Source organism: Bradyrhizobium sp. USDA3010 (assembly GCF_056429065.1).
The window spans coordinates 1-115,343 of sequence record NZ_JBWJZD010000025.1 but is presented as its reverse complement, the minus strand read 5'-3'; the positions used below and the strand labels follow the sequence as shown (position 1 = coordinate 115,343).

The 115,343-nt window shown below is 64.9% G+C and carries 95 protein-coding genes (1 of these 95 running past the window's edge); 72 read left to right on the top strand and 23 right to left on the bottom strand.

Annotated elements, in window-relative coordinates; genetic code table 11:
* Both AC066Y_RS30395 and cobJ read left to right on the top strand, forming a co-directional pair.
* Nucleotides 1-683 carry the 3' portion of a precorrin-2 C(20)-methyltransferase gene (locus AC066Y_RS30395; protein ID WP_478277076.1) on the top strand. 49 nt of this gene lie to the left of the window's left edge, so the window shows 683 of its 732 coding nt (coding positions 50-732); the start codon falls outside the window, past its left edge; it ends in the stop codon at nucleotides 681-683.
* Entirely contained in the window at nucleotides 680-1,414 is a 735-nt protein-coding gene (gene cobJ / locus AC066Y_RS30390; protein WP_478277075.1) for a precorrin-3B C(17)-methyltransferase, read from the top strand. Before AC066Y_RS30395 ends, cobJ begins: the two co-directional genes overlap by 4 nt.
* Here the strand turns inward: cobJ and AC066Y_RS30385 are convergent.
* Nucleotides 1,390-2,139, bottom strand: coding sequence for a cobalt-precorrin-6A reductase (locus AC066Y_RS30385; RefSeq protein WP_478277074.1), 750 nt, complete (start codon nucleotides 2,137-2,139; stop codon nucleotides 1,390-1,392). The genes cobJ and AC066Y_RS30385 overlap by 25 nt on opposite strands.
* On the opposite strand from AC066Y_RS30385, the gene cbiE reads away from it, so the two are divergent.
* The 6 genes from cbiE to cobF are packed head-to-tail and all read left to right on the top strand — an operon-like array spanning nucleotide 2,138 to nucleotide 7,255.
* Nucleotides 2,138-3,319: a precorrin-6y C5,15-methyltransferase (decarboxylating) subunit CbiE gene (gene cbiE, locus AC066Y_RS30380; protein WP_478277073.1), complete on the top strand. Its 1,182-nt coding sequence runs from the start codon at nucleotides 2,138-2,140 to the stop codon at nucleotides 3,317-3,319. The two genes, AC066Y_RS30385 and cbiE, sit on opposite strands and share 2 nt — an antisense overlap.
* Nucleotides 3,316-3,684, top strand: a complete 369-nt coding sequence (locus AC066Y_RS30375) for a cobalamin biosynthesis protein (RefSeq protein ID WP_478277072.1) — start codon at nucleotides 3,316-3,318, stop codon at nucleotides 3,682-3,684. The genes cbiE and AC066Y_RS30375 overlap by 4 nt, the downstream gene beginning before the upstream one ends.
* A complete protein-coding gene (gene cobM / locus AC066Y_RS30370) occupies nucleotides 3,681-4,466 on the top strand; it encodes a precorrin-4 C(11)-methyltransferase (protein WP_478277071.1) in 786 nt (261 codons plus the stop codon). Before AC066Y_RS30375 ends, cobM begins: the two co-directional genes overlap by 4 nt.
* Entirely contained in the window at nucleotides 4,463-5,773 is a 1,311-nt protein-coding gene (locus AC066Y_RS30365; RefSeq protein ID WP_478277070.1) for a cobyrinate a,c-diamide synthase, read from the top strand. Before cobM ends, AC066Y_RS30365 begins: the two co-directional genes overlap by 4 nt.
* Nucleotides 5,770-6,498 (top strand): uroporphyrinogen-III C-methyltransferase, encoded by a 729-nt coding sequence (cobA, locus tag AC066Y_RS30360; protein WP_478277069.1) that lies wholly within the window; start codon nucleotides 5,770-5,772, stop codon nucleotides 6,496-6,498. Before AC066Y_RS30365 ends, cobA begins: the two co-directional genes overlap by 4 nt.
* Nucleotides 6,499-6,505: 7 nt before the next feature.
* Nucleotides 6,506-7,255, top strand: a complete 750-nt coding sequence (gene cobF / locus AC066Y_RS30355; RefSeq protein WP_478277068.1) for a precorrin-6A synthase (deacetylating) — start codon at nucleotides 6,506-6,508, stop codon at nucleotides 7,253-7,255.
* Nucleotides 7,256-7,292: 37 nt separating this feature from the next.
* Here the strand turns inward: cobF and AC066Y_RS30350 are convergent, their stop codons facing one another.
* The 3 genes from AC066Y_RS30350 to AC066Y_RS30340 all read right to left on the bottom strand — a co-directional run bounded on the left by AC066Y_RS30350 (nucleotide 7,293) and on the right by AC066Y_RS30340 (nucleotide 8,918).
* Nucleotides 7,293-7,487, bottom strand: a complete 195-nt coding sequence (locus AC066Y_RS30350; RefSeq protein ID WP_456723956.1) for a hypothetical protein — start codon at nucleotides 7,485-7,487, stop codon at nucleotides 7,293-7,295.
* 351 nt (nucleotides 7,488-7,838) lie between these two features.
* Nucleotides 7,839-8,345: a YkgB family protein gene (locus AC066Y_RS30345; protein ID WP_478277067.1), complete on the bottom strand. Its 507-nt coding sequence runs from the start codon at nucleotides 8,343-8,345 to the stop codon at nucleotides 7,839-7,841.
* A gap of 36 nt (nucleotides 8,346-8,381) precedes the next feature.
* Nucleotides 8,382-8,918 (bottom strand): carboxymuconolactone decarboxylase family protein, encoded by a 537-nt coding sequence (locus tag AC066Y_RS30340; RefSeq protein WP_478277066.1) that lies wholly within the window; start codon nucleotides 8,916-8,918, stop codon nucleotides 8,382-8,384.
* A gap of 130 nt (nucleotides 8,919-9,048) precedes the next feature.
* On the opposite strand from AC066Y_RS30340, the gene AC066Y_RS30335 reads away from it, so the two are divergent.
* Nucleotides 9,049-10,035 (top strand): AraC family transcriptional regulator, encoded by a 987-nt coding sequence (locus tag AC066Y_RS30335; RefSeq protein WP_478277065.1) that lies wholly within the window; start codon nucleotides 9,049-9,051, stop codon nucleotides 10,033-10,035.
* A gap of 54 nt (nucleotides 10,036-10,089) precedes the next feature.
* On the opposite strand, the gene AC066Y_RS30330 is transcribed toward AC066Y_RS30335, so the two are convergent.
* From AC066Y_RS30330 to AC066Y_RS30315, 4 genes are all read right to left on the bottom strand, one after another.
* Complete coding sequence (locus tag AC066Y_RS30330; protein ID WP_478277064.1) at nucleotides 10,090-10,764, bottom strand: peroxiredoxin-like family protein; 675 nt, start codon at nucleotides 10,762-10,764, stop codon at nucleotides 10,090-10,092.
* Nucleotides 10,765-10,930: 166 nt separating this feature from the next.
* Nucleotides 10,931-11,809 (bottom strand): LysR family transcriptional regulator, encoded by an 879-nt coding sequence (locus tag AC066Y_RS30325; RefSeq protein WP_478277063.1) that lies wholly within the window; start codon nucleotides 11,807-11,809, stop codon nucleotides 10,931-10,933.
* A 96-nt stretch (nucleotides 11,810-11,905) separates the two neighbouring features.
* A complete protein-coding gene (locus AC066Y_RS30320; RefSeq protein ID WP_176532321.1) occupies nucleotides 11,906-12,832 on the bottom strand; it encodes a response regulator transcription factor in 927 nt (308 codons plus the stop codon).
* Complete coding sequence (locus AC066Y_RS30315) at nucleotides 12,822-16,190, bottom strand: hybrid sensor histidine kinase/response regulator (protein WP_478277062.1); 3,369 nt, start codon at nucleotides 16,188-16,190, stop codon at nucleotides 12,822-12,824. Before AC066Y_RS30315 ends, AC066Y_RS30320 begins: the two co-directional genes overlap by 11 nt.
* A gap of 167 nt (nucleotides 16,191-16,357) precedes the next feature.
* Between AC066Y_RS30315 and urtA the strand changes: the two genes are divergently transcribed.
* The 7 genes from urtA to AC066Y_RS30280 all read left to right on the top strand — a co-directional run bounded on the left by urtA (nucleotide 16,358) and on the right by AC066Y_RS30280 (nucleotide 23,241).
* Nucleotides 16,358-17,620 carry an urea ABC transporter substrate-binding protein gene (gene urtA / locus AC066Y_RS30310; protein ID WP_028331438.1) on the top strand — a complete coding sequence of 421 codons (1,263 nt, stop codon included), beginning with the start codon at nucleotides 16,358-16,360 and terminating at the stop codon, nucleotides 17,618-17,620.
* Between the two features lie 171 nt (nucleotides 17,621-17,791).
* Nucleotides 17,792-18,718, top strand: a complete 927-nt coding sequence (gene urtB / locus AC066Y_RS30305; protein WP_092125363.1) for an urea ABC transporter permease subunit UrtB — start codon at nucleotides 17,792-17,794, stop codon at nucleotides 18,716-18,718.
* A gap of 17 nt (nucleotides 18,719-18,735) precedes the next feature.
* Nucleotides 18,736-19,872, top strand: a complete 1,137-nt coding sequence (gene urtC, locus AC066Y_RS30300; protein ID WP_478277061.1) for an urea ABC transporter permease subunit UrtC — start codon at nucleotides 18,736-18,738, stop codon at nucleotides 19,870-19,872.
* 12 nt (nucleotides 19,873-19,884) lie between these two features.
* Nucleotides 19,885-20,640, top strand: coding sequence for an urea ABC transporter ATP-binding protein UrtD (gene urtD, locus AC066Y_RS30295; protein WP_478277060.1), 756 nt, complete (start codon nucleotides 19,885-19,887; stop codon nucleotides 20,638-20,640).
* A gap of 207 nt (nucleotides 20,641-20,847) precedes the next feature.
* Nucleotides 20,848-21,537 (top strand): urea ABC transporter ATP-binding subunit UrtE, encoded by a 690-nt coding sequence (urtE, locus tag AC066Y_RS30290; protein WP_050400072.1) that lies wholly within the window; start codon nucleotides 20,848-20,850, stop codon nucleotides 21,535-21,537.
* 25 nt (nucleotides 21,538-21,562) lie between these two features.
* Entirely contained in the window at nucleotides 21,563-22,792 is a 1,230-nt protein-coding gene (fmdA, locus tag AC066Y_RS30285) for a formamidase (RefSeq protein WP_092125366.1), read from the top strand.
* 101 nt (nucleotides 22,793-22,893) lie between these two features.
* Entirely contained in the window at nucleotides 22,894-23,241 is a 348-nt protein-coding gene (locus AC066Y_RS30280; RefSeq protein WP_478277059.1) for an FmdB family zinc ribbon protein, read from the top strand.
* Nucleotides 23,242-23,352: 111 nt separating this feature from the next.
* On the opposite strand, the gene AC066Y_RS30275 is transcribed toward AC066Y_RS30280, so the two are convergent.
* The 5 genes from AC066Y_RS30275 to AC066Y_RS30255 all read right to left on the bottom strand — a co-directional run bounded on the left by AC066Y_RS30275 (nucleotide 23,353) and on the right by AC066Y_RS30255 (nucleotide 28,181).
* Nucleotides 23,353-24,138 carry an ABC transporter ATP-binding protein gene (locus AC066Y_RS30275; RefSeq protein ID WP_478277058.1) on the bottom strand — a complete coding sequence of 262 codons (786 nt, stop codon included), beginning with the start codon at nucleotides 24,136-24,138 and terminating at the stop codon, nucleotides 23,353-23,355.
* Nucleotides 24,135-24,908 (bottom strand): ABC transporter permease, encoded by a 774-nt coding sequence (locus AC066Y_RS30270; RefSeq protein ID WP_478277057.1) that lies wholly within the window; start codon nucleotides 24,906-24,908, stop codon nucleotides 24,135-24,137. The genes AC066Y_RS30275 and AC066Y_RS30270 overlap by 4 nt, the downstream gene beginning before the upstream one ends.
* 79 nt (nucleotides 24,909-24,987) lie before the next feature.
* Nucleotides 24,988-25,932, bottom strand: coding sequence for an ABC transporter substrate-binding protein (locus AC066Y_RS30265; protein WP_478277056.1), 945 nt, complete (start codon nucleotides 25,930-25,932; stop codon nucleotides 24,988-24,990).
* 150 nt (nucleotides 25,933-26,082) lie between these two features.
* The gene (gene hutC, locus AC066Y_RS30260) at nucleotides 26,083-26,826 is read right to left on the bottom strand and encodes a histidine utilization repressor (protein ID WP_478277055.1); all 744 of its coding nucleotides are present in this window, start codon (nucleotides 26,824-26,826) and stop codon (nucleotides 26,083-26,085) included.
* Nucleotides 26,823-28,181: a formimidoylglutamate deiminase gene (locus AC066Y_RS30255; RefSeq protein ID WP_478277054.1), complete on the bottom strand. Its 1,359-nt coding sequence runs from the start codon at nucleotides 28,179-28,181 to the stop codon at nucleotides 26,823-26,825. Before AC066Y_RS30255 ends, hutC begins: the two co-directional genes overlap by 4 nt.
* Before the next feature lie 83 nt (nucleotides 28,182-28,264).
* Here AC066Y_RS30255 and hutI point away from each other — a divergent pair, with 83 nt between their 5' ends.
* From hutI to hutU, 3 genes are read left to right on the top strand one after another with little or no spacing between them, the layout of a single operon-like run.
* Nucleotides 28,265-29,473, top strand: a complete 1,209-nt coding sequence (gene hutI / locus AC066Y_RS30250) for an imidazolonepropionase (RefSeq protein ID WP_478277053.1) — start codon at nucleotides 28,265-28,267, stop codon at nucleotides 29,471-29,473.
* A complete protein-coding gene (gene hutH, locus AC066Y_RS30245; RefSeq protein ID WP_478277052.1) occupies nucleotides 29,470-31,029 on the top strand; it encodes a histidine ammonia-lyase in 1,560 nt (519 codons plus the stop codon). The genes hutI and hutH overlap by 4 nt, the downstream gene beginning before the upstream one ends.
* 18 nt (nucleotides 31,030-31,047) lie before the next feature.
* Nucleotides 31,048-32,718, top strand: a complete 1,671-nt coding sequence (gene hutU / locus AC066Y_RS30240; protein WP_478277051.1) for a urocanate hydratase — start codon at nucleotides 31,048-31,050, stop codon at nucleotides 32,716-32,718.
* Between the two features lie 47 nt (nucleotides 32,719-32,765).
* Here hutU and AC066Y_RS30235 read toward each other — a convergent pair whose 3' ends face one another.
* Both AC066Y_RS30235 and AC066Y_RS30230 read right to left on the bottom strand, forming a co-directional pair.
* The gene (locus AC066Y_RS30235) at nucleotides 32,766-33,968 is read right to left on the bottom strand and encodes an ABC transporter substrate-binding protein (protein ID WP_478277092.1); all 1,203 of its coding nucleotides are present in this window, start codon (nucleotides 33,966-33,968) and stop codon (nucleotides 32,766-32,768) included.
* Nucleotides 33,969-34,022: 54 nt separating this feature from the next.
* Nucleotides 34,023-35,162, bottom strand: coding sequence for an acyl-CoA dehydrogenase family protein (locus AC066Y_RS30230; RefSeq protein WP_478277050.1), 1,140 nt, complete (start codon nucleotides 35,160-35,162; stop codon nucleotides 34,023-34,025).
* A gap of 81 nt (nucleotides 35,163-35,243) precedes the next feature.
* Here AC066Y_RS30230 and AC066Y_RS30225 point away from each other — a divergent pair, with 81 nt between their 5' ends.
* From AC066Y_RS30225 to AC066Y_RS30210, 4 genes are read left to right on the top strand one after another with little or no spacing between them, the layout of a single operon-like run.
* Nucleotides 35,244-36,110: a FadR/GntR family transcriptional regulator gene (locus tag AC066Y_RS30225; protein ID WP_456660467.1), complete on the top strand. Its 867-nt coding sequence runs from the start codon at nucleotides 35,244-35,246 to the stop codon at nucleotides 36,108-36,110.
* 56 nt (nucleotides 36,111-36,166) lie between these two features.
* A complete protein-coding gene (locus AC066Y_RS30220; RefSeq protein ID WP_244549896.1) occupies nucleotides 36,167-36,976 on the top strand; it encodes an enoyl-CoA hydratase/isomerase family protein in 810 nt (269 codons plus the stop codon).
* A gap of 16 nt (nucleotides 36,977-36,992) precedes the next feature.
* Entirely contained in the window at nucleotides 36,993-39,230 is a 2,238-nt protein-coding gene (locus AC066Y_RS30215; RefSeq protein WP_478277049.1) for an acyl-CoA dehydrogenase family protein, read from the top strand.
* Between the two features lie 10 nt (nucleotides 39,231-39,240).
* A complete protein-coding gene (locus tag AC066Y_RS30210; RefSeq protein ID WP_478277048.1) occupies nucleotides 39,241-40,434 on the top strand; it encodes a CaiB/BaiF CoA transferase family protein in 1,194 nt (397 codons plus the stop codon).
* Nucleotides 40,435-40,454: 20 nt separating this feature from the next.
* On the opposite strand, the gene AC066Y_RS30205 is transcribed toward AC066Y_RS30210, so the two are convergent.
* Nucleotides 40,455-40,973, bottom strand: a complete 519-nt coding sequence (locus AC066Y_RS30205; protein ID WP_478277047.1) for a MarR family winged helix-turn-helix transcriptional regulator — start codon at nucleotides 40,971-40,973, stop codon at nucleotides 40,455-40,457.
* 172 nt (nucleotides 40,974-41,145) lie between these two features.
* On the opposite strand from AC066Y_RS30205, the gene AC066Y_RS30200 reads away from it, so the two are divergent.
* The 23 genes from AC066Y_RS30200 to AC066Y_RS30090 all read left to right on the top strand — a co-directional run bounded on the left by AC066Y_RS30200 (nucleotide 41,146) and on the right by AC066Y_RS30090 (nucleotide 76,301).
* On the top strand, nucleotides 41,146-41,472 hold the full coding sequence (locus AC066Y_RS30200) for a hypothetical protein (RefSeq protein WP_478277046.1): 327 nt from the start codon (nucleotides 41,146-41,148) through the stop codon (nucleotides 41,470-41,472).
* A gap of 13 nt (nucleotides 41,473-41,485) precedes the next feature.
* Entirely contained in the window at nucleotides 41,486-42,805 is a 1,320-nt protein-coding gene (locus AC066Y_RS30195; protein ID WP_478277045.1) for a Rieske 2Fe-2S domain-containing protein, read from the top strand.
* 12 nt (nucleotides 42,806-42,817) lie between these two features.
* Nucleotides 42,818-43,774 carry a PDR/VanB family oxidoreductase gene (locus tag AC066Y_RS30190; protein ID WP_478277044.1) on the top strand — a complete coding sequence of 319 codons (957 nt, stop codon included), beginning with the start codon at nucleotides 42,818-42,820 and terminating at the stop codon, nucleotides 43,772-43,774.
* Nucleotides 43,775-43,801: 27 nt separating this feature from the next.
* On the top strand, nucleotides 43,802-45,025 hold the full coding sequence (locus AC066Y_RS30185) for an ABC transporter substrate-binding protein (protein WP_478277043.1): 1,224 nt from the start codon (nucleotides 43,802-43,804) through the stop codon (nucleotides 45,023-45,025).
* A gap of 53 nt (nucleotides 45,026-45,078) precedes the next feature.
* Nucleotides 45,079-46,362 carry a CaiB/BaiF CoA transferase family protein gene (locus AC066Y_RS30180; RefSeq protein WP_478277042.1) on the top strand — a complete coding sequence of 428 codons (1,284 nt, stop codon included), beginning with the start codon at nucleotides 45,079-45,081 and terminating at the stop codon, nucleotides 46,360-46,362.
* Nucleotides 46,359-47,555, top strand: coding sequence for a thiolase C-terminal domain-containing protein (locus AC066Y_RS30175; protein ID WP_478277041.1), 1,197 nt, complete (start codon nucleotides 46,359-46,361; stop codon nucleotides 47,553-47,555). The genes AC066Y_RS30180 and AC066Y_RS30175 overlap by 4 nt, the downstream gene beginning before the upstream one ends.
* Nucleotides 47,552-48,001 carry a Zn-ribbon domain-containing OB-fold protein gene (locus AC066Y_RS30170; protein ID WP_478277040.1) on the top strand — a complete coding sequence of 150 codons (450 nt, stop codon included), beginning with the start codon at nucleotides 47,552-47,554 and terminating at the stop codon, nucleotides 47,999-48,001. Before AC066Y_RS30175 ends, AC066Y_RS30170 begins: the two co-directional genes overlap by 4 nt.
* A 273-nt stretch (nucleotides 48,002-48,274) precedes the next feature.
* On the top strand, nucleotides 48,275-49,429 hold the full coding sequence (locus AC066Y_RS30165; protein ID WP_478277039.1) for a transporter substrate-binding domain-containing protein: 1,155 nt from the start codon (nucleotides 48,275-48,277) through the stop codon (nucleotides 49,427-49,429).
* Nucleotides 49,426-50,067, top strand: coding sequence for an ANTAR domain-containing response regulator (locus AC066Y_RS30160; protein WP_478277038.1), 642 nt, complete (start codon nucleotides 49,426-49,428; stop codon nucleotides 50,065-50,067). The genes AC066Y_RS30165 and AC066Y_RS30160 overlap by 4 nt, the downstream gene beginning before the upstream one ends.
* Before the next feature lie 127 nt (nucleotides 50,068-50,194).
* The gene (locus AC066Y_RS30155; protein ID WP_478277037.1) at nucleotides 50,195-51,445 is read left to right on the top strand and encodes a transporter substrate-binding domain-containing protein; all 1,251 of its coding nucleotides are present in this window, start codon (nucleotides 50,195-50,197) and stop codon (nucleotides 51,443-51,445) included.
* A gap of 121 nt (nucleotides 51,446-51,566) precedes the next feature.
* Nucleotides 51,567-52,436 carry an urea ABC transporter permease subunit UrtB gene (gene urtB, locus AC066Y_RS30150; RefSeq protein WP_478277036.1) on the top strand — a complete coding sequence of 290 codons (870 nt, stop codon included), beginning with the start codon at nucleotides 51,567-51,569 and terminating at the stop codon, nucleotides 52,434-52,436.
* Between the two features lie 16 nt (nucleotides 52,437-52,452).
* On the top strand, nucleotides 52,453-53,592 hold the full coding sequence (gene urtC / locus AC066Y_RS30145; RefSeq protein ID WP_478277035.1) for an urea ABC transporter permease subunit UrtC: 1,140 nt from the start codon (nucleotides 52,453-52,455) through the stop codon (nucleotides 53,590-53,592).
* On the top strand, nucleotides 53,589-54,341 hold the full coding sequence (gene urtD, locus AC066Y_RS30140; protein ID WP_092125393.1) for an urea ABC transporter ATP-binding protein UrtD: 753 nt from the start codon (nucleotides 53,589-53,591) through the stop codon (nucleotides 54,339-54,341). The genes urtC (AC066Y_RS30145) and urtD (AC066Y_RS30140) overlap by 4 nt, the downstream gene beginning before the upstream one ends.
* Complete coding sequence (gene urtE, locus AC066Y_RS30135) at nucleotides 54,334-55,026, top strand: urea ABC transporter ATP-binding subunit UrtE (RefSeq protein ID WP_092125394.1); 693 nt, start codon at nucleotides 54,334-54,336, stop codon at nucleotides 55,024-55,026. The genes urtD (AC066Y_RS30140) and urtE (AC066Y_RS30135) overlap by 8 nt, the downstream gene beginning before the upstream one ends.
* Nucleotides 55,027-55,058: 32 nt before the next feature.
* On the top strand, nucleotides 55,059-56,096 hold the full coding sequence (locus tag AC066Y_RS30130; protein ID WP_092125395.1) for an aliphatic amidase: 1,038 nt from the start codon (nucleotides 55,059-55,061) through the stop codon (nucleotides 56,094-56,096).
* Between the two features lie 81 nt (nucleotides 56,097-56,177).
* Nucleotides 56,178-57,512, top strand: coding sequence for a purine-cytosine permease family protein (locus AC066Y_RS30125; RefSeq protein ID WP_478277034.1), 1,335 nt, complete (start codon nucleotides 56,178-56,180; stop codon nucleotides 57,510-57,512).
* 34 nt (nucleotides 57,513-57,546) lie between these two features.
* Entirely contained in the window at nucleotides 57,547-58,566 is a 1,020-nt protein-coding gene (locus tag AC066Y_RS30120; protein WP_478277033.1) for an alpha/beta fold hydrolase, read from the top strand.
* Between the two features lie 49 nt (nucleotides 58,567-58,615).
* Nucleotides 58,616-59,428 (top strand): AAA family ATPase, encoded by an 813-nt coding sequence (locus AC066Y_RS30115; RefSeq protein ID WP_478277032.1) that lies wholly within the window; start codon nucleotides 58,616-58,618, stop codon nucleotides 59,426-59,428.
* 14 nt (nucleotides 59,429-59,442) lie between these two features.
* Nucleotides 59,443-61,731 carry a nitric oxide reductase activation protein NorD gene (locus AC066Y_RS30110; RefSeq protein WP_478277031.1) on the top strand — a complete coding sequence of 763 codons (2,289 nt, stop codon included), beginning with the start codon at nucleotides 59,443-59,445 and terminating at the stop codon, nucleotides 61,729-61,731.
* A gap of 72 nt (nucleotides 61,732-61,803) precedes the next feature.
* The gene (locus AC066Y_RS30105; protein WP_478277030.1) at nucleotides 61,804-62,610 is read left to right on the top strand and encodes a TonB C-terminal domain-containing protein; all 807 of its coding nucleotides are present in this window, start codon (nucleotides 61,804-61,806) and stop codon (nucleotides 62,608-62,610) included.
* Nucleotides 62,611-62,620: 10 nt separating this feature from the next.
* Nucleotides 62,621-63,124: an RNA polymerase sigma factor gene (locus tag AC066Y_RS30100; RefSeq protein ID WP_176532285.1), complete on the top strand. Its 504-nt coding sequence runs from the start codon at nucleotides 62,621-62,623 to the stop codon at nucleotides 63,122-63,124.
* A gap of 94 nt (nucleotides 63,125-63,218) precedes the next feature.
* Nucleotides 63,219-64,214 carry a FecR family protein gene (locus AC066Y_RS30095; protein WP_478277029.1) on the top strand — a complete coding sequence of 332 codons (996 nt, stop codon included), beginning with the start codon at nucleotides 63,219-63,221 and terminating at the stop codon, nucleotides 64,212-64,214.
* A gap of 144 nt (nucleotides 64,215-64,358) precedes the next feature.
* Complete coding sequence (locus AC066Y_RS30090) at nucleotides 64,359-76,301, top strand: filamentous haemagglutinin family protein (RefSeq protein ID WP_478277028.1); 11,943 nt, start codon at nucleotides 64,359-64,361, stop codon at nucleotides 76,299-76,301.
* Between the two features lie 509 nt (nucleotides 76,302-76,810).
* Here AC066Y_RS30090 and AC066Y_RS30085 read toward each other — a convergent pair.
* Both AC066Y_RS30085 and AC066Y_RS30080 read right to left on the bottom strand, forming a co-directional pair.
* Entirely contained in the window at nucleotides 76,811-77,398 is a 588-nt protein-coding gene (locus tag AC066Y_RS30085) for an ANTAR domain-containing response regulator (protein WP_478277027.1), read from the bottom strand.
* Complete coding sequence (locus AC066Y_RS30080; protein WP_478277026.1) at nucleotides 77,395-78,558, bottom strand: transporter substrate-binding domain-containing protein; 1,164 nt, start codon at nucleotides 78,556-78,558, stop codon at nucleotides 77,395-77,397. Before AC066Y_RS30080 ends, AC066Y_RS30085 begins: the two co-directional genes overlap by 4 nt.
* 428 nt (nucleotides 78,559-78,986) lie before the next feature.
* Between AC066Y_RS30080 and AC066Y_RS30075 the strand changes: the two genes are divergently transcribed.
* From AC066Y_RS30075 to AC066Y_RS30035, 9 genes are all read left to right on the top strand, one after another.
* The gene (locus tag AC066Y_RS30075) at nucleotides 78,987-80,387 is read left to right on the top strand and encodes an amidase (protein ID WP_478277025.1); all 1,401 of its coding nucleotides are present in this window, start codon (nucleotides 78,987-78,989) and stop codon (nucleotides 80,385-80,387) included.
* A gap of 17 nt (nucleotides 80,388-80,404) precedes the next feature.
* Nucleotides 80,405-81,400, top strand: coding sequence for an acetamidase/formamidase family protein (locus AC066Y_RS30070; RefSeq protein ID WP_478277024.1), 996 nt, complete (start codon nucleotides 80,405-80,407; stop codon nucleotides 81,398-81,400).
* A 57-nt stretch (nucleotides 81,401-81,457) separates the two neighbouring features.
* Nucleotides 81,458-82,672 (top strand): urea ABC transporter substrate-binding protein, encoded by a 1,215-nt coding sequence (locus tag AC066Y_RS30065; protein WP_176532274.1) that lies wholly within the window; start codon nucleotides 81,458-81,460, stop codon nucleotides 82,670-82,672.
* A gap of 94 nt (nucleotides 82,673-82,766) precedes the next feature.
* Nucleotides 82,767-83,633, top strand: coding sequence for an ABC transporter permease subunit (locus AC066Y_RS30060; RefSeq protein WP_092125405.1), 867 nt, complete (start codon nucleotides 82,767-82,769; stop codon nucleotides 83,631-83,633).
* Between the two features lie 13 nt (nucleotides 83,634-83,646).
* Entirely contained in the window at nucleotides 83,647-84,720 is a 1,074-nt protein-coding gene (locus AC066Y_RS30055) for a branched-chain amino acid ABC transporter permease (RefSeq protein ID WP_478277023.1), read from the top strand.
* A gap of 3 nt (nucleotides 84,721-84,723) precedes the next feature.
* A complete protein-coding gene (locus AC066Y_RS30050; RefSeq protein ID WP_478277022.1) occupies nucleotides 84,724-85,443 on the top strand; it encodes an ATP-binding cassette domain-containing protein in 720 nt (239 codons plus the stop codon).
* Nucleotides 85,433-86,143: an ABC transporter ATP-binding protein gene (locus AC066Y_RS30045; protein WP_092125408.1), complete on the top strand. Its 711-nt coding sequence runs from the start codon at nucleotides 85,433-85,435 to the stop codon at nucleotides 86,141-86,143. Before AC066Y_RS30050 ends, AC066Y_RS30045 begins: the two co-directional genes overlap by 11 nt.
* A gap of 63 nt (nucleotides 86,144-86,206) precedes the next feature.
* Nucleotides 86,207-86,968: an SDR family NAD(P)-dependent oxidoreductase gene (locus AC066Y_RS30040; RefSeq protein ID WP_478277021.1), complete on the top strand. Its 762-nt coding sequence runs from the start codon at nucleotides 86,207-86,209 to the stop codon at nucleotides 86,966-86,968.
* A 16-nt stretch (nucleotides 86,969-86,984) separates the two neighbouring features.
* Complete coding sequence (locus AC066Y_RS30035; protein ID WP_478277020.1) at nucleotides 86,985-88,388, top strand: amidase; 1,404 nt, start codon at nucleotides 86,985-86,987, stop codon at nucleotides 88,386-88,388.
* Nucleotides 88,389-88,421: 33 nt separating this feature from the next.
* On the opposite strand, the gene AC066Y_RS30030 is transcribed toward AC066Y_RS30035, so the two are convergent.
* Nucleotides 88,422-89,624: a serine hydrolase domain-containing protein gene (locus AC066Y_RS30030; RefSeq protein ID WP_478277019.1), complete on the bottom strand. Its 1,203-nt coding sequence runs from the start codon at nucleotides 89,622-89,624 to the stop codon at nucleotides 88,422-88,424.
* Nucleotides 89,625-89,847: 223 nt separating this feature from the next.
* On the opposite strand from AC066Y_RS30030, the gene AC066Y_RS30025 reads away from it, so the two are divergent.
* The 11 genes from AC066Y_RS30025 (at nucleotide 89,848) to AC066Y_RS29975 (ending at nucleotide 102,456) form a co-directional block, all read left to right on the top strand.
* Nucleotides 89,848-90,522, top strand: coding sequence for a helix-turn-helix transcriptional regulator (locus AC066Y_RS30025; protein WP_212310831.1), 675 nt, complete (start codon nucleotides 89,848-89,850; stop codon nucleotides 90,520-90,522).
* A 350-nt stretch (nucleotides 90,523-90,872) separates the two neighbouring features.
* On the top strand, nucleotides 90,873-92,450 hold the full coding sequence (locus AC066Y_RS30020; RefSeq protein WP_478277018.1) for a gamma-glutamyltransferase family protein: 1,578 nt from the start codon (nucleotides 90,873-90,875) through the stop codon (nucleotides 92,448-92,450).
* Between the two features lie 179 nt (nucleotides 92,451-92,629).
* Entirely contained in the window at nucleotides 92,630-94,297 is a 1,668-nt protein-coding gene (locus AC066Y_RS30015; RefSeq protein ID WP_478277017.1) for an amidohydrolase, read from the top strand.
* The gene (locus AC066Y_RS30010; protein WP_478277016.1) at nucleotides 94,297-95,385 is read left to right on the top strand and encodes a CobW family GTP-binding protein; all 1,089 of its coding nucleotides are present in this window, start codon (nucleotides 94,297-94,299) and stop codon (nucleotides 95,383-95,385) included. Before AC066Y_RS30015 ends, AC066Y_RS30010 begins: the two co-directional genes overlap by 1 nt.
* Before the next feature lie 39 nt (nucleotides 95,386-95,424).
* On the top strand, nucleotides 95,425-96,738 hold the full coding sequence (locus AC066Y_RS30005) for an ABC transporter substrate-binding protein (protein ID WP_478277015.1): 1,314 nt from the start codon (nucleotides 95,425-95,427) through the stop codon (nucleotides 96,736-96,738).
* A 1-nt stretch (nucleotide 96,739) separates the two neighbouring features.
* Entirely contained in the window at nucleotides 96,740-97,471 is a 732-nt protein-coding gene (locus tag AC066Y_RS30000) for an ABC transporter ATP-binding protein (protein WP_478277014.1), read from the top strand.
* Nucleotides 97,458-98,156: an ABC transporter ATP-binding protein gene (locus tag AC066Y_RS29995; RefSeq protein ID WP_478277013.1), complete on the top strand. Its 699-nt coding sequence runs from the start codon at nucleotides 97,458-97,460 to the stop codon at nucleotides 98,154-98,156. Before AC066Y_RS30000 ends, AC066Y_RS29995 begins: the two co-directional genes overlap by 14 nt.
* A 16-nt stretch (nucleotides 98,157-98,172) precedes the next feature.
* Nucleotides 98,173-99,039, top strand: coding sequence for a branched-chain amino acid ABC transporter permease (locus AC066Y_RS29990; protein WP_097676476.1), 867 nt, complete (start codon nucleotides 98,173-98,175; stop codon nucleotides 99,037-99,039).
* Between the two features lie 5 nt (nucleotides 99,040-99,044).
* Nucleotides 99,045-100,064 carry a branched-chain amino acid ABC transporter permease gene (locus AC066Y_RS29985; protein WP_478277012.1) on the top strand — a complete coding sequence of 340 codons (1,020 nt, stop codon included), beginning with the start codon at nucleotides 99,045-99,047 and terminating at the stop codon, nucleotides 100,062-100,064.
* Nucleotides 100,065-100,129: 65 nt separating this feature from the next.
* Nucleotides 100,130-102,142, top strand: a complete 2,013-nt coding sequence (locus AC066Y_RS29980) for a copper amine oxidase (protein ID WP_478277011.1) — start codon at nucleotides 100,130-100,132, stop codon at nucleotides 102,140-102,142.
* The gene (locus AC066Y_RS29975; protein ID WP_478277010.1) at nucleotides 102,139-102,456 is read left to right on the top strand and encodes a hypothetical protein; all 318 of its coding nucleotides are present in this window, start codon (nucleotides 102,139-102,141) and stop codon (nucleotides 102,454-102,456) included. Before AC066Y_RS29980 ends, AC066Y_RS29975 begins: the two co-directional genes overlap by 4 nt.
* On the opposite strand, the gene AC066Y_RS29970 is transcribed toward AC066Y_RS29975, so the two are convergent.
* The 3 genes from AC066Y_RS29970 to AC066Y_RS29960 form a co-directional block, all read right to left on the bottom strand.
* Nucleotides 102,442-103,794: an aminotransferase class III-fold pyridoxal phosphate-dependent enzyme gene (locus AC066Y_RS29970; protein ID WP_478277009.1), complete on the bottom strand. Its 1,353-nt coding sequence runs from the start codon at nucleotides 103,792-103,794 to the stop codon at nucleotides 102,442-102,444. The two genes, AC066Y_RS29975 and AC066Y_RS29970, sit on opposite strands and share 15 nt — an antisense overlap.
* Nucleotides 103,795-103,913: 119 nt before the next feature.
* On the bottom strand, nucleotides 103,914-104,579 hold the full coding sequence (locus tag AC066Y_RS29965; protein ID WP_478277008.1) for an HAD family hydrolase: 666 nt from the start codon (nucleotides 104,577-104,579) through the stop codon (nucleotides 103,914-103,916).
* Nucleotides 104,576-105,838 (bottom strand): Tm-1-like ATP-binding domain-containing protein, encoded by a 1,263-nt coding sequence (locus AC066Y_RS29960; RefSeq protein ID WP_478277007.1) that lies wholly within the window; start codon nucleotides 105,836-105,838, stop codon nucleotides 104,576-104,578. Before AC066Y_RS29960 ends, AC066Y_RS29965 begins: the two co-directional genes overlap by 4 nt.
* A 218-nt stretch (nucleotides 105,839-106,056) precedes the next feature.
* On the opposite strand from AC066Y_RS29960, the gene AC066Y_RS29955 reads away from it, so the two are divergent.
* From AC066Y_RS29955 to AC066Y_RS29940, 4 genes are read left to right on the top strand one after another with little or no spacing between them, the layout of a single operon-like run.
* Nucleotides 106,057-107,541 carry an aldehyde dehydrogenase gene (locus tag AC066Y_RS29955; RefSeq protein ID WP_478277006.1) on the top strand — a complete coding sequence of 495 codons (1,485 nt, stop codon included), beginning with the start codon at nucleotides 106,057-106,059 and terminating at the stop codon, nucleotides 107,539-107,541.
* On the top strand, nucleotides 107,538-108,926 hold the full coding sequence (locus tag AC066Y_RS29950) for a transaminase (RefSeq protein ID WP_478277005.1): 1,389 nt from the start codon (nucleotides 107,538-107,540) through the stop codon (nucleotides 108,924-108,926). Before AC066Y_RS29955 ends, AC066Y_RS29950 begins: the two co-directional genes overlap by 4 nt.
* On the top strand, nucleotides 108,926-109,723 hold the full coding sequence (locus AC066Y_RS29945; protein ID WP_478277004.1) for an SDR family oxidoreductase: 798 nt from the start codon (nucleotides 108,926-108,928) through the stop codon (nucleotides 109,721-109,723). Before AC066Y_RS29950 ends, AC066Y_RS29945 begins: the two co-directional genes overlap by 1 nt.
* 53 nt (nucleotides 109,724-109,776) lie before the next feature.
* Nucleotides 109,777-110,547, top strand: coding sequence for an SDR family NAD(P)-dependent oxidoreductase (locus tag AC066Y_RS29940; protein WP_478277003.1), 771 nt, complete (start codon nucleotides 109,777-109,779; stop codon nucleotides 110,545-110,547).
* A 140-nt stretch (nucleotides 110,548-110,687) separates the two neighbouring features.
* Here the strand turns inward: AC066Y_RS29940 and AC066Y_RS29935 are convergent, their stop codons facing one another.
* Entirely contained in the window at nucleotides 110,688-111,224 is a 537-nt protein-coding gene (locus AC066Y_RS29935) for a LabA-like NYN domain-containing protein (protein ID WP_478277091.1), read from the bottom strand.
* Between the two features lie 2,144 nt (nucleotides 111,225-113,368).
* On the opposite strand from AC066Y_RS29935, the gene AC066Y_RS29930 reads away from it, so the two are divergent.
* Entirely contained in the window at nucleotides 113,369-113,701 is a 333-nt protein-coding gene (locus tag AC066Y_RS29930; protein WP_478277002.1) for a hypothetical protein, read from the top strand.
* On the top strand, nucleotides 113,643-115,343 hold a 1,701-nt coding region (locus tag AC066Y_RS29925; protein ID WP_478277001.1), incomplete at its 3' end, for a beta strand repeat-containing protein. The genes AC066Y_RS29930 and AC066Y_RS29925, both read left to right, overlap by 59 nt.

The following is a 115,343-nucleotide window of genomic DNA, read 5'->3' as shown; positions in this document are numbered from 1 at the left end:
TGAGCGTGCGTGCCGACCGCATCGTGCGCGCGGCGCAGCATGTCGCCTATTTTCGCAAGAAGGGACAGCTCGGACAGGCGCGGCGCATTGTGGAAGGATTGCTCGCCGCCGATGTTAGCGAGTATCCGATGGAATATCCGGTCACAACGGAGATCGGTTTCGACAGTCCGGACTATGCCCGGCTGCTCGCGGGCTTCTATGACGAATGGGCCGAGCGCCTGGCGCGGCTTGCGCGCGCGATCGACGTCGTCGTGCTCTGTGAGGGTGATCCCTATTTCTACGGCTCGTTCATGCACCTGCATGCGCGCCTTCAAGGACGGGTCGAGATCGAGGTGATCGCCGGCATTCCCGGCATGGTCGGCTGCTGGAATGCGGTCGGCCAGCCGATCGCGCTTGCCGACGATGTCACCACCGTGCTGATGGGCACGCTGCCTGAGGCTGAGCTCGCGCAGCGGATGCGCAGCTCCGACGCGCTGGTCGTGATGAAGACCGGCCGCAATCTTCCTAAGATTCGCCGCGCGCTCGCGTCCGCGGGCCGTCTCGACGATGCATGGCTCGTCGAGCGCGGCACCATGCCGGACCAGCGCGTCGCCCGGCTCGCGGATATCGCTGAGGCGGACTGTCCGTATTTTGCGATCGTGCTGGTGCACGGGCAGGGGCGGCGCAGGGGGGCGGCCCAATGACCGGCACGCTGACCATCGCGGGACTGGGGCCGGGCGACGAAGCGCTGATCACGCCGGAGGTCTCCGCTGCGCTCTCGATGGCGACCGATATCGTCGGCTATGCGCCGTACGTGACGCGCGTGCCGCCGCGCGAAGGGCTCACGCTGCATCCATCCGACAACCGCGTTGAGTTGCAGCGCGCCGCCGAGGCCCTGCGGCTTGCGTCGGTAGGGCGCCACGTCGTCGTGGTCTCTTCAGGCGACCCCGGCGTGTTCGCGATGGCATCCGCCGTGTTCGAAGCGCTCGAGGACGCGCCGCAATGGCACGATCTGCCGATCCGCGTTCTGCCCGGCGTGACGGCGATGCTGGCGGCGGCCGCAAGTGCCGGCGCGCCGCTCGGACATGATTTTTGCGCGATCAATCTCTCCGACAATCTCAAGCCCTGGCCGCTGATCGAGAAGCGCCTGCGGCTCGCGGCTGAAGCCGATTTCGCGATCGCGATGTACAATCCGCGCTCGGCGAGCCGCGCTGATGGCTTTGCGCGGACGCTCGAGATCTTGAAAGAGGCTGGCTGCGGCGAGCGGATCGTGATTTTCGCCCGCGCCGTGAGCACACCCGAGCAGCGCATTGAGACGGTCGAATTGCGCGATGCCAAGCCCGCGATGGCCGACATGCGGACGCTTGTGATCGTCTGCAATTCGGCGACGCGGCGGGTCGGCCGTTGGGTCTATGCGCCGAGGCAGGTTCGATGACCGAGCCATTGCATCACCTCGCTCACGCTTTCCACCCGCGGCCTCTCGGGCAGCGGCGGCCGTGTGATCATGATGACGGGAAGGCCAAGCGCGCGGGCGGCGTCGATCTTGGCGCGCGCGCCACCTCCTCCGGAATTGCGGGCGACGATCCACGCGATGGAGCGCGCACGCATCAGCGCGAGCTCGCTGTCGAGCGTGAATGGGCCGCGCGAGACGATGACGTCGGCACCGGGCAATGGCAGCTTCTCGTCGGGTGGGTCGACGAAACGCAACGTATAGGCGTGCTGCGGCCGGCTACCGAAGGGCGCGATGTGCTGGCGGCCGATCGCGAGGAACACACGCGTGGGGCTGTCGGGCAACGCCGCGACCGCCGAGACGACGTCCGCGACCTCGATCCAGCGATCGCCGGATGTCTTGTCCCAGGGTGCGCGTTCGAGCGCGAGCAACGGCGTTGCGGTTTGCGCGCATGCGGCGATCGCGTTGCGGCTCATTTCGGCAGCGAAGGGATGCGTCGCGTCGACCACATGCGTAATGCCCTCGTGACGCAGATAGTCGGCAAGACCGCTGACGCCGCCGAAGCCGCCGATCCGGGTCGGCAGAGGTTGTTCGGCAGGCGCGGCGGTGCGCCCGCCATAGGAATAGACCGCGTCGATGCCCGCGCGCGCGATCGTCGCGGCAAGCGAATTGGCGTCCGCCGTTCCGCCCAGGATCAGGGCGCGCATCATGGGTAATCCCTGGTTGACCATCATCGGCATCGGCGAAGATGGCCTTGCCGGCCTCTCCGACGCAAGCCGAAAGGCGCTCCGTGAAGCCGAAACGGTGTTCGGCGGCGAACGGCATCTGGCGTTGGCCGGGATTACTGACCGCGGCCACGTTTGGCCGGTGCCATTCGATGCGGAGATTGTGCTGGGGTGCCGCGGCCGTCCGACTGCCGTGCTCGCCTCGGGCGATCCGTTCTGGCATGGCGTCGGCGGAAGCCTTGTTGGGAAGTTGCAGGTCGGCGAGTGGGTCGCGCATTCAGCGCCGTCGACATTCTCGCTGGCGGTGGCACGTCTGGGCTGGCGTCTCGAGAATGTCATCTGTCTCGGCCTTCATGCCGCACCGTTCGAACGGCTGCTGCCGCATCTCGCGCGCGGTGCACGGATCATCTGCTTGGTGCGCGATGGCAGAGCGGCTTCCGATTTCGCGCGCCGGCTCACGGATCGCGGCTGGGGGCCGTCAGCAATGTGGACGCTTTCCGCGCTTGGCGGACCGCGTGAATCCATCACACAGCATCGCGCCGACAACTATGCCGGCAATTCGAGCGACAGCCTGGTCGCGATCGCGCTGGAGGCGAGGGGGGCGCAGGGGATCGCGCGCAGCTCAGGTCTTCCCGACGCACTTTTCGTGCATGACGGGCAGTTGACAAAGCGGCCGGTCCGCGCGCTTGCGCTGTCGGCGCTTTCGCCGCGGCCTGGTGAGCGGCTGTGGGATATCGGCGCGGGCTCAGGCTCGATCTCGATCGAATGGGCGCTCTGCGGCGGGACGGCGATCGCCGTCGAGGCCCGCGGCGAACGCGCCGCCAACATCCGCCGCAATGCGGCAAGCTTCGGCTTGACCGACCGGATCGCCGTCATCGAGGGTGGGGCGCCCGGCATTTTGTCAGACCTCGAAGCGCCTGATGCCGTATTCGTCGGTGGCGGTCTCGATGCTGAAATGTTCGATACGATCTGGTCGCGCGTCGCGCCGGGAACGCGACTGGTCGCGCATGCCGTGACGCTGGAAACCGAGGCGCTGCTTGCCGATCTGCATCAGCGCCACGGCGGCGAACTGATGCGCGTGGAGATCGCGCAGGCCGAGCCCCTAGGCCGCTATCGCTCCTGGAAGGCGGCGCGGCCGATCGTGCAATGGAGCGCGGTCCGATGAAGGTCGCGGGCTTGGGGTTCAGGAGCAATGCCAGTGTCGCGTCATTGCGCGAAGCCCTCAACGCCGCCGGCGGGCCCAACGGCCTTGCGGCGGTTGCGACGGTGAGCGACAAGGCCGACGCTGCGGCATTGCGAGCGTTTGCGCAGGAACTGGGGGTGCCGATCCGGGGCATTCCCGCCGCGATGCTGGCTGAGATAGAAACCGCGACGCAATCCGAATTGATCGTGACCAGGTTCGGGACTGGTTCGGTGGCCGAAGCAGCCGCCGTCGCAGCCGCCGGGCGCGGCGCGCGCCTGATTTCGGTCAGGGCCGTGTCGCAGGATCGGACGGCCACTGCGGCGATCGCAGAAGGAGACGGCGAATGACGGTGCATTTCATCGGGGCGGGGCCGGGCGCCGCCGATCTCTTGACCCTGCGGGGCCGCGATCTCATCGCCGCTTGCCCGGTTTGTCTTTACGCCGGATCGTTGGTCCCCGAGGGCGTGCTGGCGCATTGTCCGAAGGATGCGCGCATCGTCAACACGGCATCGATGTCGCTCGACGACATCATCGCCGAGATCGCTGCGGCGCATGCGGAGGGCAAGGACGTCGCGCGGCTGCATTCGGGCGATCTCTCGATCTGGTCGGCGATGGGCGAGCAGCTGCGCCGGTTGCGCGCGTTGCAGATTCCGTATTCGGTCACGCCCGGCGTGCCGGCGTTCGCGGCGGCCGCGGCGGCACTGGAGTCCGAACTGACGCTGCCCGGCCTTGCACAGTCGGTGGTGCTGACACGCACGCCGGGCAGGGCGAGCGCGATGCCTGATGGCGAGACGCTTGCGGCCTTTGCCGCGACCGGTGCGGTGCTCGCGATCCATCTCTCTATCCATCTGCTCGACAAGGTCGTCGCCGAGCTGACGCCGCACTATGGCGCGGATTGTCCGGTGGCGATCGTCTGGCGCGCGAGCTGGCCGGAGCAGCGCATCGTGCGCGCCACGCTTGCGACGCTCGATGCCGCGGTTGGCCCCGAGCTCGAACGCACCGCGCTCATCCTGGTCGGCAAGACGCTCGACGCGGATGAGTTCGCCGAGAGCCGGCTCTATGCAGCCGACTATGACCGCCGCTATCGCCCGGTTGGAGCGGAGCCGCGCTTTCCGGGATCATCGCGATGACCGCGGGGCTTGTGATCTCTGCACCGGCATCGGGTGTCGGCAAGACGACGCTGACCCTGGCGCTGGCCCGCGCCTATCGCAATCGCGGGCTGAAGGTGCAATGCCTCAAGAGCGGGCCGGACTATATCGATCCGGCTTTTCACGCGGTTGCGACCGGACGCGCATCCGTCAACATCGACAGCTGGGCGATGTCGCGCGATGCGATCGCGCATCTGGCAAACCGCGGCGCGGACGCCGATCTCGTACTGACCGAAGGCTCGATGGGATTGTTTGACGGCGTCGCGACGCGCGGCGTCGCGGGCACCGGCGCCACCGCCGATATTGCCGAGATGATGGGATGGCCGGTGTTGCTGGTGATCGATCCCTCCGGCCAGGCACAGACGGCGGCGGCGGTCGCGGCGGGATTACGCGATTTTCGGCCCGGCGTGCGGCTTGCGGGCGTCGTGCTCAACCGCGTCGCCAGTCCGCGGCACGAAGCGCTGGTGCGCAGCGCCATGGCGGGCGCTGGCATTCCGGTGTTGGGTGCGCTGCCCCGCCACGCCGAGATCGCCTTGCCGAAGCGGCATCTCGGCCTGGTGCAGGCCGAAGAGCAGGCTGAGATCGACGGTCTCATCAATGAGGCCGCGCGCTTCGTCGTCGAGCATGTCCATCTCGATGCCGTGTTGCAATCGGCGCGCGCCTGGTCGCCGCAATCGGCTGTGCGCAGCCTCGGCATCACGCCGCCGGGCCGGCGTATTGCGCTCGCGCGCGACGCCGCATTCTCCTTCGTCTACCCGCATATGCTGGAAGCCTGGCGCGCGGCCGGCGCCGAGATCGTGCCGTTCTCGCCGCTTGCCGACGAAGCTCCCGACGCGGACGCCGATGCGTGCTGGCTGCCCGGCGGTTATCCTGAACTGCATGCCGCGCGGCTTGCTTCCAACACACGATTTCTTGGGCAGCTGCGTGCCTTTGCAGAGACGAAGCCGGTGCACGGCGAGTGCGGGGGCTACATGGTGCTGGGCGCCGCGTTGACCGATGCCGAAGGCGTGCGCCATGAGATGGCGGGATTGCTCGGCCTTGAGACCAGCTATGCCAAGCGGCGCATGCATCTGGGCTACCGGCTCGCCGAGCTTGCCGCGGCGATGCCCGGGCACGGTCCCGGTGCACGTCTGCGCGGCCACGAATTTCACTACTCGACGATCATCGCGCAGCCGGATACGCCGCTCGCGGTGGTGCGTGATGCGACCGGCGCGATCGTGGCGGAGACCGGATCGCGGCGCGGCAACGCCACGGGTACGTTCTTCCATCTGATTGCGGAGGACCGATGAGCGGATTCGTTTCCTTCGTGTCGGCCGGCCCCGGCGATCCCGAGCTCCTGACCATGAAGGGAGCCGCGCGGCTGCGCGAGGCCGACGTGGTGCTCTATGATGACCTCGCCTCGGGCGCGATCCTCGATCTCGCGCGCTCTGGCGCCAATCTCGTCGCGGTCGGCAAACGCGCCGGCCGCCTCTCGGCGAAGCAACATCATGTCAGCCGGCTGCTGGTCGACTACGCGGCCGCCGGCGTGCGCGTGGTGCGGCTGAAATCTGGTGACGCCGGCATCTTTGGACGGCTCGAGGAAGAGATCGAGGCGTTGGGCGCGGCCGGCATCGGCTACGAGATCATTCCCGGCGTGACCTCGGCCTCGGTCGCCGCGGCGCAAGCCGGCATTCCGCTGACGCGGCGGCTGACCTCGCGCCGGGTTCAGTTCGTGACCGGTGCCGATGTCACGGGCGAGTTGCCCGCGGATTTGAATTGGGCGGCGCTGGCCGATCCGGAAGCGACCACCGTCGTCTATATGGGCCGGCGCACCTTTCCGGCCTTGGCGGCAAGGCTGATCGCACATGGCCTCGCTCCCGAGACGCCTGCACTGTTGGCGGAGTCGCTCGGCCACGCCGATGAGCGGCTCGTTCGCACCACGATCGCAGAGCTCGCCGAACGGCTCACGCATGCAGGCGTTGCCACCGCGGCTGCCGTTATCCTGTTCGGCGCGCTGGCGCCGGAGCAAGGTTGACACGGCCATGTTGACGCTTTCCCTGATCGGTATCGGATGTGGCGATCCGCAGCAGCTCACGCTTGCTGCGATCGCCGCCATCAATGCCGCCGACCTGGTCCTGATCCCGCGCAAGGGGGCCGCGAAGTCAGACCTCGCCGACTTGCGCCGAACGATCTGCGCGGAGGCGTTGAACAACGACCGCACGCGCATTGCCGAGTTCGACCTGCCGGTGCGTGACGCCGGCGAGGCGGACTATCGCAAGGGCGTCGACGATTGGCACGATGCGGTCGCCGCGACCTGGTCACAGGAAATCGCGCGCCATCTCGGCCGCGAGGGGCGCATTGCCCTGCTGATCTGGGGCGATCCCTCGCTCTACGACTCGAGCCTGCGGATCGCGCAACGGCTCGATCCGCTGCCGTCGATTGAGGTGATCCCGGGCATCACGTCGATCCAGGCGCTGTGCGCGGCGCATGCGCTGCCGCTCAACGAGATCGGCGAGCCGTTCCTGGTCACGACCGGTAGGCGGCTCCGCGAGGCCGGTTGGCCGGCCGGCGTCGACACCATCGTCGTGATGCTCGACGGCGGCGCCGCCTTCCAGACGCTGGATCCGGAGGGCTTAAAGATCTGGTGGGGCGCCTATCTCGGCATGCCCGATCAGATCCTCATCGCGGGGGAGTTGGCGGAGGTCGGCCCTCGCATCGTCGCCGCGCGCCGGGATGCGCGTGAGCGGCATGGCTGGATCATGGACAGCTACGTCCTCAAGCGGCGATCGTGATCGAGGGATTGCGTCGGCATTCCATGCAGCAGGGCGGCTATCCGGTCTTCAGCCCGCGAATTGAGGGTTGGATCGTCAGGCGGTAGGCCACGAGCTTGTCGCCATCGAATTGCTCGAGGGTTGTGTCGCAGACGGGGCAGCGATACTCGCCCTTGCTTCCCGATCCGGATGCCAGCTCAAGGCGCCGGAATCCAGCCCCGCAGCGCGGACACGTGACGTCGTCCTTCTTCATCAACTCACCTCAGAACAACACCGGCGGTATTTTGTAACCTAGACCACACGGCAGAACTATGGTCATGGCCGGGAGAGCGACCGATCATTCCTGCATGGCAACGCCGATGCGATCGAGATCGAACATCCGGACCGCCAGTCCGATCCCGCACAGGAACGGACCGGCAACTGCAACGCATTCCGCAAACTCAGCAACAGCTTATGGCGTGACGTCGAAGCACGATCTGACCTCGCCCGCACCGCAACAATGGCTGCGATGTCGCGACGCCCGCGGTCCCCCGACCCCGATCAACGCGCGATCGCCGGCGAACGCGAGGTTCGCCGGCGATCCATCGCCATCAGCGGACGCCACCTATTGCCTGACCAGGCGAACCACGTCCTGCCTCAGCAGGTAGAGCGACACGGCGAGCAGAACGACGTCCTTCATCAGGAAGGGCACGTTGCCGGTCATTGCAGGGAAGCCTCCTGCGGCAACGTCCCAACCGTCAGGCATGAACGGGATGATGGTGACGGTCGCGATGAAGGTGCCGGTCGAGCCGAGGGCGCCGAGCACGCCGAGGCGCTTGTCCCAGAATCCCGCCAGCAGCAGCGAGCCGAACGTCCACTCCGAGGCGCCGAGGAAGTAGCTGGCGCCGGCATGGCCGAAGGCTGGATAGAGCCACCAGATCAGCGGCCCGTTGCTGATGAACGGGACCAGCCGTTCGAATTCGTACGGAAACCACTTCTGGTAACCGAAGAACAGGAACATGATCACCATCGCGGCGCGGACGACATGGTAGTCGAGATCATCCGCGAGCAGGCGGGACCTGTACAGTGCGCGGACAAGCGGATTCTGTGTGGTGTTGGGAAGCGTGGTCATGGTCGTGATCCCTTCGTGTGACATCGCATGGTCGCTCTAGGCGACCGCGGGGAAGTCGATGTCGGTGTCGTTGATGCGGTTGAAGACGTTGGTGAAGACGATGGTCGCGAACGCCAGGCTGATCTCGACCAGCTGCGCGTCGCTGTAGCCGGCGGCCTTGATCGCGGCGAAATCCGCGTCGCTGACGGTGCCGCTCGACTGCGCGAGCTTACGGATGAAATGCACCAGCGCATCACGCTTGGCGTCACCGGTGGGCGCGCCGTCGCGGATCTGCTGGAGGACGTCCGCGTTCACGCCGGCGAGCCTGGCGAGATGGGAATGCGCGGCGACACAGTAGTCGCAGCCGCCGGCGGCGCTGATGACGAGCTTGATGATCTCCCGATCGCGCTTGGAAAGGCTTCCGCTGGCGAGCACCGCATCGGCGGCGAGCATCGACTTGAGCGCGGCCGGGCCGTGGGCGGCGATCGCCGCGTAGGCGTTCGGGACGCTGCCGGCCGCCTTCTTGATCTGCGCGTAGATCTGGCCCGACGGGCCGGTATCGGTTTCGAGATTGGGGACTGAGAGACGGGACATGGTGGCACTCCTTGTTGGGGTTGGTGAACGATTGCGGAGTGACAATAGGATCGAGATGTGAGACATTGAATGTCGATTAGGCTCATATATATGCTCAATCGTCTCAATCCGGTCGCTTTGGGGGACTGCCATGGATTGGCTCAGCCGGCTGTTCGCGATGATGCCGGTGCGCGGGCGGCTCGACCTGCGTTGCAGCTACAGCGTGCCCTGGCGCATCGACCAGGGGCCGGGCGCGACAAACGAGATCCCCTATCATGCGGTGCTTGCCGGCTCGGCGATCCTGGACGATCCCGCAGGCGGTCGGCCGTTGCTGCTGAAGACCGGCGACATTCTCCTGCTGCCCGGCAACCCGCGACACGTGATGCATGACGGCAGCGGGGCGACACCGCTGCCGGCGCGCAACCGGGCGGCACAGAATTTCACGATCAGCGAAAACCTGGGTTCGGACGAACGGCTTGATTTGCTGTGCGGACACTTTGCGATTGCGCCTCCGCACGACCGTCTGCTGCGCACCTATCTTCCGCCGCGTCTTGTCGTGCATGCCGGCCCGCGGACGGGAAAGGGAACGGCCGCACAGCTCGCTGGGCTCGTGTCCCTGATGCGCAGCGAAACGGCCGACGATCATCTGGGCGGCCGCGCCATGCTGGACGCGCTGTCCATGGCGATGTTTGCGCTTGTGCTGCGGCTAGCGAGCGAGACCGATGACAGGTCACACGGTCTGCTTGCACTGGTCGGCGATCCCCGTCTTGCGCCGGCGGTGGCGGCCATGTTCAACCAGCCTGCGCGCGCATGGTCGCTGCCGGAGCTTGCGCGTCTCTGCAACATGTCGCGGGCCACGCTTGCACGGCAGTTCCAGGAGAAGCTCGGGCGATCGGCCAGCGATCTGCTCACGGATATCAGGATGACGCTTGCGGCGAACGAGTTGAAGAGATCGTCGCTGTCGACCGGTGCCGTTGCGGAGATGGTCGGCTACCAGTCCGAGGCCGCATTTCAGCGCGCCTTCAAGAGCCATATGGGCGTGACGCCGGCGCAGTGGCGAAAGGCGCAACCGTCCGAGCCGGATGCCGCGATCGGTGTCGCCGCGCCGGGTGATCCGTCAGGATCAGCACAAGTTTGATCCACGACAGGCAAGCGGCCGATGGGCGATCGCCACCGGCCGCACTGCGCGCTGTCATGCCTTCACGGCGGCCGCCTGCTGGAGAACTGCGATCATGTCCTCGGGCTCCGGGCGGCGGGTATAGTCGGGGTTCACCTCCGAGTAGAGGATCACGCCGTCCTTTCCGATGACGTAGCGGGCCGGCATCGGCAGCGTCCAGCTCGGATCGTCGTTGAAGGTCGGCAGATCGTTCTTCAGCTGCTTGTAGAGCTCGACCAGATAGTCGGGCAGATGGAAGCGCAGTCCGAAGGCGTCGCCGATCTGGCCCTTGACGTCGGACAGGATCGGGAAGGAGAGCTTGTTCTGGCGCACCGACTTCCGGCTGTTCGGCGCGGTCTGCGGCGAGATCGCGACCAGCGAAGCGCCGTATTTGTCGAATTCCGGCTCGGCGGCTTCCAGCGCCTGCAGCTCCATGTTGCAATACGGGCACCAGACGCCGCGGTAGAAGCTGAGCACCAGCGGGCCGCGCTTCAACAGGTCGGCCGAGTTGACGATATTGCCGTCGGGATCCCGCAGCGAGAAGGCAGGGGCGACATCGCCCGCCTTCTTGGCGCGCTGGGCCGCACCGGATGCGACAAGTTCTGCGGTGGCACGGTGCATCGTCTCGATGAAGGCGCGCGGAACGCTGTAGGGCGGCTTTCCGGCTTCGAAGTCGGCTTTGAAAGCGTCGAGCTTGGCTTGAAGCGACATGGCGATCTCCTTGGGCTTCCGGGTGAAGGACGGCGGCGCCGTCTGTTCGGTTGAACTCACACGCAGGAAGCTAAAGCAGATGGCCTCGCAGGGTAGCGCTGCCGCTGGACTAGCGCTTATTCCTGGCTGGAATAGACGCGAACCGCTTCAACCGGCGGATCACGCGTCATGCATTGAAGCTGCGCTCGAAGAAGTTCACGAATGCGCGGGCCTTGGCGGTCGCGGCGCGCCCGGTCGGAAGCACGGCCCAGAGATCGAGCGCGGGAAGGCTCCACTCCGGCAACACCGCACGGACAGCGCCCGTCTTGAGCTCTGGAGTGAACATCCATTCCGACGCGATCGCGAGCCCGGCATCGGCCAGCACCGCAGCCCGGACGCCTTCGGCCGCGGTCACCCGCAACCGGCTCCGCACCGTGACGGCCAGTTCGGTGCTCTCGCGCTGAAAGGACCACACGCTGCCCTCGCGCAGATAAACGACGGCCTGGTGCCGGCTCAGTTCGCTCGGCGCGGCAGGCGTGCCGGCGCGGTCGAAATAGGCCGGCGTGCCCAGCACGAGGCGCTTGCATCGTGCGACCCGGCGTGCGGTCAGCGTCGAATCCGTCATCTTGCCCATCCGGAGCGCGACGTCGATGCCTTCCTGCACGAGATCGATCTGGCGGTCGTCGAGCACGACCTCGAGCTCCAGCTCAGGGTGCTGCGCGAGAAACTTCGGCAGCATCGGAATGACATGGATCCGGGCGAAGGTGACGGCGGCGCAGATCCGCAATCTGCCCTTGAGGCCGGCTCCGGCGCCGCGCGCCGCGATCTCCGCCTCGGCCGCCTCTTCAAGCGCGCGCCTGGCGCGCTCGAGATAGCCAAGCCCCGCTTCAGTCGGGGTGAGGCCATGGGTCGAGCGCGTGAGCAGCTTGACCCCGAGAAATTCCTCGAGCTGCGCGACTGATTTCGAGACCGCCGGCTGACCGACCCGGAGCTGTCGCGCCGCTCCAGAGAACGAGCCGGTCTCGACCACCCGCACGAACGTCTCCATCGCCGCCAGACGATCCATGGCTATTCTCCACAGGAATGAGCGATCATGCCCATCCTGTCACGGTCCGAGGCGATTGGCCATTTCCGGACGCGTGCTGGCAGCGAAGCTGGCAGGCTACGACTTGCGATGCCTGGCGTTGACCGCGATCGCGGCGGCGGCGGTGCGGTTCTCGACGCCGAGCTTGGCGTAGATCTGCTCGAGGTGCTTGTCGACGGTGCGCGGGCTTAAGCCCAGGATCTGCGCGATGTCGCGGTTGGTCTTGCCCTTGGAGAGCCAGGACAGCACCTCGCCCTCGCGGGTGGTCAGGCCGAGCTCGCTGGAGAACTCGGCCGGCATGTCGCCGCTGGTGTCCTTGGCCAGCCGCAGCAGGAATTCGTTGGGACCGAGCTTGCCCATGAATTGCAGGCGAAGCTGCTCGCTGCCGGGGAATGGCGCCACGGTCGCGGTCTTCGCTCCGGCTTTGCCCTTCTGCGCCTGTTCAAGCCATTGCGGCATTGGCTCCGGCAGCACGAAATTGTCGGCGGCGTCGGCAAGCGTATCGGACAGCAATCTCTGTGCCTGCGGCGTCGCCCATAGCAGCGCGCCTGAACTGTTGACCGCGAGCAGATAGCGGCCGGAGACGTCCAGCGCGGCGCGGGCGCTCTGGGTCATCCGTGCGTTGGCGAGATGCACCCGGATGCGCGCCAGCATTTCCTCGACCACGATCGGCTTGGTGACATAGTCGACGCCGCCGGCCTCCAGCCCGCGCACGATGTGCTCGGTTTCGGCCAGCCCCGTCATGAAAATGATCGGCACGCCGTCGAGCCCGGCGTCGCGCTTCAGCCGCCGGCAGGTCTCAAAGCCATCCATGCCGGGCATCACGGCATCGAGCAGCACGATATCGGGGGTGATCTGGTCGACGATGCGCATCGCGGAGGCGCCGTCGAGTGCGACCATCACGGTCATGCCGGCGCCGTCGAGCGCGTCGGTGAGCAGGCGCAACGTCTCGGGCGAGTCGTCGACGACAAGGGCAACGTCGCGCTTTCGCTGTTCAATGGTCATAGCTGTGCAATGTTTTCAACGTCGCCATATATTGATCAAGATCGAAGCGGTCGATCAGCGTGCGCATCTGGCCGACGAAATCGGCATGTTCGGGACATTCGTTGCCGATCTCGTCGAGCTTGAGCTGGATCGCCCTGATATAGCCGAGCTGGCCGAGGCTGATCAGCTCTTCGACATACTTTACCGGCGGGCGCGAACCAGTGTCGGGCTTCCATTGCGGGGGCGGGATCTGCTCGGCCTCATACTGCCACTCGATCTTGAGCAGCTGGCGGATGCTCTCGAGCAGCCGCGGGATGTCGATCGGCTTCATGAGGTAACCGTCGTGGAACGGTTGCGCCAGCGGCGCGCCATGGGCCTCCAATGCGCTCGCGGATATCATCAGGATGCGGGCCTGGTGATGGCCTTCGGAGCGCAAGGTTTCAGCGACCGTCCAGCCGTCCATGCCCGCCATCGAGATATCGAGCAGGAACATGTCCGGCCGGCAATGCTGCGCGAGCGCAAGGCAGCCCGGCCCGTCCGGTGCACTGAGCAGGATGAAGCCGAGCGGCGCCAGGATCTCGCGCAGGAGGTCGCGGTGGGTCGGGTCGTCGTCGGTGATCAGGATCGTCTTGCGCGGGCCGTGATAACCGTACACCGGAGCGTCGACCGGCGCATCGCGGCGCGGATTGGTGACCTCGGAGAGCAGCAGCTTGACGCGGAAGGTGCTGCCGGTGCCGACCGTGCTCAAGACCTTGATGTCGCCGCCCATCACACCCGCGAGCAGGCGGCTGATGGTGAGGCCGAGCCCGGTGCCGGTCTGCGGCTGGGTGACGCCGAGCGCGCCGCGCTCGAACGGCGCGAAGATCCGTTCGAGATCGTCGGGCTGAATGCCCGGCCCGGTATCGATCACCTCGAACTCGGCGACCGGGCTGCGATAATGCACCACGAATTGCACTTTGCCGGTCTGCGTGAACTTGATCGCATTCGAGAGCAGGTTGATCAGGATTTGCCGCAGCCGCTTCTCGTCGGCATAGACCACGACCGGCAGCACGGCCGGCCGCCTGAATACGAAGTCGATGCCCTTGGCCGCGGCCTGCAGACGGAACATGCCGACCAGCTGCTCGAGGAAATCGTTCAGCCGCACCTCGTCGCGCGAAAGATAGAGGCGGCCGGCCTCGATCTTGGAGATATCAAGAATGCCGTCGATCAGTCCCGACAGATGGTCGGCGCTGCGGCGGACCACGCGCACTTGCCCGCGTGGCCGCACCGGGAGGCTGTCGTCCTGCTCCAGCAGCTGCGCATAGCCGGAGATCGCATTGAGCGGCGAGCGAAGTTCGTGACTGAGACCCACGACGTATCGGCTCTTCGCGAGATTGGCGGCCTCGGCGACTTCCTTGGCGCGCTGCAGCTCGGCGTCGGTGCGCTTGTGGGCGTCGATCTCCTGGATCAGCAGCGTGGTCTGCCGGCGGGTTTCGTCTTCCGCGGCGCGCCGGCTCTGTTGCGCCAGCACGAACAGCCAGGCGACGACGCCGATGATCAGGGTCAGCGCAAAGAACACCTTCCACAGCACGTCGGCCAATAGCTCGTTGGCATGCACGGCTGCGGTGGTCTGCAGGTAGATCAGGCCGAGCACCAGCGCCACCAGGCCGGCAGAGACCGCGAACACGCCGAGGTAATGGCCGAGCTGCGAATTAATGCGGGCGTAGATCGGCTGCGGCATCACCTTGCCCAGGGCGTCCGAGACTTGTGCGCCGATCCGTCCATGCGGCTTGCAGAGGTCGTGACAGCGCGCGTCGAGCGAGCAGCACAATGAGCAGATCGGGCCGGCATAGGCCGGGCAGGCGGCCATGTCCTCGGGCTCGAAAGCATGCTCGCAGATGCAGCACTGGATCGATTCAATGTTCTGCCAGCTCCGCTTCGGCTTGCGTGCGATGTAGTACTTGCCGCCGGTCGCCCAGGCAATGAGGGGAGCCGCGATGAAGGCGACCGCAAGCGCGACGAAGGCCGACAGCGCTTTCGCGGTCGGGCCGAACAGGCCGTAGAACGCGCTGATCGAGACCACGGTCGCGATCGTCATGGCGCCGACGCCGACCGGATTGATGTCGCAGAGATGGGCGCGCTTGAACTCGATATGCTGCGGCCGCAAGCCGAGCGGTTTATTGATGACGAGATCGGCCACCAGCGCGCCGACCCAGGCGATCGCGACGTTGGAGTAGAGCGCCAGCGTCTGCTCCAGCGCCTTGTAGACGCCGATTTCCATCAACAGCAACGCGACCACGACGTTAAAGACGAGCCACACCACGCGGCCGGGATGCGAATGGGTGAGGCGGGAGAAGAAGTTCGACCAGGCGATCGAGCCGGCGTAGGCGTTGGTGACGTTGATCTTGACCTGCGACAGGATCACGAACGTCCCGGTCAGCGCCATCGCGAGATCCGGCTGCGACAGCACGTAACGGAAGGCTTCAAGGTACATGTTCGCCGGCTCGGCCGCGTGCTCGGTCGACACGCCGTGGCTGAGCGCGAAGAAAGCGAGGAACGAGCCGGCCAGCAGCTTGAGCGCGCCGAGCACGATCCAGCCTGGACCGGCGCTCAGCAACGCGATCCACCAGGCCTTTCGCGAGGTGCGGCGGTCGCGCGGCAGGAAGCGCAGGAAGTCGACCTGCTCGCCGATCTGCGCCACCAGCGCAAACACGACGGAGGCCGCCGTGCCGAACAGCAGGAGATCGAGGTTGCCCGCGGGATCGCCGTGCTCGCCGGCGAACTTGCGCCACTCGGTGAAGGAATGCGGATTGGCCCAGGCGATCGCCGCGAACGGCATGATGTGGAGGACCACCCACAGCGGCTGGGTCCAAAGCTGAAAGCGGCTGATCAGCGTGATGCCGTAGACGACCAGCGGAATGATCACGACCGCGCTGATCAGGTAGCCGATCGGCCGCGGGATGCCGAAGCACATGTCCAGCGCGCTGGCCAGGATCACGGCCTCGATCGCGAAGAAGATGAAGGTGAAGGAGGCGTAGATCAGCGAGGTGATGGTCGAGCCGATATAGCCGAAGCCGGCGCCGCGGGTCAGCAGGTCGATATCGATGCCGCTTTTCGCGGCATGGTAGGCGATCGGCAGCCCGCAGAGGAAGATGATGACGCTGACGACCAGGATCGCGGCGGAGGCGTTCATCGCGCCGTAATTCAGCGTGATGGTGCCGCCGATCGCCTCCAGCGCGAGGAAGGAGATCGCCCCTAACGCGGTGTTGGCAACGCGGGCGGCGGACCAGCGCCGCGCGCTCTTGGCGGTGAAGCGCAGCGCGTAGTCTTCCAGCGTCTGGTTGGCGACCCATTGATTATATTGGCGCCTGACGCGGTCAATCCGCTGCCGCCCTGCCACTCGCTCTACTCCTGGTCCACGATGCTCTGATCGCGGGCAAATCCCGTACCAAAAACCTACGTCGCTATTTTGCGGTGCAGTATACGCGATCTCACGTATCAGTGCGCTGCACAAAAGTGAGCAATCCTCGCCTGATCAATAAGCGTTCTCGAACCAATGGGGTGCTCATGTCAGACGAAACCAAACCAGGCCTGAAGTCTCCGCTCCGCCGCAAGCTCTTGATGGGAATGGCGGCTTTGCCGGCTGTTTCGATGCTGGGCCGTCCCGCTTTTGCCGACGTTCCTGCAACCTCCGCGGTCAACACCACGGGTCTTGCAGTCACCGATAGCGAAGTCACGGTTGGCATCCTGCATTCGGTGACCGGCACCATGGCGATCTCCGAGACTGGATCGGTCGAGGCCGAGAAGCTGGCGATCGAGCAGATCAACGCCGCCGGCGGCGTGCTCGGCCGCAAGATCAAGTTCATCCAGGAAGACGGTGCGAGCGACTGGCCGACCTTCGCGGAAAAGGCCAAGAAGCTCCTGGTCAACGACAAATGCGCGGCCGTGATGGGCTGCTGGACCTCGGCCTCGCGCAAGGCGGTGCTGCCGGTGTTCGAGCAATACAACGGCATGCTGTACTATCCGACCTTCTATGAAGGCCTCGAGCAGTCCAAGAACGTCATCTACACCGGCCAGGAGGCGACGCAGCAGATCATCGCCGGCCTCGACTGGGTCAACAAGACCAAGGGCGCCAAGAGCTTCTATCTGCTCGGCTCGGACTACATCTGGCCGCGCACCTCGAACAAGATCGCGCGCAAGCACATCGAGAACCATCTGCAGGGTTGCAAGGTGGTCGGTGAGGAATACTTCCCGCTCGGCTCGACCCAGTTCAATTCGGTCATCAACAAGATCAAGCTGACCAAGCCCGACGTGATCTACGCGATCATCGTCGGCGGCTCCAACGTCGCGTTCTACAAGCAGCTCAAGGCGGCCGGCATCGACCTGTCGAAGCAGACGCTGCTGACCATCTCGGTGACCGAGGACGAGATCGACGGCATCGGCGGCGAGAACATCGCCGGCGCCTATGCCTGCATGAAGTACTTCCAGTCGCTCGACAATCCGAACAACAAGGCCTTCGTGCCCGCGTTCAAGAAGATGTGGGGCGAGAAGACCGTGATCGGCGACGTGACGCAGGCAGCCTATCTCGGCCCGTGGCTGTGGAAGTTGACGGTGGAGAAGGCGCAGAGCTTCGACATCGACAAGATCGCGGCGGCGTCGCCCGGCGTCGAGTTCAAGGGCGCGCCGGAAGGCTATGTCCGGATCCACGAGAACCATCATCTGTGGTCGAAGACCCGCGTCGGACGCGCCAAGGCCGATGGCCAGTATGAGCTGATCTACGAGACCGCCGATCTCGTCGAGCCGGATCCGTTCCCCAAGGGCTACCAGTGAGCCAGTAGCCCGCATGAGCGGAGCGATATGCGGGGCCGTCCCGGGTATCGCACCCGCTGATCCGGGCCACGAAGCTCCACAACGCATCGCGGCGTGGACGTCATCGTCCTCGCCACGGAACGAGCGTCGCTTGACCGGTGGCGCGTGCCCCTTGGAATGACGGAGGACCAGATGTTCGGCGACTATTCGATCAGTGATCTCGGCGCCATCCTTGCAATGCAGGGATTTGCCGGGCTCATCCTGTTCTCCGTCTATGTGCTGATGGCGCTGGGGCTTGCCATCATCTTCGGCCAGATGGGCGTCATCAACATGGCCCATGGCGAGTTCATGATCCTCGGCGCCTACGTCACCTGGATGACGTCGAACGCCGTGCAGCACGTCGCGCCCTGGCTCTTCCCCGGCTACTTCTTCATCGCGATGATCCTGGCGTTCATCGCCTCCGGCGCGCTCGGCATGCTGGTCGAATGGGCGCTGATCCGCCATCTCTACAAGCGTCCGCTCGACACGCTGCTGGCGACCTGGGGGCTCAGCCTGATCCTGCAGCAGGCCTATCGCTCGATCTTCGGAGCGCGCGAGGTCGGCGTCGAGCTGCCGGAATGGATGATGGGCTCCTGGCAGGCGACCGATTCGATCCAGATCCCGATCAACGGCATGTTCGTGATGGCGCTGACCATGCTGATCACGATCGCGGTCGCCTATGTGCTGTTCTGGTCGAGCTGGGGCAAGCAGGTGCGGGCCGTGGTGCAGAACCGCGTAATGGCAGGCGCCGTCGGCATCAATACCGAGAAGGTCGATCGCTACACCTTTGGCCTCGGTTGCGGCATCGCCGGGATTGCAGGCTCGGCCTTCACCATGATCGGCTCGACCGGGCCGACCGCCGGCCAGCTCTACATCGTCGACACCTTCCTGGTCGTCGTGTTCGGCGGCGCGGCCTCGCTGTTCGGCACCATCGCCTCCGCCTTCTCGATCTCGCAGACCCAGTCGACGCTGGAATTCTTCCTGTCGGGATCGATGGCCAAGGTGATCACGCTCTTGACCATCGTCGCGATCCTGATGGTGCGTCCGCAGGGGCTCTTCGCGCTCAAGGTCCGCAAATAAGAACAAGCAGGCAGGTCATGGTCATCAACTCGCGCTTTTTCAATCGCTCCGAACTGCTCGGCTTCCTTGCGCTCGCGGTGCTGTTGCTTCTCATCCTGCCGCTGTCGCTGGATATCTTCCGCCTCAACCTGGTCGCCAAATACCTGACCTACGCGTTCGTCGGCATCGGCCTCGTGCTGTGCTGGGGCTATGGCGGCATCCTGAGCCTGGGGCAAGGCGTGTTCTTCGGCCTCGGCGGCTACTGCATGGCGATGTACCTCAAGCTCGAGGCGTCCTCGGTCGCGAACACCAAGATCCAGTCGACGCCCGGTATTCCCGACTTCATGGACTGGAACCAGATCACGCAGCTTCCGCTGTTCTGGAAGCCGTTCCACAGCTTTCCGGTCACGCTGCTGGCGATCTTGCTGGTGCCCGCCTTCTTCGCGCTGATCATCGGCGCCGCGATGTTCAAGCGCCGGGTCGGCGGCGTGTACTTTGCGATCATCACGCAAGCGATCGCCGCGATCCTCACCATTCTGATCGTGGGGCAGCAGGGCTACACCGGCGGCATCAACGGCATCACGGATCTGCGCACGCTGCACGGCTGGGATATCCGCACCGATCACGCCAAGTTCATTCTGTATTTTGTCGAGGTTGTGTTGCTGTTCGGATGCATCGTTGCCGCGCAATTCATCCGCCTGACAAAACTCGGGCGCATCCTGGTGGCGATGAGGGAGCAGGAGGATCGCGTGCGCTTCTCCGGTTACAGCGTCGCCAACTTCAAGATCTTCGCGTTCTGTGCCGCGGCGGTGTTCGCTGCGATCGGCGGCGCCATGTTCACACTCGAGGTCGGCTTCATGTCGCCGTCCTTCGTCGGCATCGTGCCGTCGATCGAGATGGTGATCTACACCGCGGTCGGCGGTCGGATGTCGATCTTCGGCGCGGTCTGGGGCGCGTTGCTGGTCAATTTCGCCAAGACCAGCCTTTCGGAATCCTTCCCGCAGCTCTGGCTGTTCGGCCTCGGCGCGCTGTTCATCGCGGTGGTGCTGGCCTTCCCGAACGGACTCTCGGGCATCTGGGCAGACCATATCCAGCCCCGCATCGATCGCCTGTTCGCATCGCGCAAATCGAAATCGGCGGCCGGCTTGATCGCCGACGGCGCACCGGCCGAGTGAGGAGGAACCATCATGCTCGTCGGCCATCAGCCCAAGGATTTCCTGCTCGCGGTCTCCGGACTCACCGTGTCCTTTGACGGCTTCAAGGCGGTGAATGATCTCTCCTTCTATGTCGAGGAGAACGAGATCCGCGTCATCATCGGCCCGAACGGCGCCGGCAAGACCACCGTGCTCGACCTGATCTGCGGCAAGACAAGGGCCACGTCAGGCTCGATCCAGTTCCGCGGCCAGGAGCTGACCCGGCTGCGCGAGAACGAGATCGTGCAGGCCGGTGTCGGCCGCAAGTTCCAGACGCCGTCGGTGTTCGAGGACCTCACCGTGTTCGAGAACCTTGAAATCTCCTACCCGCGCGGCCGCACCGTGTTCGGCTCGCTGACTTTCCAGCGCGATGATGCGGTCAAGCAGCGGGTCGAGGAGGTCGCCGAGATGATCTTCCTGAGGGACCGCCTCAACACCTATGCCGATCAGCTCAGCCACGGCCAGAAGCAGTGGCTCGAGATCGGCATGCTGCTGATCCAGGACCCGGACCTCCTGATGCTCGACGAGCCAGTCGCCGGCATGAGCGTCTCGGAGCGCGCCAAGACCGCCGAGCTGCTCAACCGCATCATCAAGGATCGCTCGGTGCTGGTGATCGAGCACGACATGAAGTTCGTCGAGGACATCGCGCACAAGGTCACGGTGCTGCACCAGGGCCAGATCCTGTCCGAGGGGACGATGGACCACGTCAAGAACGATCCCAAGGTGATCGAAGTCTATTTGGGGCACTGATCGATGATCGAAGCGCCACGAGCGGCAGCCGCGCAGTCGGTTCACCTCTCCCCTTGTGGGAGAGGTCGGATCGCATCGCGAGATGCGATCCGGGTGAGGGGTTCCGCTCTCTCGTGGGACCGAACCCCCTCACCCGAATTGCTGCGCAATTCGACCTCTCCCCGTTGGGGAGAGGTGAAGAAGACGATCCGGCAATAGAGGACTCACATGCTGGCAATCAATGATCTTCACGTCGCCTACGGCCAGAGCGAGGTGCTGCACGGCCTCAACGTCTCAGTCGCGCCGAACGAGATCGTCGCGATCATGGGCCGCAACGGCATGGGCAAGACCACGCTGATGAAGTCGCTGATGGGCATCCTGCCGGCCAAGAGCGGCAAGGTGACCATGGACGGCACCGAGCTCGGCGCGATGAAGAGCTACGAGCGGGTGGCGAAGGGGCTCGCCTACGTGCCGCAGGGTCGCATGATCTTCTCCACCATGACGGTGAAGGAGAATATCGAGACCGGGCTCGTGGTGTCAGGCGGCTCCGAGGTGCCCGGCGACATCTATGAGCTGTTTCCGGTGCTGCTCGAGATGAAGGGCCGCCGCGGCGGCAATCTCTCGGGTGGGCAGCAGCAACAGCTCGCGATCGCCCGCGCGCTGGCGACCAAACCGAAGGTGCTGCTGCTCGACGAGCCGACCGAAGGCATCCAGCCGTCGATCATCAAGGACATGGCGCGCACCTTGAAACGGATCCGCGATGAACGGGGGTTGTCGATCGTCGTCTCCGAGCAGGTGCTCAGCTTCGCGCTCGACATCGCCGACCGTGTGCTCGTCATCGAGAACGGCGAGATCGTCCGCGACGATCCGCGCGCCAGCGTCGATGCCGCGCAGATCTCCAAATACTTGTCCGTCTAACCAGTAGCCCAAGGGGAGCATCTCGATGCCTGATACACTGATCAAGGTCGATCTCAGCAAGTCGGCCTATGAAAACGACAAGATTCACAACCGCTGGCACCCGGAGGTTCCGATCGTCGAGTGGGTCAGCCCAGGCGACGACTTCATCATCGAGACCGTCGACTGGACCGGCGGCTTCATCAAGAACAACGATTCCGCCGATGACGTGCGCGACATCGATCTGTCGATCGTGCACTTCCTGTCCGGCCCGATCGGCGTCAAGGGCGCCGAGCCCGGCGATCTCCTCGTGGTCGACCTGCTCGACGTCGGCCCCTTGAAGGAGAGCCTGTGGGGCTTCAACGGCTTCTTCTCCAAGCAGAACGGCGGCGGCTTCCTCACCGACCATTTCCCGCTGGCACAGAAGTCGATCTGGGACATCAAGGGCCTCTACACCTCGTCGCGTCACATCCCGGGCGTGAACTTCGCCGGCCTGATCCATCCCGGCCTGATCGGCTGTCTGCCCGATGCCAAGATGCTGGCGGCGTGGAATGCGCGCGAAGCCGAGCTGATCGCGACCAATCCGACCCGTGTGCCGGGTCTCGCCAATCCGCCGTTCGCGCCGACCGCGCATGCCGGCCAGGCCAAGGGTGACGTCAAGGCCAAGATCGGTCTCGAGGGCGCCCGCACCGTGCCGCCGCGCGAGCATGGCGGCAATTGCGACATCAAGGATCTCTCGCGCGGCTCGAAGATCTACTTCCCGGTCTACGTGCCGGGCGGCGGGCTCTCGATGGGCGATTTGCATTTCAGCCAGGGCGACGGCGAGATCACCTTCTGCGGCGCGATCGAGATGGCCGGCTGGCTGCACATCAAGGTCGACATCATCAAGGACGGCGTCTCGAAGTACGGCATCAAGAACCCCGTGTTCAAGCCGTCGCCGATCACGCCGAACTACAAGGACTATCTGATCTTCGAGGGCATCTCGGTCGACGAGGCCGGCAAGCAGCACTACCTCGACGTCCACATCGCCTATCGCCAGGCCTGCCTCAACGCGATCGAATATCTGAAGAAGTTCGGCTACTCCGGCGCGCAGGCCTATTCGATCCTCGGCACCGCGCCGTGTCAGGGCCACATCTCTGGCGTGGTCGACGTGCCCAACGCCTGCGCCACGCTGTGGTTGCCGACGGAAATCTTCGACTTCGACGTCATGCCGTCGTCGGCGGGACCGATCAAGCACATCAAGGGCGACGTACAGATGCCGATCTCGCCCGACAAGTGATCCTTTAAGTGATCCCTGCGCGAAGGGTGCGGGACGGCGGCGTATCGGCCGCCCCGCATCCGCCGCCAGACATCACACACGACTGCGCAAGGATTAAGGAAATGCCGATCTACGAATATCTCTGCAACGATTGCGGTCCGTTCACCGACATGCGGCCGATGGCGGAATGCGACCTGCCGCAGGATTGCCCGCAATGCGAGACGACGTCGCCGCGCGTGATCCTCACCGCGCCGGCGTTCTTCTGCATGCCCTCGGAGAAGCGCAAGGCGCACGCCACCAACGAGCAGAGCCGGCACGCGCCGAAGACGCTCGATCAGTACAAGGCCGCGCACGGCCCGGGCTGCGGCTGCTGCTCCACGGGCAAGAAGAAGCCGGCACGGTTGATGACCAAGACGAAGGGCGGCGCCAAGGGCTTTCCGACCGCGCGTCCCTGGATGATCAGCCACTGACGGCTGGGCATGATCCGGAAAAGTGCGAAGCGGTTTTCCGAGAGGATCATGCTCAAACAAGATGCTAAAGCGTGATGATTCAACACGATCTCATCGTGCTTTAGCTGATCGTCAGGCCTGTTCGGCGACCTTCAGGGCCTCGGTGCGAATCTCCTCGACCAGCCGCTCCTTCAGTGCGACGAATTCGGACGTGGTCTTGATCTTGTAGGAGCGGGGATGCGGCAGGTCGACCATGATCTCGGCCTTGATGCGGCCGGGACGCGCGCTCATCACGATGACGCGGCTGCCGAGGAAGATCGCTTCCTCGATGTCGTGGGTGACGAACAGCACCGTCTTCTGGTCGCGCTCCCAGATTCCGAGCAGCATCTCCTGCATCAGCGCACGCGTCTGGTTGTCGAGCGCGCCGAACGGTTCGTCGAGCAGCAGGATCTTCGGATCGTTGGCCAGCGCCCGGGCGATCGCGGTGCGCTGCTGCATGCCGCCCGACAGCTGCTTTGGCCAGTGGTTCTCGAAGCCCGATAGCCCGACCCGGCGGATGAACGCATCGGCGATCTCGTGGCGGTCGGCCCGCGACGCGCCGCGCTCGCGCAGGCCGAAGGCGATGTTCTCGCGCACGGTCAGCCACGGAAACAGCGTGTAGGACTGAAACACCATGCCGCGATCGGCACCGGGGCCGGTGACCTCGCGGCCATCGAGCGTGACGCGGCCGCTGGTCGGCCGGTCGAGCCCGGCGATGATCCGGAGCAGGGTGGACTTTCCGCAGCCGGAGGGGCCGAGGATGGTGACGAAGTCATTGTCGCCGACGTCAAGCGTTGTCGGCTCCAATGCCCTGGTCGGTGCGTTGCCGGCGCGCGCCGGGAAGGTTCGCGAGACCTGGTCGATCCGAAGCAGGGTCATGCGAGCTTCCATGGGAACAGCCAGGCGTTGAACGCCTTGAACAGGAAATCGGAGACCAGGCCGATCAGCCCGATGACGATGATGCCGAAGATGATCTGGCCGGTGTTGAGCAGCGCCTGGCTGTCGGTGATCATGTGCCCGATGCCGGACGATGAGCCGATCAGTTCGGCCACGATGACGTAGGTCCAGGCCCAGCCGAGCACCAGCCTGAGGATCTCGGCGATCTCGGGCGCCGCGGAGGGCAGCAGCACGCGGCGGATGACGCCGCTGTCGCCGGCGCCGAGCGTGTAGGCGGCTTCGACCAGGTCGCGCCGTGTGGCGCCGACGGTCACGGCCACCATCAGGATGATCTGAAACACCGCGCCGATGAAGATCACGAGCAGCTTTTGCAGCTCGCCGATGCCCGCCCACAGGATCAGCAGCGGGATGAAGGCCGATGCAGGCAGATAGCGGGCAAAGGATACGAATGGTTCGAGAAAGGCCTCGACCGGCTTGTAGGCCCCCATCAGCACGCCGAGCGGCACCGCGATGACGGCGGCAAGGGCAAAGCCGCCGATGACGCGCCAGATCGTCATGCCGATGTCGAACAGGAAGCCTTGCTTGGCGAGCAGCTCATAGCCTTCCTGCACCATGGTGAGCGGGTTGGCGAGGAATGTCTTCGACACATGGCCGCCGAACGTCGCCCAGGACCAGAGGGCGACGAACAGCACGAAGAAGGCGAGGCCGTAGACCACGCGCTGCGTCGATGTTGTGGGTTCGAGGGGACGCATCAAATTTGTCCGGGCGTATCTCATGCGCCAGTCCCGCCCGGCTTGTCGCGGGGCGGGACCGGCCGAAATGATGGCTGCGTTACTTGATGAAGCTGGCGTCGTAGATGTCTTCAACCTTCGGCGCGGCCTTGATGATGCCGACCTCGAGCAGGAGTTCCGCGGCATCCTTGTTGAAGCTGAGGAAGTCGCCGGCGAAGAACTTCTGATTGGCGGCCTTGTCCTGCCAGCGCAGGTACTTTGCCGAGTTGCCGAACTGCTCGCCGGACTGCTTCACGTCCGCGCCCATGATCTCATAGGCCTTGGCCTGATCCTTGGCGATCATGTCGAGCGCCTCGAAATAGCTGTCGGCCAGCGCCTGGGCCGCCTTCGGATTGTCGGTCAGGAATTTCGGTGTGCAGCCGAACGTATCCATCACGATCGGATAGTCGAGCGTGGTCGCGATGATCTTGCCCTTGTCGGGGGCGGCGCGCACCGTCGACAGGTAAGGCTCGTAGGTCATCGCGGCGTCGTTTTGGCCGGAGACGAAAGCCTGCGCCGCGGCGGCGGGCTCCAGATTGACCACGGTGACGTCCTTCACCGAGAGGCCGTTCTTCTTCAGCATCCAGGCCAGCGCGAAGTAGGGCGAGGTGCCCGGCGCCGATGCCGCGACGGTCTTGCCCTTGAGGTCCTTGATCGCGGCGACGCCGTTGCGCACGGCCATGCCGTCGGCGCCATAGCTCTTGTCGAGCTGGAAGATCTGCTTGGTCGCGACGCCGTTGGCGTTCCAGGAGATCCAGGTCTCGACCGTCGTCGCCGCGCACTGGATGTCGCCCGAAGCGATCGCGAGATGGCGGTCCTTCTGCGGAATCTTCTTCAAGGTCACGTCGAGGCCGTTCTTCTTGAAGATGCCGGCCTCTCTGGCGAGCGTCAGCGGCGCGAAGCCGGTCCACCCGGAGATGCCGACGCCGACCTTGGCGTCATCCGCGAACGCGGCGGTGGACGCGAGCAAGGCTGCGATTGCGGGCAATAGCTTGAAGGAACGCATGATTGTCGACCTCTTGGACGATGGATTGAACCTTGTTGATGTCTTCACGTCAGTGATGTCTTCACGTCGGTCGCGGCGGATTGCCGCATGAGCATGTCGGTGGCTGGTGGCCCATGATGCATTGCATGAAATATGCCGCGCAAGCCGTCTTCAGCCTCCCTTGAAGCGGGCGACCAGCCGGTGCGTGTCGCCTGGATAGTGCAACCGCACCGCCGTTACCGTGCGCGCGCTGCGCCAGGTGTAGCGGTCGATCACGAGGCAGGGCGCGCCGACCGCGATGTCGAGCGCCTTCGCGGTGCGATCGTCCGCAACGACCGCGCTGATCGTATGTTCAGCCTCGGTCCACGGCACATGATGCAGCAGCCATGATCCCGGCGGTTCGCGCGCAAAGTCTGCCGTCGCGGCCTCCGGAACCGTGGAGAGATCGATCAGCCGGTCTTCGACCGCAAACGGCACATTGTCGGCGCTGTGCCGGCAGGCAATCGCGATCACCTTGCCGGCCGTGCTCACGCCGAGCCGGGCGCGATCGGCCGCGGTCGCGGTGCGCCGCCGGCAATCGATCAGCTGATAGCCGTAGCTGCGGCCGAGCGCGGTGATCTCGGCGCGCATGTCGGCAATCTTGAGCACCGCCGACAGATGCTGCGGACGGCGTACGAATGAGCCGGCACGCCGCCGCCGCTCGATCAGGTCTGCCTGCGCCAGTTCGGACAACGCCTTGTTCACGGTCATGCGCGAGCAATGATAGCGCTCCATGAGCTGGTGTTCGAAGGGGATGCGGTGGCCCGGTGGCCATTCGCCGGTCAGGATCCGTGTCTCGATATCGAGCCGGATCCGCTTGTAGAGCGTCGGCTTTTCGGCTGCGCGCGGCTTGGCCCGATCGGAAGCGAGGCTCATGCGACGAGCCTCCGGACGCTGGCATTGAACCGCTCGCGCGCCTTGTCGCGCAGCCGGTGCCGGCCGCCTGTGACCAGTTTGTCGCCGCCGGCCCAGACGCAGTCGATCGCGTCGCTTCCGGACGCAAACAGCCAGCCGTCGAGCACGGCATCGCCCGACCGTCCCGCCAGGGATGGGTGCGCGGTATCGAGGCTGACGATATCGGCGCGCGCGCTGGGTACGAGGCCGGCGTTGGTCTGTGCCAGAGCCTGCGCGCCACCCGCGAGCGCGTGATCGAACAGCGCGCGGCCGGTGGATGCACCAGGTTGTCCGGAGAGCACGTTGCGCTCGCGGTGCTTTAGGCGCTGACCGTATTCGACTTGACGAAGTTCGTCGGCGACCCCGACCAGCACGTTGGAATCGGTCCCGATGCCGAACCGGCCGCCCGCGGCAAGGAATTCGCGCGCCGAAAAGATGCCGTCGCCGAGGCTTGCTTCGGTGACCGGGCAGAGGCCGGCAACCGCGCCGCTGCCGGCGAGCGCAGCGACTTCCCGTTCCGTCATGTGGGTCGCGTGAATCAGGCACCAGCGACGATCGACGGGCGCATGTTCGAGCAGCCATTGCACCGGCCGCTGCCCCGACCAGGCCATGCAGTCCTCCACCTCGCGCACCTGTTCGGCGGCGTGGATGTGGATCGGGTCGGTGCCGGCAAGCGGAATGATCGCCGCGAGCTCATCCGGCGCCACTGCGCGCAGGCTGTGCGGGGCGATGCCGATGTTCGCGCCAGGCAGTTTTCGAATGGCCTCGCGCGAGGCCGCCATCAGCGTGGCGAACCGATCGACCGAGCAGATGAAGCGACGCTGCCCGGCATGCGGTGCTGCGCCGCCGAACGTGCCGTGGGCATAAAAACTCGGCAGCAGCGTGAGTCCGATGCCGGAGGCCTCGGTCGCCTCCGCAATGCGCACGGCCATCTCGGCCGGATTGGCGTAAGGCGAGCCGTCCCGATCATGATGGAGATAGTGGAACTCCCCGACGCGCGTGAAGCCGCGCTCGAGCATCTCGACATAGAGCAGGGTCGCGACGGCCGCGACGTCGTCTGGCGTCATCGTCAGCGCAAAGCGATACATCGTCTCGCGCCAGGTCCAGAACGTGTCGGTCGTATCGCCGCGCAGTTCGGCAAGGCCGGCCATGCCGCGCTGAAACGCGTGGCTGTGCAGGCTAGCCAATCCCGGAACCGCCATTTGGTGACGTTCGTCGCCCGCGGCGGGGGGCACGCCTGCCGTCACCGAGGCGATCGCGCCGTCGGTGACCACGATTTGCACATCATTGGCCCAGCCCGAGGGCAGCAGCGCGAATGCGAAATGCAGTCGTGTCATTTTTCCATGCCGGCTGGACAGAACCCGGACACGATTATATGTCTAGACATATAAGTCAAGCATCCCACCTCGGGGACAATCGCATGGCAGAGCGTTTCGACCGCATCTGGCACAACGCCCGGCTCGCCACGATGCGCGGCGCCGATCTCGGCGAGATCGAGCGCGGCCTGATCGCGGCGCGCGACGGCCGCATTGTCTATGCAGGCGTGCAGTCCGACTTTCCTGTGGATGTGGACGCGGTTGAACGGATCGATTGCGGCGGCCGCTGGATCACGCCCGGGCTGGTGGATTGCCACACGCATCTCGTCTATGGCGGCAACCGCGCGCACGAGTTCGAGCTTCGCCTGAAAGGCGCGAGCTATGAGGAGATCGCGCGCGCGGGCGGCGGCATCGTCTCGACCGTTGCCGCGACGCGCAGCGCGACCGAGGCCGAGCTTGCCGCCGGCGCACTGCCACGGCTGGACGCGCTGATCGGCGAGGGGGCAACCACCATCGAGATCAAGTCCGGCTATGGCCTTAACGTTGAGACCGAGATGCGGCAACTTGCGGCGGCACGCAGCCTCGGCCGCCTGCGGCCGGTTGCGATCCGCACATCTTTCTTAGGTGCACACGCATTGCCGCCTGAAGCCAATGGCGACAAGGATCGCTACATCGATCTGGTCTGCAACGAGATGCTGCCGGCGGTGGCCAAGGCCGGCCTTGCCGACGCGGTCGACGGTTTCATGGAGGGTATCGCATTTTCCGGCGAGCAGACCGCTCGGGTGTTCGCGGCGGCGCATGCGCTCGGATTACCCGTGAAGCTGCATGCGGATCAATTGTCGAATCTCGGCGGTGCGGCGCTCGCCGCAAAATTCTCCGCGCTCTCGGCCGATCATCTGGAGCACACCGATGAAGCCGGCGCCGCCGCGATGGCCAAGAGCGGGACGGTCGCGGTGCTGCTGCCCGGTGCGTTCTATTTCATTCGCGAAACCCAGAAGCCGCCGGTCGAGTTGTTCCGCAGCCATGGCGTGAACATGGCGCTGGCGACCGACTGCAATCCCGGCAGCTCGCCGCTGACCTCGCTTCTGCTTACGATGAACATGGGCGCAACGTTGTTCCGGATGACGGTCGCCGAATGTCTCGCCGGGGTGACACGGGAAGGGGCGCGTGCACTCGGCCTGCTCGCCGAGACCGGGACGTTAGAGGCCGGCAAATGGTGCGATCTGGCGATCTGGGACATCGAACGCCCTGCCGAACTGGTCTACCGCATCGGCTTCAATCCGTTGCACGGACGGGTGTGGAGGGGCCAATGAGCGATCCGGATATCCCGATTGTCGTGACGCCCGGCACGGTCGGCCTCGACGTGCTGGCGCGCGTGCTCGCTGGCGCGCCCATCGTGCTCGATCCATCGTTCTGGCCGCGCGTCGAGGCGGCCGCGGAGATCGTGGCGAAGGCCGCGCGTATCGACGTTCCCGTCTACGGCATCAATACCGGCTTCGGTAAGCTGGCATCGACGCGCATCGCACCCGACCAGACCGCGCTGCTTCAGCGTAACCTCATCCTGTCGCACTGCTGCGGCGTTGGACCGGCCACGCCAGAACCGATCGTGCGCCTGATGATGGCGCTGAAAGTGATCTCGCTCGGGCGCGGCGCGTCCGGCGTGCGGCGTGATGTGATCGAGCAGTTGCAGGGCATGCTGGCGCGCGGCGTCTCACCGCTGGTGCCGCAGCAGGGCTCGGTCGGCGCCTCCGGCGATCTGGCGCCGCTCGCCCATATGACCGCCGTCATGATCGGGGAGGGCCAGGCATTCCTTGATGGCAAGGTCGTGCCGGGTCGTGACGCGCTTGCTGCTGCCGGCCTCGCGCCGGTAACGCTCGGTCCCAAGGAAGGGCTCGCGCTGATCAACGGCACGCAGTTTTCGACGGCCTATGCGATTTCCGGCCTGCTGCGCGCGCATCGTCTGGCGTGTGCCGCGCTGGTGACCGGTGCGCTGTCGGTCGATGCGGCGATGGCATCCACAGTGCCGTTTCGTCCTGAAATCCAGGCGTTGCGCGGCCATGATGGACAGATCGCTGCGGCCGCCACCCTGACCGCGCTGCTCGACGGCAGCGACATCAGGCAATCGCATCTCGAAGGCGACGAGCGCGTGCAGGACCCGTATTGCCTGCGCTGCCAGCCGCAAGTTGCAGGCGCGGTGCTCGACCTGCTCGTGCACGCCGCGCGCGTGCTGACCATTGAAGCCAATGCCGTGACGGATAACCCGCTGGTCCTGGTCGATACAGGCGAGATCGTCTCAGGCGGCAATTTTCATGCTGAGCCGGTGGCGTTCGCTGCCGACCAGATCGCGCTGGCGCTCTCGGAGATCGGCGCCACCAGCGAGCGCCGGATCGCGACCCTCGTCGACCCCGCCTTGAACTTCGGCTTGCCGCCGTTCCTGACACCCGAGCCCGGCATCAATTCCGGATTCATGATTGCCGAGGTGACGGCGGCGGCGCTCTATGCAGAGAATAAGCAGCGCGCGATGCCGTGCTCGATCGATTCCACGCCGACAAGCGCCAATCAGGAAGATCATGTCTCGATGGCCGCGCATGCCGCGCGCCGGTTGTCCGACATGGCCGACAACCTCGCGGCCATCCTCGGTATCGAGCTTCTGGTCGCAGCGCAAGGCATCACCCTGCGTGCGCCGCATGCGACCAGCGCGCCACTCGCTGCGGTCATTGCCGCGCTGCGCGAGCACGTTCCGGCGCTCGCCGCGGACCGCTACATGGCCGACGATCTCGCGCGGGCCGCGTCGCTGATCGAAGCCGACACGTTGCCCGCCGCTGCGCTCGCGGTCCTTCCGTCCGATCCGTTTCCAAAACTTGCTTAGCCGACAGGGACATCCGTCATGAACCGCCGACTGGATAACGAACGTATCATCCGTGCTCCCCGCGGCACCGACATCAGCGCGAAGAGCTGGCTGACGGAAGCGCCGCTGCGGATGCTGATGAACAATCTGGATCCCGATGTCGCCGAGCGTCCGAGCGAGCTTGTGGTCTATGGCGGCATCGGCCGCGCGGCGCGCGACTGGGAGAGCTTTGACCGGATTGCCGCCTCCTTGCGCAAGCTCGAAGACGACCAGACGCTGCTGGTGCAATCCGGCAAGCCGGTCGGTATCTTCCGCACCCATGCGGATGCACCGCGGGTCCTGATCGCGAATTCGAACCTGGTGCCGCATTGGGCGACGCTCGACCATTTCAACGAGCTCGACCGCCTGGGCCTGATGATGTTCGGCCAGATGACGGCGGGGTCGTGGATCTATATCGGCAGCCAGGGCATCGTGCAGGGGACCTATGAGACGTTCGTCGAGGTCGGCCGCCGGCATTATGGCGGCAGCCTCGCCGGCAAATGGATCCTCACGGCGGGCCTCGGCGGCATGGGTGGCGCCCAGCCGCTGGCCGCGACCATGGCCGGCGCTTCGATGCTCGCCGTCGAGTGCCAGCCGAGCCGCATCGAGATGCGGCTGCGCACGGGTTATCTCGACCGGCAGGCGACGACGCTCGATGACGCGCTGGCGATCATTGCCGACGCGGCCAAGACCCGGAAGCCGGTGTCGGTCGGCCTGCTCGGCAATGCGGCCGAGATCTTTCCGGAGTTGGTGCGCCGCGGCGTGCGCCCGGACATCGTCACCGACCAGACCAGCGCACACGATCCGATCAACGGCTATCTGCCCAAGGGATGGACGCTCGCCGAATGGGAGGCGCGGCGCGCCGCCGATCCGAAGGCGGTCGAGACCGCGGCGAAGAGCTCGATGGTCGATCATGTCCAGGCCATGCTGGATTTCCACGCGCAGGGAATCCCGACGCTCGACTACGGCAACAACATCCGCCAGATGGCGAAGGACATGGGCCTGAAGCAGGCGTTCGACTTTCCGGGCTTCGTTCCGGCCTATATCCGTCCGCTGTTCTGCCGCGGCGTGGGACCGTTCCGCTGGGCGGCGCTGTCGGGGGATCCCGAGGACATCTTCAAGACCGATGCCAAGGTCAAGGAGCTGATGCCCAACGATGGCCATTTGCACAACTGGCTCGACATGGCGAAGGCGCGCATCAAGTTTCAGGGGCTGCCGGCGCGGATCTGCTGGGTCGGGCTCGGCGACCGCCATCGCCTTGGCCTTGCCTTCAACGAAATGGTGGCGCGCGGCGAGCTCAAGGCGCCGATCGTGATCGGCCGCGATCATCTCGACAGTGGCTCGGTGGCGAGCCCGAACCGCGAGACCGAGGCGATGCGCGACGGCTCGGACGCGGTGTCCGACTGGCCGCTGCTCAACGCGCTGCTCAACTGTGCGAGCGGCGCCACCTGGGTGTCGCTGCACCACGGCGGCGGTGTCGGTATCGGCTATTCGCAGCACGCCGGCATGGTGATCGTCGCGGACGGTACGCCGGAGGCGGCGCGCCGGCTCGAGCGCGTGCTGTGGAACGATCCGGCGACGGGGGTCATGCGCCACGCCGACGCCGGCTATGAAACCGCGATCGAATGCGCCCAGGCCAATGGCCTCGATCTGCCAAGCTTGCGCGGGTGAGATGACGTTGGCGAGAAGCCACTGATGGCGGTTCTCGCCAACCCGGCTCAATCGGCCGACAGCGGCTCGCCGGTCAGCGACCAGCTCTCGCCATCGAACGTCGCGATCCGCAAGGTCCTGAACGGCGTGTAGTCGCCGGGCCGGGTGCTGATCGAGACGCCCGGCAGCATCATCGGCAGCCGCTCGCCGTTCAGCGACGTCGCCTGCTTGATCAGGTTCTCGCGGGTCAGGTCGTCGCCGCATTTGCGCAAGGCCAGCTCCACGGCGTGCACATTCATATAGGCAACCAGCACGGAATAGTCGTCCGGGTTGGCCGAAGCTGCGTACGTCTTCAGGAAATCCTTGTAGGCCTTGACCTCGTCGTCATTGGCCCAGGCCGGGTCGCCGGGCTGCTTGAGGAATTGGGTGGTGACCAGCCCCTTCGATGCTTCGAGGCCCGCGGGCTTCAGAATGGTTTCGACCGATGCCGTGGAGCCGCCGATCACGTGCAGCGGCTTCCAGCCGAGCTCGTAGACCTTGCGGATCGATTGCGCGGCGGCCTTCGACGACGACTGCTCGATCAGCGTGTCGACGCCGGCGGCCTTCAGCTGGACGATCTGCGAGTCGATCGTCGGGTCGGCAAGTTCGTAGGAGGCCTGGGCGACGATCAGCTCGGCCTTCGGACCGAGACCGGCGCGGAGGCCCTTGAGATAGTCCTTGCCGTAGTCGTCATTCTGGTAGAGCACGCCGATCCTGGCGTCGGGCTTTGTGCGCAGGATGTATTTGGCGACGACTCGGCCTTCGGTTTCGAAGTCCGGATAGAGCGGGATTGTCCACGGGAAAATCTTGGGATCGTTGAAGCGGCGTCCGCCGGCAGTGATGAAGAGCTGCGGCACCTGCTTGGTGTTGAGGTATTTCTGGATCGCGACGTTGGGCGCGGTGCCGATCGTACCGACCTCGGCCAGAATGCCGACGTCCTCGATCAGCTTGCGCGATTGCTCGACCGCTTTCGGCGCGCTGTAGGCGTTGTCGAGCTGGGTGAAGTTGATCTTGCGGCCGTTGATGCCGCCTTTCGTGTTCAGCATCTCGAAATAGCCGACCACGGCGCGCCCGGCGCCGGCGCCGAAGGCGGAGGCGGGGCCGCTCAGCGGCGTCGATTGGCCGAGCTTGATCTCGGTATCGCTCGCGCCGGGTCCATAAGCCTTCTGCGCGTAGGCGGGCGCCGCCAGCAGGGCTGACAGCGCGACAGCCGCCAATGCCCGGTCGATGATGTGGTTCAAGGTCGTTCCTCCCTGCAATTCGTTTCTTGTTGCAATCAATCTGCGCTAGCGCAGCAGCTCGCGGGCGATCACCACACGCTGGATCTGGTTGGTGCCTTCGAAAATCTGGGTCAGCTTGGCGTCGCGCATCATGCGTTCGACCGGGTAGTCCGTGGTGTAGCCGTAGCCGCCGAAGATCTGGACCGCGTCGGTCGTGACCTTCATCGCCATGTCGCTGCCGACGCATTTGGCCATGCTGGCAAGCACGTTAAGCCGCTTCCAGTCGCCGGCATCGCCGGCGCGGGCGCATTCGTAGACCAGCGCACGGGCGGCCTCGATCTGCATCGCCATGTCGGCGAGCATGAACTGCACGCCCTGGAATTCGGCGATCGGCTGCTTGAACTGCTTGCGTTCCTTGGCGTAGGCGATGCAGGCATCGAGCGCGCCTTGGGCGAGGCCGACCGACTGGGCGCCGATGGTCGGACGATTGAGGTCGAGCGCGCGCATCGACGCGCGAAACCCCTTGCCTTCCTCGCCGACGAGGTTTTCGGCCGGCACCCGCACATTGTCGAAGAAGATCGGGGTATTGGGAGCGCCGCGAAAGCCCATCTTGCGCTCATGGCGGCCGAACGTAATGCCCGGCATCTTCTTCGGCTCGACGATGAAGGCGCTGATTCCGTCCGCGCCGGCGCCGTCACTGGTCCGTGCCATCACCACGATGTAGTCGGCGACGACGCCGTAGCTGCACCACTGCTTGCGGCCGTTCAGGACATAGCTGTCGCCGTCCTTCCGGGCGCGGGTGTTGAGCGCGGCGACGTCGGAGCCGGCCTGCGGCTCCGAGATCGCGATCGCCGTAACCACGCCGCCCTGGGCGATGATCGGCAAATATTTCTGGCGTTGCTCTTCCGAGCCGAAATGCAGCAACGGCATGATGAACATGGTGTTGAGCGCCGCGATCGATGCGCAGGCAGGCGAGACCTTCGAGATTTCCTCGCGCGCGATGCAGGCCATGGTGAGGTTGCCGTTCGGACCGCCATAGCGCTCGGGCACCCAGAGCTGCATCAATCCCATCTCGCCGAACAGCTTGACCAGCTCGAGCGGGAAGCGGTCGGTCTCGTCGATTTCGGCGGCAATCGGCGCCACGTGCCTGGCGACCATCCTGCGGACGTTGTCGCGGAAGGCGACCTGCTCCTCGGAAAAACTCATACGGACTCCCCGTCTGTTTTCTTTGCCGGAAGCCAAAAAGGGGCTTCCATTGAATGGGTGATCCATTTAATAATTCATCGCATGAGCACCAAGTCAAGCCCTCGCGCGCCGCAGCGCCCCCGTACCGCCTCGCCGAACCGACGGGAGCGGGCCACCGATCTCCGTGCGGCCGGCTCCGCGGCCGCGCCGACATTCAAGCCGATTCACACCAGGCGGACGTTCGAGGAGATCTGCGAGCGCATCCGCGAACAGCTGGCGCTCGGCGTGCTGAAGCCCGGCGACAAGCTGCCGGCCGAGCGCGAGCTGGCCCAACAGCTTGGGGTCAGCCGCAACGTGCTGCGGGAGGCGCTGCGCAGCCTGGAGATGGCCGGCGTGCTGCGGCTGCAGAAGGGCGTCAAGGGCGGCGCCTTCATCCAGCAGGGCGACACCCGCCGCATGAACGAGGTCATGCGCGACATGCTGAGCCTCGGGACGATATCGGTGCGGGAATTGTCGGAAGCGCGGGTCCATGTCCTCGATCTCGTGGTGCAGCTGGCGTGCGCAAATGCCCGGCGCACCGACCTCGATGCGCTGGAAGCCAATATCGAGCGAACGGAGCTCGCCACGAAGGAAGGCCGGCTGCTCGATCGGGTCGAATGCTCGCGCGAGTTCTACAAATTGCTCGCGGCCTCGACCGGCAACAAGGTGATCGCGATGATCGTGGACTCGGTCACCGAGATCCACATGCGCTTCGTCTACGCCAAGGTCGCCTCCAGCGGGGTCGCGATGGCGCGGCTCGCGGAGAAGCGGCGCCAATTCCTGGCGGCGCTGAGCGAACGAGACGTGGCGCTGGCAAGCCGGCTGCTGCGGTCGCACCTGGAATCCGTGCAGCGCATGCTGGAGCAGGACCCGGGTGCGATGTCGCTTCACGTCGCATTGGCCGACGTGCAGCCCGGGCTGCGCCGGTAGCGCGCCGCGCTGGCGAATAAATCAACACTCAAACAGCAATAACAATGGAGGCAAACGTGTCTAATTACGCCAAGTATGAATGCCTGACGGTCGAGGTCGCGGACAAGGTCGCGACTGTGACCTTGAACCGCCCAGAGGCGCGCAATGCCATCAATCAGAAGCTGATCCGCGAGCTGCGGACGATCTGGGACGACCTCGCCGACGATCACGCCGTCAATGCCGTGGTGCTGACCGGCGCCGGCGACTTTTTCAGCGTCGGCGGTGACGTGAAGGCGATGTCCGAGCGGCCGGGCGGCGACGTGCTCGAGGAGGGCGAGGTGCACGACCCCATGATCAGCCGCCGCGGCGTCACCCGCCAGCTCGAGCTCGACAAGCCGATCATCGCGGCGATCAACGGCGATGCCATCGGCCTGGCGGCGACCCATGCGCTGCTCTGCGACATTACCGTGATGGCCGAGGATGCGCGGATCGGCGACACCCACGTCTCGCGCGTCGGCCTGGTCGCGGGCGACGGCGGCACGGTGATCTGGCCGCTGCTGGTCGGCATCAACAAGGCCAAGGAATTCTTGATCCGCGGCACGCTGCTGAAGGGCAAGGAGGCGGAGCGGATCGGGCTGGTCAACCATGTCGCGCCGCGCGCGGAGGTGTTGGCCAAGGCCCGCGAGATCGCGGTCGAACTCGCCAACGGTCCGACCTGGGCCATTCGCTGGACCAAGCTGTCGATCAACCAGATCGTCAAGGAGCGCGTGAACATGTTGCTGGAGGCCTCGATGGCGCTTGAGCAGGTGACGTTCGAGACCGCGGACCACAAGGAGGCGACGATGTCGTTCAAGGAGAAGCGCAAGCCGAGGTTCGGCCAGGCATAGCTCGGGGGGCTGGGCAATGACGGCGACCGAAGCGTCGAATGACGATGTCGCAGGGATGCTGCGCGATTCCTTGCGCGGCTTCCTTGACGAGCATTGGCGTCCGCGCGGCGCAACGGCGTCGTGCTCGCCGGACGAGGTATCGGCGATCTGGCGCAAGCTGGTCGGGCAGGGCGTCGCCGCGCTCGGCGCGGCTAGCGGCGAAGGCGGGCTCGCCGAGATTCTCGTCGTCATGGCGGAGCTCGGCCGCGCCGGGTGTCCGGCGCCGATGTGGTCTGCGGCGCTCGCCAATCTGGCGATCGCCGGATCGCAGGTTGCCGTCGTGGTGGATCTGCTGGAGCGGCTGCATTCCGGGAAGGCGATCGTCGCCTTCTCGTTCGGGGCGCTGGATCGCGATCCGGGGGCGGGCTCGATCGAGGTCACCGACCTCAAGGCAACGGGCGTGCTCCGCTTCGTCGAGGCTGCGGGAGCCGCCACGCATCTTCTGGTCGCGCTCGATCAGGCGCATCTTGCGCTGATCGACCTTGGCGGACCCTGTGTCGAATGCGTCGCGACCCGCGCGATGGGGGCATGGGGGCTCTCCGAGGTCAGGCTGAACGCAGCGCCGCTCACGTGCATTCCCGTCGGGACGGTCGATCTGGACGATCTCCGCATCAAGGGCAAGGCGGCGTTGACCGCGCGCGCTTACGGCGCGGCGCGGCGGGCGTTTGAGCTGGCCGTGGACTACGCCAGGGAGCGGCGCCAGTTCGGACAACCGATCGGCAAGTTCCAGGCGATCCAGCACAAGCTGGCCAACTGCCTGATCGCGCTCGAAGGCGTCAGGCTGGTCCTCGAGCATACCGCCAGACTGCACGATGGCGCCGACGACGACTGGCGCTACTTTGCCGATTGCGCATCGGCGTTCTCCGGCAATGCGCTGCGGCAGGTCTCGCTGGAGACCCAGCATACATTCGGTGCGATCGGCTATGCCGAGGAACACGAGGCGCCGATCCATTTCAAGCGGTTACACCTCGATACGATCGCGCTCGGCGGCGCCTCGGATGCAAAGCGCAGACTTGCCGAGCGACTGCTGGATGCGGGCGGCGCCGGGCTGCCGCAATATGACCTCGGGCCCGCCGGAAATGCGTTTCGCGAGCAGGTCCGGCGCTGGCTCGCGCAAAACTGGACCGGTGACACGAAGCAGGCGTTCGACCAGAGGCCGTTCGCCAAGCGCGAGTTCGATGCGAGCTTTGCCCAAAGTATCGGCGAGACCGGATGGATCGGCCTCGGATGGCCGGAGCAGTTCGGCGGCCAGGGACGCTCTCCGCTGGAGCAGATCGCCTTCATGGAGACGATGGAGCGGGGCGAGGCGCCGCGGATCGGCGCGGCGATCCAGGCCAACGCACTGATGATGTTCGGCACGGCAGAGCAGCAGCAAAAATATCTTCCGGAAATCCTGCGCGGCGAAGCCATGCACGGCATGGGCTACAGCGAACCGCAGGCGGGCTCGGACCTCGCGGCGCTGCGCACCAGTGCGATCAGGGATGGCGATCACTGGGTGATCAACGGCCAGAAGATCTGGACCACCACCTGGTGGGGCAAATACATGTTCCTGGCGGCGCGGACCGACAAGGACGCGAGGCCGCCGCATGCCGGCATCAGCATGTTCATCGTGCCGATGGATGCGCCGGGCATCACCATCCGTCCATCCGTCACCATGTATGACGGCACCTTTGCCAACATCTTCTACGACAACGTCCGCATTCCCGCCGAGAATTTGGTTGGCGAGGTCAATGGCGGCTGGAAGGTGCTGACCGGCGCGCTGGCCTTCGAGCGCGGGCTGGTCGGCGGCGGGATCGTCCTGAAGGTCGCGCACGCCTTTGAGCAGCTGCGCGCGCATGTGATGGCGAAACAAGGTGAGCGGTCTCTGGCCGATGACCCTATCGTCCGCGACAGGATGGCGACCCTGGCATCCGAGATCGAGATCGGTCGCCTATTAATGATGCATTGTGCCGAGCTGGCAGCCGACGGCATGACGCCGCCGGAATATGGCGCGATCAGCAAGGTGTTCTCCGGAGAGCTGATGGAGCGTTTCGGAGAGGCCGCGCTCGACATTCTCGGCATGCGCGCCGCGCTGTCCGAACAGATGCCGGGCGCGATCGACAATGGCCGCTTCGAGCAGAATTTGAGGCACTCGCTGATGTGGGTCATCAGCATCGGGACCAACGAGATTCAACGCAGCCTGATCGCGCAACGCGCGCTCGGGCTGCCGAGATAGGAGAGATCGGATGCAGAAGGATGGCGACAGGGCGCCGCTCGTCGGGGTGCGGGTGCTGGACTTTTCCATCATGGTGGCGGGGCCCTATTGCGCGCGGCTGCTCGCCGACGTCGGTGCCGAGGTGATCAAGATCGAGCCGCCGGAAGGCGACGACATGCGGCTGCGGACACCGCTGCGCGAAGGCCACAGCACCTATTTCGGTCAGCTCAATGCCGGCAAGCGCAGCCTGGCGCTCGACCTGAAGAACGCCGATGCCATCAAGCTCGTGCATCGCATGGTCGCGGAGGCGGACGTTCTTGTCGAGAATTTCCGTCCTGGAGTGATGGACCGGCTCGGCCTCGGCTATGACGCGCTCCGCGAGATCAACCCGCGCCTGATCTATTGCTCGATCTCGGGCTATGGCCAGTCCGGCCCCGCTGCCGAGCGCGCGGCCTACGCCATGATCGTGCACGCCGAAAGCGGATTCGATACCTCGCTGATGCGCTATGCCGGCGACCGGGAGCGTCCCGCGGCCGGAGCCATTTTTGTCGCCGACATCCTCGGCGGCATCTTCGGCTATTCCGCGATCCAGACCGCGATGGTCCAGCGCGAACGCACCGGGAAGGGGCAGCGCGTCGATGTGGCGTTGATGGATTGCATGCTTAACCTGCTGGTCTATGAACTCCAGGAAGCGCAGTTTCCGATCCGCTCGCCGCGTCCGACCTATGGGCCGGTGCGCACGCGCGATGGTGATATCCTGATCGCCCCGGTGACGCCGCGCAATTTTGCAGCGCTATGTGAGGTGACGGGGCAGGACGAACTGGCAAACGATCCGCGCTTTGCGACCATTCCGGCGCGTGGTGCCAACTGGACCGCCATGATGCAGGTGATCGAGCAATGGACTGAGCGCCACACCGTCGCCGAATGCATCGCGGCGCTGGATCGTGCCGGCGTTCCCTGCGCCGAGTACCGGACGCCGGGCGCGGCGCTGACCGATGCCCATCTGCGTCAACGGGGCGTATTTGGGACGGTCTCGGATGGCGCCGGCGAATTCGTCGGCGTCAATGCGCCATGGCAGATGTCCGGGGCCGATACGTCGATCGGAAGTCAAGTTCCCGGGATCGGCGCGCAGCGGGACGATGTGCTGTCGCGGATCCTCGGATTGTCGCCGGATGCAATCGCGGCGCTCGCGGTCGCGGGCACGTTCGGCAGGGCGCCGGCCTAGACAGCCGGAAGCCCAAAATCTCAGGTGTCGGACGGAGCGTCCGGCGGCGGAGCCTTCGCGATCGCGAGCAGGCATTTCAGGAAGTGCGCGCGGTCTTCCTTGCGCAAGGGAGCCAGCATGATGTTTTGCAGCTCGGCGGCGGCGGGGATGACGGCCAGAAGCGCTTCCTCTCCCTTGGCGGTGATCTGCACCTGGAGCGAGCGGCGGTCGTCCGGATTGCTCTTCTTCGAGACCAGCCGGCGCGCCACCATCCGCTTCAGCATCTCGCTGAGCGTGTTGCGGTCGCAGCTGATCCGCTCCGCCAACACCGAGGGGGTGAGCGGACCCAATTGGTACAGCGCCATCAGCACGCCGAACTGCCGTGGCGTGATGTCGCTCTGACGCGTCATGCTCTGATAGAGCCCGTCGTAGCGGGCCTCCAGCAGCCGCAGCAGAAATCCGACGCCGCCTTCAAGTTGCCAGTCGCGCGCGACGTCTGCGGCCGAACTGGTCTTCTTTGCCTTGTCGGCTGCCATGCCGTCGTTGGACTCCGATTTCACGAATCTCGCGTTAGCCCGTAGCAGCTTGGCCTGACGTGCTCAACCCTGCGGTGAACCGCGGCCCGGCTGTTCCCGCACGATGCAATCCTCTTGGGCTCTTGTCAGGCATTTGGCAATATAGTACGTATACGTATCACATGCGACGCGAAGACGTCGTTCAGGGAGGTTGCTGTTGGACCTGCACGAGCTGCTGTCGATTCCCTATCTGCTTGAGGCCGAGGCGGTCGAAACCGAGCCGGGACATTGGCGGGTTCGTCTCGCCTATCCGGAGCTTCCGGGATGCACGGCTGAGGCGGCCGTCGTCGAGGATGCGCTCAGGGCGCTCGAGCGGCGGCGCATCGAATTGATCGTCGGCCTGGTGGAGGACGGCAAGCAGCCTCCCATTCCACGCAAGCCGCTCACCGCATCCGATCCGCTTTGGACCGCTCAGGATCTCGGACTGTCTGACCGCGTCGCCGCGCTTCTCGGCGGCGTAGCGGCCCCGACTACACGCAATTGAAGGAGGCAAATCCATGCTCTCGCGCGAAGACAATGAACGCCTGGTGAGGGTCGGCAAGGGAACGCCGCTCGGCGATCTGTTTCGGCTTTACTGGATTCCCTTCCTGCCGTCGGCGGACCTCGCCAAGGATGGACAGCCGAAACGCATCCGGCTGCTCGGCGAGGATCTGGTCGCCTTCCGCGACACCGAGGGGCGGGTCGGGCTGGTTGATCAGGCGTGCCCGCATCGCGGCGCGCCGCTGATCTTCGCACGAAACGAGGATTGCGGGCTGCGCTGCGTCTATCACGGCTGGAAATTCGACGTCGCCGGCGCCGTGACGGACATGCCGGCCGAGCCGGTGCGCAGCCGCCTCAAGGAGCGGGTGCGGATCAAGGCCTATCCCTGCAAGGAGCGCAACGGAATGATCTGGACCTATATGGGTCCCGACCAGGCCGAACTTCCGCCGCTGCCGAACCTCGAATGGAATCTGGTGCCGGCCGAGCAGGTGCACATCTCGGTTCGCGTCCAGGAGTGCAATTGGCTGCAGGCAGTCGAGGGCGAGATCGACTCGGCGCACGCCCCGCTGCTGCACGGTCGGCTGGACGCCCAGGGCACGACGAGCGCCTGGATCCAGAAGCGCGACCTGCGGCCGACCTTCGAATGCATCAAGCAGGACTTCGGCATGAGCATCGCCGCGCGGCGCAATTACGATGCCAACACGCTGTACTGGCGCGTCAACCAGTTCCTGCTGCCGTTCTATACGCTGGTGCCCCCGCTGTCGCCGTTCCCGGATCTGAGCGGGCACGCCTGGGTGCCGATCGACGACGAGAACACGCTTTGCATCATGTTCTCCTATCATCCGTCGGAGCCGCTGCTGGAGAAAACGCGACAGGTCTTCGCCGAAGGCCACAAGGGCCGCGAGAGCGGCCATGCCAGCCGCCACGCGCTGGTCCAGCATCCGGTGACGGTTCCGTATGCAGGCTACTGGACCAAATACAATCCGCAGAACGGCTTTCAATTCGACTACGAGGCGCAGCGCACCACCTGGTTCTCGGGCCTGCCGGGGCTTTGGGTGCAGGACGGCGCCTGCCAGAGCGGCGTCTCGCCGATCTTCGATCGCACCAGGGAGACGCTCTGCTCGAGCGATACCGGCATCGCGATGACGCGGCGCTTCATTCTGGAAGCGCTCGGCGCCTATCGCGATCATGCGATCAAGCCGAAGGGTGTCTTGGACCCCGACGTGTTCATGGTGCGGGCGGTGTCGCTGCGGCTGCCGCCGGAGGAGTCCTGGGTCGATGTCGGCGCGCCGTTCATGCGGGCGAAGCTCGGCGCCGATTTCGGATACGAGCTGTGAGCGCATCCCGCCATGGCTGAAATGACGCAGGACGTGCTGGTCAAGCGCATCGGCTACGAGGCCGAGCGGATCAATTCCTATGAGCTGATCGCGCGGAGAGGCAGCGAGCTGGCGCCGTTCACCGCCGGCAGCCATATCGACCTGCATCTGCCGAACGGCATGATCCGGAGCTACTCGCTGGTGAACGATCAGCGCGAGCGGCACCGGTATGTGATCGCAGTCAACAAGGATGCCGAGAGCCGCGGTGGCTCCAGCTTCGTCCACGACTCCGTGAAGGTCGGGGACACCATGACGATCTCCGGGCCGCGCAACAATTTCGCGCTGGACGAAGAGGCGGAGCATTCGGTCCTGGTCGCCGGCGGCATCGGCATCACGCCATTGCTGTCGATGATCCGGCGTCTGGCGGCGCTCGGACGCCGCTGGGAGCTGTTCTACGCCGCGAGAACACGCGCCGCCGCCGCATTCCTCGACGAGCTCGACGCACCTGATCTTCGCTCCAAGATGCATCTCGATTTCGACGACGAGCGATCGGGGCATCTGTTCGACCTGCCGGCAATTGTCGGAAACGCGCCGGTGCGGGCGCATCTCTATTGCTGCGGTCCGGTGCCGATGCTCGCGGCATTCGAGGCGGCGACGGCCGGTCGGCCGTCCGATCGCGTGCACGTCGAATACTTCCAGGCGCGCGAAGCGCCCTCTACCGAAGGCGGCTTCGACGTCAAGCTGGCGCGAAGCAACCGCACGATTGCGGTCGAGCCCGGCAAGACGATCCTCGATGCGTTGCTGGATGCCGGCATCACCGCGAACTACGCCTGCACCGAGGGGGTCTGCGGCACCTGCGAGACGCGCGTGCTCGAGGGCACGCCCGATCATCGCGACCAGTTTCTGAGTAAGGAAGAGCAGGCGGCGAACACGAGCGTCATGATCTGCTGCTCGGGCGCCAAGTCCCGCACGCTCGTGCTCGATCTCTAGGATAACAACATACGACGGGTGGAAATAATGAAGTGTCTTTCGCATATTGCCGGAGTGGCTCTGCTGGCCGTTTGCGCCAGCTCGCCCGCGTCGGCTGATGCTGCGCGCTCCCTCAAGATCGGCGTGCTCAACGACGCGTCGGGCCCTTACTCGGACAATGCCGGTGAAGGTTCGGTGACGGCGGCCAGGATGGCTGCCGAGGATTTCATGCGGCTTCATCCGGATTTCAAGGTCGAGATCGTCTCGGCCGACCACCAGAACAAGGCGGATGTCGGCGCGGCAATCGCGCGCCGCTGGATCGATCAGGAGAAGGTCGACGCGGTTGCCGACGTGCCGAACTCGGCTGTCGGGCTTGCCGTCAACGAAGTCGTGCGCGGCAGCAAGGCGGCGCTGATTGCATCGAGTGCGGCGTCCTCCGACCTGACCGGGAAATACTGCTCGCCCAACACGATCCAGTGGACGTTCGACACCTGGGCGGCCTCGCACACGATCGGCGCCTACCTCGTGCGTCACGGCGGCAAGAAATGGTACTTCATCGCGACCGACAATGCGCTCGGCAAGTCGATGGTGCGCGACGGCACGGCGGTGATCGGCGCCGGCGGCGGCACCGTTCTCGGGTCGGTCAATGTGCCGATCAACAATGCGGACTATGCGTCGTTCATCCTGCAGGCCGAGAGCTCCGGCGCCGACGTGATCGCGTTCGCGACCGCCGGCGGCGACACGGTCAGCCTGATCAAGCAATCCGCCGAGTTCGGGCTGAAGCAGAGCGGACGCACCTTCGCGGCGCTGTTGACAACCACCAACGATGTCGAGTCCAGCGGACTTGCGGTCGGCGAGGGGCTGATCATCACCCAGCCGTTCTACTCGGACCTCAACGAGGCCAGCCGCGCCTGGTCGGCCAGGTTCAGCGCACGTCAGCACGGGCAATCGCCGACCGCCTTCCACGCCGGCGTCTACTCCTCCGTGCTTGCCTATCTCAACGCAGCGCTGGCGGCAGCAACGAATGACGCGCCGGCCGTGATCCGGAAGTTGAAGGAGAAGCCGATCGACGACGCCTTGTTTGGGCCGGTCGTGGTGCGCGCGGACGGCCGCGCCATTCACAATATGTATATCTTCAAAGTGAAGCGCCCGAATGCGTCGAAGAGCAAGTGGGACCTGCTGGAGCAGGTCGGCGTGCTCACAGGGCCGGAGGCGTTTCGGCCGCTCGACCAGGGCGGATGCTCGCTCGTCGAGCCGCCGAAGAGCAATTGACGACGACGGCAGCGACACTCGGATCAACCCTTCCCAAACTAACGGATGCCCTGATGCTGGATCAGCTTGAAGCCGACTTCCCCGAGCACACGCCGCGCCCCGTCGATGCGCCAAGAGCGCTCGAGGGAGTCCGGGTGATCGATTTCTCGCATTTCATCGCGGGACCGTTTGCGACCATGATCCTCGCCGACATGGGCGCCGAGGTGATCAAGATCGAAGCGCCGGGCCGCGGTGACGATTTGCGCCGCTATCCCCCGGTGCATCCCGATCTCAGGCACGGTGCGCCGTTCCTCTGGACCAACCGCAACAAGCGCAGCGTCGCCCTCGATCTCAAATCGCCTGAGGGCCTCAAGGTCGCGCGCGAGCTGATCGCGACGGCGGACGTCGTCGTCGAGAATTTTTCGGCTGATGTGATGGCACGGCTGGGGCTCGACTATCAGAGCTGCCGCAAGATCAAACCCGAGATCATCTATTGCGCGGTGTCGGCCTATGGCCGCGACGGAGCGTTTTCGGACCGGCTTGGCTTCGATCCGATCGCGCAGGTCGAGAGCGGCTTCGTGTCGATGAATGGCTATGCCGACCGGGAGGGCGTGCGCGCATTGTCGCCGGTGATGGATATCAGCACCGCGATGATGGCAAGCAATGCGATCCTCGGCGCGCTGTTCGCGCGGGAGCGCAGCGGACAGGGCCAGGCCATCGAGGTATCGTTGTTCGAGAATGCCGTCCTGATGACTGGCTATGCGACCATGCAGTCGTTGTTCAGCGGCGCCGATCCGAAGCGAAGCGGCAACACCAGCCCGGACACCTGTCCGTCGGGTGTGTTCCTGGCGAGCGATTGCGCCTTCTATATCAACTGCGGCAACGACAAGATTTTCCAACGCCTGATGGCGCAGGTTGTCGAGCGTGAGGATCTCGCGGCGGCTGAGATCTATGCAACCGGCCCCGATCGAATCCGTCGGCGCGGGGAGTTGTTCGCGATCCTTGGCGATGCCTTTGCGCAGCAGCCCTGGTCGCACTGGCAATCGCGGATGCGGGCGGCGGGGGTGCCCTGCGGTCAGGTGCGCACCGTCGGCGAGGCGATCCGTTCCCCGGAGGCAAGGGAGCGCGGGATCGTCACCCGGATCCCTCACGAGACGGTGGGTTGGGTGCCGAACGTGAACCTGCCGATCCGCTATTCGCGGACGCCGATCGCTGATCCCGTCGCGGCACCGGCCGTCGGGCAGCACACCGAAAATGTCCTGCGCGAGCTGCTCGGCTACGATGAGGTGGAGATCGCGCGGCTTGCCGCAGGCGGGGCCTTCGGCAGCCAGCCCGCGCGACAGGAGGCCAAGCCGTGACGGCGCGCGCGCGAGACGAGCGGACGCTGCGGGGCCGTGTGGCTGTGATCGGGATCGGTGAAACGGATTATTATCGCCACGGCGCTTCTCCCGATCCGGAATTCAAGCTCGCGCTGAAAGCCATTCTGGCGGCGTGCGAGGATGCCGGGCTCGATCCGCGCGAGATCGACGGGTTCTCGTCTTACAGCGACGATCGCAGCGAGGCCTCGCGGCTGGCCGCGGCGCTGGGGACGCATCGATTGCGTTCCGCGACCATGCAATGGGGCGGAGGCGGCGGCGGTTGCTGTGCTGCGGTTGCCAACGCGGCAGCCTCGATCGTCGCGGGCCTCGCCGATTGTGTCGTGGTGTTCCGCTCATTGGCGCAGGGCCAACATGGCCGGTTCGGACAGGCGGGCGGGATCCACACGGTTTCGGGCGAGCGGTCCTACCTGATGCCTTATGGTGTGCTGGCGCCGCCGCAGCGCTTTGCCATGCGGGTGCAGCGCTACATGCACGAGCACGGCGTGCGGCAAGAGGCGTTGCGCGCGATTGCGCTCGCCTCCTATCACCATGCCCAGGCCAACCCGCGCGCTGTGATGCACGGCAAGCCGCTGGACGTCGAGAAATACGATGCCTCGCGCTGGATCGTGGAGCCGTTCCATCTCTACGATTGCTGCATGGAAAATGACGGCGCGGCGGCATTGCTGCTGGTATCGGCAGAGCGCGCCAGAGAATTCCGGCACAAGCCGGCCTATCTGCTCGGTGCCGCCTTTGGATCCGGACATCGCGCCGCAGCGACGGCGCACAACGCGCCGCTCTACGCCACGGCGAGTTTCGACACCGTCGCGCCCGATCTCTATCGGATGGCCGGAGTGGGGCCGTCCGATGTCGGCGTGGTCCAGGCGTATGAGAATTTCACCGGCGGTGTCGTTATGGCGCTGGCGGAGCACGGCTTCTTCAAGCCGGAGGAGGCCAACGACTTCCTGACATTCGAGAACCTGATCGCGCCGTCCGGGCGGCTGCCGCTCAACACCAGCGGCGGCAACCTCGCCGAATGCTACATGCACGGTTTTGAGCTCGTGCTGGAAGCGGTTCGCCAGGTGCGCGGCACCTCGCCGAGCCAGGCTCGACGCAGCGAGGTCGCAATGGTCATCGGAGGTCCGATGGTCTCTCCCGCGAGCAACCTCATCTTGGGTTCGGAGGCCACCTTATGAGCAAGCCGAGCGCGCGCTATCTCCCGGCAGGCCTGCCGATCCCGGTTGCAGAACCTGACGGCCTCTCCGCGCCTTATTGGGAAGGATTGCGTCAGGGCAAGCTGCTGGTGCAACGCTGCGGCCGCTGCGACACGTGGCAGTTTGGACCTGAATGGCTCTGCCACCGCTGCCACGCCTTCGACCCGGTCTGGACTGAGGTCACGCCGCGCGGCCGGATCTTCAGCTGGGAGCGCGTGTGGCATCCGTCGCATGCGGCGCTGAAAGGGCATGGACCTTACATCGCGGTGCTTGTCGAACTGCCGCATGCCGGCGGCATTCGCATGGTCGGCAATCTGCTCGGCGATCCCGAGCAGGCGGTTGTAATCGGCACAGATGTCGAAGGGATCTTCGAGCATCACCCGGAGTCGAACCCGCCTTACTCCCTGCTGCAATGGCGCCGGGCATAGGTTTCTTCGGAGTTACTATCCATCCCTGCGCTCGATACGGGCAATCGATCGCGCGTCTACCGGAGATAGATGGCCCGTGGATCGCTGCACCTGTGATCCGTCGCGGGTGACATCCGGTTTGCCTGGTTTCGCGTCAACTCGCTGACAGGATGAGCTTCGTGGGTCCTTGTCTCGCGGCAGATGACATGCAATCTTCCGCCCCCGGCAATGCTGTTCGAGAGCAACAAGAACAATAATCCCTCTCGTCCCTCCAATTCTGTCGAGGGCCTGACCATGTCGAACCTTACCCAAACGACGTCCGCTCCGTGGCGGATAGGAGTGCTGTTCTCGCGCACCGGCTTCATGTCGGTGATCGAGGAGACCCAGTATCAGGGCACGCAGCTTGCGATCGAGGAGGTGAACGAAGGAGGGGGGGTGTGCGGCCGCGAGCTGGTTCCCGTCGCCTACGACCCCGGCTCGGACTCGGCCGCCTATGGCCACTACGCCAAACGGTTGATGGTGGAGGATCAGGTCAGCACTATATTCGGCTGCTACACCTCGTCGAGCCGCAAGGCGGTGCTGCCGGTGGTCGAACGGCTGAATGGCCTGCTTTGGTATCCGACGCTCTATGAGGGTTTCGAGGCGTCGCCGAACGTCATCTACACCGGCGCCTCGCCGAATCAGAACAGCCTCGCGCTGTGCCGCTATCTGATGGATACGTTCGGAACACGGTTCTATTTCGTGGGATCGGACTATATCTATCCGCGCGAGTCGAACCGGGTGATGCGCGAACTGCTGAAGAGCAATGGCGGCTCGGTCGTGGGCGAGCGCTACGTCAATGTCTACGCGCGCTGGCAGGACTTTGTCCCGATCATCCAGGACATCAAGCGGGTCAGGCCCGACGTGATCTTCTCGACCGTCGTGGGGGAGGGCACGGTCTTCCTCTATCAGGCCTACGCGAATGTCGGGCTCGATCCAAAGCAAGTGCCGATCGCCAGCCTGACCACGACGGAAGCCGAAATTGCCGCCATGGGTTTCGACGTCGGTGAAGGACACGTCACCGCGGCATCCTATTTCCAGGGCGTCGAGGGCAGCGCCAACAGCGCGTTTGTGCAGCGCTTCAAGAAGCGGTTCGGCGCCGATATCTCGACCAACATGTGCGCAGAGGCGTCCTATTTCCAGCTGCATCTGTTTGCAAAGGCGCTCGAGCAGGTCAATTCGCTCGACACGGAAGTGCTCCGCTCGATGGTGTTCGGCACCAGCTTTGATGCACCGCAAGGTGCCGTCACCGTCAACCCGATGTCGGGCCACACCGATCTGTGGACGCGCATCGGACGCGCCAACCGCCAGGGACAGTTCGATGTGGTCAGCCAGTCGAAGGAGCCGGTGCATGCGGATCCGTTCCTGATCGGGTATGGTCGTGCAACGCAAACAGGAAGCGTCCAATGAACGAGCAGTCGCGTAAGCCGCAGCTGAGCCGAGACGTCGGCGGACGCAAGACCATGGTTCAGGAACTTGCCGATCTGTCGGCCGTCGTGGTCGCGCCGGTCGACGATCAGGTCGGCATGTTGCTCCGCGAATTACAGCGATTCAGGATGCGGGTGCGCCAGGTCTGGCCGATGCCGGAGAGCGTGCCGGCCGATGCCGACGTGGTGTACTGCGAATATTCACCGGATCTGGCGCGGCGCCTGCCGTGGATTCCCGGCGATGCGCGTTCCGCGCTGGTCGTGATCCTGCCGGCGACGGAAGCTGTTCACGCCGATGCGCTGTGTCACGCAACGCCCAACGCCGTTCTGCCGCGGCCGTTCACGCAGAACGCTGTGTTGTCCAGCCTCGTGCTGGCGCGCAGCCAGTTCAGTTACGAACGGCGGCTTCGCAGCAAGATCGAGAAGCTCGACGACAATCTGCGCTCGATGCGCACGGTGGAACGCGCCAAGGCCATCCTGATGGCGACGCGCCAGATGCCGGAAACCGAAGCCTATGGATTCATCAGACGACAGGCGATGGATCGTCGCGTGTCGGCAAGTGCAGTCGCCGCGGCGATTGTTGACTCGTTCGAACTGCTTGGCTACGATCATCAACAGTAAGCCCCAATAGCGGGGCCGGCGGCGACAGCGCCGCCTTCGACACAACCGGCAACAAAGCCCTCCCAATGCTCGCGTAAGCGCGCATCGGGAGGGCTTTTTGTTTTTTCAGTCCTGAAGGGAGCTAGGGATGAGCATTTCACGGCGGACTTTGCTGAGGAATACCGCGGCGCTTGGCGCGTTTGCCGGCGCCGGACTGCCGCATATCTGGATCAAGAACGCCGACCTCGCGCACGCCGCGGGCGGCGAGATCAAGGTCGGCGTGCTGTTCTCGCTGACGGGAACCACCGCGATCATCGAGGAATCGCTCAACAAGGCGACGCTGCTTGCGATCGAGGAGATCAACGCCGCCGGCGGCATCAAGGGCAGCAAGATCGTTCCGATCGTCGAGGATCCCGCGTCGGATCCGGCGACCTTCTCGGAGAAGGCGCGCAAGCTCGTCGTCGGCGACAAATGCGTCAGCGTGTTCGGCTCCTATACGTCGGCGAGCCGCAAGGCGGTGCTTCCGGTCTTCGAGCGGCAGAACAATCTCTATTGGTATCCGACGCTCTATGAGGGCCGCGAGTGCTCGAAGAACGTCATCTACACCGGCGCGGTGCCGAACCAGCAGCAGGACGAGTTCGTGCCCTGGCTGGTCAAGAAGTTCGGCAAGAAGTTCTATCTGATCGGCTCCAACTACATCTATCCGAAGGAAGAGAACAACTATTGCAAGAAGCTGCTCGAGAAGCTCGGCGGCGAGGTCGTGGCGGAAGAATATGTGCCGCTCGGCCATTCCGAATTCTCTTCCGTCATCAACAAGATCCGCTCGACGCAGCCGAACGTGATCTTCTCCACCGTGGTCGGCGATTCCGTGGTCGCGCTGCATCGTCAGTACAAGGCGGCCGGTCTCGATCCCGAGAAGATGCCGATGGCGAGCCTGACGACCTCCGAGAACGAGGTCGCGGCGATGGGCGGAGAGGCTGCCGCCGGTCACTTCACCTCGGCGCCGTACTTCATGGTGCACAAGTCGCCTGAGAACGAGAAATTCGTCGAGGCCTACAAGAAGCGCTGGGGCGCCGACAAGGTGACGCATTTCGTCTCTGAGGCCTGCTACTTCCAGACCTATCTGTTCAAGCAGGCGGTCGAGAAGCTGGCAACCAGCGACCTCACGCCGCCGAACATCCGCGACGCGGTCAAGGGCCAGGAAGTGATCGCGCCGCAGGGCAAGGTCCGGATCGAGCCGGAGAACCTGCACACCTGGCTATGGCCCAAGATCGCGCAGGCGAAGTCGAACGGCCAGTTCGAGATCCTCGTCGAGGCCAAGGAGTGGCTGAAGCCGGTGCCGTACGCGGCCTATCCCGGGCAGTCCTGCACCGAAAAGGGCCTGGTCGAGAAGAGCTGACGGGGGCTGACGACGGCCGTCGGCGTGCGGCGCCGGCGGCCAGCGTCCGGCAACAGATGCAACCTCTCGCGCCAGCGAGGGGAGGGCGCATCAACCGAACACACTGAAAGCGGATCCCGACGTGGACCAATTCATCGAACAAATCGTCACAGGCCTCAGCATCGGGTCGATTCTGCTGCTGGTCGCGCTGGGACTGTCGATCATCTACGGCTCGATGGGCATCATCAATCTCGCCCACGGCGAGTTCGTGATGCTCGGCGCTTACGCCGCCTGGGTGTTCCACACCTATCTCGGGCTCGGCCTGCTGGCGAGCCTCGTACCGATCTTCCTGGTGGTTGCCGCGTTCGGCTGGGTCATCGAGCGCTACGTCCTGAGCCTGCTCAACAACCGGCCGCTCGACACAATCCTCGCCACCTGGGGTGTCGGCATCATGCTGCAGCAGGCGGTGCGGCTGATGGTCGGCAGCGAACTCCGCTATGTGCAGCTGCCGCCGGCGCTGGCCGACAGCATGGACGTGTTCGGCATCCCGATATCGTCGTACCGGGTGTTCCTGTTCGTCGTGTCGATCGCGCTGTTCGGGGCGACCTGGTTGCTCATGAACCGCACCCCGGTCGGGATGAAGCTGCGGGCCATCATCCAGGACCGGTCGGTCGCCGCCTCGTTCGGCATCAATGCCAAGCGGGTCTATGCGCTGACCTTCGCCTACGGCGCGGGCCTTGCCGGACTTGCCGGCGCGCTGGTGTCGCCGCTCAAGAGCGTGTCGCCGGATATGGGCACCGGCTACGTGGTCGACGCCTTCATGGTGGTGGTGCTCGGCGGCGTGCAGAGCCTCGCCGGCACCGTGGCGAGTGCCTTCATCCTCGGGGAGCTCTCCGGCGGCATCGCCTTCCTGCAGAACGACACGGTGGCCAAGACGATCGTGCTGCTCGCTATCGTCGTCCTCATCCGTTTCCGCCCCGAGGGGCTTTTCACCGCACGCGTGCGGGCCTGAGACAGATCGCTCATCTATGCCGTCGAATATTTCCAACTCCAGCGGATTGCAGCGCCTGATCGCGCAACTTGCGCCGTTGCTGATGGTTTCCGCGCTGGTGTTCGCGCTCCCGGTGCTGCTCAACAATGACTTCCTGCTCAACAAGGTCGCGCGCTATCTCGTGCTGGGCATCCTCACGATATCGCTCGGGCTGTCCTGGGGCTTCGGCGGCATCCTGAATCTCGGCCAGGCGATGAGCTTCGGGCTCGGCTCCTACGCCATGGCGATGGCGCTGAAGCTCAAGACCGTGCCGGTGCATACGGGGGCCAGCGGACTGCCGGACTTCATGGTCTGGAACAATGTCCAGCATTTGCCCTGGTTCTGGGAGCCGTTCCGGTCGCTCAGCTTCGCCATCGCCGCGGGCCTGCTCGTGCCGGCGCTGGTTGCGGCGGCACTCGGCTGGTTCATGTTCCGAGGACGGGTCACCGGCGTCTACGTTTCGATCATCACGCTCGCCACCATGGTGGTGATCAATCTCGTGATCATCGACCAGCAGAGCTACACCGGCGGCTTCAACGGCATCACCGATCTCGCCCAGCTCGAGCTGTTCGGCGTCGCGTTCGATGCCTATGGCCGCGCGACCTACTATCTCGTTGCCGGATGTGTGCTGCTCAGTCTGCTGGTTGCCTTTGCCTTCACCAAGTCAAGGGCCGGCCTGATCGTGCAGGCGATCCGCGACCACGAGAGTAGGGTGCGCTACTTCGGCTACGACGTCGCGCTCTACCAGATCTTCGTGTTCGCGCTGTCGGCTGCGATCGCAGGTCTCGCCGGCATGCTCTACACGATCGTGATGGAGTTTGCCTCGCCGACCTTCCTCGGCGTGCAGCTCTCGCTCTCGGTCGTGGTGTGGTGCGCCGTCGGCGGCAGGCAAAGCCTGGTCGGGGCATTCCTCGGCGCGGTGCTGGTCGCGGGCATGCAGGGCGCGCTGTCGGAATCCGCGGCGTTCCTCGAAACCTGGACGCTGGTGATGGGCGCGCTGTTCGTGCTCGTGGTGCTGTTCCTGCCCAAGGGGCTCGCCGGCCTCGCGCAGGCCATTTGGCGCTGGGTTGCCCAGCGCAGACAGGCCACCAGCGGCGCGGTTGCACGGGGTGTCAGCCAGACGGAGGGCAGCACATGAGCTCCCATCTCGATCTCCGCGACGTCTCGGTCAGCTTCAACGGTTTCAAGGCGCTCAATTCGCTCAACATGAGCGTCGGCAAGGGCGAGCTACGCTGCCTGATCGGGCCGAACGGCGCCGGCAAGACCACGGCGCTGGACATCATCTGCGGCAAGGTGAAGCCCAGCGCAGGCACCGTCAGCTTTGACGGCACCGCGCTGCAGGATCTCGAGGAATACGAGATCGCCCGCGCCGGTGTCGGCCGCAAGTTCCAGGTGCCGAGCGTCTTCCGCGAGCTCTCGGTCAGCGACAATCTCGAAGTGGCGCGGGCGCGCCGCACCTCCGTGTTCGGCAATCTGCGCTGGAGTATCGGCAATGCTGGGCGCGACGACATCGAGCGTCTTGCCGAGCTGGTCGGACTCACCGAGCAGCTCGACCGGCCGGCCGCCTATTTGTCGCACGGCCAGACCCAGTGGCTGGAGATCGGCATGCTGGTCGCCCAGGACGCCGAGCTGATCCTGATGGATGAGCCGACCGCGGGCATGACGGCGCAGGAAACCCGCAAGACCGCCGAACTGTTCGCACGGCTGAAGGGCAAGCACACGCTGATCGTGGTCGAGCACGACATGGGCTTCGTCAAGGCGATCGGCGACATCATCTCGGTGATGCATATGGGCCAGATGCTGGCCGAGGGCACCGCAGCGGAGGTGGAGGCGCATCCCGAAGTGCGCCGCGCCTATCTCGGATCGGGAGGCATCAGCCATGCTTGAGCTGACCGACGTCGACGCTTTCTATGGCAACAGCCGCGCCCTGCAAGGCATCAATCTGATGGTGGGCAACGGCGAGTTCCTGTCGGTGCTCGGCCGCAACGGCGTCGGCAAGACCACGCTGATGCGCAGCATCCTCGGCCTGATGGACCGGTGCACCGGACGCCTGTCGCTCGACGGCGCCGACATCTCGCCGCTGCGGACCCATCAGCGCGCCAAGGCCGGCATCGCCTACGTGCCGCAGGGCCGCGGCATCCTGCCGCGCTTCACCGTGCGGGAGAATTTGACGCTCGGAACCTTCGCGGCGAAATCGGCCAACGGCATCGAGGAATGGGTGCTCGAGCTGTTTCCGGTGCTCAAGGATTTTCTCAATCGCTACGGCGGCAATCTCTCCGGCGGTCAGCAGCAGCAACTTGCGATCGCACGTGCGCTGCTTGCCCAGCCCAAGGTCATCCTGCTGGACGAGCCGACCGAGGGCATCCAGCCGAACATCGTCGAGCAGATCGAGGACGTGATCGTCAAACTCAATCGCGAGCGCGGAATCACGGTGGTGCTGGTCGAACAGAATGTCGCGTTCGCGCGGCGCGCGTCCCACCGCTTCGCGTTGCTCGAAAAGGGACGCGTCGTCGCCAAGGGCGCGATCGGTGAGCTCACCGATGATCTCATCCAGCTACACATGGCCGTGTAGCGGGAATTATCGTTCAGAAAGGGAGTCGAGACATGTTGCATGGAGATATATCGAGCAGCAAGGACACGGTCGGCGTTGCCGTGGTCAATTACAAGATGCCGCGTCTGCACACCAAGGCCGAGGTGCTGGATAACGCGCGCAACATCGCCAAGATGGTCGAGGGCATGAAGCTCGGTCTGCCGGGCATGGACCTCGTGATCTTCCCGGAATACTCGACCCACGGCATCATGTACGACTCCAAGGAGATGTACGAGACGGCTTCGTCAGTGCCGGGCGAGGAAACCCGCATCTTCGCCGATGCCTGCCGCAAGGCGAAGGTCTGGGGCGTGTTTTCGCTGACCGGCGAACGCCATGAGGAGCATCCCAACAAGGCGCCGTACAACACGCTGATCCTGATGAACGACAAGGGCGAGATCGTCCAGAAGTATCGCAAGATCATGCCGTGGGTGCCGATCGAAGGGTGGTATCCCGGCGACTGCACCTATGTCTCGGAGGGACCGAAGGGCCTGAAGATCAGCCTGATCATCTGCGACGACGGCAACTATCCGGAGATCTGGCGTGACTGCGCGATGCGCGGCGCCGAGCTGATCGTCCGCTGCCAGGGCTACATGTATCCGGCCAAGGAGCAGCAGATCCAGATCTCGAAATCGATGGCCTGGGCCAACAACTGCTACGTTGCGGTCGCCAACGCCTCCGGCTTCGACGGCGTGTATTCCTACTTCGGCCATTCCGCGCTCATCGGCTTCGACGGCCGGACGCTCGGCGAGTGCGGCACCGAGGAGAACGGCATCCAGTACGCCCAGCTCTCGGTGTCGCTGATCCGCGATGCCCGCCGCAACATGCAGTCGCAGAACCATCTCTTCAAGCTGATGCACCGCGGCTATACCGGCCTGATCAACTCCGGAGAGGGCGATCGCGGCCACGCGGTCTGTCCGTACACCTTCTACAAGAACTGGATCACGGACCCCGAAGGTACGCGGGAGATGGTTGAAGCCATGACCCGTCCGACTGTCGGGACCGACGAGTGTCCGATCGAGGGCATTCCGAACCAGAAAGTCGCGCATCGTTGATTGGAAAAGCCGAGCTGTGCCGGCGCGATCATTCGCGCCGGCGCGGTTCTGAAACTGTTGCAGCGGGAAACGGGGGTTACCATGAGCAGCGAAGCAAATAGCGGACTGGTGCACCAGACCGAGGGGCAGATCGACGACCTTCTCGGTCACGAGTTCGAGCACGAGCCGGTGCCGATCAGCGCCCGGCGCAGCGCCTTCTCGGTCACCATGGTGTGGCTGGGCTTTCCGATGATCATCACCGGCGCAATGACGGGATCGCTGCTGGTGCTGGGCATGGGCTTCAAGAATGCTTTGGTGGCCATGATCGTCGGCAATCTGATCATGTTCGCCTATGTGGGCGCGCTCGGCCTGATCGGCACCAGGCGCGGCATGAACTTCGCGCTGATCGCGAGCATCGTGTTCGGAAAGAAGGGCTATGTGCTGGCGTCGGGCCTGCTGTCGACCTTGCTGCTCGGCTGGTATGCGGTGCAGACCGGCATCACCGGCGCATTGATCTCCTCGACCTACGGCCTCAATTATGTGGCGATGACCATCGTCGCAGGCGTGCTCTATATCGGCATCACCTTCGTCGGCGTGAAGGGATTGCACTATATCGGGCTGGCGTCGGTTCCGTTGTTTGTCGTCCTCGGACTTTGGGTCGCGGCCGATGCGGCGTCGACCACGACGGCAGCGGCGATCTTCAGTTATGCCGGCAATAATGGCGTAGCCAGCATGTCGATGGGCGTCGGTCTCACGGTGGTGCTCGCGCTATTCATCGACGCCGGCACAGTGACGGCGGACTTCAACCGCTGGGCGCCGAGTCCGCGCGCGTCCCTGTTCGCCACGTTCAGCGCATTTCCGTTCGCCAATCTGGTGGCGATGCTGGTCGGCGGCGTGATGACGGCCGCGCTTGCGGTGCCGAACGCCAACCCGTTCGGTGTCGACAACATGTTCGGCTACATGAACGGCAAGCAGCTCACCTGGCTCAGCATTCTCGCGTTCGTCTTCCTCTACGCCAATCTCGGATCGGTCTGCTCGCACTGCCTGTACAATGCGGCCACCGGCTGGTCGCGTATCCTCGGGACCAACATGCGGCTGATGGCCGTGATCCTCGGCGCCATCGGCATCATCGTTGCCGCGGGGAATGTCTGGGCGTTCTTCATCCAGTGGCTGTCGCTGCTCGGCATCCTCGTGCCGCCGATCGGCGCGATCATCCTGGTCGATCAGTACCTGTTGCGGACCGGGGCGCGTGCGGACGTGGACTGGCGCGCGAAGCCCTTCATTGCCTGGGGCATCGGGTCGCTGTGCGCATTTGCGGTTGAAAATCTGATGCCGGGGCTGTCCACTGCGATATCAGCCGCGCTGGTCGCCGGCATCGTGTACGGGGCGATCGCGCGGGTGGAATCTTCCACCGAAAAGGTGGCGCGGCCCGCTTAAGCGACAAGCTCGATCAAGCAAGAAGGATACATCAATGAGCGTCGACTATCAGATCTATGATCTCGGCAATCTGGCCTTGCAGCGCGGCGCGACCCTCCGCGACTGCAAGCTCGCCTACAAGACGTTTGGCCAGCTCAACGCGGCCAAGGACAACGTGATCGTCTATCCGACCTGGTACTCCGGCCAGCACACCGACAATGAATGGCTGATCGGGCCGGGCATGGCGCTCGATCCGGCGAAGTACTTCATCATCATTCCAAATATGCTGGGCAACGGCCTGTCGTCGTCGCCGAGCAATACGCCGGAGCCTTACAACGGGCCGCGTTTTCCGCAGGTGACGGCCTATGACAATGTCCGCGCCCAGCACCGGCTGGTGACCGAGAAGTTCGGCATCAAGCACATCCGTCTGGTGGTCGGCTGGTCGATGGGCGCGTTGCAGACGTTCCATTGGGGCGCGCTCTATCCCGATATGATGGATCTGCTGGCGCCGTTCTGCGGCTCTGCGAAATGCTCGCGTCACAACTACGTGTTCCTCGAGGGCGTGAAGGCCGCGCTCACGGCGGATGCGGCGTGGAAGGAGGGCTGGTACACCGACAAGCCGGCCCGCGGCCTGCGCGCCGCCGCGCGGGTCTATGCCGGTTGGGGCTTTTCGCAGGCCTTCTACCGCGAGCAGCTCGACATCAACACGATGGGCTATTCGTCGCTGGAGGATTTCCTAGTGGCGTTCTGGGAGGGCTTCTTCCTGCCGAAGGATCCCAACAACCTGCTCACCATGCTGTGGACCTGGCAGAATGGCGACATCAGTGCCAACGAGATCTACAACGGCGACTTCAAGGCTGCGCTGAAGGCGATCAAGGCCAAGGCCTACGTCATGCCGGGGCAGACCGATCTCTACTTCCCGCCTGAAGACAGCGAGAACGAGGTCGCGAACATGCCGAACGCCAAGTTCGTGCCGGTGCCGTCGATCTGGGGACATTTCGCGGGCGGGCCGGGGACCAATCCGGTCGATGTCGCCTTCATCGATAGCAAGCTCAAGGAACTGCTCGCATCGTGAGTTCAATCGGTTGCGAACGGCTGCCTGCGCGATCATGGGAGGCGTGAGCTTGTCCAATCCCGCTTTGCTGCTCGACCAGTACCGCATCCGCCAGGAGCCGTATTACCGGCCGGTCAAGGATGAGGTCGAACTGTTCGGCGCAGCCTATGCCAACCGCATGCCGGTGATGCTGAAAGGTCCGACCGGCTGCGGCAAGACTCGCTTCATCGAATACATGGCCTGGCGGCTCGGCCGGCCGCTCATCACGGTCGCCTGTCACGAGGACATGACGGCGGCGGATCTGGTGGGGCGGTGGCTGCTCGATGCGGAGGGTACGGTGTGGAGCGACGGCCCGCTGACGACGGCCGTGCGTCTCGGCGCGATCTGCTACCTCGACGAGATCGTCGAGGCGCGTCAGGACACGACGGTCGTGATCCATCCCCTGACCGACGATCGTCGTGTGCTGCCGCTGGAAAAGCGTGGCGAGCTGATCCACGCGCATTCCGATTTCCAGCTCGTGATTTCCTACAATCCGGGCTACCAGAGCGCGATCAAGGACCTCAAGGAATCCACCAAGCAGCGTTTTGCGGCGCTGGATTTCGGGTATCCCGACCGGCCGGTCGAAACCGAGGTGGTGTCGCGCGAGGCCGGCATCGAGCCCAATCTCGCCGATCTCCTGGTGAAGATCGCCCAGCACAGCCGCAATTTGAAGGGCCAGGGTCTCGACGAAGGCGCTTCGACCCGGATGCTGGTCAATGCCGGCCGCTTGATCGGATGCGGCATCAGCCTCGAAAAGGCCTGCGAGACCACGATCGTCGTTCCCTTGACCGATGATGCGGACACCAGGAACACCTTGCGTGACGTGATTTCGGCCTCTGCGTAAACGGAAACTCGGCGGTGGCGGTCGCGCAAATCAGTTCGCTCGATGGCTTCCGGTCCGGGCGCCGGCTTGCGGCGCTGCTGCGCGGCCACGATGAGATCGCCGTGGCGGTGCAGGCGGCGCGGGCCGCCTTGCACCGGATGGGGGCGTTCGATCGTCTGGCGGCCTGGGACGAGGCGGTGCACGACCTGTTCGAGGCCAACCTCGGCCAGGCGGTGGTTCTGGGCTTTCTAAAGCTATCGGAGCAATGGCCGGCGCTGCGATCGACCGATGACCTGATCGCGATCGGACGCGCCGCAGGCGATATCGGCCGCAGCGCCGGAAGCCGCGCTGCCCATGCCTTGCTGACCGAATTGTCCAAAGTGCTGCCGCGGCTTGCGAGTGCCGGAGAACTCACGGTGGTTCTTGCCGCGCTCGGCCAACTCGCAGATGCAGGCCCGGAATCGGTGGGCCTTGCGCTCGGCCGGCTGGAGCCGCTGCTCGCGCACGCCGGGGCCGACGATTTTTCCGCCTGGGTTTCGGCCGGCTTGCGCGCAAGCGGCGGCCGCGCATCGCGCCGGCGCGCCTATTTCGCGCTCGACGATCCGCTCTCGGCGCGGCTGTTCGCGGTCGGCCGGACCGGCGATGATTTTGCTCGCCTGGAAAAGCGCCTCGCCGCAACCACGCTCGCCCTCTGGAACAGGAAGCCGCGTTTCCGCAAGCTTGCGGTTGCGCCGACGCCGGTGCCACGGCGCGCCTCGCTCGCCGCCGGCCTGATCGGGCTCCCGGAGACCTTTCCCGGCTTCGCGGGCGAGGCGGCGGACACCATCTATCTCGCCGCGGTCGCGCATGCCGGCGCGCATCTGGTGCACTCCACCCTCCGCTTTCCTGTCGGGCGGCTGAAGGCGCTGCAGATCGCGCTGGTCTCGCTGATCGAGGATGCCCGGGTCGAGACGCTGGCGCTTCGCGAGATGCCCGGGCTGCGCCGGCTCTGGTTGCCATTCCACAGTGCGACGCCAACCGGCCAGGCAACCGCCGCCGGACTGATGATGCGGCTCGCGCGGGCGCTGATCGATCCGGACTATCAGGATCCGGATGCGTGGGTGACCAAGGGGCGCGCACTGTTTGCCGATGCCGCCGACCGCTGGATTGATCCGGCCGTCAGCCGCGAGATCGGCGGGCTGCTCGGCAACGACATCGGGCAGATGCGGCTGCAGTTCAATGCCAGGAGCTACGTCGTCGAGCCGGCCTATCGCGATGACAATCTGGCGCTGTGGGATTTTGGCGATCAGCCGGACAGCCCGGCCGAGACGATCGAACTTGCGGTCGATTCGGTGCGGATCGAGCGCCGCGACGACGTCGATGGGCAGTCCACCGACAACGACGCAAGGCCCGACGAGACGCTGCGCGCGAAGGCCGCAGCGGTGACCCTGCTGGACGGATTTCCGGTCGCAACCTACCCGGAATGGGACTATGCGACGCGCACCGAGCGCGCGGACTGGACCACGATCCTGGAGGCTGACGCAGCGGTTTCCACGCAGCCGTTCGACCCTTCGAGGGATGCCGAGGCGATGCGCTGGATCACCGAGCTGACCCGCGACGCCTCGATCGGCCGCCGCATCAGACACAAGGGCCAGCGCGACGGCGACGCGCTCGACATCGACGCGGCGATCGCGCTGACGATCGAGCGCCGTGCCGGCAGCATCAGCGAGCCGAGGGTCTATCAGCGCGATGCGCCGGGACCGCGTGATCTTGCCGTTCTGCTGCTGCTCGACCTGTCGCAATCGACCGCGGACCGCGATCGTCGCGGCCGGACGATTCTCGACGTCGAGCGCAAGGCCGCCGCGATCATGGCGACGGCGGTCGAGGCCGCCAATGACGCGATCGCGGTGCACGGCTTCAGCTCCGACGGCCGCGAGCGCGTGCGCTATCTCCGCATCAAGGGCTTCGAGGAGCCGATGGACGCCGTCGTGCGTTCGCGTCTCGCGGGCCTTGGCAGCAGCCATTCCACCCGGCTCGGTGCCGCGTTGCGCCACGCCGGGGGCTACCTCGCGGGGCGACGCGCATTCCGCAAGGTGTTGCTGGTTCTGACCGACGGCGAGCCGTCCGACGTCGATGTGCCCGATCCGCAATATCTGGTGGAGGACGCGCGCCGTGCCGCTCAGCAGCTGAGGCGGCGCGGCACCGATATATTTGCCTTCGGCATCGGTGAGGACAGATTTCCCCAGCTCGATCGCATTTTCGGCGAGCGCCATGCGCTCCGGGTGCCCCGCATCGAGGTTTTGCCGCAACGGGTGATGCAGCTTTATGCGGAACTGAAGAAATAGCGCTGCGATCCCGAGCGGGCTCGGATCCTCGTCCACGAGCCTACGCACCGCTGTCACACTTCGACGCTAACGTTGCAGATTGGACACAGTCGCCCGCCTTGGGAAACAATCGACGCGGATACGATGAGCATTGGATATCTTTCGAGGGGCTTGGCAGGGCGCCCCTCAGACGCTCGTCGATTTTGCGTTTTGATCTGCCTCTGCATGCTGGGCGCGGGCAGCGATGTCGCGATGGCGCAGGAGAGTCCGACCGCTGCTGCGCCGCGCCTCACCTTCGATATTCCGTCGCAACCCCTGACATCCGCACTGGAAAGTTATGGCGCCACGTCGCGGCGTGAGGTGCTCTACGATGCGCGGCTTGCGACCGGCCGCCTTTCAGGCGAGGTGAGGGGCGTTTTCGCGCCTTCTGAAGCCCTACAGATATTGCTCGATGGCACCGGCCTTGTCGGCCGTCTGACGTCGGAGAACGCCGTGGTGATCGTGCCCTCGGCTGCGGCTGCCGGTCAGCCGGCGGCGTCTGACGTCGATGCGCGAAAAGGCGATCCGGTCATTCGTGCCCGTTACTATGCCGTGGTGCAGGAGCGCGTTCGCGACGCCTTCTGCAGGGATACTTTGCTGCGGCCGGGCCGCTATCGGATCGCCGTGCAGTTCTGGATCGCTGCAACGGGATCCGTGCAACAGACCAGACTCTTGAGCAAGACAGGCGATGACCGGGTCGACAGCGCGATCGAGACGACCCTTCGCGGATTGAGCATGAACGAGGTGCCGCCGCCCGGCATCTCGCAACCCCTCACGATGGTCGTTGCGGCGCGTCCGTCGGAACGGACGCAGGACTGCGCCGGGATCGACGCAATCCGGACCAGCGGTGGGGTGAATTGAGCGTGCCGCAATGAGCGACGCAACCCGGACCATGCTGCGCAGCTTCCTGGCTGCCCGTTACGACGATCTCAAGCTGCGGCTGAGCCGTCGTCTCGGATCGGCGGAGCTTGCCAGCGATGCGTTGCAGGACACCTATGTGCGTCTCGGGCGGGCCGAGGTGGCGGGGTCGGTGCAAAGCCCGGCGGCCTATCTGTTCCGCATGGCCTTTAACGTCGCAATCGACCGGCAGCGGGCCGAGAAACGGCGTCTGGCCCGCAATGAGGTTCAGGATCTGCTTCATATTGTGGACGACGCGCCGGGGCCGGGTCAGATCACGGAGGCTCGCTTCGAGATCGAGGCCCTGGAGAAGGCGATCGCGGAATTGACGCCGCGCCGCCGGGTCATCCTGCTGGCCGCGCGGCTTCAGGGAATGCCGCAGCGGGAGATCGCCAGCCGGCTCGGGGTCTCGTTGCGCCTGGTCGAGAAGGAACTCCGCCTCGCCCAGGAACACTGCGCGCTGAAGCTGGGAAAATAGTTGTGCGGTTGATGGCTATCGCGAACGTCAGGTGGATAGGCGGACGGTTCGGCCGCGGAGGCTGCCGTTTGCGCGCGCGGCGAGGCGAGTCCGCATGACGTACGAAGGCGGCAAATCGACGATAGGGCTCGGCGCGATGGAGCGGGAGGCACATGCCTGGGTGAGGCGATTGACGTCAGGAGACGCGACAGTCGAGGACGCCGAGGCATTCCAGCTGTGGCGCCAGCAGAGCGCGGCCCATGCGACTGCCTTTGCCAAGGCAAGCAAGCTTTGGGAGACGGTCGGCCAAGCCGGCCATAACCTCCGGTATGACCCTGCGTCGCTGGGCGCATTGCTTGACGGCGAAGCGAAGCGCGTGATGACCCGCAGGCTGGTGCTCGGCGGGGGACTTGCGACCGCCGCGGCCGCCGTCGGAGCGGTGACGCTGCGGCCCCCGCTCGAGCTCTGGCCGTCATGGTCCGAGCTTGCGGCCGACTACCGGACCGGTACTGGAGAGCAGCGCAAGCTCGCATTGAACGACAATGTGTCGATCAACCTGGACACGCGAACCAGCATCGCGCTGCGCCCGGATCATGGCGACACCAGCCGGATCGAGTTGATCACGGGACAGGCATCGATCGCGACGGCCACGCAGCAGTCCCGATCGGTGACGGTGATCGCGTCCAGTGGTCAAACGGTGGCATCGCAAGCCTCGTTCGACGTCCGCTACCTCGGAGCCGAGGTGCGCGTCACCTGTCTCGGCGGCGAGGTTCGCGTCGAGCATCAGGGAAACGCCCGTACCGTTCGTGAAAGGCAGCAGATCGCCTATGACGAGAGGCGCATGAGCGACCTCGTCGCGATCGATCCGGCCGTCGAGGCGGCCTGGCAGGAGGGATTGCTGATCTTCCGCTACACGCCCCTGCCCAAGGTGGTGGAGGAGGTGAACCGGTACCGGTCGGGCCGGATTTTCATCGTCAATGCCGAGCTTAACGCCCATCTGATCAACGGCCGCTTCCATATCGATCGGATCGACGAGGTTCTCCTGCAGCTCGAACAAGCCTTTGGCGTGAAAGCCAAGACACTTCCCGGCGGCATTGTGCTGCTCAGCTGAGGAGGCCTCCAGCGGTTTGCAAAAAATTTCGCATCCGGCGTGCGGGTCGGCCCATTCGGGATCGTCACAGCCGCGAGGGTCTCGGTGCTGGCGCCGAGACGCGAAATCTTCGGCTGTCGTCGCCCGGCGCAAGAAAGCGATTCCATGGTTCCCCGCCTCTCCAGGTCTCTCACCCGCGCGACCGTTCGCACTGCATTGTTCGGCAGCGTCAGCGTCGTGGCACTTCTCGCCAATACGCCGGTGGTCGCGCGGCCGTTTGGATCGAGCTGGACGGTGTCACCGTCAGCCGCGGCGATGGCGGCTTCGCAGTCGGCAGCGCAGGACGCGGCAGCAGCCGCCAAGCAAGGCCAGGATGCGATGGCGCGGGCCACGCGCGCCATCCAGGCGATCCAGGGCCTGCAGAACGCAGCGCGCGCCGCGGCGCAGACCTCGCAGCGTTCGGTGACGTTGCCGCAGGTCGCAGTGCCCAACGGCCTTGCGACCGGCGGCCTGCAGGTGGCGCCGGGATGGCAGGGCGCGAATGCGCCGACGCAGGCGATCGACGCCGCCGGTCAGACCCAGGTCGGCATCGCGCAGACCAGGGCGCAGGCGATCCTCAACTGGAATTCATTCAACGTCGGCGCGCGCACCACGCTGACCTTCGACCAGCAAGGCAATGCGAACTGGGTGGCGCTCAACCGCGTGGTCGGCAGCACGGCGCCGAGCCAGATTCTCGGCAACATCAAGGCGGACGGCTCGGTCTATGTGATCAACCAGAACGGCATCATCTTCGGCGGCGCGAGCCAGGTGAATGTCGGCTCGCTGATCGCCTCGACCGCCAACATCACCGACACCCAGTTCCTGCGCAATGGCATCTACGCGCAGCAGGCGAGTGGCCAATACGTGCCGAGCTTCACCGATGCCCGCGGCGCGGTGAGGGTGGAGGCCGGCGCGCTGATCTCGACCAACGCACCGTCATCGGTGACGCAGGGTGGCGGCTTCGTCCTGCTGATGGGAACCGAGGTCAGCAATGCCGGCTCGATCAGCGCGCCGCGAGGCCAGGTGCAGCTCGCCGCCGGCAACGACTTTCTGCTGCGGCCGGGTTACAGCACGGATGCCAACCAGGCCTCGACCACGCGCGGCAACGAAATCTCGCCGATCGTGCGCGACGCGATCGCTGCCGTCGGCAATTCCGGCCTGATCTTCGCCCAGCAAGGCGACATCACGCTTGCGGGCCGCAGCATCACCCAGGACGGGGTGCTTGTCGCCACGACCTCGGTCAACACCCGCGGCACGATCCATCTCCTCAACGCGGCGTCCGACGCCGCGGGCAGCGTCACACTCGCCGGTGGCAGCCTGACCGCGATCCTGCCCGAGCTCGACAGCAGCGACACCGCGCTCGACAGCCAACGCAGTCAGCTGGTCACCGATTCCAAGGCCTTCACCCACGCCCCGGTCGCCAACGCCCAGTTCGATAATCTTTCGCAACTCGCCGACCGGCTCGACCAGGGACGTATCGAGATCGTCAGCGGCGGCAGCGTCAACTTCAAGGACGGCTCGACCACGCAGGCGCAGGGCGGCCAGGTGGCGGTTAGCGCCGGCCGCCGCGTCTTCGCCGAGAGCGGATCGATCATCGACGTCTCGGGCGTGCGCGGCGTGCTGCTACCGATGTCGACCAATAACCTCCTGATCAACGTGCAAGGCAACGAGCTGCGCGACTCGCCGGCCAATCGTGATCGGGACAATCTGAAGAACGCGGACGTCTGGATCGATGCGCGCGATCTGGTGCTGGTGCCGGCGGGCACCGGCGGCTATGCGACCGACCGCTACTATACGCCGGGCGGCCTGCTCGAGGTCTCGGGATATCTCGCCAATACCGCCCACAGGATCGGCGAATGGGCCGCGGTCGGCGGCACCGTGACGCTGTCGGCGCAGGAAGTCGTGGCGCAGAAGGGGGCGGTGTTCGACGTCTCCGGCGGCTCGATCAGCTATCAGGGCGGCTACATCCGCACCACCAATTTCCTTGGCGCGGACGGCCGTCTCTACAGCGTCAACCAGGCACGCGCCGATATGCAGTTCTACGGCTTTGGCGCGGGCTTCATTCGCGAGCACAAGCTCGGCGGCAAGGTTGCACCGAATCTGACCGAGGTCTGGACCAGCCCGTTCGGCAAGGGCCGCGTGACCACCCGCTGGGAGGACGGCTACACCATCGGCCGTGACGCCGGCTCTCTCGTCCTGTCCACGCCGACGGCAGTGTTCGAAGCTGATATCGTCGCTGATGTCGTCACCGGTTCACGCCAGACGACGGCGCGGCCGGACGGCACCGCCGACGGCTACAAGCTGTCTCAGAATGTCGCGCCGCTCCAGGGCAAGCTCGCGCTCGGTGGCTATCCGGGGCTCGGCCTCACCAGTGCATCCGCCGCGCAGGTCATCTTCGGCCGAACGCCTGACATCACCGATGCGCTGAACGTCACGTCGGTTTTGCCCGACGATCGGATCGGGACTGCATTGTTCAATTCGGACGCGCTCAATGCCGCCAGGCTGGGCGGTCTCAACGTTGCGAGCAGCAAGGAAATCCTCGTCGAGGCCCCGCTCGAGCTTGCTCCTGGCGCGCAGGTGACCTTCATGGCGCCGCATGTCGAGATCGGCGCGAACGTCACGGCGCGTGGTGGCAGCGTGACGCTGACCAATCTCATGCATGCCGTGCTCGGTCAGGGGCAGAACGAGCAATGGTGGGCGCTCAACGATGCGAACGGCAAGTCGCAGGTCACGATCGGCCAGAACGTCGCCGTCGATCTCAGCGGGTTGTGGAGCAACGAGCTGACTGGAACCGATGGATCCGGCCGGGCGCATCTGGATGGCGGAAATTTCACCGTTTCGACCACAGGCGGCATAACGCTTGCGAGCGGGTCGCTCATCGATGTGTCGTCAGGTGGCGCCATCCTGGTGACTGGCAAGACGAAAGGCGGCAAGGGCGGCAATGTCAGCCTCGTCGCCAATGACTATTCGCATCTGGCCTGGACGCAGTTCTTCACCAACCCGCTCATCCTCGATGGCACCATCCGCGCTTACGGCTTCGCCGGCGGCGGCACACTGACGCTCAACGCGGGCCAGCAGATATCGATCGGCGAGGCCGTGGCCGATGCGCTGGTGCTCGATCCCGCGATCTTCCAGTCCGGCTTCACGGCCTACAACGTCAGCAGCAACACGGGCATCCGGATCGGCGAAGGCGCCCGTGTGGACGCCGAGGTGCCGGTCTATCGCTTCACCCCGCGCAGCTTCATCACGCCAAGCGGGAGCCTCGTCATGGAGGCCGCGGACCTCTGGACGCCTGCCAAATTCACGATCAACTCCTTCACGCACAGCGCCACGCAGCGCGTCGGCGCCGATCTGACGTTCTGGAGCCTGCATGACTTCACGCTGGCGAAGGGCGCGTCGATCAACGTCGATCCGGGGCGTTCGGTCTCGATCTTCGCCAATCGCCAGACTGTCATCGACGGTGCGATCAGGGCACCCGCCGGCAATATCCTGATCACGAGCCTGCAGGACGCGCCAGGTGATACCCGCTACAATATGGGTTACGGCGAGTTCGGCCTGACGCGTTCGTTCTGGATCGGCAACGACGCGGTGCTGGATGTCTCTGCGCGAGATGCAGTAGCGCCTGACGATCGTGGGGTTTCTTATGCGGCTGTGCCTGATGGCGGCACGATCCGCATCGGCGGCATAGGGGCGCTTGATTCAGACGGCTATCCCGTCGTCAGCGATGCGTTCGTGATCATTCGCCCGGGCGCGCTGATCGACGCGTCCGGTACCTCCGCGCTCGTCTATGTCCAAAATGGCTGGAACTATGTTCCGACGTCAGCCGCAAGTGATGGCGGAACGATCTCGCTTTATTCGAGCCTCGGCATGGTGCTCGACGGTACCTTGCGTGCGGCTGGGGGCGGCAGCGGCGCGTCCGGCGGCTCGCTGAACCTGACAATGTCGGGACGCGGCTATATTGTGGGGCAGCCAAACGCGAACGCGCCCTATGCCGTCGGTGACTTGCCGGAAGCGTTCCAGAGGTCGCGCGATATCACCCTCGTGCAACGCGCGCCAGGCGGCGGGTTGAGTGCCGATCTGTTGCCCGGCGCGGCCGATCCGGCCCTGCGATTCGGACGAGCGGTCATCGGCGTCGACCAGATCGAGAAGGGTGGCTTCGGCTCTCTCGCGCTCTACACGCGCGATCTTCTCGTCTTTGACGGCAGTGTGGATCTCGCGCTGTCACGCGGCCTTCGCCTTTCCAGCGGCGTCATCGCCGCCGCTCCTGACACATCGAACGGCACAATCAGCCTGTCCGCGCCCTATGTTCGTTTCGATGGCGTTTACGACGCGGCAAAGGCGCAAGCGCAGGTCGGGTATTCCCCCGGGATCAACGATCTTCACGTTCGGAACCCGGCGGACGGCGGCATTTTCGTGGTCTCGGGCGACCTGATCGACGTCTATGGCTCCGTCCAGTTCGGAGCCACGGGCAAACAGGGCAGTGGAGCCGTGGATCTTGGGCGTCCCATCAGCGTTCCGTTCGATGCTCGCGGCTTTCGTCAGGTCGCGCTGCAGAGCCGTGGCGATATCCGATTTGGCAACGGCGGCCTGGATGTTGAAAATCTCGCGCTGACCGCCGAGCAGATCTATCCTTTGAGCGGCGCAGTCGCCGTCGTCAACGTTGGGCTCCGTCCAAATGGCATCAGTGCCGGCTATGACCCCGACGCCCATCTCGTCATCCGCCGCAACGACGACCAGACACCGGCGGTACCGGCTTCGGTCTTTGGCGATCTGACCCTTGTTGCCGCCAATATCGATCAGGGCGGCGTTCTTCGCGCGCCACTGGGGCGCATCTGGCTCAACAACAATGTTGGCCCATCCAACGCGCATATCGTCTTGCGCAGCGGCAGCATGACCTCCGCAAGCGCAGGCGGCTTGATCATGCCGTTTGGCGGCACCTCGGACGGCATCACCTATCAGGGCGCGGACGGTACACTGCGCAATCTGGCGAGCGCCGCTTACGACGATCATTTAGGTGACATCAAGATCGCCAGCGGCGTTTCGATCAACGCCGCGTCAGTCGTCGGTGAGGCCGGTGCCGTGCTCGACCTGACTGGCGGCGGCACACTCACCGGCGCGGGCTTCATCTCCGGTCGTGGCGGCTCGGTCGACGTGCTGAAGACGGCGCTCGTCAATGCCAACCCGGTCAACAGCTACAGCTCTGCGGGCAACAAGGTCTACGCAATCGTGCCCGGTTACGCCGCCGACTACGCGCCGGTGATCGCAACCAATGGCGCCGGCGATCCGGCGATCGGCCAGCAGATCACGCTGCCCTCCGGCGTGCCGGGAGTGCCGGCGGGCACCTACACGCTGCTGCCGTCGAGCTACGCGCTGGTGCCTGGCGGCTATCGCGTCGAGCTTGGTGCGACCGGAACAACCATCACGGCTTCCGTCGCTGCGGGCAATGGCTCCGTCGTCACATCGGGTTTTCTCGGTGTTGCCAATACCGGTATCAGGGACGCGTTACCGACGCGGGTGATCCTCACGTCGGGCCAGACCGCGCGGCTCTATTCGCAATACAACGAGACCGGCTATGCCGATTTCGAGCGTGCGCAAGCGGCCTCATTCGGCGGCTTCCGGCCGCGTCTGCCGGAAGATGGCAAGATCCTCGAGATCGGACTTGCCCAGCAGTCGGACAACACCAAATCACTGTCCTTCGCTGGCACCGCATTGTTCGATGGCGCCAAGGGCGGCATTGACGGCACGCTGATCGTCAGGCCGTCGATTGTCACGTCCGGTCCTGCCGTTCTGGACATCACCGCACCAGGGGTCTCGCCGATTATCGGGCATACGTCGGTCTCGAGCGACGACGTCAATGCCTTCAGGGCGCCGACGCTCATGCTGGGCGGCACCAGCACGTACTTTTCGGAGGACAATCCCGGGGCCGGCGCCAAGATTTATTTCGACGGACGGACGGCTGCGGCCGTCAACCTGCTCGACGGCACGCTGATCCGCGCCGGCCAGGTGTTCCTGGTCGGCAAGACGATCAGCATGTCGGGCGGTGCGACGATCGATACGCGCGGACTGAGCAGCGCCGCTGTCGATTCCACGCTCGGCTATGTCTACGGCAACATCGCGCCTTATTCGTCGGCAGATCCCGCAGGCAGCCCGGCCGTGCTCGCGGTCGCCAACGGCTGGTTCCAGTTCCTGGATGCGGTTGGACCCGGAAAGATCAGCATCGCGAGCGGTGCGTCGCTGCTGACCGACGGCAGCGTGGTGCTCGCCGCGCCGGGCGGGCTCACGATGGGCGACGTCAATTTCGGTGCGCGTTACCTCAACGTCACGCAGGAGCAGGTCAATGTCGGCAACGCGGCCGCGCTCGCCGCGGCGCAGGCCGCGGGGCAACTGCCGGCGGGCTGGAATCTCACCCAGGATGTGCTCGACAAGCTGCTGCGGCCGTCGACGACCGCCGGCAGCCCTGCGCTCGAGCAGCTCATCATCACGGCAAGCGGCGCCTTCAACCTGATCGGCAGTGTCGACCTCGACGCCACGCGCCGCGGCGGCGCCTCTTCGGATTCCCTCAAATTCGTTCTCAATACACCGGCGATTTATGGCCTGGGCTCCGCGGGCGACACTGCCACCATCACCGCCGACACGCTGGTCTGGAACGGCATTCGCACGGGCAACGGCAGCACCACGAGCCCTTATGGCAGCCAGGCGCCTGCCGCGGTTCTGCCCGGCGGGCCCGGCACGGGATCGGGTCATCTCGCCATCACCGCCAACGAGATACTGTTCGGCTATGACGCCTCGCTGAGCAGGCCGACCGATGGCGCAACGCTGAACCGCGTGGCGCTCGGCTTCTCCGACGTCACGCTGACTGCTGCGAAACGCATCACCGCGAACAGCAATGGCACGCTGAAGGTGGGGCTCAGCCAGGACAGTACGGGCGCCTTGCAGGGCGGTGCGCTCACCATTGCGACCCCGCTGATCACGGCGAGCGGCGGGGCTACGCTCGATGTCAGCGCGGGCGCAGCCTTGCGTCTGGTCGCACCAGTGGGGGCCGCGCCCGCCGACACGCGTGGCGCGACGGATCTCGGCGGAACGCTCTCCTTCACCGGAGACAGTGTATTTGCCGACACCGCATTCGCCTTGCCGTCCGGCAAGCTGACGCTGAATGCGACGCACGACGTCGTGCTCGGCGCAAACGCCACCGTCGACCTGTCGGGCCGCGGCATCGCCTTCTTCGACGTCACCAAGTACAGCTGGGGCGGCGATCTCATCCTGAGCTCCACCAACGGCAATATCGTCCAGAATACCGGCTCGGTGATCGATGTTTCGGCCGTGAACAATGCGGCCGGCTCGATCGCGGCCAAGGCGATCGACGCCGCGCATGGGCAGGTATCGTTCGCCGGCACGCTCAAGGGATCGTCGACGGGGGATTACGACAGCGGCCAGTTCACGGTCGCGGCGCAGAACTTCGGCGATTTCGCCGCGCTGAACGCCAAGCTCAACGGTGCCGGCTTTTTCAACGCCCGCAGCTTCGATCTCCGCCAGGGCAGCCTCGTCATCGGCGACGACGTCAAGGCGCGCTATGTGACGGTCTCGGTCGATCAAGGCAGCCTCACGGTCGCGGGGCGGATCGACGCGAGCGGGGCGAAGCCCGGTAACATCCGCCTGTCCGCGCGCGACGATCTCAGGCTCACCTCGAATGCCGTGCTCGATGTTCATGGCAATGTGCTTTGGATCGACAGCTACGGCGCGCCGATCGAAGCCAACAACACCGCGCATGTTGAGCTCACCACCACGCACGGCACCATGACGCTGGCTGCGGGCGCCACCATCGACATGACCTCGCCGGATGGCGTCGCACGGGGCAAGCTCGAGCTCAGCGCGCCGCGCCGCGGCGGCAGCGGCGGCGACGGTGCGGGCGCCAACGATATTGCAGTCGACGCGCGCGGCCAGCTCAATATCAGCGGAGCAAGCAGCATCGCGATGAACGGCTTCCGCACCTATGACCTTCCGGGCGGCAGCATCATCGATCAGGCCTATCTCGACGGTGTGCATGCCGACAGCACGCAGTTCATCAACGCGGCGCTCGCAAATGGCGACTTGCAGAACCGCCTTGCCGGGCTTGCGGCCTACGGCTCCGCCTTCCATCTGCGGCCCGGTGTTGCCATCACCTCAAGCGGCGATCTATCGACCAAGGGCGATCTGGATTTCTCCGGCTACCGCTATGGGCCGAACGCCGATCCGGCCGTGCGTGGCTCCGGCGAACCGGGTGTGCTGGTGGTGCGTGCCGCCAGCGATCTCAAGATCAACGGCAGCATCACCGACGGCTTCGCGCCGCCGCCGGCGTCGCCTGACGCGGTGACCGTGATTGCCACCGGCACGTTGCCTGCCGCCTACACCGTCACGACGAATGGCGTGATCCTCGGCAATGGCTCGACCATTCCGCGCGACGGCACAATCAACATGGAGTTGAAGCTCGACGACGGAAGCATCACGGCAAGCCCGAACGCCGCAAATTCGCTCCCTATCTCGATCACCTTGGCGGAGGACTTCACCGTGAGGGGACCCGCCAATCGGGTCAGGACGCTGAATGGTGGACGAATCATCGCTCCGGACAAGACCTACAATCCGGGTGATGTGTTGCCCCTTGGTACAGTATTTCCAGCCGGCACCGTGTTCGAAAAAGGCGTCTATTTCACCGGGCAGATCTTCATCAACGCAGGCATTAGCCTGACGCTTCAGCCTGTGACGCTGCCCGCAGGGACCAGCCTTGTCCTATTTGGGGGTTACACGTTCACTGCCGATACGCCGCTGCCCAAGGGCACGGTGCTGCCGGCCGGCATGACGAATATCAATCTGACCGGGCCCGGTGATCGCCAGATCTGGGCGATCGCCCCGATGCTCGCGCCGGGCACGCAGTCCTGGTCGATGCGGCTTCTGGGCGGCGCCGATCTTGCCAGCGCCGACAGCCGCACGTTGCAGTCCGCCAACGCGCTCGCCGGTTCGGGCAATGTGGTGTTGAACGATCCGTTCAACGTCACCATCAACAAGCCGACGACGACGGGCGTCAGTGTCCTGCGTACAGGCACGGGCGATCTCGAACTTCTCGCCGGCGGCAACTACGATCAGCAGACGCCGTTCGGCGTCTATACGGCGGGCACGGCGATCAGGGAGACCGGGACGGCCGCGAACGATCCTTACAACGTCGGTCGCGGCACATTGGCCGATGGCTCGCTGCTCGGATCGGCAAACGCGAACTATGAACCGACGCTGGGTTCGCAGCGGATGTATTACCCCGAGCACGGCGGCGACTTCCTGCTGGTCGCGCAGGGCGATGTCAAAGGCACGCTGGCGAAGCCCACGACCGAGATCGGGTCCTGGCTATGGCGCCAGGGCGGTTCGGAAATCGGCCAGCGGACCGCCTGGGGCATCAATTTCGGCAGCTATACCTACGATCAAATCCGCGACGCGAGCATTTTGAGCCTGGGACTGTCCACGTTCTCCGGTCTTGGCACGCTCGGCGGCGGCAACGTCACGCTGCAAGCGGGTGGCACGCTCGGCGGTGACGCAGGCCGCGGCGTCGTCGTCGCCGTCGGCGGCAGCGGCCGGGTGATGGCCGATGGCAGCCTTGTGCAGACCGGTGGCGGCACGCTGTCGGTGAAGGCCGGCGAGATCGGCACCGGCGGCAATCAGTTCGTCAATCTGCGTGGACGGATCGATATCGCCACGGGAGACTTCGGCAGCCTCACCGCGTCAAACTTTCGGGTCGATGGCGGGTCGGATCCGCGGCCGATCAACCCGCTGACACCTTATTCCATGACCACGCTGAGTGGTGGCGATTTCGCACCGGGCGACAGCGCGATCGACATCCGCGCGCGTGGCGATCTGGCGGTCGGAACCATTCTCGACCCGGGTCGTGTCGGCACCACCGGTCTCACCGCCGCCGGCAATGGCGACGAGGCAGCGAGCTGGTTCACGCTGTGGACCGGGACCACCGCACTCGACATGATGGCCGCCGGTGGTTCGCTCTCGCCGGGTGGTGGCCCGGCCATCTCCCGCTTCCTGCCCTCGATCATGCGGGCGGTCGCCGCGAACGGAAACATCTACGGACTTGGCGGGGGAATGCTGCTGCCGTCACCGAACGGTGCGTTCGAGGTTTTCGCGCAAGGATCGATCTTCGGCAACACACTCGAGACCGGTCTCCTGACGACGCCGGCGTCGGCTCTGGCAACGCCGTTCAGGCCCGGCTGGGCGAGCTTGACGAATGGACTGAGTATCACTGCGTCCAATTACTGGGGCGACTACAATGCGCTAAGCGATCAAATCAACGGCGCGCAAGCCGTTTATTCTTACGGCACCGGCGGACAGCCCTTCGTCTTCGATGCGAACACGGTGAAGGACAGGGTCGTGCCGGCCCAAAGCGATCTGTCGCGCATCTATGCTGTGAACGGCGACATCACGAGCATTACCTATGGCCGGATTCTGACAACAAGCCAGTTCGTCGCTGGCGCGAACGTCTACAGCGTGACTTATCAGGCAGTAAGGCCGCTGCAGATGCTGGCGGGCGGCGACATCGTCGATACGATGGGCCTGATCCTGCATAGCGATCAGAACGACGTCTCGACCATCGCGGCCGGCGGCAGCATCATCTATGCTGGCTGGCCAGGGCTCCAAATCGCGGCGAAGCAAGGATGGGCGATCGCCGGGCCGGGCACGCTCGAAATCACGGCGGGCAGGAGCATCTATCAGGGATCTACAGCCACAGTCGAAAGCATCGGAGCTCTCGCTGCGGGCGACAAACGGCCCGGTGCCGGCGTGGTCATGCAGGCTGGAGTCGGCGCCGGCGAGATCGGCATTGGACAAGTGGACTGGGCCGGGTTTGCCAGGCTCTATCTCGATCCGAACAATCTCGCAGGCGCGGGACCGCTCGCCGACCAGCACGGCAAGGTTGCCAAGACCTATGGGGATGAGCTTTATGACTGGCTGACGGAACGCTTCGGCTATGGCGGGACAAAGGCCGATGCCCTCGGTTACTTCGTCACGCTGCCGGAGGCGCAGCAGCGCATCTTCCTGCGGCAGGTCTACTATGCCGAGCTGACCGCGGGTGGGCGCGAATACAATGACGCGGGTCGGTCACGCGCCGGCTCTTATCTGCGCGGGCGCGAGGCGATCGCGACGCTATTCCCGAATCCGTCCGCCTACCGTGGGGACATCACGATGTTCACGGCGGCCTCCGGCACGCTGGGCAAGCCGAACTACAAGATTCAAAGCGGCTTTGTTCACACCGATTTCGGCGGCGACATCCAGTTCCTGACGCCGGGCGGCGGCGTCACGATCGGCACAGAAGGGCTGCTGCCGGGCGCCGATGCGGGCCTCATCACCCAGGGCGCGGGCAACATCCAGATCTATTCGCAGAACAGCGTGCTGATGGGCCTGTCGCGCATCATGACGACGTTCGGCGGCAACATCGTGATCTGGTCGGCGGAGGGCGACATCAACGCGGGCCGTGGCGCCAAGACCACGGTGATCTATACGCCGCCCAAGCGTACATATGACAACTACGGCAATATCACGATATCGCCGGTGGTGCCGTCCAGCGGCGCCGGCATCGCAACGCTGCAACCGATCCCGGAGGTGGCGCGCGGAACCGTCGATCTGATCGCGCCGCTCGGCACAGTCGATGCGGGCGAGGCCGGAATCCGTGCGTCGAGCTTCGTTAACATCGCTGCGCTGCATATCGTCAACGCCGCCAACATTCAGGCGCAAGGCGGCGTGATCGGCGTGCCGCAGGTGCAGGCGCCCAACATGGGCGCCCTGAGCGAAGCCTCGAACACGGCGGGCGCCGCTGCCAAGCAGGCCGCCGTGCCGCCGCCGCAGACCAACGAGCAGCCCTCCGTCATCATCGTCGAAGTGCTCGGCTATGGCGGGGGCGACGGCAGCGATGATCAAAAGCGGCGCGGCAACGACAAGCAAAGCCAGTACGACCCGAACAGCGCCTTCCAGTTGATCGGCGATGGCCAGTTGAACGCGGAGCAGTTGAAGAAGCTGACCCCGGATGAGCGCCGTCAGGTGGTGAACTAAAGCGCGATGACTTGACTTCGAATCGAGCAGGCTCCGCTTCACCTCGCCCCGCGGGCGGTAGGGCAATCGCATATGGCGTCGGCAGTGTTCCGACACTGGCAATTCCGACGTCGTCATGGCCAGGCTTGTCCCGGCCGTCCACGTCTTTGTCACGCGGCAATCAAAGACGTGGATGCCCGGCCCAAGGCCGGGCATGAGGAGTTCGTGGAGAGATCGAGCCCATAAGCGATAGCCCCGCACTTGCGGGCGACGGGCGCTTGCACGATTTCGGAATATTGGAAGAATATCCCTGAGTTGCCCGACGTGTCAAGTTGTCCTGTCGAACGCCAGCAGTCGTCAGCTCCTTTGCATGGGGTTGTTTTCGATATTTTGGTAGCGCACACCTGTGACGGCAGGGCAATCGTACTCGACCACTCTACAGACTTCGTCATGCCCGGCCTTGGGCCCGGTATCCACGTCTTACTTTCCGCGTCGCAAAGACGCGGATGGCCGGGCATCGGCGATACCGGCTAACCCGCCGCGCGGGGCAGGGAACCGTTTGCCGTGATCTCGGCCGAGAGCTCCTCGATGGTCTTGCGCTGCTCCATGGCGGCGCGCCGGATCAGCGCAAAGGCGGCCGGCTCGGCGAGTGCATGGGTGTGCATGACCTGAAGGACGGCGGCGAGCACGACGCGGCGGGATCGAAGACGCTGTTCGAGCTTGAGCACCTGCTGCTTCAGCTCATTGGTGCGCTCGCTTCGCTCGAAGGCGAGGACCAGCGCGGCATAGATGCCGGCCGAGCGCAGCGGCTTGACCAGGAACGAGGCCGGATCGAGGTCGAGCACCAGCTTGAGGCGGCTCGGCGTCTCGGTGCCGAGCAGGGCGATGACCGGGCTTCGCCCCAGCGACGCGCGCTGCGCCGGCGAGGTGAGCGGCAGGAACTCGTCGTCGATCAGCGTCACGTCCCGCCGGTCGTCGATATCGGCACCGCCGTCCCATGTGACGATGTCGATCCCGAGACGCTCGAACTGACGCCTGACGATGGTGGCGTCGCGCTCGTCCTTGATGGCGACGAGCGCCTTGCGCCCGCGCAGCGAAAATGACGACGGCTTGCTCATTTCACAACCCGCAAATGCGGCGCATTCGGCAACGTTCCATCCCTTGCGGGGCCGGCGGCGATGTCGAGCTGCGTCAGATAAGGATCCGGCTTAACCGGAGCTTCAGCTTCCCAGAAGATGTCAAACTGTCCTTCGGCGTTGGAGACGGCGAGCCGCGGCGTCAGGACGCAGTGGTTGTTGCTGCCGTCGATCCAGACCGGGCCTTGCGGCGAATTGTAGCGATGGCCGGCCGCGGCACGCCGTACCTCGCCGATATCGGACGTGCCGGCACGCTGCAGCGCGCGGGCCAGCAGATAGACCGCGACATAGGCGGACTGCCCGTCCACCGACGGGCTAGAGTGCGCGCCGTGACGCGCCTTCCAGCGCGCGACGAAGGCCTGGTTCTCGGGCAGCCGGATGCTTTCGAAATAGGCCGACGACGTGATGCAGCCGGCCGATGCGGGACCTGCGATCTTGAGCTCGGGCTCGCACAGGCTGCAGCTCAGCATCGGGATATCGAGGCCGGCGGCAGTGGTCGCGGCATGAAACGCGCGGATGAAATCATAGCTCGAACTGCCGACCAGCGTGTTGAAGACAACCGGCGGCCGGCGCCGCACGATCTCGTCGACGATATGCGTGACCGCGCTTTCACCGAGCTCGAGCAGGCGTTCCGCGAGAATCCGTCCCCGCGCCGCCGTCACCAGCTCGCGGGTGACGCGGTTGGTTTCCCAAGTCCAGACATAGTTGGAGCCGACGCAGAAAATCTCGCGCGACAGATTGTCGAGCACGTAGCGCACCAGCGGCAGCACGTTGTGATTGGGCGAGGCGCCGACATAGATGACGTTGTCGGAGCATTCGAACCCCTCGTAGCGCGCCGGATACCACAGCAGGCGGTCGGTGCGCTCGACGATCGGGAGCACCTGCTTGCGGGAAGCCGAAGTGTAGCAGCCGATGATGTGCTCGACCCCGACATTGCGAATGAGGTCGTCGCAGACCGTATGATATTCCGAAATGACGCCGCGGGGATCGCGGACATGCGCCGATATCGCGAAGTCGAACTCATCCTGCTCGTTGATCTCGTCGACCGCCATCATGGCGCTCTTCAGGATCTCGCGCCCCATGGCCTGATAGGGCCCATGCTGCGAGCAGATAATGCCAACGGGAATGGACGGCTTTGTCATCGACGACTTTCAGTGCAACTCATGCAGGAAACCATCTTCGCAGAGGCCGGTGCAAGAGGTCATGCCAATTTGCTGCGCAGCACCTCGCGAAATTTGTGCAGCCAGCCTCGTTGACAACGCGCTGCACACCTCCTTAGAATTTTCTCCTACAGGGCTTCCTGTCGAACCTTGCGTGCGTCGATTTGGCCGATGACGTCCCGATCGCCGCGCAGAGTGCTCCGTTCGATCCCGGACCCACGCGATAGTTCATAGCCGCGGCATTTGGGCCATTCGTCACCTTCGTTTGGAGGGGCGGGTGGCTTTTTGCTTTTGCCGCCAAACAAATTGGCGACACATCCGTGTCGCCAAGCCGGAAGCGCATGCGCGTGATGGGCAGTGCCTGCGCTTGCGTCGTGCCAAATGCAGGCCAAGCGCGGGGATGAGAAGCGATGCCGACGACGGATCTTCACTATCTCGGTCTCATTGAGGTCGGGCAGCAAATCCAGGCCAAAAAGCTCTCGCCGGTCGAGGTGACCAGAGCGATGCTCGGGCGGATCGAGCAGTTCGACGGCCAGCTCAAGAGCTACGCTTATGTGATGGGCGATGCAGCGCTCGCCGAAGCCGCGACAGCTGAAAAGGAGATCGCGTCCGGCAAGATCAAGGGGCCGCTGCACGGCGTGCCGATCGCCGTCAAGGATTTGTGCTGGGTCAAGGGCGCGCCGGCCGCGCACGGCATGACCATTCATCGCGACTTCCGTCCGAGTGAGGATGCCACCGTGGTCGCGCGGCTGAAGGATGCCGGCGCCATCATCCTCGGCAAGCTGCAGCAGACCGAGGGCGCCTATGCCGATCATCACCCGAAGATCGATCCGCCGAAGAATCCGTGGAATGCCGATCTGTGGTCCGGCGCATCGTCGAGCGGTTCCGGCGTCGCCACCGCCGCGGGGCTTTGCTTCGGTTCGCTTGGAACCGATACCGGCGGGTCGATCCGCTTCCCCTCGGCGGCCAACGGCATCACCGGGTTGAAGCCGACCTGGGGCCGCGTCAGCCGTTACGGCGCTTTCGAACTCGCCGCAACGCTGGATCACATCGGCCCGATGGCGCGCAGCGCGGCCGATTGCGGCGCGATATTGGCCGTGATCGCGGGCCAGGATCCGAAGGACACCACGTCCGTGCCGCTATCCGTGCCGGACTATCTCGCTGGCTTGTCCGGAGACTTGCGCGGCGTGACGATCGGGGTCGATCGGCGCTGGACCAGCGAGGGCACCGACGGGGCGGCCGGCAAGGTGCTCGGCGAAGGTCTGCGGGTTGCCGCTGATCTCGGCGCGAAGATCAAGGAGATCACGTTCCCCGATCCGAAGGCGGTCATCGAGGACTGGTTCCCGCTGTGCGGCGTCGAAGTGGCCGTTGCGCACGAAGAAACCTATCCGGCACGCAAGGACGAATATGGTCCGGCACTCGCCGGCCTGCTCGATCTCGGCCGCGCGCAGTCCGGCATGGACTATCAGAAGATCGTGCTGCGGCGCGAGGCGTTTCGCGGCGCCGTGCGGCTGCTGTTCGAGACGGTCGATCTCATCGCGGTCCCGGCCCAGGCGTTTGCGGCACCGACATTGGCCAAGATGGCGGCGCTGGGTGAGGACCCGTCGCTGATCACCGGGCTGCTGCGTTTCACCTGTCCGTTCGACATGACGGGGAGCCCGACCGTGACGCTTCCCGGCGGCTTCGCGTCGAATGGCGGTCCGGTCGCCTTCCAGTTTGTCGGCCGTCATTTCGACGAGGCAAGTCTCGTCCGCGCCGGCGATGCTTTCCAGCGCATCACCGACTGGCACAAGCGCCATCCCGCGATCTGATTTGAGGAGCCGTTCGCATGACCGAAGACTGGTTGAAGAGTTCCATCATGGCCAAGCGGGCCGTTGCCAAGGGCGCGGCGGGCACGACCCATAGTTTGACGATCGAGCAACAGGGCAGCTTCCATTACGTCTATGGACCTTATGCCAAGCCGACCCTGTCGATCGATCCGGGCGGAGTGGTCGTCGTCGAGACTGAGGATGCTTTCGGCGGCGTGCTCACCAGCGAAAGCGACAGCCCTACGGCGAAGCTGAATTTCCCCTATCTGAACCCGCAATGCGGGCCGATCGCGGTCAAGGGCGCCAGGAAAGGCGATTGCCTCGCCGTCTATATCCGCGACGTCGAGACCCGCGGCGCGCAGCCGGCAGGCACCACCTGCATCATTCCGGAGTTCGGCGGCCTGGTTGGAACCGCGTCCACGGCGCTGCTCAATCCGCCGCTGCCGGAGCGCGTCAGGAAGTTGCACGTCGACCGCAACGGCGTGCGCTGGAACGACAAGATCACGCTGCCCTATGAGCCGTTCATCGGCACGATCGGCGTGTCGCCCGAAATCGAGGCGATCTCCTCGCTCCAGCCGGACTATCACGGTGGCAACATGGATCTGCCCGACGTCGCACCGGGCTCGATCATCTATTTTCCGGTGCATACCGAAGGCGGGCTGCTCTATGTCGGCGACTGCCACGCCACGCAGGGCGACGGCGAGCTCTCGGGCGTTGCGCTCGAGCAGCGCGCGACCGTCACGCTGCAGATCGATCTGATCAAGAACTGGAGCTTCGCCTGGCCGAGGCTCGAGACGCGCGACTTCATCATGACGATCGGCAGCGCGCGGCCGCTCGAGGATGCGGCGCGGATCGCCTATCGCGAACTCGTGCGCTGGATGAGCGCCGACTACGGCTTCGATGAGATCGACGCCTACATGCTGCTCAGCCAGGCCGGCCGCATGCGGCTCGGCAACATGGTCGACCCCAAATACACGATGGGGGCGTCGATCCTGAAGAATTACCTCAAGGCGTGACTTCCACATCTTTCAACGACAAGGAACATCGCGATGAATTCGGGGCGTATAGTCGGAATGGCTTTGCTTGGTGCCGTGCTCGGGACGGCGGTCATTGGTGCTGCTCAGGCGGCCGACCCGCCATTGAAGGTCGGCTTGCTGGAGGACGTCTCCGGCGATCTGGCATTCATGGGCATGCCGAAGCTGCATGGATCGCAGCTCGCGGTCGAGGAGATCAACAAGAGCGGCGGCATTCTCGGCCGCCAGATCGAGCTGATTCACCTTGATCCCCAAGGTGACAATGCCCGCTATCAGGAGTTCGGCCGAAGGCTGCTCAACCGCGACAAGGTCGACGTGCTGATCGGCGGCATTACCTCGGCGTCGCGCGAGGCATTGCGTCCGATCGTCGATCGCACCACCACGCCGTACTTCTACACGAACCAGTATGAAGGCGGCGTGTGCGACGCCAGCATGGTCAGCATGGGCGCGGTGCCGGAGCAGCAGTTCTCGACGCTGATCCCCTGGATGGTCCAGAAGTTCGGCAAGAAGGTCTATGTCATCGCGGCCGACTATAATTTCGGCCAGATATCTGCGGAGTGGAACCGCAAGATCATGAAGGACCTCGGCGGCGAGGTCGTGGGCGAGGAGTTCATCCCGCTCGGCGTATCGCAATTCGCGCAGACGATCCAGAATATCCAGAAGGCGAAGCCGGACTGGCTGCTGACGATCAATGTCGGTGCCGCACAGGACTCGTTCTTCGAGCAGGCGGCCGCCGCCAACCTCAATTTGCCGATGGGGTCCTCGATCAAGGTCATGCTCGGCTTTGAGCACAAGCGGTTCAAGCCGCCGGCGCTCAATAACATGCATGCGACCGCCAACTGGTTCGAGGAGATCGATACGCCCGAAGCCAACGATTTCAAAAAGCGCTGGCACGCCAAGTTCCCGGACGAGCTCTACATCAACGACATGGGCTACAACGCCTATAACGCGCTCTACATGTACAAGGCGCTGGTCGAGAAGGCGAAATCGACCAAGCTCGAGGACATGCGCAAGGTGATCGCGACCGGTGATGCCTGCATCGACGCGCCCGAGGGCAAAGTGTGCATCGATCCGAAGAGCCAGCACACGTCGCACCGCATGCGCCTGATCTCGGTCGGGCCCAAGCATGAGGTGACGGTCGAGAAGGACTACGGGACGATCCAGCCATACTGGCTTGGCGAGATCGGCTGCGACCTCACCAAGAAGAACGACAAGGATCAGTACACGCCGAGTCATCTTCCCAGCAAATCGTGACGCAATCGGGCACGAATCTTGCTCGTGCTTTGCATCACGGCTTTGAAGCGAACCGGCGCCGCAATGATGCGGCGCCGTGATCACGGAGAGTGGAATGTCGGCTGAACTCTTCTCGGTATTCTATCAGTTCGCCGACGTCTTCGCGTTCCTGATCCTGTCGGCAGCGGGCCTTGCCATCGTGTTCGGCATGATGGGCGTCATCAACATGGCGCATGGCGAGTTCATCATGTGCGGGGCCTATGTGACAGTCGGGCTCGTGAATCTCGGTGTGCCGCTCCCGATCGCCCAGATCCTGGCTGCACTGACCGCGGGAATCATCGGCATGATCGTCGAGTACCTGATCGTGCGGCGCTTTTACAAGCGTCCGCTCGACTCGCTGCTCGCCACCTGGGGCCTCAGCCTGATCGTGACACAGTCGATGCTGCTGATCGTAGGCTCCGCGGTGCGGGGCATCGGCACACCGGAAGGCAGCTTCGCGATCGGCGGCTACACGTTCTCGACCTATCGCCTTGTGCTGTTCGGCTGTGCGGTGGCGGTGCTGGCCGGGCTCTACATCATCTTCATGAAGACGCGCTTTGGCGTGATCGCGCGCGCCACGATGCAGAATGCGGCAATGGCGAAGGCGCTCGGCGCGCGGACGGGGCGCATCTATTCCATCAGCTTCGGGATCGGCACGGCGCTCGCGGGACTCTGCGGAGCGCTCTATGCGCCGACCATGACGCTGATCCCGACCATGGGCGCGACTTTCGTGGTCGAGAGCTTTGTCACCGTCGTGATCGGCGGTGCCAATGTCTTGCTCGGAACCGCACCGGCGGCGGTGTTCCTGGCGATGATCAGGATGGCGCTCAATGCGAGCTACGGGCAGATCATCGGGCAGATCGGCATGCTGTTTGCTGTGATCCTGATCATACGGGTGCTGCCTGAAGGGCTATCCAGCGTGCTGGTTCGTCGTGGGCGCTAGACGGGAATTTCTGATGTTGAAGCTGCTCGACGGTCCGCAGACGCTCGGACGCGGAAAGATCTTCTGGTCCTGCTTCCTCGCCGTGCTGGCGGGAGCGCTGATCTATCCGCTGTTCGCCGACTCCTATGATGTCGGCAACTTTGCCTACTTCCTGATCTGGATATTCATGGCGCTCGGGCTCTGCCTGATGTGGGGCTACGGCGGTATGCTGTCGTTCGGCCAGACCTTCTTCTTCGGCATCGCAGGCTACGGCTATGGCGTGCTCGCCATCAACATGGGCGGGGGAACGGCCACCGTCGCCGCGCTCGTGCTCTCGGTTGTCATCGCGATGATGGCGGCAGGGGTCCTCGGCTATTTTATGATCTGGGGTGGGATTAGCGGGATCTTCTTCGGCATCGTGACGCTGTCGGCAACGCTGGTGCTGGCCTTCTTCCTCGGGCAGACGGCAGGACCGGAATGGCATATCGGTCCGGCCCGGCTCAACGGCTTCAACGGCATGAAGGGGATGGATCCGCTCACGGTCGGCAGCTTCGATATCGAGGGTTCGGCGCTCTATTACCTCATGATCGCGCTGATCGTGATCGTCTACGTCGCGCTGCGCATGCTGGTGAACTCGAGCATCGGCAATGTGATCGTGGCGACGCGGGAAAATCCGCAGCGCGCCGAGATGCTCGGCTACGACGTCCGCAAGTATCAGCTCCTGACCTTCGTGATCGGCAGCGGCCTCGCGGGACTGAGCGGCGCGCTGTACACGTCCTGGGGGCAGTTCATCACGCCGTCCAGCATCGGCCTCCCGGCGGCGGCGATGCCGATCGTGTGGGTGGCGTTCTCCGGACGCAACGATCTCACCGCGACCCTGGTCGGGTCTTTCCTGCTGCTGTTCGGCTTCCAGACCATCACGGTCTACAGCCAGCAGGCCGCGCTGGTGCTGATGGGCGTGCTTCTGCTCGCCACCGTGATGCTGGCGCCGCAGGGCTTCGTGCTCGGTATCGGCAAGCTCGCCGTCGATTGGTGGAGCAGGCGCCGGCGGCGCGACGAGGCCCCGGCGCTGGCGGACGCCGGCCGTCTGCAATCGGATGAGACCTGAACCATGGCGCTGGTCGATGTAAAAGGCGTCTCCAAGCGCTTCGGTGGATTGACCGCCGTCTCCGACGTCGACCTGACGGTCAATGCCGGTGAGGTCCATTGCCTGATCGGCCCCAACGGGGCCGGGAAGAGCACGCTGTTCAAGCTGATCGTTGGCCTCTATCCACCGACCACCGGCAGCATCTTCCTCGACTCCGTCGACATCACCGCGGAGCGACCCTACGCGCGGGTGCAACGTGGCATGAGCATCAAGATGCAGGCGCCGAGCGTGTTCAAGGAACTGCCGGTGCGGCAGAACATCCAGATCGCGCTGCAGGAACGGCTTTCGGGCGTCGAACGCGTTGCCGAGGAGGAACGGCTGCTGGCGCTGCTCAATCTGGCTGATGATAGCGACAAGCTCGCCGGTGCGCTGTCGCATGGCCAGCAGCAATGGCTGGAGATCGGGATGGCGCTGGCATTGCAGCCGCAGCTCTTGCTGCTGGACGAGCCGACCGCCGGCATGTCGCCGGAAGAGACCTACAAGACCGGCGAACTGATCAAGTCGTTCAATGCCGAGGGCATGACGGTTCTGGTCGTCGAGCACGACATGGCGTTCGTGCGTCAGGTCGCCCAGCGCGTCACCGTTCTGCATCTTGGCAAGATCTTCGCGCGCGGCAGCCTCGAGGCAATCCTGAAAGACGAGAAGGTCGCGGAAATCTATTTGGGTAAGACCCATGCCCACTGATCGCATCCTGGACGTATCGGGACTTTGGGCGGGCTACGGCGCGACGCCGATCCTGCAGGGCGTCAGCATGCAAGTTGCGCGTGGCGAGATCGTCGGCGTGATCGGCCGCAATGGCGTCGGCAAGTCGACTTTGATGCGCTGCCTGATCGGGCTGCTGCAGACTTGGCGCGGCACCATCACGTTCATGGATCAGGATGTCACGCAACTCGAGGCCGATGCGCGGGCCCGCGCCGGCTTCGGCTACATTCCGCAGGGCCGCGATGTATTTCCGCAAATGAGCGTCGAGGAGAACCTGCAGGTCGGCGAGCTGATCGGCGGACCCGACGGAAAGAAGCTGCCGGAGCTGGTCTATACGTATTTTCCGCGCCTGAAGGAGCGGCGGCGCCAGATCGCCGGCACCATGTCGGGCGGCGAGCAGCAGCAGCTTGCGATCGGCCGCGCGCTGATCGGCAATCCCTCTTTGATGATCCTCGACGAGCCGTCGGAGGGCATCCAGCCCTCGATCGTGCAGCACATTTGCGAAGCGCTGCAATCGTTCCGCGCCGAGCTCGGGACGACGATCATCTTCGTCGAGCAGAATCTCGACACCATCCTGGCGATCGCCCAGCGCTGCTACATCATGGAAAAGGGCAAGATCACGCGATCGCTGGCCGGTGAGGAGGTCAACGCAGACAATGTTCGTGCGCAGCTGCTGCTTTGATCGGCTGCGCCATGTGGTGAGGAAGTACGCGTTCCATAATCGATAACAACGGAGGGAATGGATATGGATCTGGGACTCAAGGGAGCAAAGGTTCTCGTGACCGGCAGCACCAGGGGGATCGGGCGCGCGATCGCCGACACATTCGCGGCCGAGGGTGCCAATGTCGGCATCTGCGCGCGCAATCAGGTGGATGTCGACACTGCGATTACCGCGATCAAGGCCAAGGGCGTTGCGGCATTCGGCGGTGCGGTCGACGTCTCGAACGGACCGGCGCTGAAGGCCTGGGTCGCCGACATGGCTGGAAAGCTCGGCGGCATCGATGTCGTGGTCGCCAATGTCAGCGCGCTCTCGATCGGGCAGGACGAGGAGAGTTGGGAGAAGGAATTCTCCACCGACATGATGGGGACGGTGCGGCTCGTCAACGCCGCGATGCCGTATCTCGAGAAAAGCGCGGCGGCGGCGATCGTCACCATCTCCAGCGTGTCGGGACGCGAGGTCGATTTTGCCAGCGGTCCCTACGGCACGTTCAAGGCTGCGATCATCCACTACACGCAGGGGCTGGCCTACCAGCTCGCGGCGAAGGGCATTCGGGCTAATTCGGTGTCGCCGGGCAACACCTATTTCGAGGGCGGTGTCTGGAACATGATCAAGGACGGTAATCCCGAACTGTACAAGACCGCGCTGGCGCTCAATCCGACCGGTCGCATGGGCACACCGCAGGAGATGGCGAACGCCGCGGTGTTCCTGGCGAGCAAGGCGGCGAGCTTCATCACGGGGACCAACCTCGTCGTGGACGGCGCCTTGACGCGCGGTGTTCAGTTCTAGCCAGGGCGATGACGACATGTCAGCGGATCCATTGCACTTCAAGTCCATCACCGAGATCTCCGGGCTCATTCGCCGTGGCGAGGCGAAGGCCTCGGAGATCACGGAGGCGATCCTCGGCCGGATCGCGAAGTTCGATGGGCAGTTTCATGGCTACGCGCACGTCCTTGCGGAGCGGGCCATGGCGCAGGCGAAGCAGCGCGATGCGGAGATCGCCAAAGGCATCTGGCGCGGCCCGCTGCATGGCGTTCCGATCGGGCTGAAGGACCTCTGCTACACGACGTTTGCGCCGACCGCCGGCGGCACGACGATCCACGCCAAGTTTGTTCCGTCCTTCAATGCCACGATCGTGGATCGGCTCGAAGTCGGCGGCGCGGTCACGCTCGGCAAGCTCAAGATGACGGAGGGCGCCTATACCAGCCACCATCCGGCCGTGCAGGCCCCGCTCAATCCGTGGAATGTGAACTACTGGGTCGGCTCCTCGTCCAGCGGATCGGGTGTCGCGACGTCGGCCGGCCTCTGCTATGGCTCCATCGGCAGCGACACCGGCGGCTCGATCAGGTTTCCGTCGGCGACCTGCGGCTTGACCGGCATCAAGCCGACCTGGGGCCGCGTCAGCCGGCACGGCATCTTCCCGTTGGCGGACTCGCTCGATCACGTCGGGCCGATGTGCCGCAGCGCCGTGGATGCCGGAGCAATGCTCGGCGTCATCGCCGGCGCGGATGCCAACGATCCGACCGCCTTGCGCGCCCCGGTGCCGAACTATCTGGCCGGCGTCGGCGAGAGCATCCGGGGCGTGCGGATCGGCGTCGATCGCAGATACACCCAGGAGGGAATCGATCGGCAGGTCGTCGCCGCCCTGGTGCAGGCCGAGCGCGCGCTCGCCGATCTCGGCGCCGACATCCGTGAGGTGCATTTCCCGCCCTATCAGAAGCTCGTCAGCCAGTGGATTGCGATGTGCTCGGTGGAAACGGCGGAGGCGCATCTGGACACCTATCCGTCGCGCAAGTCGGAATATGGACCGGACCTCGCCCAGCTGATCGAGCAGGGCAGGGCGACGAGCGGCGTCGATATCGCCGCGATCCATCACGAGCGGCTGAAGTTCAGCGGCAGCCTCTCCGCGATGTTCGAGGATATCGATCTCCTGTTGATCCCGACGATGCCGGTGCCGATCCCGACTCTGACGAAGATGAGCGAGTACGGCGCCGACCCCAACGTCCTCCTGAACATCCTGCGCTTCACGGCGGTGTTCGACTTCTCGGGCAGCCCGACCATCACGCTGCCGATGGGCATGGCGTCGGACCAGATGCCGCTCAGCATGCAGCTGGTCGGCCCGCATCTCTCCGAAGACGTGCTGGTCCGCGCCGGCGCCGCGTTCCAGTCGGTGACGGACTGGCATACGCGGCGGCCGCCGATCGAATGAATCTTCGTCAATGGCTTCCCTTGTCGCGTCCCATCAGGCCTTGCCGGCAAGCCTCGCCGCGATCGCGCGATAGCCGCGCGTCCACATGTGATCGAGATCGAGGTCCATCGGCAGCGGCTGCGAGGAGACGCGCGCGATCACGGTCTCGCTCTCCGGATCGATGTAGATCCATTGGCCGTGGATGCCGACGGCGGCGAACGGGGTTTCGTTGCGATCGATCGTGTACCACTTGTTGCGGTAGTTGCCGTTCGGAAACACCTTGGTCAGGTCGCCGCGCGACCAGGCCTCGGCATTGCCGTTCTGCCTGATGTCGTCGACCCACCAGCCAGGCACCACCTGCCGTCCGTTGCTGATGCCGTGGTTGCGCATCATCTCGCCGAAGCGGGCGAGATCGCGCAGTGTCGCGCAGATGCCGCCGGCGACGCGCGCCGCGCCGCGCGAGTCGACGGCGATGTAGGCGTCGTGCTCGGCGCCCATCGGCTGCCACAGATACTGCGCGAGGATCTTCGCGTAGGATATGCCGCAGGCGCGCTCATAGACCCAGCCGAGCACGTCGGTGTTGGTCGAGACGTAGTGGAAGGTCTGCCCGTGCGGCGTACCGTTCGGCCGCAGCGTGCGCAGATAGTCGCGTAGATTTGTCGGCGGCACGGTCGGGTCCGGCGGCTCCCAGCCGGTCGAGCGCCGGTAGTTCATGACGTCGCCGTCGCGCGCCATGTAGTCCTCGTCGAAGCGGATGCCGACGCTCATGTCGAGCAGGTGGCGCACCGTGCAGCTGCCGCCATAGACCGATCCCTCCATCTCCGGGATGTAGCGCGTCACCGGCGCGTCGGGATCGAGCTTGCCGTGATCGGCCAGGATGCCGCCAAGCGTTCCGGCGACCGACTTGCTGACCGAGAAAATCAGATGCGGGGTGTCCGGCGTCAGGCCGTGGGCATACCATTCGAAGGCGACCTGTCCGCGATGCGACACGACGATGCCGTCGGTGTGGCTTGCGCGCAGGGCCTGGCCGACGCCGACCGTCTCGCCGCGCGGGTCAGCGAAGCTGACGTCGTCGAGATAGCGCGGCGCAAAGGACAGCGGGGCCGGCGTCGAGGCGCGCGCGATGTTGGCGGTGGGCAGCAGCTCGCGGACATTGCGGAATGCCCACTCGCTGAAGGGATGCTGGCGCCAGTTGGCGAGCGTGACTTGTTCGTCGGCCGCCGACGGGAAGGCGGCCATGATGCGACGCGAATTCATTGTTGATCCAATAATGATATCGGGGACGTGCAAAAGTTCCGTATAGGTCGCGCCGTTCGCAATCAACCAGATGGTGGAGGTCATGTCCGGGTTACTCCGGCGTAACCGTTTCCGGGATGTGCGCTTGGCCCGCAATTTGCTTGACTATGCCCCGCGTCTGTCTCAGCGTGGCCGCCATGCGACGCGCAGACGTTCGCCATCGGGAAACATCGGGAGGTAGGTCATGATAGCGCTTCTGGGCCGACCGGATCCGGCAACAACACAGGCCATCCAGTTCGCGCGCGGGATTCTCGAAGGCTCGGCGACCGCGTTCTACGAGGTCGACGGCAATCTGACCCTCAACCGCTTCGTGCTCAGCAGCAACGTTCCGCCGAGCTTCCACGACCAGTATCTTGCCGGCATGAACCGGCTCGATCCGTTGCATCCGCGCTCCGCGAGCAACCGGCCGATCGCCCGGCTGAGCATCGCGCTCGACCAATGCGCGTCCCAGGAGGCGGCGACCTATCGTGCGTTTGCCGGCCAATGCGGCGTCGCCGACATGATCGAGTTCTTCTTCCGCCGCAACGACCGGATCGTGGCCGGAATGAGCGTGCTCTGGGCGCCGGGCTGCACGATTCCCGACGGCAGCATGCACATCGCCGAGAAGATCCACGATTACCTCGAGTTCAACCTGACCAGCCGCCTATCCCCGAATCCCGACGAGCCCGCGCGTTACGGACTGACCTCGCGCGAGATGGAAGTGGTCGAGCTGTTGTGCTGCGGCCGCACCAACCGCGAGATCGGCGAGTGCCTGAGCATCGGTCTCGCGACGGTGAAGACGCATCTGATACATATCTTCGAGAAACTCGGCGTCGAGACCCGCTCCGCCGTCGTCGCGCTGATGTCGCGGCCGCATTGAGGCGCGGCTCTTTCCTCCCGTCGTCCCGGCGAAGGCCCGGACCCATACTCCGCGGCGGATATGTCGGTGGGACGCGTCGTTCCAGCGTCGCGCAACAATCACCTTCGGTGGTAATGGGTCCGGGCCTTCGCCGGGACGACGTTTGTTGCGCGGCCTGTGGGTCAAGCATCCGCGCTCTCGCAACATGTTTTGTCCGAGCTTCGTTATTCGCTTCACTCTCGCGTCCACCCGATCCACCGTTAGGTGGATTGCTGCCTGTCGGGCTGCCGATCGAGAGTTCCTCGAGGACCGGTGTCGTTTTCGACAATGTTGGCGAGCGGCTGCCGCTCGCGAACATTGAAGGATCCGACATGCGTGATTTCATGGCCATCGGCCGCTCGGTGGCGGTTGCGGAGCGTGGCATGGCCGCAACCTCGCACCCGCAGGCGACGCTTGCCGCGGTCGAGATGTTGAAAGCCGGCGGCAATGCCGTCGATGCCGCGGTGGCTGCGGTGGCGGTGCAGGGCGTCGTCGAGCCGCAGATGACCGGGATCGGCGGCGACTGCTTTGCGCTGTATTCGCCCAAGGCCGGGGAGCCGATCGCGCTGAACGGCTCGGGCCGCACGCCCGCCGGCACCGATACTGAAAAATATGTCGGCAGCGGCGCGCGCGACATTCCGCCGGCCGCGCCCGAGGCCGTGACCGTGCCGGGCGCCATCGACGCGTGGTGCAGGCTGGTCGCCGATCACGGCAGCAGGTCGCTGGAGGAGATATTCCGGCCAGCGATCGCGGCGGCCGAGCAGGGCTTTTGCGTGACACCGCGCGTCGCGGAAGACTGGCGCCGCTTCCGGGCGCGCATCGAGATCGACGCCAATGCCGCCGCGCAGTTCCTCCCCGGGGGCAAGGCGCCTGAGGTCGGCGACATCCGAACGCAGCCTGCGCTTGGCCGGACCCTGCGCCGGATCGCGCAGCACGGGCGCGAGGCGTTCTACGCGGGCGAAGCCGCCGACGAGATGGCCGGCATCTTGCGCGGATTGGGTGGTGCCCACAGCATCGAGGATTTCGCGGCGCAGACCTCGGACTACGTGCGCCCGATCTCGGCGCGCTACCATGACCACGACGTGATCGAGTGTCCGCCGAACGGGCAGGGCCTGGCGGCGCTGATGATCCTGCGCACGCTCGCCGGCTTCGATGTCGGCGTGCTGGCGCAGGCCGATCGCATCCATCTGCTCGCCGAAGCGACCAAGGCCGCCTACCGCGCGCGCGACGCCTTCTTCTGCGATCCCGCTGCCGGCAAGGTCGATCCGGCCGCATTCCTTGCCGACGACTATATCGGGCGGATCCGCAGCAAGATCGACATGAGCCGCGCGTCCGCGCCCGCGATCTGGGACGATATCGAGCATCGCGACACCGTCTATGTCACGGTGGTCGACCGCGACCTCAACGCCGTCTCGCTGATCAACTCGCTGTTCTATCCGTTCGGCAGCGGCATCTACGCGCCGAGATCGGGCATCCTGCTGCACAACCGCGGCTGGAGCTTTCGCGCCAGGCCCGGACACCTCAATTCGCTCGGGTCGCGCAAGCGCCCGATGCACACCATCATCCCGGGCCTGCTGCGCAAGGACGGCAAGACCGTGATGTCGTTCGGCGTGATGGGTGGGCACTACCAGGCCGCCGGCCATGCCAATCTGCTGTCGAACATCTTCGACATGAAGATGGACATCCAGGCGGCGGCCGAGGCACCGCGCTCCTTTGCCTTCGACGGTGCGCTGTCGCTGGAGACGACGATATCACCGGCGATCCGGGACGAGCTGCGCGCCCGCGGCCACGATACCCGCTTCTCCGAGGAGCCGATCGGCGGTTGCCAGGCGATCCGCATCGACCATGCCCGCGGCGTTCTGCTCGGCGCCTCCGACCACCGCAAGGACGGGCTGGCGTTGGGCTTTTGAGGGGGCCGCCTGCCCGCACTGCGGGGGGCGGGCGGAGCATCCACCGGACGGTGGATTGTTCCAAATGCCGACATGTCGAACGTTTGGCCGATCATGCCGGCGCCGTGCGGTTTCGCCGCTGTGCACCGCACGGCGAAGGCTGATCGCTCCGGACTTTCCCAATCGAGAAGTTGATCCGTATGAACAGGACATTCGCCGACACGGTCTTCCGCAACGGCCGGATCTACACGTCGAACCGGGCGCAGCCTTGGGCGGCGTGCGCAGCCGTGAAGGCCGGCCGCTTCATCGCCGTGGGCGAGGAGCGCGACGTCGCGGCGCTGGTCGGCGAGGGGACCAAGACCGTCGATCTCGGTGGACGAATGGCGATGCCGGGCATCATCGACATCCATAATCACATCATGATGGGCGGGCAGGCCGATCTCTACGAGCTGCGCTTCTCCAACGCCGACAGCGTGCCAAGGATCGCCGACACCTTGCACAAGGCTGCTTCAGTCGCGGCGCCCGGCGCCTGGATCGTCGGCGGGCAGTTCGGCAACAATCTCCTGAACGAGATGAACACCGCGGAGTCCTGCGCACTGCTGGATGCGGCGTGCCTCGGACATCCCGTCGTGCTGCGCGACGACACCTATCACAATCGCTGGGCAAGCTCGGCGGCGCTGCGGCTTGCAGGCGTGCAGGCCGATTCCGCCGATCCGACCGACGGCGAGATCGGCCGCGACCTCAAGACCGGGACGCTGACCGGCATCATGATCGAGGCCGCCTCCGGCCTGGTCGAGCGGGCGCTCGCGGCCTCCGGTCACTACACGGCCGAGATGGACCGCGCGGCGGTGGCGCGTTCGATCTCGGTGCTGAACGCCTATGGCGTCACCGCCTTCATCGACGCCGCCAGCATGCAGCCGATCATGGCGGCGCTGAAGGGGCTCGACGACCGTGGCGAACTCACCGCCTGGGCGGTCTGTGCGATGCCCGTGGTCGAGCCGGGCTTCATGTTCGGCAAGGCTGGCGAGGAGCTGTTTGCGCTGCGCGAGCAATATCGCGGCGCGCATGTGAAGCCGGACTATGTGAAGGTGTTTCTCGACGGCGTGCCCGGCGCCAAGACCGCGGCGTTCCACGAGCCCTATGTGGCCGACCCCGTGCGCGGCTGCTGCTTCCGCGGATCGACCATGCTGACCGTACCCGACCTGATCCGCTGGCTCGGACGCTGCGAGAAGCTCGGCCTCGCCGCGAAGATCCATTGCGCGGGAGATGCCGCGGTGACGCAGGCGCTCGATGCCATCGATGTGGTGCGCAGCTTCAACGGCCCGACCCACCTGATTCACCAGATCGCGCATGCGAGCTACATCGCGCCCGACGACATCAAGCGTTTCGCCGAGCTCGGCGTCGCGGCCGATCTGTCGCCGATCATCTGGTATCCGACCATCTTCCTCGAGGCGCACAAGGCCGCGATGGGCGAGGAGCGCGCGCAGCGCTTCTGGCCGAACAAGGACCTGAAGGCGGCCGGTGCGTTGATGGCCGGCGGCTCGGACTGGCCGGTGATTCCGATTCCCGATCCCTGGCAGGGCATCGAGGGCATGGTGACCCGGCAAAATCCCACCGGGGATTTTCCCGGCAAGTCGTTGTGGGCCGAGCAGGCGCTCGATCTCGCCACCGTGATCGACATCTACACCATCGATGCCGCGCGGGCGGCCGGTCTCGGCCAATCGATCGGTTCGATCGAGGTCGGTAAGTCGGCCGACCTGATCGTGCTCGACCAGATGATCTTCGACATCCCGCCGGACCAGCTTGCCGACACGCGGATCGAGATGACCTTCTTCGAAGGCCGCAAGGTCTACGAGCGGGGTGCGTGATGATCGCTGTGGATCAGATCCCGGTCACGGTGCTCACCGGCTTCCTCGGCAGCGGTAAGACCACGGTGCTGAACCATCTGCTGCGCCAGCCGGAGCTCAATGGCGTCGTCGCCATCATCAACGAGTTCGGCGAGGTGGCGTTGGATCACCTCCTGGTCGAGAGCAGCGAGGATCGCCTCGCGCTGCTCGACAATGGCTGCATCTGCTGCTCGGTGCGCGAGGATCTGATCGAGACGCTGGCCGATCTCGCCGCCCGCCGCGCCGCTGGGGCGATCCCGCCGTTCCACCGCGTGCTGGTCGAGACCACCGGGCTCGCCGATCCCGTGCCGGTGCTGCACACGCTGATGACGGCGTCCGATATCGTTGGCCGCTACCGGATCGACGGCGTGGTCGTTACCGTCGATGCCGTCAACGGCGCGCATACCCTCGCGACGCGTGACGAGGCCGTCAGGCAGATCGCCGTCGCCGACCGGCTGCTGGTGACCAAGACCGACCTGGCCAGCGACGATGCACTCGCGCAGCTCGACGCGCGGCTCGCCGCGATCAACCCGGTCGCAACGCGCGCGCATGTGCGGAACGGGATGGTCGATCCGGCAAAGGTTGTCGATGCCGGGCTGTTCGATCCGTCGGCCCGCTCGGCCGATGTGGTGCGCTGGTTCGATCTGGCGTCGCAGGCGGCGAATGCGCCGCATCATCACATCGATCACGATTGCGATGGCGAGGTGTGTGGTCATCACAGCCACCATGCGCACGACACGGATGTATCGTCCTATAGCCTCATCATCGACGAGCCGATCCAGCGCGAGGCGCTTGCGCGCTGGCTCGATTATGTCGCCGCGCTCAAGGGCGAGGACCTGCTGCGCTTCAAGGCGATCGTGCATGTTGCCGAACAGCCCGATGCGCCGGTCGTGGTGCATGGCGTGCAGCACGTGTTCCATCCGCCGATCACGCTGAAGGGCTGGCCGTCGGCGGACCGGCGCTCGCGGCTCGTCTTCATCGTGCGCGGCATCCCGCGCCAGATCATCGAGAACACCTTGTGCAAATTTGCCGCGGTGAGCCGTGGAGCGATCCAACGATCTGCGGCTTAGGCGGCAGTTACATCAGGTAATTGTTGAGGGGAGAGGGACATGACTGAGAATTCAAAGACGATATCGTCCGGCCGGCTCGACCGGCGCACGCTGCTGAAGGCGGCCGGTGCGACCGGCCTCGCATCGGCGATGAACGTGCCGTTGGTCAACGTCGCGCGGGCCGCCGGCAACACCATCAAGATCGGATGGGTCGGATGCCTCTCCGGCGTCCGCGCGCCGTTTGCCGAGCCCGACACCTGGATCCACGAGCGCATCAAGGCGCGGCTGAAGGACGGCCTGAAGATCGGCGGCAAGACCTGGCAGGTCGAGTTTGTCTTCAAGGACAATCAATCCGACCCGAACCGCTCGTCGGTGGTCGCGAGCGAACTGGTGCTGCGCGAGAAATGCGACTTGATCCTGATCGAGGATGGCGACGCGCAGGCTCCGGTGCAGGAGCTCGCCGACGCCCGTGGCATTCCGTCGATTTCGACCATGGTGCCATGGCAGGGCTGGATGTTTCCGCGCAAGTCGACGCCCGACAAGGGATTCCCCTACAGCTATCACTTCTTCTGGGGCGCCGATGATGTCGTGAAGAATTTCCTCGGCATGTGGCAGTCGGTCGACACCAACAAGAAGGTCGGCACGCTCTACATCGACAATCCCGCCGGCCAGGCGTTCTCCGACCCGAAAGTCGGTCTACCCGGCGGCATCGCGGGGGCAGGCTATCAGGAATTCTCCGCCGGAAAATTCCAGATCGCGACCGATGACTTCACCAACCAGGTGTCGTCGTTCAAGAGCAACGGCGTCGATATCGTGTCCGGATTCACGTACGGCAATCACTGGGTGACGCTGTGGAACCAGGCGGCGCAGGCCGGGTTCAAACCGCAAATCTGCACGGTGGCGGCGGCATTCCTGTTCCCGAGCGCGGTGAACGCGCTCGGCGATCGCGGCGACGGCATGTCGACTGAGGTGTGGTGGACGCCCGCCTATCCATTCAAGTCGTCGCTGACCGGGCAGAGCGCCGCCGAGCTCACCGCCGAATGGGAGAAGACGACGGGCAAGCAATGGACCCAACCGATCGGCTATGCGCATGCTCTGTGGGAAGTTGCGCTTGCTGCTTTGCAGAACAGCGATCCGAAGGACAAGAACTCGCTGCGCGATGCCATCGCCGGTCTCGACATGGAGACGGTGGTCGGACCGGTGAAATTCAAGGGAACGCCGATCAAGAACGTCGCGGTGACGTCGCTGTCGGGCGGGCAATGGCGCAAGACCAAGGGCGGCAAGGCGAAATACGAGCTCTTGATCGTGCACAACGGGACGGCGCCGTTCATCCCGAAGCAAGCCGATCTCGCATTGCTGTCGAAGCTCGCCTGAGATGGCGCCTCTTCTGCGCGTCAGCGGGCTGTCGAAGCGTTTCGGCGAGATCGTGGTCGCCGACAATGTCGGCTTCGAGCTGGCGCGCGGCGAATGCCTCGGCGTGATCGGCCCGAACGGCGCCGGCAAAAGCTCGCTGTTGAACCTGATCGTCGGCCTGATCACGGCCGACGGCGGTTCGATCACGCTCGACGACAGGGAGATATCAGGCCTGCCGCCGCATCGCCGGGCGCGGATGGGGCTCGGGCGCGCGTTCCAGATCCCGCAGCCGTTTCCGCATCTGTCGGTCTACGAGAACGCGCTGGTCGCGGCGTCCTACGGCGCGGGCCTGTATGGCGAGGCGGCATCGAGCTGGACGATGGAGGTGCTGCAGCGGACCGGGCTCGACGCCAAGGCGGACAAGCTCGCGGGCGCCTTGCCGCTGATCGACCGCAAGCGGCTGGAATTCGCCAAGGCGCTGGCCTCGAAACCCAAGCTGATCCTGCTCGACGAGATCGCCGCCGGGTTGACCGAGCCCGAGGTCGAGCGCCTTGTTGCCATCATCAAGTCGGTGAAGGCAGATCACGCCATGATCTGGATCGAGCACATTCCGCACGCCTTGCGCGCAGTGTCGGATCGGATCCTGGTGCTCGATTTCGGCCGCAAGGTGCTGGAGGGGCCGCCGGCCGAGGTGATGGACAGCGCCGTGGTGCGCGAGATCTACATGGGATTGAAGGCCGATGGCGTTGCTTGATGTGAACGGCCTGCAGATCTTCTACGGCGATCTCCAGGCCGTGTTCGACATGAATTTCACGGTCGCCGACGGCGAGGCGGTGGCGCTGGTCGGTGCCAACGGCGCCGGCAAGTCGACATTCCTGAAAGCGCTGGTCGGGCTCAATGAGGAGCGGCGCGGGGCGGTGCATTTCGACGGCATCGACATCTCGCAGATGCCGGCCGAGCAGGTGTCGCGGCTTGGGCTCATCATGGTGCCCGAAGGCCGGCTGCTGTTCGATTCGCTGACCATCGAGGAGAACCTGCTGATGGGCAGCGTCAACCGTTGTAAGGGCAGCTGGACGCTACGGCGGGTGTTCGACCTGTTCCCGATCCTGGAAGAGCGGCGGCGGATGTTTCCGGGCCAGCTCTCCGGCGGCCAGCAGCAGATGGCGGCGATCGGCCGCGCGCTGATGTCGAACCCGCGGCTGTTGCTGTGCGACGAGATATCGCTCGGGCTCGCGCCTGTCGTGGTCGAGCAGATCTATCGCTCCTTTGCCGACATTCGCCGCGAGGGCACCGCCGTCGTGCTGGTCGAGCAGGATGTCAAGCGCGCGCTCGCGACGTCGGAGCGGATCTACTGCCTGTTGAAGGGGCGGGTGTCGCTGACCGGCCCGGCGCAAGGGTTGCAGCCGGAACAGCTGACGCACGCCTATTTCGGTAACTAGCCAGGATTGGCACGACATGATCTGGGTTGAGACATTGATCAACGGGGCCCTGCTGGGCGGGCTCTACGGCCTGCTCGGCATCGGGCTCGCTCTGGTGTTCGGCGTGATGCGCGTCGTCAACATCGCACACGGCGAATTCATGGTGCTGAGCGCGTTCTGCGCGGTGCTGCTTTCCAACCTGTTTCCGCAGGTCTCGCCGCTGCTGATGCTGATCCCGGTGATCGCACTGTCCTTTGCGGTCGGTTGGCTCTACCAGGCCGCCATCGTCAACCGGGTCGTGACGTCGCCCGATCCGCTGTCGCCGCTGCTGCTGACCTTCGGCGTCTCGGTGATCCTGCGTAACGTCATGGTCGAAATCTTCGGCGCCGACGTGCGCAGCCTCCAGGTCGGTGAACTCTCGCGCGCCAGCCTCGAGATTGCCGGCCTCAACATCGGCATCATGCCGCTGCTCACGCTGGTGCTCGCCGCGCTGCTGTTCATGGCGCTGCAGCTCGTGCTGCGCCATACCGAGTTCGGGCGGATCGTGCGCGCCACCGCCGACCGCCGCGACATCGTCCGGCTGTCCGGGGTCAAGCCGGACCGGGTCTATAACTATGTCATGGGCCTGTCGCTCGCGCTCGGTGCGATCGGCGGCGTGCTGCTGGCGGTGCGGTCGAGCTTCACGCCGTTCTCGGGCGCCGAGCGGCTCTTGATCGCCTTTGAGGTCGTGGTGCTCGGCGGGCTCGGCTCGTTTTGGGGCGCGCTGCTCGGCGGCATCGCGCTCGGCATGGCGCAGTTGATCGGATTGAAGATCGATCCGAACGCGGGGCTGCTCTATGCGCACCTCCTGTTCTTCATCATGCTGTTGATCCGCCCGTCGGGTCTCGTGTCGAGCAGGGTATGACGCTGATGCCGACACGGACAATTCTCCTCGCCTGTGCCATCGTGCTCGTCGCTGCTATCGCCGGCGCGCCCTTCGTGCTGAACGAGGGCATCCTGCGGCTCGCGACCGAATGCCTGCTGCTGCTGACCATGGCGCAGATGTGGAACCTGCTGGCGGGCTACGCCGGGCTGGTCTCGCTCGGCCACCAGGTCTTCATCGCCTTCGGCGCCTATGCGCTGTTCCTGACTTCCGGCTGGCTCGAGGTGACCCCGATCTGGGTCTTGCCGGTGGCGCCGTTGGTAGCCGCCGCCGTCGCGGCGATCATCGCCTTTCCGCTGTTTCGTTTGCGCGATGCCTATTTCTCGATCGCGATGTGGGTGTTCGCCGAGATCATCGGCGCTTTCACGATGAAATCGCAGGCGATCGGCGGCACCTCGGGCGTGCCGCTCGCCACCAGCAAGCTGATCGATTTCGACTGGTTCGAGCCGACCATGTTCTGGCTGGCGGGCGGCCTGACGCTGGTCACCATCGCGGCGCTGTACAAGATGATGACCTCGAGCTTCGGGCTCGGGCTGATGAGCGTGCGCGACAATGACCTCGCCGCGATGAGCGTCGGGGTCGACGTCCGGCACAATCGCTTCATCGCCTTCGTGCTGTCGGCGGCGGGATGCGGGCTGGCGGGTGCGTTGAGCTTCATGGGCAACCTGTTCATCGCGCCGCTCGCGGCCTTCGACGTCAACTGGTCCGTCTACATGATGTTCATCGTGATCATCGGCGGTATTGGGACGCTGGAGGGCCCGATCCTCGGCGTCATCATCTTCTTCGGCCTGCGCGAATTGATGACCGGGCCGCTCGGCCTGTCCGGCGGCTGGTATCTGGTCGGGCTCGGCATCATTGCCGTGGTCGTGATGATCGTGGCGCCGCGCGGCATCTGGCCGGCCTTGCGCGCTCGCCTCGGCGTGCGGCTGCTCGATGTCCACCGCGCCGCGCCACGGCCGGCCCCGCCCACCATCCTGCCGGCCGCATCGGAACGGGTCGCCGGATGAGGCAGGCCTTCACGCGGTCACCATTGCTTGTATTCTGACGGTTCCGGCTTTGCGTGGAGGGTGTGATGGCTCTGATATTCCGGGGATGCGGATCGGCATTGGCCGGCCTGGTTGCGATGACGATGGCGGCGCCGCTGCCGGCGCAGGCCGAGCGCAGGATGTGGCCGCAGGCGGCCGCCACGCACCCGATGGATGGGCTGACGACGGACGAAATCCGTTCGGTCACCGAGATTCTCCGCGGCGCCGGCAAGCTCGACGATGCGGCGCGGGTCGTCTCCATGACGGTCGACGAGGACCCCAAGGACGAGGTGCGGGCGTGGAAGCCCGGACAACCCTTCGCGCGGCGCGCGAACGTGACGCTGCTGAGCGGCGGACATCTCTACGAAGCGCATATCGATCTCGCCGCACGCAGCCTGCTCGGCTGGGACGAGGTCAGGGATCACGAGGCTGCGCTGACCATCGACGAACTGATGTCTGCCGGTGATCTGCCGAAGCAGGACCCGCGCTGGATCGCCGCGATGGCCAAGCGCGGCATCACCGACTTCCACAATGTGCTGTGCCTGCCGTTGACGGTCGGGCCGGTGAGCGACCCGGCCCTGAAAGGCCGCCGCCTGCTCAACGTTCCCTGTGTCGACACGACCGGCGCCGCCAACAATCTCTGGGGCAAGCCGATCGAGAACCTGGTCGCCCAGGTCGATCTCAAGAGCAGGACGGTGCTGTCGGTGACCGATCTCGGCGTGCTGCCGCCGCCGGCGCAGACACCCTCCCATGCCTATGCCGACTCCGGAAAATACCGCAAGCCGCCGAAGCCGATCGAGATCACCGCGCCCGAGGGCAGCAATGTGAAGGTGGAGGGCGGCCAGGTCCACTGGGACAACTGGTCGTTCCATGTCCGTCTCGAGCCGCGCGTCGGCGCGGTGCTGTCGTTGATCCGCTACGACGATCACGGCACGTTCCGCGACATCGCCTATCAGATCTCGGCGAGCGAGATGTTCGTGCCCTATATGGACCCGGCGCCGACCTGGTCGTTCCGCGCCTATATGGATATCGGCGAATACGGCTTTGGCGTGCTCTCCAGCGAATTGCAGCGCGGCATCGATTGCCCCGAAGGCGCGCATTTCCTCGATCTGACGATCTCGGACACCAAGGGTATGCCGGTCGTCTCCAAGGGCGCGGTCTGCATCTTCGAGCGCCCGACCGGCGATCCGATCTGGCGGCACAGCGAGCTGCTCAACAATACCGCCGAGGTGCGGCCGAACAATGAGCTGGTGGTGCGGATGGCGCCGGTGGTCGGCAATTACGACTATCTGGTGGACTACGTGTTCGACCGCGCCGGCAACATCGACGTGCGGCTCGGCGCCTACGGCATCGATGCGACCAAGGGCGTGGCAAGCCGGACCTTGAGCGACCCGACGGCGAAGCAGGACACCGCCTACGGGACGCTGGTCGACGAGCGGCTGCTGGCCGTCAATCACGATCACTACATGACGTTCCGGATCGATATGGACATCGACGGCACCGCGAACCGGCTGGTCGAGGACCGCTTCAGCGTCCGCCGGCTGGATGAGGGCCAGCGCAAGAGCCTCTGGCAGGTCGACACCAGGCCGGTCGCGACCGAAGGACCGATCACGACGCCGCTGAGCGCGGCGCAGTTCAGGATCGAGAGTACGGGCAAGACCAACAGCCGCGGCTATCGCACCAGCTATCAGCTGATGCCGGGACACTCCGACGTCTCATTGCTCGCCAAGGACGATCCGATCCAGCTCCGCGCGGGCTTCAGCGCCTACACGCTATGGACCTCGGCCTACGCCAGGGACGAGAGATATGCCGCAGGCATGTACCCGAACGAGAATCCTGAGGTCGATGGCCTGCCGAAATGGACCGCCGCAAAGCGGCCGATCGAGGATCGCGACCTCGTGCTGTGGTACACGGTCGGCTTCCGCCACGTGCCGCGCGCCGAGGATTGGCCGGTCATGCCGGGCCTTTGGCATGGCTTCCGGCTCCGTCCGTTCAACTTCTTCGATCGCAATCCCGCGCTCGACGTGCCGCCGATGGTGAATGCCAGGGACACAAAATGAGTGGCCGCGTGCATCGCACGGGAGCCGTTGTCGGCGCGCTGCTGGCGTTGTTGGCGGCGCAGCCGGCCGCGCGGGGCGCGGCGGCCGAGAGCGGGGCCGACGATGCGTCCTTGCTCTATTTGAGCAGCGGCGACTGGCAGCGCCAATCCGCGCCGCGCAAGGTCGCACTCGCGGCCGACTTCATGCGGATCTTCTGCACCGATCAGACAATGTCTGCAGCATCGCTGGCCGATTGCCTCGACCGCGACAAGGCGGATGGCGCGCCGTTCGAGCGCGCCATGGCATGTGTCAGCGCGCTGTCAGCCGGCCGCTGAGAGGCCGGCGTCGATCCCGTCGGCGATCGCCTTCACATCCAATGCGGTGAGGATCAGGGGCGGGGACAGGATCAGGTTGTTGCCCGAGACGCGCAGCATCACGCCGGCCTCGTAGGCGCTATCCGCCACCTTCGCCATGATCTTCTTGTCGGCGGGCTTCTTGCTGTCGCGATCGGCGACGAGCTCGAGCGCGGCCATCAGGCCCTTGCCCCTGACGTCGCCGACCAGCGCATGCTTGGCCTTGAGCACGGCCAGCGCCTGCGCGAGGTCGTTGCCGCGAGCGGCGGCATTCTCGTCGAGTTTAAGGCGGCGGGTCTCGGCGAGCGCCGCAAGGCCCGCGGCGCAGCCGACCGGATGGCCCGAATAAGTATAGCCATGCCCAATCGAGCCGAACGTGGTCGTGTCAGTCTCGAAGGTTTCCGCGACCTGTTCGCCGATCAGCGTCGCGCCGAGCGGGAAATAGCCCGAAGTGATCGCCTTGGCCACCGTCATCATGTCAGGCTTGACGCCCCATAGCCGTGAGCCCGACCAAGCGCCGGTGCGCCCGAACCCGGTGACGACCTCGTCCGCGATCATCAGGATGCCGTGCCGGTCGCAGATCTCGCGCGCCAGCTTCATGAAGCTGTCCGGCGGCACGATCACGCCGCCGGCCCCGAGCACCGGCTCCATGATGAAGGCCGCGATGGTATCGCCGCCCTGGAACGCGATCTCTTCCTCCATCGCCGCCGCGCACAGCTGCGCGAGCCTGGCAGGATCGGTCTCGTTGAAGGGATTGCGGTAGGTCGACGGCGCCGGGATATGGAATACGCCGGGCAGCATCGGCTCATAGTTGCGGCGGAAATTGGCGTTGCCGTTGACGGAGGCGCCGCCGAAATGGGTGCCGTGATAGCCCTTTTTCAGCGCCAGGAACTTGATGCGGTCGGCCTGGCCCTTGATCTTCCAGTATTGCCGCGCGAGCCGTAGCGCGGTCTCGACCGAGTCCGATCCGCCTGATGTGAAGAAGGCGCGAACCATGCCTTCCGGCTTGAACCATTCGGTGAGCTCGTAGGCGAGCTCGATCGAGGGGCCGCTCGAGGTACCGCGGAAGCCGGAATAATACGGTAGCGCGCTGAGCTGATCCGCGATCGCCTTCTTGATCGGATCGCAGCTGTAGCCGAGATTGACGTTCCACAGGCCGCCGACCGCATCGATCACGGTGTTGCCGTCGATGTCGGTGACGTGGACGCCTTCGCCCTTCATCACGATCCGCGGCGGCTGCGCCCGCATCTCGGCGGGATGGGCCATCGGGTGCCAGATCGGCTTGGCGTTGTTCTCAACCAGGAAGTTTCTGTCGCGCATGATCGCTCTCTGTCCGGCTGGAGCCTTTTCCGTTTCGACGGAATCGGAACGGGGCTCCAGATTCTAGTTTTGACGCGTTTTCTTCACGCGAACCGGTACCCACTTCGCTCGAAAACGCTTTAGTCGAATTGCAGCCCGAAGTGCCGCAGCGCCTCGCTGTAGGACGCGGCCGGGCTGCGCACGTCAAACAGCACCGTGCGCATGTTGCACGCGGCAGCGCCCGCGATGTTGCGACGCTGGTCGTCGACGAAGACGCAATCTTCTGCTTCCAGCGCCAATTCGTCCAGCACGCTTTGATAGGCGCGCGGATCGGGTTTCAGGATCCCGGTATGGGTCGCGTCGACGATGGTGTCGAAGCGCTTGAGGATGGAGAGACGGGTGCGAAACTCCGCACCGTAGAACAGGTCGAGCTCGTTCGAGAGGATCGCAAGCCGGAACCCGGCGTCGGCGGCGAGGTTGATCGCGCGCACCGCCTCGGGCCGGATCACGGTGTCGGGATCGGCACCGCGCGCGCGCTTCACGAAGGTCTCCATGTCGCGCCAGTCCTCGCCGACCATGCGTCCGACCTCGCGGCTGCGGGTCAGCCAGTAGTCGCGTTCGGAAATCTCGCCGCGCTGCATCGCAGCCCAAGGCGGATCGCTATCGGGGGCAAATGGTCCGAGCCATTTCAGCGTGCACGGTGCGAGCCCGAGCGCGCGCTCGGTCAGGTCATGGGTTTCGAACAGGGTCTTCGAAATGACGCCGCCGAAATCAAGCACCAGCGCCTGGGCGAACGGCCTCGTCATGCGGCAACCGTTGCGCGGCCGGGGCGGACAATGCCGGCCGCGACCCAGCGGTCGAAGATACCGAGCACGGTTTCGTTGAACGCCGCGCTGTTGATGTGATCCCTGATCTCGTGCAGCTCGACCGGTGGCCGGACCGCCGACCGCATCGCGTCGACAAAGGCGGCGAGGGCGTCGGGATCGTGCAAAGCCTCGCCTTCGCGGTCCCATTGCTGGATGCCGCCGGCGGGGAGCACAAAGGCGACGGGCGCACTGGCGCCGGCGAGCTTCTCCGCAATCGCGTGTGCGATCCGGCGGCGATCGGCGGCTCCCGAAGTCGCCGACGCGAGCAGCCGGTTGTGTGCGTGGAACGGCCGATCCGTGAGCTCGTTCGGAATCCCAAGCCAGGCCGGGAAGTCGACCATGTCGACCGCCCCGGGGGCGACGATCTGCGGAATGCCGGCTCTACCCGCATTCTCCAGCCGGTCGGCGCCTGAATTGACCACCGAGCCGGTGAGCTGATTGGCGACCTCCTGTAGGCTGAGGTCCAGCACCGCAGCAAAGCCGCCCTGGGCGGCGATCGACTCCATGGCACGGCCACCCATGCCTGTGGTGTGGAAGACGACCACCTCGTAGCCACGCTGCTCGAGCTGCGGCTTGAGCTCCACCATGTAGCGCAAGCAGCTCTTGCCGAGCGAGGTGATCGCAACGATCGGCCGGTCCCGGCTCGGCTTGATGGCGCTCTTCGCCGCGCCGACGATCGCGCCGCAGGCTTGCGACAGCACGGCGGTGCAGGTGCCGTTGAGGCCATAGAGGCCGCCGGCCCACAGGATCATCATCAGATCGGCGGCGACGCGCTCGGGCGGGATCAGATGCGAGAATGCGACGGTCGAGACGATCAGCTTCGGCAGGCCGAGCGGCAGCGCCTGCGCGACGTCGAGCGCAAGGTCGGTTCCCATCGTGCCGCCGATCGCAATCACGCCGTCGATGGCATCGCGCGCCGCGAGCTCGCGTGCCAGATTTGCGGCGCCAATCGCCATCAGCGACATCGCGGAGTTTTCATCGCCGCTGGACGCAATCGCCGCAATCGTGGTCTGCGCAGCGGAGGCCACCGCGTGCTTGTCATGTGCGGGCTGATACGGCGGATCGCCGAGCACGCTGATGTCCATCATGATCGTGCTGCCGCCGGCACGCGCGATGCACGCGCTCATGAACAGCAGTTCATCGGCCTTGGTGTCTCCAGTGCCGATCAGAAGAATGCGGGGCTGCGTGATCTCGGGCATGACCTTCGGCTCGCCGGCGGCGTGAGGGATGTGGACGAGTTGGTTTGCACCCAGCGGGCAGGGCGTTCGGCCATCGTGCGATCACGCTATGAGGGCGCTGGCCGCGGCGACATCCACCTATCGGTTGATTGCTGCCAAAGCCTTGATTTGGCGAGGATTGCGCCATGCCAGCGGTCTCCGGTCGGGAGCTGCTCTTGTCACCGTCATGATGATCCCGCATGCAGCAAGCCCAGATCGATCTGTTACGCTCGGCCGTAATTCCGGCCCAGCAGCTCTTCATCGGCGGCCGGCCGGCGCAGGCGGTTGGCGAGGCGCGGCTCGATGTGGTGTCGCCGATCGACGGCCAGGTGCTGACGACGATTGCAGACGGCGATGCGGCCGATGTCGACCGTGCGGTAAAGCGGGCGCGGCAGGCCTTCGAGCAGGGAAGCTGGTCGCGCGCGGCGCCGGCGCAGCGCAAGAAGGTGCTGCTGCGGTTCGCCGATCTGATCGAGCAGCACGCGCTCGAGATCGCGGTGCTCGGTGTGCGCGACAACGGCACCGAGATCGGCATGGCCTACAAGGCCGAACCGCTGTCGGCGGCCGGCACCGTCAGGTACTACGCCGAGGCGATCGATAAGGTGTATGGCGAGATCGCGCCGACCTCAGGTGACGTGCTCGGGCTCGTGCATCGCGAGCCGCTTGGCGTCGTCGGCGTGATCGTGCCGTGGAATTTCCCGCTGATGATCGGGGCGTGGAAGATCGGTCCGGCGCTCGCCGCCGGAAACTCGGTCGTGGTCAAAGCGCCGGAGCTGGCGTCGCTCACGCTGCTGCGGCTTGCCGAGCTTGCGACCGAGGCGGGCCTGCCGGACGGCGTGCTCAACGTCGTCACCGGCCGCGGCGCTTCGGCCGGCGAGGCGCTCGCGCTGCATATGGATGTCGATGTGCTCGCCTTCACCGGCTCGGGCGCGGTCGGCCGCCGGCTCCTGGAATGCTCGGCGCGATCGAACCTGAAACGGGTTCATCTCGAGCTTGGCGGCAAGTCGCCCAACATCGTCTTCGCCGACGTGCCGGACATCAAGCACGCGGCCAAGGTCTCGGCCAACGGCATCTTCCGGAATTCGGGCCAGGTCTGCGTCGCCGGCTCGCGGCTGCTGGTGCAGTCCGCGATCTACGATCGCTTCATGGATGCGCTGCTCGACGCCACCGCAAAGCTCAAGGTCGGTGATCCCCTCGATCTGACGTCGGATATCGGCGCCATCTCGAGCCAGGTGCAGTTGCGCAAGAACCTGGATGCGGTTGCCCGCGCGGAAGCGCAGGGCGCGAAGCGGTTGATCGGTGGCGAGCAGATCCGCGTCGAGAGCGGCGGCAACTTCATGGCGCCCGCGATCCTCACCGAGGTGACGCCATCGATGGAGGTCTGGCGCGAGGAGGTGTTCGGCCCGGTGCTGGCTGTCACGCGGTTCGACGGCGAGGAGGACGCCACGGCGCTCGCCAATGCGACGCCCTATGGGCTTGCGTCGGCGGTGTGGACCGGAAGTCTGTCGACGGCGCATCGCATGGTGCGCGCCATTAGGGCCGGCGTCGTGCACGTCAATGCCTATGGCGGCGCCGATATCACGGTGCCGCTCGGCGGCTTCAAGCAATCGGGCTTTGGACGTGACAAGTCGCTCCACGCCCTCGACGCCTATACCGACCTCAAGACCGCCTGGATCGCGCTATGACATCAGCAACCGCCGAACGACCAGGCATTCTGAATCGCTTGCTCGATGCCGAGCAGGAACGTTTCCGGGCGCTGCATCCGCGCTCGGCGGCGGCCTGGCAGGACGGACGGCAGCACTACCTCTATGGTGGCCCGTCGCACTGGATGCGGCGCTGGGCCGGCGGCTTTCCGATCTATGCCGATGAGGCGCATGGCGCGCATATCCGGGATATCGACGGACGCGACTATATCGATTTCTGCCTCGGCGACACCGGCGGCATGTGCGGCCACGCGCCGGAGGCGGTGACGGAAGCCGCGCTGCATCAGCTCAAGCGTGGCGCGACCATGATGGTGCCGACGGAGGACAGCCTTTGGGTCGGCGCCGAGCTGTCGCGCCGCTTCGGCCCGAAGTACTGGACGCTGACGACGTCGGCGACCGACGCCAACCGCGCCGCGATCCGCATCTCGCGCATGATCACCGGCCGGCGCAAGGTGCTGGTGTTCTCCGGGTGCTACCACGGCGGAGTCGAGGAGGCGCATGTCGAGATCCGCGACGGCCGCGTCGGCTTGCGCAACATGATCCATCCCAACGGAATCGATCATGACGCCGTGAGCCGGGTGGTCGAGTTCAACGACGTCGCGGCGCTCGAAGCGGCGCTGGCGCAGGGCGATGTCGCCTGCGTGCTGACCGAGCCGCTGATGACGAATTTCGGCATGATCCCGGTCGACCCCGGTTTTCACCAGGCGTTGCGCGACCTAACCCGCCGCGCCGGTACCGTGCTCATCATCGACGAGACCCATACGCTGTCGTGTGGGCCGGACGGCTACACAGGGAGCCACGGGCTCGAGCCCGACATCTTCGTCGCCGGCAAGGCGATCGCGGGCGGCATCCCCGCCGGCGTGTTCGGCCTCAGCCAGGAGATTGCCGAGCGGCTCTGGAAGCTCGTCCCCCACGTCAATCCGCGCGAGCGGCAGTCGGCGCATCTCGGCTTCGGCGGCACGCTCGCCGGCAACGCGCTGACGGTCGCCACCATGCGCGCGGTGCTGGAGAAGGTGCTGACCTCAGCGAATTACGAGCGGATGATCGGAACCGCGACCAGGCTCGCGCAGGAGGCGCGTCGGCTGATCGAGGCGGCCGATCTGCCCTGGCACGTCACGCAAATCGGCGCACGTGCCGAGATCATGTTCATGCCACGGCCGCCACGCAGCGGCGCCGACGTCATTGCCGGTCGGCAACCCGATCTCGAGACCTTGCTGCATGCGTTCTACATGAACGAGGGCATCCTGGTCACTCCGTTCCACACCATGCTGCTGATGTGTCCGGCGACGTCGGGGCGGGACGTCGACAGGCACACGGCGGTGTTCGCGCAGTTCATCGATCTGCTGCGCGGCGCGGGGGCAATCTGATGCAGGCGCCTCCGTTCAAGCTCGACGGCCGGGTCGCCATCGTCACCGGCGGCGGCCGCGGGATCGGTGCGGCCATTGTCAGGCGCCTTGCGCAAGCGGGTGCGACCGCGGTGATCGCCAACCGGACGCTCGATGTGGCCGAGGCACTGGCGCGCGAACTCGCTGACGACGGACGAACCGCGCATTGCGTGCCGTTCGACCGGCTCGATCGCAGCAGCTTGCGTGCGATGATTGACGATGTCGCCGCCAAATGCGGCCGGCTCGATATCGTCGTGCACAATGCCGGCGGTTGTCCGTGGGCCTCGCTTGACGAACTCGACGAAGCCAAGCTCGACGAGACGCTGACGCTCAATCTGAACGCCAGCATCTGGCTCGCACAGGCTGCGATTCCGCATATGCGCGCCAACCGGTTCGGGCGCATTCTGGTGACGTCCTCGGTGTCGGCGCGCGTCGCGATGGGCGGCGGCGCGCATTACTCGGCAGCGAAGGCCGGCGTCAACGCGTTCATCCGCGGCGCCGCCTTCGAGCTCGCGCGCGACGGCATCACGGTCAATGGCGTCGAAGCCGGCTTCATCGAGAAGCCGGGCCGGGGCACTATGAGCGCGCCGGAGAACAAGGCGAAGCTCGAGCGCTTCATCCCGATGGGGCGTATGGGGAGCGCGGACGACATTGCCTGCGCGATGCTCTATCTCGCCTCGACCGAGGCCAAATATGTCACCGGGCAGACCATCGTCGTCGACGGCGGTTCGACGCTGCCGGAGACCGGATTTGCCGTCGAACGGCAGTGGGGGCTCTAGATGAGCATGATCCTTTCGGAAGACCGGTTTCCACTTTTCCGGATCATGTCCTGATGCCGCGGCTGGACGGAAAGACCGCGCTGGTGACCGGCGCAGCCACGGGGATCGGCCGGGCCACGGCTTCACTGCTGGCATTGAGCGGCGCGCGCGTCGTGCTGTTCGGGCTCGGTGAGGCTGAGTTGCAAGCAGCCGCGGCGGAGTGCGGCGGGCAGGCGGTCCATGGCGACGTCACGCGTCCGGACGACATTGCCAACGCCGTCGCCGCCTGCGGCGCCTGGCTCGATATCGTCGTCAATGCCGCCGGCCTGATCGTGCCGGATCAGCCAGCGAGCATCTCCGACGAGGTCTGGGCCAGGACGCTTGATGTCAACCTCACCGGGACCATGCGGGTCTGCCGGGCATCCCTGCCGCTGCTCCAGCAGCGTGGCGGCGCGATCGTCAACATCGCCTCGGTTGCCGCGTTCAATGCCAGCCCGGACAGCGCAAGCTACGCCGCCAGCAAGGCGGCCGTCGTCGCCTACACGCGTTCGCTGGCCTATGCTCACGGCGCCGACGGCATCCGCGCCAATGCGGTGGCGCCCGGCTGGGTGCGGACGCCGATGAGCGCCTATGAAATGCAGTTGCTCGCGGACCAGAATGGCACCACACCCGAGACCGAGTTTCGCGGCGTCGAACGACGGATCGCCTTGGGGCGGATGGCCGAGCCCGCCGAGATCGCGGCATGCTGCCTGTTCCTGGCCTCCGACGAGGCGTCCTTCGTGACCGGAGCAGTGCTGGTCGCCGATGGCGGCGGCCGCTCGCCGACGCAAAACCGCGCCGTGTAGAGCCTCGTTTCGAAGCAATCGGAACGCGGCACGAGAAGCAGCCGCGGCAATGACGACGGACTTGTTCAAACCCCCTTGACCGTGCCGCGCTCGCGTCTTCAGCCGATCTCCGCCGGCGACTTGGGCAGGCGGCCGCAGCGTCATTCCGGCGCTATCGGATGCGCGGGACGCTCGATCGATGACCTGAGGCTCTCGAGTTCAACGAAGACATCGGCGTGTCTGCGAAGCTCATCGGCGATCATCGGAGGCTTCGTTCGAATGCTGGAAACGACGGTGACACGCACGCCCATCCGCCTGACAGCGTCGACAACGGCTCGCAAGTCACCATCGCCGGAGAACAGGAACGCATGGTCGATGCGGTGCGCGATTTCCAGTGCGTCGACCGCGAGATCGATGCCGATGCTGCGCTTCATTCGCCTCCGTCCATCGCCGTCGTCGTGCTGCTTGGCGGCTTTTCGCCTGACCGCATATCCGTTGTAATCGAGCCAATCCACCAGCGGCCGAAGGCTGCTGAATTCGTCGTCGTCCCTCACGACCGTGTAGAAATAGGCACGGACGATTTGCCCATGCTTGCCGAACTCCGAGAGCAATCGGCGGAAGTCGACTTCAAAGCCGAGGTTCTTGACCGTCGTGTGAAGATTCGCGCCGTCAATGAATAGTGCAATGCGATCGGTCATCCCAAATCCCCATGACGCCCGGATCATTTGCCTTTTTGCTTTTCGTTCTAAGAATTTCTTGAGCGCATCGGGCGCCACCTAATGTCTTCTGCTTAAATCACTTATCCAAAGGCAAGGACTCGGTCGGAAAAAACACGAACTCGAGCGACGCGATCATCACTCTGATCGTGCGCTTATTGATAAAGATGCCTTAGGCACGCGGAATCCGAGTGCGGACGGACCGGTGCACGTTGAACAATGATGCTGCCGGCCCCCCGACGTGCACACACGTTCAGCTAACAAGAGAGTTGCCCGCTATGGCGCTTTGATGGCATCAGTTGCAATGACCGGTGTGCTTGTCTCCAATTCGGATATCCGTCGGCCCTAGGAACAACAGCCTAGCTTTATCGGCGAAAGTGTCCGCAATGACGGGCGATAGTGCGGCGCAACGGCGATAACGGCCGTCGCGCACAGGGTCACGTGACCAACAAAATTACACCCAAAAATCAATTCAGAGTACAGCCGCCCATTTCCTGCCGACGCGAAATTACGAGATACCACTTTTTTGCAATGCGGGCCTTGTCAATACAAACTTGGCGGATGTAGGACAATTACTTTACGACTAATGATTGTGCGTCGTTCGGTCCTAGTGGGAAGTGGCTCGCGGATGTCTGTTGCTCCGTTTCTGGAAATCCCTAGCGCTCGTCGATGGCAGCCGGCCGCGGTTGGCCGATTTTGAGCCACTAGGATCAGCGGGTTTTCTTGTTTACCTGGGGACACGACGCGCTACCTAGGCGGTGTCGTCGATGACGCAGGTCTCTCATCCGCCGAGACGATGGTTTCGCTAAGCGCTGTGACGCTGAACCCGCAAAACGCCGATCGGCTTTGACCAATCGCTCTGTTTGGCCGCCCTGTGAGTTGAAGCCAGCGTCGACATCCCTGCCGCCTAGCAACTCGACGGGCAGGAAGTTGGCCGGACTCGCCGGATACTTGATTGACCGCCGGGTGTGGCGACTTGGCCGAAGCGCGCGCAATGCCTCGCCGTCCTTGCGCTCTGCATCCCGTTGGCTGGTTGCGGGGCCGCGCGCCAGGCCATCGAAGAGGAGGCGGATCCGGCCGCGGTCCAGCCTAAATGGCGTGCTCGTGGATTGCCCGCAGCGCCTTGCCGGATCAGATCGCAAAGGCGGAGGGAGGGCGTCCGGTGTGATCAAAGCGACCGACCTCGTCCGGCCGCTGCTTCCGTTTCCCGAGTTGCTCAATCGGGAGAATGCCCTGCAAGGCGTTGGCAGGGTAGGCGCAGAACGACAATGTCCCAGCTCGAGCGAAACGTGCAGATCCAGAAGCTTCATTCGCAGCTTCTCGACGAAGAGCGCGCAAGCAATCGGTAGCGGCCGACAGACCGGCAAGCCGCTGCTGGCGGTCGCGCGCTGGGGACAATCGAACCTAGAGAGTTGCGGGCGGCTCGGAGGGGATTCTGGGACGTGCTTTTGAGACGGGCGAAGTCTTTGAGCGCTTCGTAGAACCGACCGATCGGATCCGGATCGCCATCGTCGTTGTCGCAGCAGCCCGTGCCTGCAGGACGCTGGATGAGGTCCGCCATTCAGAACTACAGCGCGGCGCTGATCTAGCGTGAAAGTCCAGCGCTGCTTTCCGGCCGTTCTTCACCAATGGATGGTTCGACAGAATGACCGTAGTTTCACGGTCGCGTCCGACCGCCGCTTTGTCATGGCTTCCCCGTAAAGCCACGGATACCACGTGTGATAAAGAGGAGCTCCTTGTCGGATCGACGTTAATGGTTAAAACGGGGATTTCGTGCGGCGCTAGACGGCCGCGCAAATTTGCGGCAGATTGCATTTAAATTGGGTTTGAGATGCTTGCTTCGTATTTTTGCGGACACAGAGTGCAAGCCTTCTCACGACGAAACAGTTTAGAGAAAAAGAATTTTAATGCGTGCGGAGTTCAGAGCCGCACACCGAAGCGGGCAGGGTAGTGCGTTCGAGGTCTTTCACAGCACGGCAGACGGCAAAAACATAAACGGATGGCGATTGCTTGTCAGTCGAAACGCTCGCAGATTTTTTTTACACGAGCGTTTGAGTAGTTTGATGAATTGATTTTCGACTGCAATCACACCTGCTCTGCGTCGGCAGAGATTTTGGGAGTGTGTATTGAGTCGCGTGAATTTCATTGGGAGGGCCGAACCGCCAATCCTTTGGTCCGAAGTCGGATCGCGCCTCGAGGGAATTTTAAATTCATCTTCCTCATTGTCAGGCGATCTTTCGATCGAGCACTTGGTTGTCACGGCTAATGATCCGCAGACACTAATTGATCGGCCGGCGTCAAGGCCGGTGGGATCAATTGATGCAGTTTTGGAAGCGCCGCCGTTGAGCGCCGCGCTCGATTTCCACACGCTGTCCTGGCCGAGCGAAGGCGCGGCTTCGCTTGTCAGCCATCAAACCATCATCCCGGAATTCGAGCCAATTAGTTCAACAGCTAATTGATCAATTAGCCGAATCCGTAATTTCGCGCGGATTTTACGAGAAGAATATTGGAGCATCTCTAATGGCAAGCGCCAGCGGCACCACCATCCTCACGGGCACGAGCGGCAGCGACAATCTTGTCGGGGGCTCGGGCGACGACACGCTGTCCGGCGGTGCCGGTAATGATCGCCTCAACGGTGGTTCCGGAGATGACACCCTCAATGGCGGCAGCGGCTTTGATACCGTTCTGGGCGGGTCAGGGTCGGATACCTTGATCTATAAAGCCTATGAAAATCAGTACATCTTAGGATCGACCGGCTTCACCGCCACCAACCAGCAAATCAGCGGCGGGATTATTTATTCTGGAACCGATCAGACGAGTCTCGGGATTGTTGGCGCGTCTACGGTCGTCTCGGGTACAACGTTCCAGGGCTACGACTCCTACGACGGCGGAAATGGCGCCGTGCAGCTCGGCAAGGCGGGCGCGACGCCGGACGTTGATACGCTCCAGATCTGGCTGAGCGCCGCGCAGTTAGCTGACCCAGATATTCAGGCCGAGATCTCGTATTATAAGAATATTTGGGTCCCTGCGCACATCAGTGCGCAGACCGGCCAGGCGGACGGCACGATTTATACCTTCAAGACGCTCAACCTGCAGGTTTCGGCGATCGAGAAAGTTGAAGTACGTGACGCCTCGGGCAATCTCACTATCGCAGCCGTTGCCGATACAGCATCGGCGACAGAAGCGGGCGGTATTAATAACGGCACTGCTGGCATCAATCCGACCGGCAACGTCCTAACGAACGATTTCGATTTCAGCGCTGCTTCCAAGACAGTTGCGGGCGTTGCAGCAGGCAGCACCAGCGCCTCGTTGAGTTCTGGCGCCGGCACCGATGTGGTTGGTGCGCATGGCACTCTGCATCTTAATGCCGATGGCTCCTATACCTATACGGTGAACAACGGTCAGGGCGCGGTAGAAGCGCTGCGCACGTTTAGTGACACGCTGACGGATACGTTCTCCTATACGGTGAAGGATACCACGGGGGCGACGGCTACCACGACGCTGACGGTGACGATCCATGGCGCCGACGACGCGCCGGTTGCGGTGGCCGATATTGCCTCTGCAACGGAGGCAGGCGGTGTTGGCAACGGCACGGCCGGGGTCAATCCGACCGGTAACGTACTGACCAACGATACCGACGTCGATGCGGCCGACACCAAAACGGTTGCAGGCGTTGCGGCGGGCACCACCAGTGCCGCATTGAGTTCTGGCGCCGGTACCGACGTGGTCGGTGCGCACGGTACTCTTCATCTCAATGCCGACGGCTCCTATACCTACACCGTGAACAACGGCCAGGGCGCGGTCGAGGCGCTGCGCACCTCGAGCGACACGCTGACCGATACGTTCAGCTATACGGTGAAGGACACCGCCGGGCAGACCTCGACGACGACGCTGACGGTGACGATCCACGGCGCCGACGACGCGCCGGTCGCGGTGGCCGACGTGGCCTCGGCGACCGAGGCGGGCGGGGTGAACAACGGCACGGCCGGGGTCAATCCGACCGGTAACGTACTGACCAACGATACCGACGTCGATGCGGCCGACACCAAAACGGTTGCAGGCGTTGCGGCGGGCACCACCAGTGCCGCATTGAGTTCTGGC

What these genes read in the sequence shown, in the direction of transcription:
- AC066Y_RS30095 (WP_478277029.1), top strand. Translation starts at nt 63,219, where the DNA reads ATGACGTACGAAGGCGGCAAATCGACGATAGGGCTCGGCGCGATGGAG.
- urtD (WP_092125393.1), top strand. Translation starts at nt 53,589, where the DNA reads ATGAGCTCCCATCTCGATCTCCGCGACGTCTCGGTCAGCTTCAACGGT.
- AC066Y_RS29985 (WP_478277012.1), top strand. Translation starts at nt 99,045, where the DNA reads ATGCCGACACGGACAATTCTCCTCGCCTGTGCCATCGTGCTCGTCGCT.
- AC066Y_RS30190 (WP_478277044.1), top strand. Translation starts at nt 42,818, where the DNA reads ATGGCTGAAATGACGCAGGACGTGCTGGTCAAGCGCATCGGCTACGAG.
- AC066Y_RS30080 (WP_478277026.1), bottom strand. Translation starts at nt 78,558, where the DNA reads ATGACAAAGCCGTCCATTCCCGTTGGCATTATCTGCTCGCAGCATGGG.
- AC066Y_RS30065 (WP_176532274.1), top strand. Translation starts at nt 81,458, where the DNA reads ATGGCTTTGCTTGGTGCCGTGCTCGGGACGGCGGTCATTGGTGCTGCT.
- AC066Y_RS30180 (WP_478277042.1), top strand. Translation starts at nt 45,079, where the DNA reads ATGCTGGATCAGCTTGAAGCCGACTTCCCCGAGCACACGCCGCGCCCC.
- AC066Y_RS30195 (WP_478277045.1), top strand. Translation starts at nt 41,486, where the DNA reads ATGCTCTCGCGCGAAGACAATGAACGCCTGGTGAGGGTCGGCAAGGGA.
- AC066Y_RS30215 (WP_478277049.1), top strand. Translation starts at nt 36,993, where the DNA reads ATGACGGCGACCGAAGCGTCGAATGACGATGTCGCAGGGATGCTGCGC.
- AC066Y_RS30020 (WP_478277018.1), top strand. Translation starts at nt 90,873, where the DNA reads ATGCGTGATTTCATGGCCATCGGCCGCTCGGTGGCGGTTGCGGAGCGT.
- AC066Y_RS29950 (WP_478277005.1), top strand. Translation starts at nt 107,538, where the DNA reads ATGACATCAGCAACCGCCGAACGACCAGGCATTCTGAATCGCTTGCTC.
- AC066Y_RS30265 (WP_478277056.1), bottom strand. Translation starts at nt 25,932, where the DNA reads ATGCGTTCCTTCAAGCTATTGCCCGCAATCGCAGCCTTGCTCGCGTCC.
- AC066Y_RS30320 (WP_176532321.1), bottom strand. Translation starts at nt 12,832, where the DNA reads ATGACCATTGAACAGCGAAAGCGCGACGTTGCCCTTGTCGTCGACGAC.
- AC066Y_RS30030 (WP_478277019.1), bottom strand. Translation starts at nt 89,624, where the DNA reads ATGAATTCGCGTCGCATCATGGCCGCCTTCCCGTCGGCGGCCGACGAA.
- urtE (WP_092125394.1), top strand. Translation starts at nt 54,334, where the DNA reads ATGCTTGAGCTGACCGACGTCGACGCTTTCTATGGCAACAGCCGCGCC.
- AC066Y_RS30275 (WP_478277058.1), bottom strand. Translation starts at nt 24,138, where the DNA reads ATGACCCTGCTTCGGATCGACCAGGTCTCGCGAACCTTCCCGGCGCGC.
- hutH (WP_478277052.1), top strand. Translation starts at nt 29,470, where the DNA reads ATGAGCGATCCGGATATCCCGATTGTCGTGACGCCCGGCACGGTCGGC.
- AC066Y_RS29935 (WP_478277091.1), bottom strand. Translation starts at nt 111,224, where the DNA reads ATGACCGATCGCATTGCACTATTCATTGACGGCGCGAATCTTCACACG.
- AC066Y_RS30040 (WP_478277021.1), top strand. Translation starts at nt 86,207, where the DNA reads ATGGATCTGGGACTCAAGGGAGCAAAGGTTCTCGTGACCGGCAGCACC.
- AC066Y_RS30185 (WP_478277043.1), top strand. Translation starts at nt 43,802, where the DNA reads ATGAAGTGTCTTTCGCATATTGCCGGAGTGGCTCTGCTGGCCGTTTGC.
- AC066Y_RS29965 (WP_478277008.1), bottom strand. Translation starts at nt 104,579, where the DNA reads ATGACGAGGCCGTTCGCCCAGGCGCTGGTGCTTGATTTCGGCGGCGTC.
- AC066Y_RS30130 (WP_092125395.1), top strand. Translation starts at nt 55,059, where the DNA reads ATGTTGCATGGAGATATATCGAGCAGCAAGGACACGGTCGGCGTTGCC.
- AC066Y_RS30280 (WP_478277059.1), top strand. Translation starts at nt 22,894, where the DNA reads ATGCCGATCTACGAATATCTCTGCAACGATTGCGGTCCGTTCACCGAC.
- AC066Y_RS30365 (WP_478277070.1), top strand. Translation starts at nt 4,463, where the DNA reads ATGACCGCGGGGCTTGTGATCTCTGCACCGGCATCGGGTGTCGGCAAG.
- AC066Y_RS30010 (WP_478277016.1), top strand. Translation starts at nt 94,297, where the DNA reads ATGATCGCTGTGGATCAGATCCCGGTCACGGTGCTCACCGGCTTCCTC.
- AC066Y_RS29960 (WP_478277007.1), bottom strand. Translation starts at nt 105,838, where the DNA reads ATGCCCGAGATCACGCAGCCCCGCATTCTTCTGATCGGCACTGGAGAC.
- AC066Y_RS30165 (WP_478277039.1), top strand. Translation starts at nt 48,275, where the DNA reads ATGTCGAACCTTACCCAAACGACGTCCGCTCCGTGGCGGATAGGAGTG.
- hutU (WP_478277051.1), top strand. Translation starts at nt 31,048, where the DNA reads ATGAACCGCCGACTGGATAACGAACGTATCATCCGTGCTCCCCGCGGC.
- AC066Y_RS30385 (WP_478277074.1), bottom strand. Translation starts at nt 2,139, where the DNA reads ATGATGCGCGCCCTGATCCTGGGCGGAACGGCGGACGCCAATTCGCTT.
- AC066Y_RS30270 (WP_478277057.1), bottom strand. Translation starts at nt 24,908, where the DNA reads ATGCGTCCCCTCGAACCCACAACATCGACGCAGCGCGTGGTCTACGGC.
- AC066Y_RS30170 (WP_478277040.1), top strand. Translation starts at nt 47,552, where the DNA reads ATGAGCAAGCCGAGCGCGCGCTATCTCCCGGCAGGCCTGCCGATCCCG.
- AC066Y_RS30160 (WP_478277038.1), top strand. Translation starts at nt 49,426, where the DNA reads ATGAACGAGCAGTCGCGTAAGCCGCAGCTGAGCCGAGACGTCGGCGGA.
- AC066Y_RS30340 (WP_478277066.1), bottom strand. Translation starts at nt 8,918, where the DNA reads ATGTCCCGTCTCTCAGTCCCCAATCTCGAAACCGATACCGGCCCGTCG.
- AC066Y_RS29995 (WP_478277013.1), top strand. Translation starts at nt 97,458, where the DNA reads ATGGCGTTGCTTGATGTGAACGGCCTGCAGATCTTCTACGGCGATCTC.
- AC066Y_RS30035 (WP_478277020.1), top strand. Translation starts at nt 86,985, where the DNA reads ATGTCAGCGGATCCATTGCACTTCAAGTCCATCACCGAGATCTCCGGG.
- urtD (WP_478277060.1), top strand. Translation starts at nt 19,885, where the DNA reads ATGCTCGTCGGCCATCAGCCCAAGGATTTCCTGCTCGCGGTCTCCGGA.
- hutC (WP_478277055.1), bottom strand. Translation starts at nt 26,826, where the DNA reads ATGAGCCTCGCTTCCGATCGGGCCAAGCCGCGCGCAGCCGAAAAGCCG.
- AC066Y_RS30045 (WP_092125408.1), top strand. Translation starts at nt 85,433, where the DNA reads ATGCCCACTGATCGCATCCTGGACGTATCGGGACTTTGGGCGGGCTAC.
- AC066Y_RS30055 (WP_478277023.1), top strand. Translation starts at nt 83,647, where the DNA reads ATGTTGAAGCTGCTCGACGGTCCGCAGACGCTCGGACGCGGAAAGATC.
- cobF (WP_478277068.1), top strand. Translation starts at nt 6,506, where the DNA reads ATGTTGACGCTTTCCCTGATCGGTATCGGATGTGGCGATCCGCAGCAG.
- urtA (WP_028331438.1), top strand. Translation starts at nt 16,358, where the DNA reads ATGTCAGACGAAACCAAACCAGGCCTGAAGTCTCCGCTCCGCCGCAAG.
- AC066Y_RS30230 (WP_478277050.1), bottom strand. Translation starts at nt 35,162, where the DNA reads ATGAGTTTTTCCGAGGAGCAGGTCGCCTTCCGCGACAACGTCCGCAGG.
- AC066Y_RS30005 (WP_478277015.1), top strand. Translation starts at nt 95,425, where the DNA reads ATGACTGAGAATTCAAAGACGATATCGTCCGGCCGGCTCGACCGGCGC.
- AC066Y_RS30225 (WP_456660467.1), top strand. Translation starts at nt 35,244, where the DNA reads ATGAGCACCAAGTCAAGCCCTCGCGCGCCGCAGCGCCCCCGTACCGCC.
- fmdA (WP_092125366.1), top strand. Translation starts at nt 21,563, where the DNA reads ATGCCTGATACACTGATCAAGGTCGATCTCAGCAAGTCGGCCTATGAA.
- urtB (WP_092125363.1), top strand. Translation starts at nt 17,792, where the DNA reads ATGTTCGGCGACTATTCGATCAGTGATCTCGGCGCCATCCTTGCAATG.
- hutI (WP_478277053.1), top strand. Translation starts at nt 28,265, where the DNA reads ATGGCAGAGCGTTTCGACCGCATCTGGCACAACGCCCGGCTCGCCACG.
- AC066Y_RS30345 (WP_478277067.1), bottom strand. Translation starts at nt 8,345, where the DNA reads ATGACCACGCTTCCCAACACCACACAGAATCCGCTTGTCCGCGCACTG.
- AC066Y_RS30335 (WP_478277065.1), top strand. Translation starts at nt 9,049, where the DNA reads ATGGATTGGCTCAGCCGGCTGTTCGCGATGATGCCGGTGCGCGGGCGG.
- AC066Y_RS29940 (WP_478277003.1), top strand. Translation starts at nt 109,777, where the DNA reads ATGCCGCGGCTGGACGGAAAGACCGCGCTGGTGACCGGCGCAGCCACG.
- AC066Y_RS30100 (WP_176532285.1), top strand. Translation starts at nt 62,621, where the DNA reads ATGAGCGACGCAACCCGGACCATGCTGCGCAGCTTCCTGGCTGCCCGT.
- AC066Y_RS30060 (WP_092125405.1), top strand. Translation starts at nt 82,767, where the DNA reads ATGTCGGCTGAACTCTTCTCGGTATTCTATCAGTTCGCCGACGTCTTC.
- AC066Y_RS29980 (WP_478277011.1), top strand. Translation starts at nt 100,130, where the DNA reads ATGGCTCTGATATTCCGGGGATGCGGATCGGCATTGGCCGGCCTGGTT.
- cobM (WP_478277071.1), top strand. Translation starts at nt 3,681, where the DNA reads ATGACGGTGCATTTCATCGGGGCGGGGCCGGGCGCCGCCGATCTCTTG.
- urtE (WP_050400072.1), top strand. Translation starts at nt 20,848, where the DNA reads ATGCTGGCAATCAATGATCTTCACGTCGCCTACGGCCAGAGCGAGGTG.
- AC066Y_RS30000 (WP_478277014.1), top strand. Translation starts at nt 96,740, where the DNA reads ATGGCGCCTCTTCTGCGCGTCAGCGGGCTGTCGAAGCGTTTCGGCGAG.
- AC066Y_RS30155 (WP_478277037.1), top strand. Translation starts at nt 50,195, where the DNA reads ATGAGCATTTCACGGCGGACTTTGCTGAGGAATACCGCGGCGCTTGGC.
- AC066Y_RS30350 (WP_456723956.1), bottom strand. Translation starts at nt 7,487, where the DNA reads ATGAAGAAGGACGACGTCACGTGTCCGCGCTGCGGGGCTGGATTCCGG.
- AC066Y_RS29970 (WP_478277009.1), bottom strand. Translation starts at nt 103,794, where the DNA reads ATGCGCGACAGAAACTTCCTGGTTGAGAACAACGCCAAGCCGATCTGG.
- cobA (WP_478277069.1), top strand. Translation starts at nt 5,770, where the DNA reads ATGAGCGGATTCGTTTCCTTCGTGTCGGCCGGCCCCGGCGATCCCGAG.
- cobJ (WP_478277075.1), top strand. Translation starts at nt 680, where the DNA reads ATGACCGGCACGCTGACCATCGCGGGACTGGGGCCGGGCGACGAAGCG.
- AC066Y_RS30125 (WP_478277034.1), top strand. Translation starts at nt 56,178, where the DNA reads ATGAGCAGCGAAGCAAATAGCGGACTGGTGCACCAGACCGAGGGGCAG.
- AC066Y_RS30025 (WP_212310831.1), top strand. Translation starts at nt 89,848, where the DNA reads ATGATAGCGCTTCTGGGCCGACCGGATCCGGCAACAACACAGGCCATC.
- AC066Y_RS30375 (WP_478277072.1), top strand. Translation starts at nt 3,316, where the DNA reads ATGAAGGTCGCGGGCTTGGGGTTCAGGAGCAATGCCAGTGTCGCGTCA.
- AC066Y_RS29945 (WP_478277004.1), top strand. Translation starts at nt 108,926, where the DNA reads ATGCAGGCGCCTCCGTTCAAGCTCGACGGCCGGGTCGCCATCGTCACC.
- AC066Y_RS30075 (WP_478277025.1), top strand. Translation starts at nt 78,987, where the DNA reads ATGCCGACGACGGATCTTCACTATCTCGGTCTCATTGAGGTCGGGCAG.
- cbiE (WP_478277073.1), top strand. Translation starts at nt 2,138, where the DNA reads ATGGGTAATCCCTGGTTGACCATCATCGGCATCGGCGAAGATGGCCTT.
- AC066Y_RS30070 (WP_478277024.1), top strand. Translation starts at nt 80,405, where the DNA reads ATGACCGAAGACTGGTTGAAGAGTTCCATCATGGCCAAGCGGGCCGTT.
- urtC (WP_478277035.1), top strand. Translation starts at nt 52,453, where the DNA reads ATGCCGTCGAATATTTCCAACTCCAGCGGATTGCAGCGCCTGATCGCG.
- AC066Y_RS30120 (WP_478277033.1), top strand. Translation starts at nt 57,547, where the DNA reads ATGAGCGTCGACTATCAGATCTATGATCTCGGCAATCTGGCCTTGCAG.
- AC066Y_RS30085 (WP_478277027.1), bottom strand. Translation starts at nt 77,398, where the DNA reads ATGAGCAAGCCGTCGTCATTTTCGCTGCGCGGGCGCAAGGCGCTCGTC.
- AC066Y_RS29990 (WP_097676476.1), top strand. Translation starts at nt 98,173, where the DNA reads ATGATCTGGGTTGAGACATTGATCAACGGGGCCCTGCTGGGCGGGCTC.
- AC066Y_RS30090 (WP_478277028.1), top strand. Translation starts at nt 64,359, where the DNA reads ATGGTTCCCCGCCTCTCCAGGTCTCTCACCCGCGCGACCGTTCGCACT.
- AC066Y_RS30255 (WP_478277054.1), bottom strand. Translation starts at nt 28,181, where the DNA reads ATGACACGACTGCATTTCGCATTCGCGCTGCTGCCCTCGGGCTGGGCC.
- AC066Y_RS30210 (WP_478277048.1), top strand. Translation starts at nt 39,241, where the DNA reads ATGCAGAAGGATGGCGACAGGGCGCCGCTCGTCGGGGTGCGGGTGCTG.
- AC066Y_RS30325 (WP_478277063.1), bottom strand. Translation starts at nt 11,809, where the DNA reads ATGGATCGTCTGGCGGCGATGGAGACGTTCGTGCGGGTGGTCGAGACC.
- AC066Y_RS29975 (WP_478277010.1), top strand. Translation starts at nt 102,139, where the DNA reads ATGAGTGGCCGCGTGCATCGCACGGGAGCCGTTGTCGGCGCGCTGCTG.
- AC066Y_RS30050 (WP_478277022.1), top strand. Translation starts at nt 84,724, where the DNA reads ATGGCGCTGGTCGATGTAAAAGGCGTCTCCAAGCGCTTCGGTGGATTG.
- urtC (WP_478277061.1), top strand. Translation starts at nt 18,736, where the DNA reads ATGGTCATCAACTCGCGCTTTTTCAATCGCTCCGAACTGCTCGGCTTC.
- AC066Y_RS30015 (WP_478277017.1), top strand. Translation starts at nt 92,630, where the DNA reads ATGAACAGGACATTCGCCGACACGGTCTTCCGCAACGGCCGGATCTAC.
- AC066Y_RS30330 (WP_478277064.1), bottom strand. Translation starts at nt 10,764, where the DNA reads ATGTCGCTTCAAGCCAAGCTCGACGCTTTCAAAGCCGACTTCGAAGCC.
- AC066Y_RS29955 (WP_478277006.1), top strand. Translation starts at nt 106,057, where the DNA reads ATGCAGCAAGCCCAGATCGATCTGTTACGCTCGGCCGTAATTCCGGCC.